Genomic DNA, 109,948 nt, shown 5'->3' on the forward strand with positions numbered 1-109,948 from the left:
GCGAGAGCGGCACACGCGAGAGCGGCACACGCGAGAGCGGCACACGCGAGAGCGGCACACGCGAGAGCGGCACACGCGAGAGCGGCACACGCGAGAGCGGCACACGCGAGAGCGTGGGCAGGACGCCCGCGCGCCGGGCGAGGACGTGGACAGGAACACCGCGCGCCGAGCGCCGAGCGGCACGGGCGGAAGCACCGGCGCCGGCGCGCAAGCGCACCCGCGCCGGACGCCGCCGTGCCGTGGACAGCACTACGTCGTGCGCCGGACGCCGCCGTGGACGGCACCACAGCCGTCCGGAACCGCCGCGGCGAAGGCCGTCGCGGCCAGACCGCCACCCGCTCCGGACACAGCCCCCGCGACCACGGCACCCGGCACCCCAGCCATCGGGGAGCACCACAGCACCGGACGCCACCGCAGAACCGTCACGACGCCCCGGACACCACCACGGCACGCCCTGACGCACCACCACGGCGCGCCACCGGGGACGATGCCGCAGCGCGCGGGGCGCAGTCGTCCGGCGGAACAGCCGGTGCGACCGCGCCCCGCGCGTCCGAAGCTCAGCCCCGGGCACCCAGCAGGTGGTCCATCGCCAGCTGGTCGAGGTGCTCGAAGGCCATGCCCCGCGCGGCGGCCGCGTCGACGTCGAAGTCCTCGAACGCGGACCGGTCGTCGAGCAGGGCCTGGAGGCCGTCGGCCGCCGTCGGCTGGGCCAGCTGGTCCAGCCGGGCCGCGCGCAGCGCCTCCTGCACCTCCGGGTCCGCGCGGAAGGCGGCCGCGCGGTCCTTGAGGATCAGGTAGTTGCGCATGCAGCCGGCCGCCGACGCCCAGACGCCGTCGAGGTCCTCGGTCCGCGGCGGCTTGAAGTCGAAGTGCCGCGGGCCGCTGTAGCCGGCCGACTCGAGCAGGTCCACCAGCCAGAACGCGGCCCGCAGATCGCCCGCGCCGAAGCGGAGGTCCTGGTCGTACTTGATGCCGTTCTGGCCGTTGAGGTCGATGTGGAACAGCTTGCCCGCCCACAGCGCCTGGGCGATGCCGTGCGGGAAGTTCAGCCCGGCCATCTGCTCGTGGCCGACCTCCGGGTTGACGCCGTACAGCTCCGGCCGCTCCAGGCGCTCGATGAACGCCAGCGCGTGTCCGACGGTGGGCAGCAGGATGTCACCGCGCGGCTCGTTCGGCTTGGGCTCGATGGCGAAGCGGATGTCGTAGCCCTGCGAGGTGACGTACTCGCCGAGCAGGTCGAAGGCCTCCTTCATGCGGTCGAGGGCGTCCCGCACGTCCTTGGCGCCGCCGGACTCGGCGCCCTCACGGCCGCCCCAGGCCACGTAGGTCTCCGCACCGAGCTCGACCGCGAGGTCGATGTTGCGGATGGTCTTGCGCAGCGCGTAGCGGCGCACGTCGCGGTCGTTGGCGGTGAACCCGCCGTCCTTGAACACCGGGTGGGTGAACAGGTTGGTGGTGGCCATCGGCACCTTCATGCCGGTGTCGTCCAGCGCCTGCCGGAACCGCTTGACGTGCTCCTCGCGCTCGCTGTCGCTCGAGCCGAAGGGGATGAGGTCGTCGTCGTGGAAGGTGACGCCGTGGGCGCCCAGCTCGGCCAGGCGCCGCACCGACTCGACCGGGTCGAGGGCACGCCGGGTGGCGTCGCCGAAGGGGTCCCGTCCCTGCCAGCCGACGGTCCACAGTCCGAAGGTGAACCTGTCCTCGGGGGTGGGCTGGTAGTTCATGCCGCGGCTCCTTGCTGCTGAGACTATTTCGTCATGGCGCTTTACAAATTAGTATGCAGGAGCATTTCAGGGAAGAGACACACACCGCTGAGCCGCGGAAGAGGGAGCAACCGATGTCAGCAGCCGAGGGTCCGCTCGTCGTCGGCGTGGACACATCCACCCAGTCCACCAAGGCGCTGGTGGTCGACGTGGCCACCGGCCGGGTCGTCGCGAGCGGCCAGGCACCGCACACGGTGACCTCGGGGGCGGGCCGGGAGAGTGATCCGCGCCAGTGGTGGGACGCCCTGTGCGAGGCGCTGCGCCAGTGCGGCGAGGCGGCGCACGAGGCCGCAGCCGTGTCGATCGGCGGACAGCAGCACGGCCTCGTCACACTGGACGCACACGGCGAGCCGGTCCGCCCGGCGCTGCTGTGGAACGACGTGCGTTCCGCGCCGCAGGGACGCCGGCTGATCGAGGAGCTGGGCGGCGCCAAGTTCTGGGCCGAGCGCACGGGAAGCGTCCCCGCCGCCTCCTTCACGGTCACCAAGTGGGCCTGGCTGGCCGAGCACGAGCCGGAGGCGGTCCGCGCCACCCAGGCCGTCCGGCTGCCCCACGACTACCTCACCGAGCGGCTCACCGGGCAGGGCACGACCGACCGCGGCGACGCCTCCGGCACCGGGTGGTGGGCGTCCGGGACGGAGGCGTACGACGAGGAGATCCTCGCTCACGTGGGACTCGACCCGGCGCTGCTGCCCCGGGTGGTGCGGCCCGGCGAGGTGGCCGGGACCGTGCGCGACAGCCACGACCTGCCGTTCTCCAAGGGCACCCTGGTGGCGTGCGGCACCGGCGACAACGCCGCCGCCGCACTGGGCCTCGGCGTGCGCCCCGGCACGCCGGTGATGAGCCTCGGCACCTCGGGCACCGTGTACGCGGTGTCGCGGCGCAGGCCGGCCGACCCGACCGGCACGGTGGCGGGCTTCGCGGACGCGCGCGGCGACTGGCTGCCACTGGCCTGCACCCTCAACTGCACCCTCGCCGTCGACCGGGTCGCCACCCTGCTGGGACTGGACCGCGAGGCCGTCGAGCCCGGCAGCGGCATCACGCTGCTGCCCTTCCTGGACGGCGAGCGCACCCCGAACCTCCCCAACTCCTCCGGCCTGCTGCACGGACTGCGCCACGACACCACCGGCGGCCAGCTGCTCCAGGCCGCCTACGACGGCGCCGTGTACTCCCTGCTGGCCGCGCTCGACCTCGTCGTGGACGAGGACGCCGACCCGTCGGCCCCCCTGCTGCTGATCGGCGGCGGCGCCCGGGGCACCGCCTGGCAGCAGACCGTACGGCGGCTGTCGGGGCGCCCCGTGCGGGTGCCCGAGGCGAAGGAGCTGGTGGCGCTCGGTGCGGCGGCGCAGGCGGCCGGGCTGCTCACCGGGGAGGACCCGGCGGCGGTCGCCCGGCGCTGGGACACGGCGGCGGGCCCGGTGCTGGAGGCCGTGGAGCGGGACGAGGAGACGCTGAGCAGGCTCGCCGGGGTACTCTCCGACGCGGCCCCGCTGCTGGAACGCGGCACGGACGGCGACTGACGGCGCCCGCCGGCGCGGCACCGGCCGGCGGGGCACGGACCGTCGGCGGCGACCGGCCGCATGCGACATCGGCAGCAACCGAGGAATGACGGAGGAATGAGCGCACCCCCGCACAAGGCCCGCCCGGCCGGTCCAGGACGCGTACTGCCCGACACCCAGCAGGGCATGCGACGCCGCAACCTGTCGCGGGTGATGCACACCGTCAGCGCCGAGGGGCCGCTGTCGCGGGCCGCCGTCGCCTCGCGCATCGGACTGACCCGAGCGGCGGTGTCCACGCTGGTCGACGAGCTCATCCGCTCGGGTCTGCTGGAGGAACTGGGACCCGAGCGGCCCGGACGCGTGGGCCGTCCCGGCTCGGCGCTGGCCGTCAGCGGGCACGGTCCCGCGGGCATCGGTGCCGAGGTCGGCGTCGACCATCTCGCGGTCTGCGCGGTCGACCTGCGCGGCCGGGTCCGGGCACGCGCGGTACGGCACGTCCCCAACCGGGACCGCTCCCCCGAACCGGTGCTCGCAGACCTCACCGAGCTGATACACCGGGTCGTCGCCGAGGCGGAGGACGAGGGCCTGTGGCCGGCGGGGCTCGCCGTGGCCGTACCGGGTCTGGTGGCGCGCGACGCCCGGACCGTCGCACGCGCCCCGAACCTCGGCTGGCAGGACACGGACCTCGGCGATCTGCTCCCGGCGCGGTTCCCGCTCACCGTGGCCAACGAGGCCAACTTCGGTGCACTGGCCGAACTCTGGCTCGGTGAGGGCACCCCCCGCGACTTCCTCCATGTGTCGGCCGAGATCGGCATCGGCGCCGCGGTCGTCGTGGACGGGCGGCTGCTGCACGGAAACCGCGGCTTCGCGGGCGAGCTGGGCCATGTGCCGGTGCAGCCCGACGGACCGGCGTGCGCCTGCGGCGGACGGGGCTGTCTGGAGCAGTACGCCGGTGAGGAGGCGGTGCTGCGCGCGGCCGGACTGGAGCCGGGCGAGGACCGTGTCGGTCTCCTCGCGGGCCGCGCCGAGCAGGGCGACGCCGACGTACGACGCGCCCTGCACGACGCCGGAACGGCGCTCGGGATCGCCCTGACCGGGGCGGTCAATCTGCTGGACCCCGAGGGTGTGGTGCTGGGCGGAGCCCTGTCCGGGCTCGCGCCCTGGCTGCTGCCCTCCCTGCGGTCCGAACTGGCCCGGCGTACGGCGGGGCCGGCCTGTCCCGTCTCCGTGTCGGCGCTGGGCCCCGAGGGCCCGCTGCTGGGCGCGGCGCACTCGGTGGTACGCGGGGTCCTGGACGACCCGGCGGCAGTGGCCGAGCGAGTCTGACGCACGGGCCCCGGGACGCCTCGCTACCCCCGCGCCAGCCTCTCGCCGAGTTCCGCGTGGTCGGCCACGAACCACACCTGGTTGCCGCGGTTCGCCTCACGCACGAAGTCGCGCAGGGCCTCGCTGTCCGCCACGTGGGAGGCGATGTCACCGATGATCACCAGACGCAGCCGGTAGTTGACGAACTTCTGCACCACGTCCCCGGCGACGCCCGAGCGCAGGGCGAAGAACTCGTCGGCCACCCGCTCCACCGGGACGGCCACCACCTCCGCGTGACAGCCCATGGCATCGCCGATCAGATCGAGAGCGGTCTCGCCGCCGCTCAGCTTCCGTCCGTCCTTGTCGCACACGAGGACGGACGCGCCGTGCAAGGTCATGGGATCGTTGTCTGCCATCACCTGATCATATGTCAGGGAATGCCGCGGTGGTCGGGTGCCGTGCGAGCTCACCTCTCGATCACGAATCGTCCAACTCCTGGTGGCCGCGCGGTGAGCAGGCGACGATGAGAGCATGACACCGGCGCAGCGAGCCATGGAGCGACTGCTCACATGGCCCGATCTCACGGCCTGTCCGGCCGGTTGCGGTACGGGGCAGGCGCTCCGCGGCACCCGTGACGAGATCGTCCACTTCCACTCCTCGCGGGACGTGGACCTCCACCTCACCCACCGCGCGATCCAGCGTTTCCACTACGACCTGGCCGGGTCGAGTGCGATCCAGCTGCTCCCGGGATCCTGCTGGGTGACGGTGCATCTGGACTGCCCCAGCGACGTGGACCTGCTGCTGAGTCTGGTGAGCGTCGCCCTCAAAGCACACCAGAACCGGCCCCCGTCCACCCTGTCGGCACCGGCCGGATGCAACTTCCACCGCGTCACCGTGCTGCCGCGCGACGCGGTGACCGACCGCTGAGCCGGGACCGCCGGCATGGCCTCACGGCCGCAGGCCGCCGACGATCTCGGCGGTCGCCGTGAGGCCACTGTGGATCGTGGGCGCGATGCTCGAGCTGGCCAGGTAGAAACCGAGCAGCAGACAGACCAGCGCGTGGGAGATCTTCAGCCCCCCGTTGCGCAGGAAGATCACCGCCAGGACCGAGAGCAGCAGCACCACAGAGATGGAAATGGCCATCGTCAACCTCCTCCGCCACATCCGTTTCGCGGCGTTCGGCCGCAAGTGTGGCGTAGCGGAGGGTTCGTCCGGGCGGCTGACCTGTCCTCCGAACGTGTGGTGTCACGCCTGCCGGTAGGCGTCGAGGAAGGATTCCAGCCCCGCGAGGTCGTCGGTGTTGAGGTGGTCGACATCCGCCGCGACCAGTTCGCCCCAGAGGGCGTCGCGGGCCGGGCCCGGCTGGTCCGGGGTGGCCCAGAACCGTACCCGCTGCCCGCGCGCGTGCGCGGTGCCCACGATGTCGCGCAGCTTACGGCGCTCGGCGTCGGGGAAGGCGCCGACACCCTGCCAGGTGAAGTTGAGCGACCAGTTGTCGCTGATCAGCGGGGTGAAGGAGGCCGGTGTGGGACCGCCGAGGTCGGCCAGCCGGCCGTCGTGGAAGGCCCGGCGCACCCGTTGGGCCTCCATCGGCACACGGGCCGCCCGGTCGCCGGAGACGACGACGGTGACGGGTCCCGGCAGCACCTGGCCGTGCGCGTAGGTGGTGAACAGGTGCCGGTAGCGGCGCAGATGGCGGTCGAGTTCCAGGTAGGTGGACGAGCCCTCGGTCTTGATGTCGACCAGGAGCTGCAGCGGCCGCCGGTGCCCGCGGTGGACGGACCCCCCGTGGGCGCGGACCCGGGCGGCGAGCGGGTCGAGGTACAGGGATTCCAGGGTGCGGGACGGATCGAGGTCCTCGGGGTCGTGAGCGACGAGGAGTTGGTCGCCGACCAGGAAGATGTCCGCCTCGACGCTGCCGAAGCGGTGGTCGAGGGCGTCGAGGAGGGGACGCGGGTGCTCGTAGTCGTTGTGGGCGTGGGCGCGCCACAACGGGCGCGGACGGTGTCGCCGTTCGCCGGCCAGCGCCTGGGCCGCGGGCAGGGCGACCGAGCCGGCGAAGGCGGCGCCGAGGGTGGTGAGGGCTCTGCGACGGGTGGTGAGGGCCATGCTCTGCCTCCCTGGAAGTGCCGGATGGGACCCCGATGAGTATGAGGTCCGCGGGCACACAAGGAGCGCGTCCGTGCGGTGAGTTGGCCGATCCGCCGTCGGGCGTTCATTTACCCGGCGCGAGGATACGGAAAGGCCCGCCCCCTGGGGGACGGGCTTCTCCGGCTGTTCGACCGGGTGTGCGTCGGGGGGCAGCGTCAGGGAGCCGGCAGGTCCACCAGTTCCGCCAGCGCCTCACGGTGGGCGCCCGCCGTGCCGTAGGCGATCGAGTCGGCCTTGGCGCGCTTGAGGTAGAGGTGCACCGGGTGTTCCCAGGTCATGCCGATGCCGCCGTGCAGTTGCAGGGCCTCCTCGGCGGCGCGGACCGCGACGGACGCGGCGTAGGCCTGGGCGACGGTGACCCTCACGTCGACGTCCTCCCCGGTCGCCAGTGCGTCGGCGGCGGCCCGCGCGGCCGCGCGGAGGCTGACGACCTCCAGCCACAGCTGGGCGAGCCGGTGCTTGAGCGCCTGGAAACCGCCGACGGGGCGGTTGAACTGCTTGCGGTCCTTCACGTGGCGGACGGTCTCGGTCAGGCACCAGTCGGCCACGCCGAGCTGCTCGGAGGCGAGGAGTCCGGCGCCGGCCCGCAGGGCCCGCCGCACGGCCGGCCCGGCGTCGCCCAGCCGACGCCCCGGTGCGCCGTCGAGAACGACCCGGGCGAGGGGCCGGGTGAGGTCCAGGGACGCCTGCGGGGTGACGGTGACCGCGTCGGCCTCCACGGCGTACAGCCCGCCGTCGTCGGCCGGCACGAGCAGGACGTCGGCGGCAGCGGCGTCCGCGATGCCGGTCAGCTCCCCGTGCAGCGCCCCGCCCTCCAGGCGTACGGCGGTGAACGCGGCGCCGGGAGCGGTGTGCAGCCCGACGGTGAGAGCGCCGGTCCTGCGCCCGGACGCCAGCGCGTCGAGCAGGTCACCGGCGTGCTCACAGGCCAGCAGTGCCTCGGTGGCCACCACGGCACTCGTCAGATACGGCACCGGAGCGGCGGCGCGTCCCAACTCCTCCAGCACGACGGCGGCTTCGCGGTGGGTCGCGCCCTGGCCGCCCCGGTCCTCGGGGACCAGCAGACCGGCCAGGCCCATGCCGTCGGCGAGTGCCTTCCACAGCGACGGGTCGTGCGGGGCGTCCGACTCGACGCGGGCGACCACCCCGGCCGCGTCGCAGTGGTCGGTGAGCAGGTCCCGGACGGCGGCGCGCAGCGCCTCTTCCTCCTCCGAGTACAGCAGGTCGGTCATCGGGAGAGGTCCTTCCAGGCGACGTCCTTGTCGGTGCGCGGCTCGGCCGGCAGGCCCAGGACGCGTTCGGCGACGATGTTCAGCAGGACCTCGCTGGTCCCGCCCTCGATGCTGTTGCCCTTGGAGCGCAGGTACCGGTAGCCGGCGTCGCGCCCGGTGAAGTCGACCAGTTCGGGGCGGCGCATGGTCCAGTCGTCGTACAACAGTCCCTCCTCGCCCCGCAGTTCCACTTCCAGGCCGCTGATCTCCTGGTTGAGGCGGGCGAAGGCCAGTTTCATGCCGGCGCCCTCGGGGCCGGGTTGTCCGGCGACGAGCTGCTGGCGCAGGCGTTCGCCGGTGAGCCGGGCGACCTCGGCCTCGACCCAGAGCCTCAGCAGCCGCTGGTGCAGGTCGTGGGTGCGCAGTTCGGGGCGTTCGCGCCAGGTCCTGGAGACCGGGCCGATCATGCCGCCCTCGCGGGGCAGCCGCATGCCGCCGATGGCGACGCGTTCGTTGTTGAGCGTGGTCTGGGCGACCCGCCAGCCGTCGCCGATCCCGCCGAGGCGGCGGGAGTCGGGGATGCGGACGTCGGTGAGGAAGACCTCGTTGAACTCGGCCTCGCCGGTGATCTGGCGCAGGGGCCGCACCTCGACACCGGGATCGGTCATGTCACAGACGAAGTACGTGATGCCCCGGTGCTTGGGCACGTCCGGGTCGGTGCGGGCGATGAGGATGGCCCAGCGGGCGACGTGGGCGCTGGAGGTCCACACCTTCTGCCCGTTGACCACCCAGTGGTCGCCCTCGCGTACGGCGCGCGTACCGAGCGCGGCCAGGTCGGAGCCCGCGCCCGGCTCGCTGAACAGCTGGCACCAGACCTCCTCGCCGGTCCACAGGGGCCGCAGGAAGCGCTGCTGCTGCTCCTCGGTGCCGTACTGGAGGATGGTCGGCGCGGCCATGCCCAGGCCGATGCCGATGCGCCGCGGGTCGTTGTCCGGGGCACCGGCGGCCTCCAACTCCGCGTCCACGACGGCCTGGAGGGAGCGCGGCGCGTCGAGCCCGCCGAGCCCCTGCGGGAAGTGCACCCAGGCGAGTCCGGCGTCGAAGCGGGCGCGCAGGAAGTCCAGGCGACCGGTCGTGGCGGGCGGCTGCGCGGCCAGCAACTCCCTGGTGCGGCGGAGCAGTTCGGCGGCGTCGGTCATGCGGTGGCTCCGTTCTCCAGCCCGGGCAGTACGGCGACGCGCCCGGTGGTGGCTCCGTCCGCGACCCGCTGGACGGCGGCCGCCGCACCGTCGAGCGGCACGCGCTCGCTCACCAGCGGCTTGATCGCGCCCCGGGCGGCGAGGTCGGTGAGCTGCTCGTGGCAGTGCTGGACCAGCTTCGGGTTCTTGGTGTTGTACAGGCCCCAGTGCAGGCCGAGGATCGAGTAGTTCTTCACCAGTGCGTGGTTCAGCGCGGGGCTGGGGATCGAACCGCTGGCGAAACCGACGACGACGATCCGCCCCTCGAAGGCCACGGCCTTGGCGGACTGGGCGTAGGCCTGGCCGCCGACGGGGTCGTAGATCACATCGGCGCCCCGGCCACCGGTGGCCTCCTTGACGGCGGCGACGACGTCCTGCTCGCGCCGGTCGATCACCACGTCACAGCCCAGCTCGCGGGCGACGGACGCCTTCGCGGCACCGCCGACCACGCCGATGACGGTGGCGCCCGCCGCCTTGCCGAGCTGCACGGCCGCGCTGCCGACCCCTCCCGCGGCAGCGTGGACGAGCAGCGTCTCGCCGGCTTCCAGAGCGGCCCGGCGGTGCAGGCCGAACCAGCCGGTCTGGTAGCCGATGTGCAGGGCGGCGGCCTCGGCGTCGTCGAGCGCGTCCGGGGCGGGCAGCAGCGCGGCGGCGTCAGCGACGGCGTACTCGGCGAAACCGCCGTGCGGCAGCGTGGGGTTGGCGATCACCCGGCGCCCGTCCTCGGTCTCGCCGCAGATCTCCACGCCCGGCGTGAACGGCAGCGGCGGCCTGACCTGGTACTGGCCCCGGCACATCAGCGCGTCCGGGAAGTTGATGTTGGCGGCGCGCACCTTCAGCACGACCTGCCCCTCACCGGGCGTCGGCCGTGCCACCTCCGCGCGGCGCATCACCTCGCCCGGCTCGCCGAGCTCGTGCACTTGCCATGCCTGCATGCGGGGCCTCCACGGGACTGTGAACATCGTGTTCGCCTGACCGGGTCCACCGCATACTAAGCGGTCGCTTGCTCATCAGGGAACCGTCGCGTCCGTCACGGCCGCCGGTCGCCCCTCGTCACGACTGCCTGGGCCGTGCCCTCACATGCATCCGCTCCCCCTGCGGACCGAACAGACTGAGGAACTCCACCGGCCCCTCGCCCGTCGACCCGAACCAGTGCGGCACACGGGTGTCGAACTCGGCCGCCTCCCCCGCCACCAGCACCACATCGTGGTCGCCGAGTACCAGGCGCAGCTTCCCGGACAGCACATACAGCCACTCGTAGCCCTCGTGGACGCGCGGTTCGGGCTCCAGCTCGCGCTGCGGCTCGAGCACCTTGAACGCCTGCAGCCCACCGGGCTGCCGGGTGAGCGGCCAGTGAGTGCGGCCGTAGCGCTGGATCGGCTCGGCCCTGACCCGTGGATCGCCGACCGGCGGCGCGCCGACCAGTTCGTCCAGCGGCACCTGATGGGCCTGCGCGATCGGCAGCAGCAGCTCCAGACTGGGTTTGCGCAGTCCGGACTCCAGCCGCGAGAGGGTACTGACGGAGATGCCGGTCACCTCCGACAGCGCGGCGAGTGTCACCTCCCGCTCCTTCCTGATCCGCCGCAGCCGGGGGCCCACTTCCGCGAGAACGTCGTCCGTCGTCATACCGATATTGCAGAACCGGCAAAGTCATTTGTCAATCCGGCAGTGGCTGGGCGACCGTCGTCGTGGAGGTGGTCACGATGAACGAGACGGACAAGAACGAAAACCACGACCGGATCCACGACGACCGGTACGACGTGGTCGTCGTGGGAGGCGGAGCGGCGGGACTCTCCGCCGCGCTGGTGCTGGGCCGGGCCCGGCTGCGCACGCTGGTCGTCGACGCGGGCGAGCCGCGCAACGCGCCCTCGTCCCACATGCAGGGCTACCTGTCCCGGGACGGGATGTCGCCGGCCGAGTTCCTGGCGCTCGGCCGGGAGGAGATCGCACGCTACGGCGTCGAGCTCGTCCGGGACCGGGTCACGGAGGTCAGCAGGGACGGGGACTTCACCGTCGTACGGGACGCGGGACGGCCCGTGCGCGCCCGGCGGCTGATCGTCGCCACCGGGCTGAAGGACGAGCTGCCCGAGGTCCCCGGGGTCGCCGAGCGGTTCGGGCGCGACGTGCTGCACTGCCCGTTCTGCCACGGCTGGGAGGTGCGCGACGAGCCCTTCGGTGTGCTCGCGTCGAGCGCGATGAGCGTGCACCAGGCGCTGATGGTGTCCCAGTGGTCGAAGGACGTCACCTTCTTCCTGCACCGGGTCGCCGAGGACGAGTTGTCCGACCAGGACCTGCGGCGGCTGGCCGCCGCCGGGGTCGACGTCGTGCCCGGGGAGGTCGCGGAGCTGGTGACCGAGGACGACCGGCTCACCGGGGTGCGGCTGGCCGACGGCACCACGCACGCCCGCTCCGTGCTCTTCGCCGGGCCGCGCCCGGTGCCGCAGACGGGTCTGCTGGAGCGGCTGGGCGCCGAACTGAACGAGACGCCGTTCGGCGCGTACCCGGTCGTCGACCAGACGGGCCTGACCACGGTGCCCGGCGTCTGGGCGGCGGGCAACGCGATCGGCTTCGGCGAGCAGGTCGTGCACGCGGCGAGCGGTGGCTACCGCGCGGCGGCCGCGATCGTCGGAGACCTCCTGATGAGCGACCTGGACGCCGCGGTGTCCGGATGACCGTCGCCGGCCGGGGTGTGGAGCGCCCGCCTCCGTAGCACCATGGCTGCATGCTGCTGTCCCGGCTGGCCCGTGTGTCCCAGGAGGTGGCCGCCACCTCGGCGCGGTCCCGGAAGATCGCGCTGCTCGCCGAACTGTTCCGGGAGGCGGAGGCGGACGACGTGCCGATCGTCATCCCGTATCTGGCCGGCCGGCTGCCGCAGGGGCGGCTCGGGGTGGGCTGGAAGGTGCTGAGCCGTCCGGTCACCCCCGCCGCCGAACCGTCCCTGGCCGTGCGTGAGGTCGACGCGCTGCTCACCGCGCTCGGCGAGGTGTCCGGTCCGGGATCCCAGGCCGAGCGGGTCCGGCTGGTCGGCGAGCTGCTGGGCGCGTCCACCGAGGACGAGCAGCGGTTCCTCTTCGGGCTGCTCACCGGCGAGGTCCGGCAGGGCGCCCTGGACGCGGTCGCGGTGGAGGGGCTGGCCCAGGCCACGGGGGCGCCGCCGGCCGACGTGCGGCGGGCGGTGATGCTGGCCGGCTCCCTGCAGACGGTGGCCGAGGCACTGCTCGCGGACGGTCCCGGGGCGCTGGAGCGGTTCCGGCTCACGGTCGGCCGCCCGGTGCTGCCGATGCTGGCGCACAGCGCCTCGTCGGTCGCCGAGGCGGTCGCGAAGCTGGGGACCTGCGCGGTCGAGGAGAAACTCGACGGCATCCGCGTCCAGGTCCACCGTGACGGCGACACGGTGCGCGTGCACACCCGCACCCTCGACGACATCACCGACCGGCTGCCGGAAGTGACGGCGGCGGCCCGGGAGTTGCGGGGCGAGCGGTTCATCCTGGACGGGGAGGTCATCTCCTTCGACGACGACGGCCGCCCCCGCTCGTTCCAGGAGACCGCCGGGCGGGTCGGCTCGCGGGTGGACGTGGCGACGGCCGCCCGGGAGGTGCCCGTCTCGCCCGTCTTCTTCGACGCGCTGTCCGTGGACGGCCGCGACCTGCTGGACCTGCCGTTCACCGGGCGGCACGCCGAGCTGGCCCGGCTGGTCCCGGAACCGATGCGCGTGCGGCGCACCGTGGTGTCGGGGCCCGGGGATCTGGCCGCGGCGGAGGACTTCCTCGCCGAGACGCTGAAGCGCGGCCACGAGGGCGTCGTGGTCAAGGGCCTGGACGCCTCCTACAGCGCGGGCCGGCGCGGTGCCTCCTGGCTGAAGGTCAAGCCGGTGCACACGCTCGACCTGGTGGTGCTGGCCGCCGAGTGGGGCCACGGCCGACGCACCGGGAAGCTCTCCAACCTGCACCTGGGCGCCCGCACCGCCGACGGCGGTTTCGCCATGCTCGGCAAGACCTTCAAGGGCATGACCGACGCGATGCTGACCTGGCAGACCGAACGGCTGCGGGAGCTGGCGGTCGACGAGAGCGGCTACGTCGTCACCGTACGCCCCGAACTCGTGGTGGAGGTCGCCTACGACGGCCTCCAGCGCTCCACCCGCTACCCGGCCGGCGTCACCCTGCGCTTCGCCCGCGTGATCCGCTACCGCGAGGACAAGCGCCCTCAGGAGGCGGACACCGTCGAGACCCTGCTGGCGGCGCACCCCGAGGTACGGCCGTGAAGGGCACCCGCAGCGCCGGGCTGCTGGTGTTCCGGTACACCGGTCAGGGCCTGGAGGTGTTGCTGGGCCATATGGGAGGCCCGTTCTTCGCACGGCGGGAGGCCGGGGCGTGGACCGTACCGAAGGGCGAGTACGGCCCCGGCGAGCCGGCCTGGGAGGCGGCGCGGCGCGAGTTCCGCGAGGAGCTGGGGCTGCCGCCGCCGGACGGGGAGGCGGTACCGCTCGGGGAGGTCCGGCAGGCGGGCGGAAAGATCGTCACGGCCTGGGCGGTGGAGGCCGACCTCGATCCGGCGACGGTCGTCCCCGGCACGTTCGTCATGGAGTGGCCGCCGCGGTCGGGCCGGATGCAGCGGTTCCCGGAGCTCGACCGGGTGGCGTGGTTCACCCCGGACCGGGCCCGGGAGGTGATCGTCACCGCGCAGACCGCGTTTCTCGACCGCTTGGCGGAGCACTCGCCCTGAGAAGGCCGCCCGCGTTGCGCCGCCCACCGCCGCGCGGGAAGGTCGAGAAGCACAGCCCGCCCCCAGGGAGGTCAGCGATGCACATCGCAACGGTGAATCCGGCGAACGGCGAGACGGTCAAGACGTACCACCCCATGGGCGAGGACGAGATCGAGCGCCGGCTCCAGCTCGCGGAGGCCACCTTCCGTACGTACCGCACGACGACCTTCGACGAGCGCGCCCACCTGCTGCACCGGGCCGCCGAGCTCCTCGACGAGGACCGGCGGGCCATCGGCCGGGTGATCACCACCGAGATGGGCAAGCCGGTCAAGCAGGCCCGCGCGGAGGCCGCGAAGTGCGCCAACGCGATGCACTGGTACGCCGATCACGCGGCGGAACTCCTCGCCGACGAGGAGCCCGACGCCTCCGACGTGAAGGACTCCGGCGCCTCCCGGGTCCTGGTGCGCTACCGGCCGCTGGGCCCGGTACTGGCCGTGATGCCGTGGAACTTCCCGCTGTGGCAGGTGGTGCGGTTCGCGGCGCCCGCGCTGATGGCAGGCAACGTGGGCCTGCTCAAGCACGCCTCGAACGTGCCGCAGACCGCCCTGTATCTGGAGGACCTGTTCCACCGGGCGGGCTTCACCGAGGGCTGCTTCCAGACGCTGCTGATCGGCTCGGCCGCGGTCGACGAGATCCTGCGGGACGAGCGGGTGAAGGCGGCCACCCTCACCGGAAGCGAGCCCGCGGGCCGCGCGGTCGCCTCCACCGCCGGTGAGATGGTCAAGAAGACGGTGCTGGAACTGGGCGGCAGCGACCCGTACGTGGTGATGCCGTCCGCCGACCTGGACCGGGCCGCCGAGGTCGCGGTGACCGCGCGGACGCAGAACACGGGGCAGTCCTGCATCGCCGCCAAGCGGTTCATCGTGCACACGGAGGTCTACGACGCCTTCGCCGAGCGTTTCACGGCGGGCATGAAGGCGCTCCGGGTCGGCGACCCGATGGACGAGGAGACGGACGTCGGCCCGCTCTCCAGCGAACAGGGCCGGAACGACCTGGAGGAACTGGTCGCCGACGCCGTGCGGGCCGGCGCCACCGTGCTGTGCGGCGGCGAGCGCCCCGACGGGCCCGGCTGGTTCTATCCGCCGACCGTCCTGGCCGGGATCGACCGGGAGATGCGCATCCACCGGGAGGAAGCCTTCGGCCCGGTCGCCACGCTGTACCGCGCGGCAGACCTGGACGAGGCGGTGCTGATCGCCAACGACACCTCCTTCGGCCTCAGTTCCAATGTCTGGACCCGCGACGAGGCCGAGGCCGACCGGTTCGTCCGGGACCTGGAGGCGGGCAGCGTGTATGTGAACGGGATGACGGCGTCCCATCCGGCGTTCCCGTTCGGCGGGGTCAAGCGGTCGGGGTACGGGCGTGAGCTGTCCGGGCACGGAATCCGCGAGTTCTGCAACATCACCACGGTTTGGCACGGTGCGTGATGCTCGCGCGGCTACGATCCCGACTGTGAACCGCGAAGTGACTCTCCCTCTGATCGTCGACGGCCGCGGGACCTTGCAGGTGGCCGCGGCCGATGTCAGCAAGCTGCTCCGCACGGTGGGCGGGCGGTGGGTGCGGCTCGTGGAGGCCGGGGAGGAGGGGCTCGACGAGGACACGGTCGCCGCGCTCACCATCGAGCTGGCGAAGCTGGCCGACCGGATCGACGTGGCGTGCATCGCCCACAGCAGCGGTGGTACCCCTTAGGCCCCAGCCTCCCCGGTCCGGCACGTGCCGGACGCGGACTTCGCCCGCGGCGCCGAGGTCCCCGTCCACGAGTGCTACGGCACCGGCCCCCCTCGCAAAAGCGGCTCACCCCCGCCCGACCGGCTGGGTGGGATGGCGCAGCGTCGCCCAGAACAGCGCCTCGTAGCCCTGCAGCAGGCGGCCGTAGCGGCGTGCGCGGTTCTCGTCGAGGCGGCCCGCGTCCAGGGCCTCCTCGACCGCCGCCGTGGCCGTCCGGTCCAGAGCCGGGGCCGGTGCGGCGAAGAAGTCGAAGAAGGCGCAGGCCTCGTCGGTGAAGGCGTAGTGGGCGCGCAGGGCCTCGGCGATGGTGGCGCAGTAGCCGCCCCACGCCGAGAAGTTGGCGGTGAGGGCGAGGACGACGTCGGCCGGCTCGGCGTTGAGGGCCAGCCAGGCGACGTACGCGGGGTAGGACTGGCAGCCCGGCAGGGGGTCGTAGGCGTCCGCCCGGGGCCCGTCCACCCCGCACGCGGCCGCGAACGTCTTCAGGTGCTCCGCCGCGAGGGCCTCGCCCTGGGCGAGGGCGGTGAAGTACGCGGCGGATGCCGGCTCGGCCTTCGCCCGCTCCGCCAGCCGCAGGAAGGCCCGGCGGTCCGCCGGGATCACCCCGTGCTGCTCCAGGGCGAGCGCGGCCAGGGTGTCCCCGTCCGCCTCGCCTCGGGCGATCAGGGGGACGAGGGGGTTGGACCCCGGGTCCGGGGCGAGGTCCCGCGTGATCGTCTCCAGCAGTTCCCGGGCGGTGCGTGTCATCGCGTCCTCCGTGGCGTGGGTCACACACGAGGGTTCCCCGGGAGCGGGGCGCGGGTAACCCGGCGGTGCCGTCCCGCACCGCCGGGTCGTCCTTGTGGCCGCCTCAGCGGATGGGCATGCCCGACAGGGTGCGGGCGATCACCAGGCGCTGGATCTCGCTCGTACCTTCGAAAATGGTGTAGATCGCGGCGTCGCGGTGCATGCGCTCGACCGGGTATTCGCGGGTGTAGCCGTTGCCGCCGAGGATCTGTATCGCCTGGGCGGTGACCTTCTTGGCCGTCTCGCTGGCGAACAGCTTGGACATCGAGCCCTCGGCCGCCGTGAACGGCTTGCCGTTGATCGCCATCCACGAGGCGCGCCACACCAGCAGACGGGCGGCGTCGATCTGGGTGCGCATGTCGGCGAGCTGGAAGGCGACGCCCTGGTTGTCGATGATCGGGCGGCCGAACTGCTCGCGCGTGGTCGCGTAGTCGAGGGCGACCTCGTACGCGGCGCGGGCGGTGCCCACCGCCATGGCGCCGACCGCCGGGCGGGACGCCTCGAAGGTGGCCATCGCGGCGTTCTTGACGCGCTCGCCGCCCTTCTTGGCCTTCTCGCGGGCGCGGGCGAGGCGCTGGTCCAGCTTCTCCTTGCCGCCGAGCAGGCAGGAGCCGGGGACCCGGACGTCGTCCAGGACGACCTCGGCGGTGTGGGAGGCGCGGATGCCGTGCTTCTTGAACTTCTGCCCCTGGGCGAGGCCCCGGGTGCCCGGCGGGATGATGAAGGAGGCGTGGCCCTTGGAGCCGAGCTCCGGGTCGACGACCGCGACCACGACGTGGACGTTGGCGATGCCGCCGTTGGTCGCCCAGGTCTTGGTGCCGTTGAGCACCCACTCGTCCTTGGCCTCGTCGTACACCGCGCGGGTGCGCATGGAGGCCACGTCGGAGCCGGCGTCGGGCTCGGAGGAGCAGAACGCGGCGACCTTGACGTCGTTCGCGTCGCCGTACATCTGGGGGATCCAGGTGCCGATCTGCTCCTCGGTGCCGTTGGCGAGGACGCCGACGGCGGCGAGGCCGGTGCCCACGATCGACAGGGCGATGCCCGCGTCGCCCCAGAACAGCTCCTCCATCGCCATGGGGATGCCGAGGCCGCTTGCGTCGAAGTACTGCTGGGCGTAGAAGTCCAGGGAGTAGATGCCGACCTTGGCGGCTTCCTGGATGACCGGCCAGGGAGTCTCCTCGCGCTCGTCCCATTCGGCGGCCGCGGGGCGGATCACATCGGCGGCGAAGCCGTGCAGCCAGTCCCGGACCTCCTTCTGTTCGTCGTTGAGCTCCATGGTGAACTCGGCCATGTCCCCTCCAGCGGCGACGCACGTGCATGTTACTTGCGGTAACCCGAGTCTGTTACTGATGGGTAGGAAAAGTCAACTCCCCAGGACCGGTCGGCATCCCGTTCGATGCCCGGGGCGGCTTCAGTGTTAGTTTGCGCAGGCGTCACCGAATCAGCACGGGTGGGGAGAACTCATGGAGACCACGCAGCGGACCGATCAGCAGCGGTCCGCCGACCGACGGCGGCGCGAGCTGCTGGAGGCCGCCGACCGAGTGGTGCTGCGCGACGGCCCGCAGGCCTCGATGAACGCGATCGCCGCCGAGGCCGGCATCACCAAGCCGATTCTCTACCGGCACTTCGGTGACAAGGGAGGACTCTACGCCGCTCTGGCCAAGCGGCACACCGACGCGTTGCTGGATTCGCTGCGCGCCGCGCTCGACGCCCCGGCGGGCCGGCGCGAGCGGGTGGAGGCCACCTTGGACACCTATCTCTCGGCGATCGAGGCGCGCCCCCAGGTGTACCGGTTCCTGATGCACCCGGCGGAGGGGTCGCAGAGCGACCAGGGATTCGACGTCGGCAAGCACTCGGCGCCGCTGCTGCGCCGCATGGGCGAGGAACTGGCCCAGGTGATCGAGGCCCGGCTGGACCTCGGACCGGCCGGACACCAGCTGGCCCGGGTGTGGGGGCACGGCATCGTCGGCATGATGCACGCGGCCGGTGACTGGTGGCTCGGCGAACGGCCCTGTCCCCGGGCCGAGCTGGTGCGCAGTCTGGCCGACCTGCTGTGGGGGCGGCTGGCGGCGGCGGGCGACAAGGTCGGCGGACCGGGGTTCTGAAGGCTCGGCCCGGACGGTCCTCCGCTCCTCATCCCGGCCGGTTCCAGGCAGCACGGCCGGCCTGGCGCATGAGCCTGCGGTGCCGCCACCCCGTCAGCCGGTCGGCGTAGATCCGGCCCTCCAGATGGTCGCACTCATGCTGCAAACACCGGGCGAAGAAGCCGGTGCCGTGGACGGTGACCGGTTCGCCGGTCACCGTGAAGCCCTCGACGACGGCGTGGTCGTGGCGCTCCGTCCCCGCCTCCAGGCCGGGCAGGGACAGACAGCCCTCCGGGCCGCGCAGCACCACCCCGTCGGTCTCGACCAGCCTCGGGTTCACCACATGGCCCCGGTGCCGGACGTCCTCGTCGTCCGGGCAGTCGTACACGAACACCCTGAGCGGCTCACCCACCTGGTTCGCGGCCAGGCCGACCCCCTGGGCCGCGTACATCGTCGCGAACAAGTCCTCCACCAGGCGGGCCAGTTCGGGACCGAAGTCGGTGACCTCCCGGCAGGGTGCGTGCAGCACCGGGTCGCCGAGCAGGGTCAGGGGCCGCACACGTCCGTGGACGCCGGGGATGGAGCCGTGTCGCATGGCGGCAAGAGTACGGTCCTTCCAGCAACGCCCGTCTCACGGTGGTGCCGCGGTTCTGGAGTGCGAATGGATCTCGATAGGCTGAGGTCCACACCACGTGGCCGTCAGGCACAGACGCGGCGCGTACGCAAGGAGGATCGAGAACTGATGGCAGGCAACTCGGACCCGCTCACGCCGCGGGCCAAGCTGGCCGTGACCGCGGGCAAGGCGGTCGCAGCGGCATCCCGCGCCGCCGGGCGCGGCAGCGGTTCGGTGATCGGCGGCCGGGTGGCACTCAAACTCGACCCCGATCTCCTGGCAAGACTGGCGCAGAACCTGGACTGCGTCCTGGTCTCGGCGACCAACGGCAAGACCACCACCACGCGGCTCATCGCCGAGGCCCTGCGGGCCGCGGGCCCCGTCGTGTCCAACGCGCTCGGCGCCAACATGCCGGCCGGCATCACCTCGGCGCTCGCCGGCGGATCGGACGCGAAGTTCGGCGTCATCGAGGTCGACGAGAAGTATCTGGCGGGCGTGGCCCGGGACACCGATCCCAAGTGCATCGCCCTGCTCAACCTCTCCCGTGACCAGCTGGACCGCGCGGCCGAGACCCGTATGCTCGCGGAGAACTGGCGCGAGGGCCTGGCCGGCTCCAAGGCGGTCATCGTCGCCAACGCCGACGACCCGCTGGTGGTGTGGGCCGCGTCGTCCTCCCCCAATGTGATCTGGGTCGCCGCCGGGCAGATGTGGAAGGACGACGCCTGGTCCTGCCCCTCCTGCGGCGGTGTGATGCAGCGCCCGGGCGACGACTGGTTCTGCGGCGAGTGCGGCTTCCGCCGGCCGACCCCGAGCTGGGCGCTCTCCGGCGACCACGTCCTCGACCCGCACGGCTCGGCCTGGCCGATCCACCTGCAGCTGCCGGGCCGCGCCAACAAGGCCAACGCCGCGAGTTCCGCGGCCGTCGCCGCCGTCTTCGGCGTGCCGCCGCAGGTCGCCCTGGAGCGCATGTACCAGGTGCAGGCCGTGGCGGGACGCTACGACGTCGTCCAGTTCGAGGGCCGTGACCTGCGCCTGCTGCTCGCCAAGAACCCCGCGGGCTGGCTCGAGACGTTCTCCCTGATCGACCCGCCGCCGACCCCGGTGATCCTCTCGGTGAACGCGCGCGGCGCCGACGGCACCGACACCTCCTGGCTGTGGGACGTCGACTACACGCGGCTGACCGGCCACCCGATCTGCGTCATCGGCGACCGGAAGCTGGACCTCGCGGTGCGCCTGGAGGTCGCGAACCAGCAGTTCCAGGTCTGCGAGAACGTCGACCAGGCGGTGCAGATGTGCCCGCCGGGCCGGATCGAGGTCATCGCCAACTACACCGCGTTCCAGGATCTGCGCCGCCGCGTCGGCAACTGATCACGACACCTCAGGGGACTTGAAGTGAGCGACAACCAGCTGCGGATCGTCTGGATCTACCCGGATCTGCTCAGCACGTACGGCGACCAGGGCAACGCTCTCGTCGTGGAGCGCCGGGCCCGGCAGCGCGGCCTGGACGTGGCACGGCTCGACGTGCGCAGCGACCAGCCGATCCCGACCTCCGGCGACATCTACCTGATCGGCGGCGGCGAGGACCGTCCGCAGCGGCTGGCCGCCGAGCGGCTGCGCCGGGACGGCGGTCTGCACCGGGCGGTGGAGAACGGCGCGATCGTCTTCTCGGTGTGCGCCGGCTACCAGATCCTCGGCCACGAGTTCATCAACGACCTCGGCCAGCGCGAGCCCGGCCTCGGGCTGCTCGACGTGGTCTCGGTGCGCGGTGAGGGCGACCGGTGCGTGGGCGACGTGCTGGGGGACATCGACCCCCGGCTCGGCCTGCCGCCGCTGACCGGGTTCGAGAACCACCAGGGCGTCACCCATCTGGGCCCCACCGCCCGCCCGCTCGCCCAGGTGCGCTTCGGCAACGGCAACGGCACCGGGGACGGCACGGAGGGCGCGTTCAACGACACCGTCTTCGGCACGTACATGCACGGTCCCGTGCTCGCCCGCAACCCGCTGATCGCGGACCTGCTGCTGAAGCTGGCGCTCGACGTCAACGCGCTGCCGCCGACCGACGACCGCTGGTACGAGGCGCTGCGCGACGAGCGCATCGCGGCGGCGCAGCAGCCCGCGTGAGGCGTCCGCGCCCCTGCGGACATCCGGGTGCCGGACGGGCGTGAGGGGCCCGTCTGACGGCTGCTCCGCACAGGTGAGCGGGGTCGTCCAGCAGGCGGACGCGGGGTGCGGCCCGGCCCCCGGATGCCGCTAGGGTGGCGGGGATCGAGCCGGACAGCGCGGTCCGGTCCCGGCCCACATCGAGAAGGTTGTTTCGGGCTATGCGCATTGGTGTCCTCACGTCCGGCGGCGACTGCCCCGGCCTGAACGCCGTCATCCGGTCCGTCGTGCACCGTGCCGTCGTCGACCACGGCGACGAGGTCATCGGCTTCCGGGACGGGTGGAAGGGCCTCCTGGAGTGCGACTACCTCAAGCTCGACCTCGACGCGGTGGGCGGCATCCTCGCCCGCGGCGGCACCATCCTCGGCTCCTCCCGGGTGCGTCCCGAGCATCTGCGGGACGGTGTGGAGCGGGCCAGGGGGCACGTGGCGGAACTCGGCCTCGACGCGATCATCCCGATCGGCGGTGAGGGCACGCTGAAGGCGGCCCGGCTGCTGTCGGACAACGGCCTGCCGATAGTGGGCGTGCCGAAGACCATCGACAACGACATCGCCGTCACGGACGTCACCTTCGGCTTCGACACGGCCGTCGGGGTGGCGACCGAGGCCCTGGACCGGCTGAAGACCACCGCCGAGTCCCATCAGCGGGTGCTGATCGTGGAGGTCATGGGCCGTCACACCGGCTGGATCGCGCTGCACTCCGGCATGGCGGCCGGCGCGCACGCCATCGTCGTACCCGAACGGCCCTTCGACATCGACGAGCTGACCGCGAAGGTCGGTGAGCGGTTCTCGGCCGGCAAGCGGTTCGCGATCGTGGTCGCCGCGGAGGGCGCCAAGCCGAAGGCCGGGACGATGGACTTCGACGAGGGCGGCAAGGACGTCTACGGTCATGAGCGGTTCGCCGGGATCGCCCGGCAGCTCTCCCTGGAGCTGGAGTCGCGGCTCGGCAAGGAGGCGCGTCCGGTGATCCTCGGGCACGTCCAGCGCGGCGGCACCCCGACGGCGTACGACAGGGTGCTGGCCACGCGGTTCGGCTGGCACGCGGTGGAGGCGGTGCACCGCGGCGAGTTCGGCAGGATGACCGCGCTGCGCGGGACGGACATCGTGATGGTGTCGCTGGCCGAGGCCGTGGAGACGCTGAAGACGGTGCCGCAGGAGCGGTACGCCGAGGCGGAGTGCGTCCTGTAGCGCCTGAGCGGTTCAAGCCCGCCCCCGGTCGCGGTCGCGGCCGGGGGCGGTTCTACTCTGGTGCGGACAGACAACGCACAACCCCCACGAAGCAGGAGCCGGCGGATGGATCACAGCGGGCACGGCATGACGACGGATCTGCCGCCGTTCACGCTGGGGCGAGGGCTCGTATGGTCGGCGGACCCTTTCTTCCTCATCGCCTGCCTGCTGGGGCTGGCCCTGTACGGCTGGGGTGTGGCGCGCCTGGTGCGGCGTGGCGACAAGTGGCCGGTGGGGCGGACCGTCGCGTTCTTCGCCGGTGTGCTGAGCATCGGGCTCATGATGTGCACCAAGCTGAACGACTACGGCATGGTCATGTTCAGCGTGCACATGGTCCAGCACATGGTGATCAGCATGGTGTCGCCGATCCTGATCCTGCTGGGCGCCCCGATCACCCTGGCCCTGCGCGCACTGCCGCCGGCCGGGCGGGGCCGCAAGGGGCCGCGCGAGCTGCTGCTGATGCTGCTGCACAGCCGCTACTTGCGGATCGTCACCCACCCGGTGTTCACCATCCCGCTGTTCATCGCGAGCCTGTACGGCCTGTACTTCACCCCGCTGTTCGACTTCCTCATGGGCTCCACGACGGGGCACATCGCGATGATGGTGCACTTCCTCGCCGTCGGACTGGTCTTCTTCTGGCCGATCATGGGCGTGGACCCGGGCCCGCACCGGCCGGGCTACCTGATGCGGATGCTGGAGCTGTTCGCGGGCATGCCGTTCCACGCGTTCTTCGGCATCGCGCTGATGATGGCGTCGACCCCGATGGTCACCACGTTCGAGAATCCGCCCGGCTCACTGGGGATCGAGGCGCTGTCGGACCAGAACGCGGCCGGCGGTATCGCCTGGGCGTTCAGCGAGGTTCCCTCCGTGCTGGTACTGCTCGCGCTGCTGTTCCAGTGGTACGCCTCGGACCAGCGGCAGGCCAGGCGCAAGGACCGCGCCGCCGACCGGGACGGTGACCAGGAACTCGAGGCGTACAACGCCTATCTGGCCTCACTGCACGCACGCGGGAACTGAATTCCCTGTTTCCCGAGTCCCCTTGAACGGGCAATTTCCTCCAGTAGCATGATGCGTCAGGGGGACCGCCGGGGGGAGCGGTGATGGAACTTCGTGCGTTCACGCGCAGGGCGGGAAAGTCTGCGATTCGGATGATCGCCGTCCTGTCGTTATTGTTTCTGGCCGCCAGTGGGTGCAATTCGGCCACACCTTTGTTCGATGTGAAGGCGGTCGCCGCGGGAACCGCTTCCCTGGCGCCGTTCTTCGACGAGGCCAGTGGACTCGGGCGGGACGCCGACGTGCGGTCGCGGCCGGCCCACGGCGGCCTGCAGCAGGGGGACACACCCGGTCTGTACGGCGGCACCGGGCAGGACACGCTCTGCGACGTCGAGCGGCTGAAGCGGTATCTCGCCGAGCCGCGCAACGACCGCAAGGCGCGGGCCTGGACGCGGGCGCTCGATCTCCGGACGACGGCGGAGATACCCGCGTATCTCGACCGGCTCACCCCTGTTCTCCTGCGTCACGACACGCTCGTGAAGAATCACGACTACAAAAAGGGAAAGGCTGTTCCCTTCAATGCGCTGCTCCAGGCGGGAATCGCGATTCTGGTCGACGAGCGGGGGCTGCCGGCGGTGAAGTGTTCGTGCGGAAATCCGCTGCGGCCCTTCGAGGGGGACAAGAGCAGGATTTCCGTCACGTTCGACGACGGGAACGAGCAGTGGAAGGGCTACGACCGTTCCGAGGTCGTGGTGGTGCGGCCCGCGTCCCGGAAACTGGAGCGCATCGCTCTCGTCGACGTCGAGGACCCCGGCCGGGGCGTCGAACGACCCGTGGGGACGTCCGGCGAGGAGGACTCCGCCTTCGACACACGCGAACGACGGGCGGTGCCGAAGCTCATCGGGACCACCTTCGGTGAGGCGAGCCGGCGGCTGGCCGGGCGGGGGCTGGCGGTCGCCCACGACGGGCAGGAGCTGCCGCCGGACGGCGCGCGGGTCACCGCTTCCGATCCGGCGGCCGGCGCCGAGCTGCGGTTCGGGGCGTACGTCACGCTGAGCGTGGCGGAGGACACGGACGGGGGTGCGTCCGGTGGCGGGAGCACTCCCCCGGGTTCGACGTCGCCGCCGGCGACGGAGGATCCGCGGTCCCCGTCGGCGCCGTCCTCTCCGCCGTCCTCGCCTCGGTCCTCGCCACCCCCGTCGTCGTCCGGGCCGACGGGGTCCGAGCGGCCGGGGTCGCCGAGCGGGACACCGGGGCCCACGTCCCCGCCGCCGCCTGCACCGAGCACCGGGACCGAGTCCACGCCGCCTGAGAAGGACAGTCCCACGCCACCTCCGACCCGTCCCGAAGTCCCCGGGACCGGCTCCCCGCCGCCCGGCTCGGCCGAGCCGCCGCCCAGGACCACCGCCTCCTCCCCGCCGCCCGCCGGCCCGGTCACCAGCACCGCGCCCCCGCCGGTGACCGGCACACCCGCGAGCAGCCCTCCGGCCACCGGCGAACCCGCCGCCTCCGAAGCGTCCACCGAGAGCGCCCCCGCTGAGCGCCGAACCCGGGAGTGACCGGATGCCCTCAGGACCACCGACGTCGGGAGTGGGCCGGGTGATCGCCGGCCGCTATCTGCTGCTGCACCGGCTGGGCGGCGGCGGCATGGGGCACGTCTGGCTCGCCCACGACCAGCGGCTGGCGTGCGAGGTCGCGCTGAAGGAGATCGTGTTCGGCGATCCGGCCGAGCCCGGCCAAGAACGCGAGGCCCGGGTCGCCCGGGCGCGCGCGGAGGCCCGGCACGCGGCCGGTCTGCGCGGTCATCCGCACGTGGTGACCGTGCACGACGTGCTGGAGCACGAGGGGCTGCCGTGGATCGTCATGGAGTACGTCGCGGGCGCGGTCGACCTGCGGGAGCTGCTCGCCCGGAGTGGTCCGCTCGCCCCCGCCGACTGCGCCCGGATCGGGCTGGCGGTGCTGGACGCGTTGACCGCCGGGCACGAGCGGGGCGTGATGCACCGGGACGTGAAACCGGCGAACATCCTGCTCGCGCCGGACCGCACCGGCTCGCCGTACGGGCGGGTCCTGCTCACCGACTACGGCATCTCCGTACAGCCGGACACCGGGGAGACGCGGTACACCATGGCGTCCGTGCTGGTCGGCACCGCGGGCTACCTGGCGCCGGAACGGGCCACCGGCGGCCCGCCCACGCCCGCGGCCGACCTGTTCTCGCTGGGCTGCACGCTGTACCAGGCGGTGGAAGGCCGCGGGCCGTTCGAGCGGGAGTCCCCCCTGGCGTCGATCACCGCGGTGGTCATGGAGGACCCGCTGCCGCCGGTGCGGGCGGGCGCGCTGGAGCCGGTGCTGCGGGGGCTGCTCACCAAGGATCCGGACCTGCGGACGACGGCGCGGGAGGTGGAGACCGAGCTGGCGCGGATCGTCACTCCCCAGTCGGACGCGTACGCGCGGACGCAGACGGACCTGGGGTCCCAGCCGCCGTGGGACGCCTCCGCGCACCCCGCGCCCCGGCCGGACGCCCACGTCCCCGCCGCCACCGGTACGCGCCGCCGCCCCCGCCCGCACGCCCTGCGCGCCGTCCTCGCCGGTGGGCTGGGCCTGGTGCTGGCCCTGGGCGGGGCCTGGTACGCCCTGGCCGGCCGGGAGGGCGGCGCCGGCGGGACGGCGGTGCCGTACGGCCGGGCCGTCGGGCTGGTGAAGCCGCTGAAGGAGGGCGACTGCGTGCTGGCCGACTGGCCCGGCGGCACCCGGTTCACCGGCACGCCCCGGCTGACCGTCGACACCACCTGCGCGAACAAGGTGCCCGACGGGCAGGTCGTGGCGTTGGTGGAGGCCGCCTCGGACGAGGAGGCCCGGGAGCGGGGCCCGGCCCACTGCGAGGAGCGCACGCGGGAGCTGCGCGGCCGGCTGGCGGACGTACGCGGTCTGGCGGTCGTACCGACGGCGGACGGGTTCGAGGCGGCCGGGCGGCGCACCGCCTGTCTGGTGCTGGGGGCGCACGGACCGGTGTACGGGCCCCTCGGGGAACGGCGCCGGTTCGGGACCGCGTTCGCCGACACCGCGACGATGCAGCGGCGGGACTGCCTGGACGTGCGGTCCCGGCGGGAGGTCCGGCTGGTGCCGTGCGGCGGGCGGTACGACGAGCAGGTGCTCGGGTTCACCCGGCTGGGCGAGGACGTCACGCTCGCCGAGGCGCGCACGGAGTCCGACGCGGCGTGCGCGCGGGACGTGCCGCCGCGTGACTACGGCTTCGATCCGTCGGTCCACGAGGCCGGGTCGTGGACCAGTGAGGGGCCCTGGAAATCCGGCACACATCTCGTCGTGTGCACCGTAAGGCGGCAGAACCGGGGCACCATGGAGGGAGCCGAATGAGGAGGGTGTTGCGATGCCCGGTTCCACGAACGGTTCGACGTCGACGAAGACCATGGGAGTGCTCACCGTCGGCGGTCTCGTCGCCGTGACGGCCTACACGGTGGCGCTCGGCAGCAACGGCTGGCTGTGGTTCGGCTGGGTCGTCCTGGGCCTGATCACCCTGGGGATGGTCGCCACACGCAGCACCTGAGGAGCATGTGGGGCGGGCGGACTCACCTCGGGGTGAGCCGCCCGGCCAGATGGACGCCCGGCTGGTACTTCGGCAGCCGGACGGTGATCTTCATGCCCGCGCCCACGGCGGTCTCGATGACCAGGCCGTGGTCGTCGCCGTAGACCTGACGGAGCCGGTCGTCGACGTTGGAGAGTCCGATGCCGCCGGTGGGGCTGACCTCGCGGGCCAGGATGCGGCGCAGCAGGCCGGGGTCCATGCCGGCGCCGTCGTCCTCGATGACGACCAGGGCCTCCGCTCCGGCGTCCTGTGCCGTGATCTGGATGTGGCATGTGCCGGCCTTGCCTTCCAGGCCGTGTTTGACGGCGTTCTCCACGAGCGGCTGGAGGCAGAGGAAGGGCAGGGCGACCGGCAGCACCTCGGGGGCGATCTGCAGGGTCACGGAGAGGCGGTCGCCGAAGCGTGCCCGCACCAGTGCCAGATAGTGGTCGATGGCGTGGAGTTCGTCGGCGAGCGTGGTGAAGTCGCCGTGCCGGCGGAACGAGTAGCGGGTGAAGTCGGCGAACTCCAGCAGCAGTTCGCGGGCCCGCTCGGGGTCGGTGCGGACGAACGAGGCGATCACGGCGAGCGAGTTGAAGATGAAGTGCGGGGAGATCTGGGCCCGCAGCGCCCTGATCTCGGCCTCGATGAGACGGGTGCGGGACTGGTCGAGGTCGGCGAGTTCGAGCTGGACGGAGACCCAGCGGGCGACCTCCCCGGCGGCCCGGACCAGCACCGCCGACTCGCGGGGCGCGCAGGCGACGAGCGCACCGTGCACCCGGTCGTCGACGGTGAGCGGGGTGACGACCGCCCAGCGCACCGCGCAGTCGGGGGTGTCGCAGGTCAGCGGGAAGGCCTCGCCGCGGCCGGTGTCGAGGGGGCCGGTGAGACGTTCCATGATCTCGGCGCGGTGGTGGGCGCCGGCGCCGTCCCAGGCGAGGACCCGCTCGCGGTCGGTGAGGCACAGGGCGTCCGTGCCCAGCAGGGAGCGCAGTTTGCGGGCGGATTTGCCGGCGGCCTCCTCCGTCAGGCCGGCGCGGAGCGGGGGCGTGGCCAGGGAGGCGGTGTGCAGGGTCTCGAAGGTGGCGTGCTCGACGGGGGTGCCGAGTCCGGCGAGGCTGGTGGGCCGGGCGGTCCGCCGGCCCAGCCAGAACCCGGCGGCCAGCAGGGGCAGGACGGCGACGAGCAGACCGGCGAGGAAACCGCTCATGCGGACACCTCCGTACGCAGTTCCTCCGGCAGGTGGAAACGGGCCAGTACCGCGGCCGTTCCGGGCGGCACCCGGCCGGGGGTGGCCAGGGACACCAGGATCATGGTGAGGAACCCCAGCGGCACCGACCACAGCGCGGGCCAGGCGAGCAGGGCGTGCAGGGGGCCCTCGCCCGGATAGCCGGCCATGGTCGCGGCGACGGCGACGAACGCGGAGCCGCCGCCCACCAGCATCCCGGCGGCCGCGCCCGGCGGGGTCAGCCGGCGCCACCAGATGCCGAGGACGAGCAGCGGGCAGAACGACGAGGCCGACACGGCGAAGGCGAGCCCCACGGCGTCGGCCACCGGCAGTCCCCCGACCAGGGCGCTCGCCCCCAGCGGGACGGCCATCGCGAGCACGGTGCCGAGCCGGAAGTGCCGTACGCCGCGCGAGGGGAGGACGTCCTGGGTGAGCACGCCCGCCACGGCCATGGTGAGCCCGGAGGCCGTCGACAGGAAGGCGGCGAAGGCGCCCCCGGCGACCAGCGCGCCGAGGAGGTCGCCGCCCGTTCCTCCGATCATCCGGCCGGGCAGGAGCAGGACGGCGGCGTCCGCGTCGCCGGTGAGCGTGAGCTCGGGGGCGTACAGGCGGCCCAGCGCGCCGTAGACCGGCGGGAGGAGGTAGAAGGCGCCGATGAGGCCGAGGACCGCGACGGTGGTGCGGCGGGCGGCGACACCGTGCGGGCTGGTGTAGAAGCGCACCACGACGTGCGGCAGGCCCATGGTGCCGAAGAAGGTGGCGAGGATCAGCCCGTACGTGGCGTACAGCGGGCGTTCCTCGCGGGACTCGGCGCGGGAGGGCGACAGGGCGTCGTCGGCGCCGCGCCCGGCGGCGGGGACCTCGGCGCCCTCGGCGAAGGTGAGCCGGGTGCCGCCGTCGATGCGGTGGGTGCCGACGGGCAGGCGGAGTTCGGTGCCGTCGTGGGCGCGGCCGTCGACGGTTCCGTCCACGGTCACGGTGAGCAGCTTGTCGAGGCGGAGGTCGAGGGTGTCGTCGACCAGGACCACCCGCTGTTCGCGGAAGGCGGCCGGCTCGTCGAAGGCGTGGCGGGGGGCTCCGTCGCTCTGCCAGGCGAGGACCAGGAAGAGGGCGGGGACGAGCAGGGCGGTGAGTTTCAGCCAGTACTGGAAGGCCTGCACGAAGGTGATGCTGCGCATGCCGCCCGCGCCGACGATGACGGTCACCACGACGGCGACGATCACCCCGCCGAGCCAGTCGGGCGCGCCGGTGAGCACCGTCAGGGTGAGCCCGGCGCCCTGGAGCTGCGGCATCAGGTACAGCCAGCCGACGCCGACGACGAAGGCGCCCGCGAGCCGCCGCACCGCGTGCGAGGCGAGCCGGGCCTCGGCGAAGTCGGGCAGGGTGTAGGCGCCGGAGCGGCGCAGCGGTGCGGCGACGAACAGCAGCAGGACCAGGTAGCCCGCGGTGTAGCCGACCGGGTACCAGAGCATGTCCGGGCCCTGGACGAGGACGAGTCCCGCGATGCCCAGGAAGGAGGCGGCGGAGAGGTACTCGCCGCTGATGGCGGCGGCGTTGAGGCGGGGGCCGACGGTGCGGGAGGCGACGTAGAAGTCGGAGGTGGTGCGGGAGACGCGCAGGCCGAAGGCGCCGACGAGGACGGTCGCCAGGACCACGAGTGCGACGGCGGGGACGGCATAGGTGTAGTTCACGGTGCTGGTGGTCCCCGGTCTCAGCGGTCCTCGACGAGCCGCACGAAGTCGCGTTCGTTGCGTTCGGCGCGGCGCACGTACCAGCGGGCGAGCAGGACCAGCGGCGGGTACAGCCCGAAGCCGAGGATCGCCCACTCCAGGCGGCCGTCCGGGGCGGCGGCGAAGACCAGCGGCAGCGGTCCTACGAGCAGGGCGAGGACGGCGAACACGGTCAGGCCGGTGCGCAGCTGGATGCGCATCAGCGAGCGGACGTAGGTGTGGCCGAGGGTGGTCTGCTCGTCGATCTCGGTGCGCGGACGGTAGTAGCCGGAGGCCTGCCGGGCACGGCGGGGCGGGCCGGTGACGACCACACGGCGTTCGGTCGGTTCCTGAGGCATGGCTGCCGCCCCCTAACTCGTGGTCCGGCGCATCAGCAGGTCGCGCAGTTCGCGCGCGTGCCGCCTGCTGACCTGGAGTTCCTCCGAGCCGATCAGGACGCTCACGGTGCCCGTGTCGAGCCGGAGCTCGGCGATGTGGCGCAGGGCGACCAGATGGCGGCGGTGGATGCGGACGAAGCCGCGGGAGCGCCAGCGCTCCTCCAGGGTGGACAGGGGAATGCGTACGAGGTGGCTGCCGCGGTCGGTGTGCAGGCGGGCGTAGTCGCCCTGGGCCTCGACGTGGGTGATGTCGCCGACGGCGACGAAGCGGGTCACGCCGCCGAGCTCGACGGGTATGTGGTCGGGGTCGGGTTCGTGCACGGGGATGCGCGGGGCGGTGCCGCGCTGGGCGGCGGCCCGGCGCACGGCTTCGGCCAGCCGCTCCTTGCGCACGGGTTTGAGCACGTAGTCGACGGCCTTGAGGTCGAAGGCCTGGACGGCGAAGTCCTCGTGGGCGGTGACGAACACGATGAGCGGCGGCCGGGCGAACCCGGTGAGCAGCCGGGCGAGGTCGAGGCCGTCGAGGCCGGGCATCTGGATGTCGAGGAAGACGACGTCGATGGCCTCGGGCCCGTCGGGTCCCGACTCCAGGGCGCGATTGATGCGGCGCAGCGCCTCGGTGGCGTCGCCGGCGCCCTCGGCGCCGGCGATGCGCGGGTCCGCGTTCAGCAGGTACAGCAGTTCCTCCAGCGAGGGACGTTCGTCGTCGACGGCGAGGGCGCGCAGCATGAACGTGGAGTGTAGGGGTGATTCCCACGTCTGGACATGTGCCGGACAGGGGCGTTCCCGCCGGATACGGTGGTCGGCCGGCGGCGTGGACGACGCCGGCCGGGCGCTGGATACAGTGCCCGCATGAACAGCAGGCCCACCCCGTTCGACGAGCTCGACCGGAAGATCGTCACGGCTCTGATGGCGAACGCCAGGACGTCGTTCGCCGAGATCGGCGCGGCCATCGGCCTGTCGTCGACGGCGGTCAAGCGCCGGGTCGACCGGCTGCGCGAGACCGGGGTGATCACCGGGTTCACGGCGACGGTGCGGCCGTCGGCGCTGGGCTGGCGCACGGAGGCGTATGTCGAGGTGTACTGCGAGGGCGCGGCGCCGCCCCGGCGGCTGGCGGAGGTGGTGCGCAACCATCCGGAGATCGCCGCGGCGATGACGGTGACCGGGGGCGCGGACGCGCTGCTGCACGTGCGGGCGCGGGACGTGGAGCACTTCGAGGAGGTGCTGGAGCGGATCCGCCAGGAGCCGTTCATCCGCAAGACGATCAGCGTGATGGTGCTGTCCCATCTGCTGCCGGACAGTCCTGAGGCGGGAGTGAGTCAGCCCGCGCCGGAGGACGCAGCAGACGTGCGCTGAACGGCGCAAACGCGCAGCATTCCTGCGCGAACACGCAGCTCCCGTTCCTTGTCGCCCGTCTCGGTCGGTTCCTACCGTGGAGGCACCCCCCGTCGGCACCGCATGGAAGCGGAGGAACCCCTCTGTGCCCGACTCCCGTGTGGCGTCCCGGCGGCGATACCTCGTCTGCGAACCCAGACACTTCGCCGTGCGGTACGCGATCAACCCCTGGATGCGTCCCGACCGACCCGTGGACGTCCCACTCGCCCGGCGTCAGTGGCGGACGCTGGTCGACACATACCGTGACCACGGACATACCGTGGAGAACGTGAAGCCGGAACCCGGACTGCCCGACATGGTGTTCGCCGCGAACGCGGCGGTCGTCGTCGAGGGCCGCGTCTTCGGCTCCCTTTTCCTCGCGCCCGAGCGGCGCCCGGAGTCCGTGCCGTACGAGTCCTGGTTCAAGGCCGAGGGCTACGAGGTCCACTACCCCGAGTCGGTGTGCGAGGGCGAGGGCGACCTGGTGCCGGCCGGACGCTGGATCCTCGCCGGCACCGGCTTTCGCACCACGCGCCAGGCGCACCGTGAGGTGCAGGAGTTCTTCGGTGTGCCGGTGATCGGCCTGACCCTGGTGGATCCGTACTTCTACCACCTGGACACGGCGCTGTTCGTGCTGGACGAGGAGAACATCGCGTACTACCCGGAGGCGTTCTCGCCGGGCAGCCGCGAGGTGCTCGCCCGGCTGTACCCGGACGCGGTGCTCGCGACGCGCGAGGACGCGATGGCGTTCGGTCTGAACTCCGTCTCCGACGGACGCCATGTGTTCGTCTCGCCGGGGGCCACGGCCCTCACCGCCCAGCTCGCCGACCGCGGCTACGTCCCCGTCCCCGTCGACCTGTCCGAGTTCCACAAGGCGGGCGGGGGCATCAAGTGCTGCACTCAGGAGATCCGCTCATGACCTCTGCCGTCCGTACGCGTTCGTCCGCCGAGCTGATCGGCGCTGAGGAGCCGGTCCTCGCGCACAACTACCACCCACTGCCCGTGGTCGTCGCCCGCGCGGAGGGCGCGTGGGTGGAGGACGTGGAGGGCCGGCGCTACCTCGACATGCTGGCCGGCTACTCGGCGCTGAACTTCGGCCACCGGCATCCGGCGCTGATCGAGGCGGCGCACCGCCAGCTGGACCGGCTGACGCTGACCTCGCGCGCGTTCCACAACGACCGGCTCGCGGAGTTCGCGGAGCGGCTGGCCGCGCTGACCGGTCTGGACATGGTGCTGCCCATGAACACCGGCGCCGAGGCGGTGGAGAGCGGTGTGAAGGTGGCCCGCAAGTGGGCCTACGACGTGAAGGGCGTCCCGGCCGACCGGGCGACGATCGTGGTGGCGGCGGACAACTTCCACGGCCGAACGACGACGATCGTGAGCTTTTCCACGGACGAGGTCGCGCGCGCCGGGTTCGGCCCGTTCACCCCGGGCTTCCGGGTGGTCCCCTACAACGATCTCGCGGCGCTGGAGGCGGCGGTCGACGAGACGACGGCCGCGGTGCTGATCGAGCCCGTCCAGGGCGAGGCGGGCGTGATCGTCCCGGACGACGGCTATCTGGCCGGGGTGCGGGAGCTGACGCGCCGCGCGGGGTGTCTGTTCGTCGCGGACGAGATCCAGTCCGGGCTGGGGCGGACGGGCCGCACGCTCGCCGTGGACCACGAGGCGGTCGTCCCGGACGTGGTCCTGCTCGGCAAGGCGCTGGGCGGCGGCATCGTCCCGGTGTCTGCGGTGGTCGCCCGGCGGGAGGTGCTGGAGGTGCTGCACCCCGGTGAGCACGGGTCGACCTTCGGCGGCAATCCGCTGGCCGCCGCCGTCGGTACGGCCGTGGTGGAGCTGCTGGAGACGGGCGAGTTCCAGCGCCGGGCGGCGGAACTGGGCGGGATCCTGCGCGAGGGCCTGCGGTCGCTCGTCGGCGAGGGCGTCGTCGGCTTCCGCTCCCGCGGCCTGTGGGCGGGGGTGGACGTCGACCCGGCACTCGGCACGGGGCGCGAGATCAGCGAGCGCCTCATGCGGGAGGGCGTCCTGGTCAAGGACACCCACGGTTCCACCATCCGTCTGGCCCCGCCCCTGACCATCACGGCGGAGGAGCTCCAGGGCGCCCTGCGCACGCTGGAGAAGGTACTCGTCCAGCGGACCTGACGCACCGCGCCGCCGCCGCCCCGCCGAGTGCCCGGCGGGGCGGCGGTGCGGTGCCGCCCGGGTCGTTCACCGGTGGTGCGCGTCCGGGGAGCCCTGGGCACCTGCCAAGGGTGAGGATGGGGACAAGAGGGGGTAGACCACTCTCAGCGACAGAGAGGTCGGCCGTGGGCGGACACAAGGAGCACAACGTTGCCCGGCAGGGGTTCGATGTGGCCGACGCCGTTCCCCTGTTGCTCGATCCGCACGGCATGGTGGCGAGCTGGACCGTCCGGGCCGAGCGGCTGCTGGGCTACCGCGCGTCCGAGGTGGTGGGCCGCAAGTTCGCCGAGCTGCTGATGCCCGAGGACGCCGAGCGGGTGCCGGACCTGGTCGAGCGGTGCCGGTCGGACGGCGACTGGGCGGGGCTGATGACGGCCCGGCACCGGCAGGGGCGGCCGGTCCCCGTGATGGTGCGGATCACGCCGGCCGTGGAGCCGCAGGGCCGTTCGTCGCTGCTGGTGCTGCTGTCGGAGCTGGCCGGCTCCGCCGGCTGGGACATGAGCCGCAGCGTGCTGGAGCAGATGGTGGCCGGCACGTCGATCGGCATCGCCGTCGTGGACACGGATCTGCGCTACGTGTGGTCCAACGCGGCGCTGGAACAGTTCGGCGGCGGTCCGGCCCCGCGCCGCCTGGGCCTGCGGTTCGCGGACGTCCAGCCGGGTCTGAACGCCGAGGCCTTCGAGGCGCAGTTGCGGCACGTGCTGGACACGGGTGAACAGGTCGTCGGCTACGAGCACGTCGGCCGCGTACGCTCGGCGCCGCTGCGCGAGACCGCGCACATGCTGTCGTTCACCCGCCTCGACGACGAGCGGGGCCGTCCCATGGGCGTCTACTACACCGTCGTGGACGTCACCGAGCGGCACCGCGCGCGTGAGCGCCTGGCCCTGCTCGACCGGGCGGGCGAGCGCATCGGCCGCACCCTGGACATCATGATCACGGCGCAGGAGCTGGCGGACGTCGCGGTGCCGGGTCTCGCGGACTTCGTCATCGTGGACCTGCTGGAGACGGTGCTGCGGGGCGCCGAGCTCCCGCCCGGACCGCTCGCCGAGTCCGACCAGGTGTCGCTGCGCCGCGCGGGCCACCGGTCGCTGTACGAGGACCTGCCGCGGACCGTCGTGGAGACCGGGGCGGTCGTGGCCTACCTGGCGGGATCCCCACCGGTGCGCTGTCTGACCTCGGGCCGGTCCTGGCGTAAGGAGCAGCTCGACCCGCTCGCCCTGGAGTGGGCCGTGGGCGGCCCGGGCGAGCGGGAGTCCACCTTTTTGGAGCTGGGCCTGCAGAGCGTGATGATCGTCCCGATCCGGGCCCGGGGCATCACCCTGGGCGTCACCACGTTCTTCCGGCGCCGCCGCGAGAACCCCTTCGACGAGGACGACCTCAATCTGGCCGAGGACCTCGTCTCCCGCGCCGCCGTCTGCGTGGACAACGCCCGGCGGTACACCCGCGAGCGGGACGCCGCCCTCGTGCTGCAGCGCAATCTGCTGCCCCGCCGGCTGCCCGAGCAGGACGCCGTCGAGGTGTCCGCGTGCTACCGCCCGGCCGACGAGCTGACCGGTCTGGGCGGCGACTGGTACGACCTCATCCCGCTGTCCGGCGCCCGCGTCGCGCTGGTCGTCGGCGAGGTACCGGGCCACGGCATCGACGCCGCCGCGGCCATGGGGCAACTGCGGACCGCCGTACGGACGCTTGCCGCCATCGATCTGCCGCCCGAGGAGGTGCTCGCCCATCTGGACGACCTGGCGGCCCGCTCGGCGAGGGACGAGGGCGACGGGCAGGAGTCGGGGGACGCCCCGGACCAGTCCATCGGGGCCGGGTGCCTGTACGTCGTCTACGACCCGGTGGACGGGCAGTGCACGATGGCCGCCGCCGGCCATCCCGCGCCCGCCGTGGTGGCACCCGACGGCACGGTCACCTTCGTGGACCTTCCGCAGGGCCCGGCGCTCGGGGTGGGCGGACCGCCGTTCGAGGCGGTGGAGCTGTCCCTCGCCGAGGGCAGCACGCTCGCCCTGCACACGGACGGTCTGCTGGCCCACGAGGGGTCCGGGCCCGCCGAAACGGACCGGGAGCGGCTGCGGGCGGCGCTGGAGGGGTCCACGACCTCGCTCGAGCTGGGCTGCCGGGCCGTGGTCGACGCGCTGGTCCCGGCCCGGCCGTACGACGACGTGGCCCTGCTGATGGCCCGCACCAGGCGTCTCGATCCGGGGCAGGTCGCGGTCTGGGAACTGCCGGGGGATCCCTCCGTGGTGGCCGAGGCCCGCAAGACCACCACCCGGCAGCTGGCCCACTGGGGGCTGGACGAGCTGGTCTTCACCACGGAGCTGGTCGTCAGCGAACTGGTCACCAACGCCATCCGGCACGCCACCGGCCGCGTGCGGCTGCGGTTGATCCGTGAGCGCGCGCTGGTGTGCGAGGTGCTCGACGGCGGCGCCACCGCACCCCATCTGCGGCATCCCCGGGCGATGGACGAGGGCGGCCGCGGGCTGCTGCTGGTCTCGCAGCTGGCCCAGCGGTGGGGCACGCGGTTCGTTCCCGAGGGGAAGATCATCTGGGCGGAGCAGTCCCTGACCGCGCCGCCGGAGTGAGGTGGTGGCCCATGCCGGAGACGTCGATCGACTACGCGGCGGTGTACCGGGCCCTTCCCGGCATGGTGGCGCTGCTGACCCCCGATCTGGTGTTCGCGGACGTCAACGAGGCGTTCGTCCGCGGTTCCGGGCGCTCGCGCGAGGACCTGGTGGGCCGTTTCCTGTTCGACGTCTTCCCGGACAACCCGAAGGAGCCGGAGTCCGGGGGCGCGCACCATCTGCGCGCCTCGCTGCTGCGGGTGCTGTCCACCGGTGAGCGCGACACCATGGCCGTGCAGCGGTACGACGTCGAGAGCCCCGAGCGCCCCGGGGAGTGGGAGGAGCGCTACTGGAGCCCGGTGAACACGCCGGTGTTCGGCCCCGACGGGAAGGTGGCGCTGATCGTGCACCGGATCGAGGAGGCCACCGAGCTCCTCCGGGCCCGCAGCCGGACGGGCGAGGACCGGGGTGGGGTGCTGGAGGCCGAGCTCTACCAGCGCGCCCGTGAGCTGCAGGAGCTGAACAACCGGCTGCGCCAGGCGCACGCCCGGGAGCGCGAGGTGGCCCTGGCGCTGCAGGAGGCGATGCTGTCCGCCCGTCGGCAGGTCGGCCACCACCGGGCCGCCGTGCGCTACCGGCCCGCGGTGGGCGCGCTCAACGTCTGCGGCGACTGGTACGACCTGATCGACCTGGTGGGCGGGCACCGGATCGGCGTGTCCGTGGGCGACGTGGTCGGGCACGGTCTGGCGGCGGCCGGTGTCATGGGCCAGCTGCGCAGCGCGCTGAGTGCCGCCTCCCGGGTGGCGGACGGGCCCGCCCAGGCACTGAACGTCGTGGGCCGTTACGCCCATGTGGTGGAGGGTGCCGAGTCCGCGACCGCGGTGACGACCTTCATCGACTTCGACCGGCGGACCATCACCTACAGCAGTGCCGGCCATCCGCCGCCCGTGCTGCTCCATCACGACGGACGCGTGGAGTTCCTCGACCAGGCCACCGACCCGCCGCTCGACGCCCGCCCCGAGCCGACGCCGAGGCCCGAGGCGTCGACGACGTTCACCCCCGGGGCGACCCTGGTGCTCTACACCGACGGTCTGATCGAACGGCGCCGGGAGGACATCGACACCGGTCTGCTCCGGCTCGCCGAGTCCCTGCGCCGCCACCGGACGGAGGACCCCGAGACCCTCGCCGACATCGTGCTGCTGGAACTGCTGCCGCCCGGCGGCGCCACCGACGACACGGCGCTGGTCGTCGTACGGCTGTGACCGTCCGGCGGGGAACCCCTGCGTCAGGATTCGGTGCGCGCCCGGTCGAGCCGAGCCGTGCGGTCCACGTTGCGCCGGTCCTCCGGATCGTCGCTGGGCGCACCGGCGAACCAGGCGTCGAGGATCTCGTTCAGCAGCGGACCGGATGTCAGCCGCAGGCTGAGCGCGAGCACGTTGGCGTCGTTCCAGCGGCGCGCGCCGTCCGCCGTGTAGGCGTCCGTGCACAGGGCGGCGCGGACTCCGGGCACCTTGTTCGCGACGATCGAGGCGCCCGTGCCGGTCCAGCAGCACACGATCGCCTGGTCGGCCGACCCGTCCGCGACGTCACGGGCCGCCGCCTCCGAGCAGAACGCCCACCGCGGGTCGTCGCCGGGGCTCAGGGCGCCGTGCGCGCGCACCTCGTGGCCGCGCTCGCGCAGCTCGGCGAGGAGGGCGCGGGCCACGGGCTCGTCCATGTCGGAGGAGACGGAGATCCTCATGCCTGCGAGCCTACTCCCCGCGGTACGTGCGCTGACGGGTGATCAGTCGTCCGACACCCTACGTTCCCACCGCGTCGGACGTGGTGGTGTCGGGCCGCGCCGCCCGGTCCTAGACTGGCACCCCGCGACGTGCCGGATGGCCTGCTGGAACGCGGCGGCACCGCCCGTCCGCCGGAGTCGAGGAGCGTGCCCTTGTTCTACTACCTGCTCAAATACGTGCTGCTGGGCCCGCTGCTGCGACTGGTCTTCCGGCCTCGAATAGAGGGCCTCGAACACGTTCCGCCGTCCGGTGCCGCCATCGTCGCGGGGAACCATCTGTCGTTCTCCGACCACTTTCTGATGCCGGCCGTGCTGAAGCGGCGCATCACCTTCCTCGCCAAGGCGGAGTACTTCACCGGTCCCGGCCTCAAGGGCAGGCTGACGGCCTTCTTCTTCCACAGCGCCGGACAGATTCCGGTCGACCGGTCGGGCAAGGACGCCGGGCAGGCCGCCATCCGGGAGGGCCTGGGGGTGCTGAGCACGGGGGAACTGCTCGGCATCTACCCGGAGGGGACGCGCTCGCACGACGGCCGCCTCTACAAGGGCAAGGTCGGTGTCGCGGTGATGGCCCTCAAGGCGGGCGTCCCGGTGATTCCGTGCGCGATGATCGGCACCTTCGAGGCCCAGCCGCCCGGCAAGGTCATTCCCCGGATCCACCCCGTGGTGATCCGCTTCGGCACCCCGCTGGACTTCTCGCGGTACGCGGGCATGGAGAACGAGAAGGCCATCCTGCGCGCCGTCACCGACGAGATCATGTACTCCATCCTCAGCCTCTCCGAGCAGGAGTACGTCGACCAGTACGCGGCCGTCGCCAAGGCCGAGGAGGCCGACCGCAGGGCGCAGGACAGGCGCCGGTTCCCGAAGATGCCGCTGAGCTGATTCCCGGGGCCACCCGGACGGGGGGCGGCCGGAGAACTCCGGCCGCCCCCCGTGTCGTACGACGTCGGCGCTACGGCTTCGGCGTGGCGTGCGGTGCGCACGTCACGTCGGACCGGTCCACCTCGCCGGTGAGCAGGTAGGTGTCGACCCGGTCGTTGACGCAGGGGTTGACCAGGCCGGTGACGCCGTGGGATCCGGCGTCCCGCTCGGTGACGAGGCGGGAGCCCCTGAGCCGCTGGTGCAGTTCGACGGCGCCCCCGTACGGGGTGGCCGCGTCCCGCTCGGCCTGGACGATCAGCACCGGCGGCAGGCCCTTGCCGGACTTGACGTCCACCGGTGTCTGCTGCTTGACCGGCCAGGTGGCGCACGGCAGGTTCATCCAGGCGTTGGCCCAGGTCATGAACGGGTGGTCGCGGTGCAGCCGGGTGTTGTCGCGGTCCCACTTCCGCCAGCTGGTGGGCCACTTGGCGTCGGTGCACTCCACGGCCGTGTAGACGGCGTTGCCGTTCTCGGCGGCCGCGTTGCCCGCGGTGTCGGAGAGGTCGGGGGCGGCGGCGTCGACGAGCGCCTGGGTGTCGCCGGCGACGTACTGGCTGAAGACGGTCGCGACCGGGATCCACGCGGAGTCGTAGTACGGGGCGCTCTGGAAGAAGCCGATGAGCTCGGCCGGTCCGACGACCCCGCCGATCGGGTCCTTCGCGGCGGTGGCGCGCAGCTTCAGCCACTGGGCCTGGACGGCGTCCCGGGTGGTGCCGAGGTGGAAGGTGGCGTCGTTCCCGGCGACCCAGTCCTGCCAGTCCTTCCAGCGGCCCTCGAAGGCGACGTCCTGGTCCAGGTTGGCCTGGTACCAGATCTTCTCGCGGGAGGGGTTGACGACGCTGTCGACGACCATGCGGCGGACGTGGCCCGGGAAGAGGGTGGCGTAGACGGCGCCGAGGTAGGTGCCGTAGGAGACGCCGAGGAAGTTGAGCTTCTTCTCGCCGAGGGCGGCGCGGATGACGTCGAGGTCGCGCGCGGTGTTCGGCGTGGTCATGTGGGGCAGCATCTCGCCGCTGCGCTCGTAGCAGCCCTCGGCGTACTCGCGGGCGAGCCCCCGCTGGGCGAGCTTGTCGGCCTCGGAGCGGGGCACCGGGTCCATCTTGGGCGCCTTGACGAACTCCTGCGGGTCGGCGCAGGACAGGGGCGCGGACTTGCCCACGCCGCGCGGGTCGAAGCCCACGAAGTCGTACGCCTTGGCCGTGTCGGCCCAGACCGGGTTCTTGCCGGTGACCCGGGCCGGGAAGCGCAGGCCGGAGCCGCCGGGACCGCCCGGGTTGTACAGGAGCGCGCCCTGACGCTCGTCGGCGGTGCCGGTGTTGCCGATGCGGTCGACGGCGAGCTTGATCTGCTTGCCGTACGGCTTGGCGTAGTCCAGCGGCACCGAGACCCAGCCGCACTGGATGGGCTTCGCCAGGTTCCAGTCGGCGGGGCAGTCCTGCCAGTCGATGCCGGTCCCGGCGGCCCGGGCTGCGGCGACGGCGACCCCCCTGGCCTGGCGGTCCTTGCCGTGGTGCGGGTCCGCCGTCGCGTTCGCCGCGGGCGCCGCGACGGCGCCGGCTATGAGCGTCGCCGTGACGAGCACTCCCGCCGAACCGAGCGCCACCGTCCGCTTCTTCGGTCTGCTGTCCCTCAAGTGGGGCCTCCCCCTGCATCGTTGCGATGAGTACGGGGGATCCTCGCCGCTGTGATGTCCCTGAGAACAGGGGTGGTGGCCCTTCTTTGCCAATCCGATAACCGGATAAAGGGGTTCCATCAATCGGACGCGGGGGTGAAGGAGGCCGGCGCCTCGTCGAGGAGGCGCCGCAACCTCAGCGCGTCGGACGCCACGGCGGTCACCAGCACGGCGGGGCCGGCGAGCGGCAGGACGGCGGCCCCCTGTGCCGGCACTCCAGCACCGACCGGTTTCTCCTCGAACTCGGGGCGCACTACGACGAGTTGCCCGACGGCCCGGTGCCCGGCCAGCACGGCCGGCCCGTCCCAGCCGCCCGGGGCTCCGGGGCCACAGGCCAGCTCCTGGTCGAGGACGGCGCGCCCCGCGATCCGCACGGTCAGACGGGAGGTGAGCCGTCCCGGTTGCTCCCCGGACCGCCCCAGCACCTGCTCCTCACGCAGCACGAGCCGGGCGCCGGGTGCGAGGTCGACCCGGGTGGAGACGCGCAGGTCACTCCCGCTGACGGAGATCAACTGTTCCGGCAGCCAGTGCAGTTCGCCGCCGGCGGCGACGGTGAGCCGTACGTCGTAGCGCGCCCCGTCCCGGTGCCGCCCCGGCAGGGCGAGGGTGGCGGCGGCCGATCCGACCCGGAGCCGGGCACCCGGTTCCACGTCCGCCCGCACCGTGAGGTGGTCCCCGCCGAGCGGGCCGCTCATGGCGCCGACCAGCATGACGTGGGCCTCGGTGCCGCTCCCCCGCGTTCGCCGCAGCGCCAGTGGCCCGTCGCTCTCCAGCACGGGCAGACAGGTCCCGCCCCGGCCGTCGGCGCGGGCACGGATGCGGGCGACGGCCCGTACGCCGGCGGTGGTCACGCCGTCCACGCGGCGAGCCGCTCCCGCACCCAGTCGGCGACGTCCTTCACCCCGGCCCCGTCGCGCAGCGACTGGAACACCACGGGGAGGTGGGCCCGTTGGGCCCGGGCGTCGGCGGCCATGCGGGCGAGGTCGGAGCCGACGTAGGGGGCGAGGTCGGTCTTGTTGACGACCAGCAGGTCGGCGGTGGTCACCCCGGGGCCGCCCTTGCGCGGGATGTCGTCCCCGCCGGCCACGTCGATGACGAAGATCTGCGCGTCGACGAGCCCTTTGGAGAAGGTGGCGGTCAGGTTGTCCCCGCCGGACTCGACGAGGACCAGGTCCAGCGGGCCGGCCTCGTCCTCCAGGTCCTCCACGGCTTCGAGGTTGGCGGAGATGTCGTCCCGGATCGCGGTGTGCGGGCACGCCCCGGTCTCGACGGCGGTGATCCGCTCGGGCGGCAGCACGGCCTCGCGGAGCAGGAACTCGGCGTCCTCCCGGGTGTAGATGTCGTTGGTGACGACGGCGAGGGACACCTCGTCCCGCAGGGCCCTGCAGAGGGCGGCGACGGTCGCGGTCTTCCCGGACCCGACGGGACCGCCGAGCCCGATCCGCAGGGCCCGCCGCGAGCCGTCGGGCCGACGGACGTCGGCACCGACGGCGGCGGGCCCGTCGTGGGAGAGGGTGTGGTCGAGATGCATGGGACGACTCCAGGTAATCAGCCCGTCCGGCGCTCGACGACCAGGCCGTCAGGCCGGCACGGGGGTCCGGGGGCAGACCCCCGGGGCGGGGAATGGGAACGGGCGGCGGGGGCGGCACACCCGCCTACGACGCGAACAGCCGCACCGACCACCCCGCATGCGCCTCAGCGGAGATCTCCAGCGACGGCGCGGACGCCGCGGGCAGGGCGTCGACCCCCTCGTCGACGACCCTCCGCGCCGCCTCCACCGCCTGCTCCACCACCCTGTCCAGCTCAGGCGCCAGCCGCGCCAGCACCGCCGTCGCGTCGAAGGGATCGAGACTCAGCAACCGCACCGTCGCCGTCGCCGGACCGCTCACGCTCTCGTACGCCGCGCAGTGCGCCGCGTCGGCGGGCCCCAGCCCGGCGGCCCGCGCGGTGAGTCCGAGGACCACCGGCTGGTGCGCTCCCCTGGGGAACCGCCGGGCGAGGTCGTCGAGTTCCTCCGAGGGCCAGGTCGCGCGAGCCGCCCGCATCAGCTGCCGGCCCAGCTTGCGCGCGGCCGTGCGCAGCGCGGGCGAGGGGGTGCGGGCGTCGGCGGCCGCGTCCAGGGCCGCCGGGTCGGTGCCCAGTACGGCGGACGCGGCGAGCGCCGCCGACACCAGTCCCGTCGTGTGCAGCCGCCCCCGGCAGAAGTCCTCCAGGCTCGCGGCGCCGGTGACCCGCCCGGCCCCGACGGCCGCCTCGGCCCCGCCGGAGTGCGCGTGCCCTCCGGCGGGGAACCGGCCGTCGGCCAGCAGGAGAAGCGCTCCCCTGGACATCAGAAGAGGAAGTACCGCTGGGCCAGCGGCAGTTCGGTGGCCGGAGTCGCCTCGACCGGCTCCCCGTCGATGTGCACGGCGAAGCTGTCGGGATCGACGCGCACGGCCGGACGGGCGTCGTTCTCACGCATGTCCGCCTTGGTCACCCCGCGCGTGGAGTCGATGGTCACGAACCGCTTGCCCAGCCCCAGCCGGTCCGGCAGGCCGGCCGCGATCGCCGGTTCCGCCACGAAGGTGACCGAGTTGGCGGCGGGCGCCCGCCCGATCGCCCCGTACATCGGACGCGGGAGGACCGGTTGCGGGGTCGGGATGGAGGCGTTGGCGTCGCCCATCTGCGCGTAGGCGATCTGCCCGCCCTTGATGACGAGTTGGGGCTTGACCCCGAAGAACGCCGGGTCCCACAGCACGAGATCGGCCAGTTTGCCGCTCTCCACGGAGCCGATCTCGCGGGCCATGCCCTGGGCGAGCGCCGGATTGATCGTGTACTTGGCGACATAGCGACGTACCCGGTGGTTGTCGGCGCGTCCGTCCCCCGGGAGGGCGCCGCGGCGGCGCTTCATCACATGGGCCGTCTGCCAGGTCCTCATGATCACCTCGCCGACCCGTCCCATGGCCTGGGAGTCGGAGGAGATGATCGAGATGGCGCCCAGGTCGTGCAGCACGTCCTCGGCCCCGATGGTGGTCGGCCGGATCCGGGACTCGGCGAAGGCCAGGTCCTCCGGCACGGCCGGGTTCAGGTGGTGACAGACCATCAGCATGTCGAGGTGCTCCTCGACGGTGTTGACAGTGAACGGCCGGGTCGGGTTGGTGGAGCTGGGCAGGACGTGCGGCTCACCGACCACGGTCATGATGTCGGGGGCGTGCCCGCCGCCGGCGCCCTCGGTGTGGTACGCGTGGATGCCGCGCCCGGCGATCGCGGCGAGCGTGTCGCCCACGAACCCGGCCTCGTTGAGGGTGTCGGTGTGGATGGCGACCTGGATGCCGGTCCGCTCGGCCACGGTCAGCGCGGCGTCGATGACGGCCGGGGTGGATCCCCAGTCCTCGTGCAGTTTCAGCCCGACCGCGCCGCCCCTGATCTGCGAGAGCATCGCCTCCTGGGAGACGGTGTTGCCCTTGCCGAGCAGTCCGATGTTGAGCGGGTACGCCTCCATCGCCTCCAGCATCCGCGCCAGATGCCAGGGCCCGGGGGTGACGGTGGTGGCCTTGGAGCCCTCGGCGGGTCCGGTGCCGCCGCCGACCAGGGTGGTGATGCCGGAGGCGAGCGCCTCGTCGGCGATCTGCGGGCAGATGAAGTGGACGTGGGCGTCGATGGCTCCGGCGGTCAGGATCCGCCCGTTGCCGGCGATGATCTCGGTCTCGGGGCCGATGACCAGGTCCGGGTGGACGCCGTCCATGGTGTCGGGGTTGCCGGCCTTGCCGATGCCGGTGATCCTGCCGTCCCGGATGCCGACGTCGGCCTTGACCACGCCCCAGTGGTCGACGATCACAGCCCCCGTGACGACCGTGTCCGGGGTGCCGTCGGCGCGGGTGGCGAGGGCCTGGCCCATGGACTCGCGGATGACCTTGCCGCCGCCGAACACGGCCTCGTCACCGGCGCGTCCGGGACCGCCGGAGCGGTCCTCCTCGATCTCGATCAGCAGGTCGGTGTCGGCGAGCCGGACGCGGTCGCCGGTCGTCGGCCCGAACAGGTCGGCATAGGCGGCGCGGGAGATCTCAGGCATCGAGCGCACCCCCGGTCTCCCCACGCAGGCCCGGCACGACACGGGCCCCGGCGACCCGGACGAGCCCGACCTCGACGGGGATCCCGGGCTCGAAGCGCACGGCGGTGCCGGCGGCGACGTTCAGCCGCTTGCCGCGGGCGGCCTCGCGGTCGAACTCCAGGCCGGGGTTGGCCTCGGCGAAGTGGTAGTGGGAGCCGACCTGGACGGGCCGGTCGGCGGTGTTGAGGACGGTCAGCCGGGTGACCTCGTGGCCCTCGTTGTAGGCAATCGGGTCGTCGGCGAACAGGATCTCTCCGGGAATCACGGCGGCCGCCTTCCGGTCAGACGATCGGGTCGTGGACGGTGACGAGCTTCGTGCCGTCCGGGAAGGTCGCCTCCACCTGGACGTCGTGGATCATCTCGGGGACGCCTTCCATGACGTCCTCGCGGGTGAGCAATCGGCGCCCCGACGCCATGAGTTCGGCGACGGTACGGCCGTCCCGGGCGCCCTCGAGGATGTGCGAGGTGATCAGGGCGACCGCCTCGGGGTGGTTCAGCCTCAGCCCGCGGGCACGGCGCTTGTCCGCCACGTCGGCCGCCACATGGATCAACAGCCTCTCCTGTTCGTGCGGGGTCAGTCGCACAGCGTCCCACCTCACCGTTCTCGCTCCGGACCGTGCGGGATCCGGTTGCCGGGGCCACGGGGTGACGTCCCTGATGGCGTGGGTGGGCAGGCTAGTGGGGCGGCGTTTCGGGGACGTTAACCGTGGCGGGCGGAAAGCGGTGGACTTCCTCTTCGGGCCCGGCCGCGCGGTTCAGGCGTCCTGTTCGGCCAGGGGCACCGTCATCAGCGCCCGCAGTCCGCCGCCCACCGTTTCCTCGGAGATCCCGCCGAAGAGGGCGATCTGGGCCGCGAAACCCTGTACGACCGCGATCATCGTCCGTGCCAAGGCGTCCGCGTCGGCGTCCGCGGGCATCAGGCCGGCCTCCTTGTAGCCCTCGACGATCCTCCCCCAGCCCGCACGGACCTCCTGGTACCCCTCGCGCAGCACGGCCGCCAGCTCCGGGTTGCGGGTGGTCTCGGTCCACACCTGGACCATCAGCCGCGGGAACATCCATGCACCGTCGTCCAGGGTCGCCGGCCGCAGCTCCCGCATCCGGGTCAGGGTGCGCGGGATGAGCACGTCCGGGGTGGGCGGCGGGCTCTCCAGCGCGGCCCGCTCGTAGATCCCGCGCACCGTGTCGAGAACTTCCGTGACGATCGCGGCGATCAGCTCGTCCTTCCCGCTGAAGTACCGGTAGACGGCACCCGCGGAGAGGTTCACCTCCTTGAGCACGTCCTGCATCGAGGTGGCGTGGAAGCCGTTGCGGGCGAAGCAGAGCGCGGCACCGTCGAGGATCTGGCGGCGGCGGGCGTCGAGGTGTTCCTGGGATACGCGAGCCATGGGCCGAAACTTAAAACGAACGTTCCTTCTTGACAAGGCCGGACCGGAGCGGGACGGTGGGTGTGGACGTAAAACGAACGATCCTTCTTTTTACCGCGGGAGCCCTCATGTCCTCCTCGTCCCTGTCGCCGCGCCGCCGCATCGCCGCCGTGACGGTGCTGGTCCCCGCCCTGGTGGCGCTGGCACTCTGGGCCTTCGCCTGGCCCGCGGCCCGTACGGCACCCCGCGACCTGCCGCTCGGCGTGGCCGGCCCCGCCGCCGCGACCGCACCGGTGGAGCAGCGGCTCGAGCGCCAGGAGGGCGCCTTCGCGCTCCACCACTACGCCGACGAGGCCGCCGCCCGCGATGCCGTCGAGAAGCGCGAGGTCTACGGCGCGATCGCCGTCACCGGGCAGGGCGTGAGGCTGCTCACCGCGTCCGCCGCGAGCCCGGTCGTGACCGAGCTGCTCCAGCAGGCGGTGGCGCACCGGACGGCCGCCTCCGGCACCCCGGTCACGACCGTGGACGTCGTACCGGCCGCCGCACGGGATCCGCGCGGCGCGGTCCTGAACACGAGCGTGCTGCCGCTGGCCCTGGCCGGGATCGGGGCCGGCGTGGCGGTGACGCTGCTGGGGCTGCGCGGTACCCGCGCGGTTGCCGCGCTGGTCGGCTCCGCCGCCCTGGTGGGCGTGGTGGCCGCGGCGCTGACGCACAGCTGGCTGGAGGCCGTGCCGGGGAACTGGTGGGCGGTGGCCGGTACGTTCGCCCTGGCCGCGCTGGCCATGGGCGCGGCGGTCGCCGGACTCGCGGGCCTGCTCGGGCAGGCCGGTATCGCGCTCGGCACTCTCGTGATCATGCTGCTGGGCAACCCGTTCTCGGGGGCGTCCTCGGCACCGGAGATGCTGCCCGAGCCGGCCGGGGCGATCGGCCAGTGGCTCCCGCCGGGCGCGGGCGTGTCACTGCTGCGCTCGGTGTCCTTCTTCGACGGCGCGGCAGCCGCGGGCCCCGTCCTGACGCTGACCTGGTGGGCGGCGCTGGGCCTGGGCGCCGTGCTCCTCGCCGGCGCGCTGAAGGAGCGCACGAGGGACGCGGAACCCACCTCCGAACGGGGCCTGGCCCCCGTCGGCTGACCGCTCCCGCACAAGGGCCGTTCTCCGGCCGCACGGAAGTTCTCCGGCCGCACAGAAACAGAAACGACCGCGCGCCCCGCCCCGGCGGACGGGGTGCACGGACCTGTCGGCGGCGCCTACGAGGTGGCCGTCCCCCGGTGCTCCGCGGCGATGCCGAAGCGCTGCTGTTCGCGGGAAGCGGACGCCACCTCGCGCACACCGGCCACCGTGCTGATCACCTGCTCCCGCGCGGCCTCCCGGGGCTCCGCGGACTCCTGGAGTTCTTCGAGTCGCCGCAGGTCATCGGCGGACACAAGGGCGACGAGGGGCTTCCCGTGGCGGGTCACGACGACGCGCTCACCGCCGTACACCACGCGGTTGATCAGGTCGGCGAGCTCAGCCCTGGCTTGAGTCACCGGAATCTCGTAGGCCATGAGCCCATCATAACGTCACGTACGTCCTGTACATTTTTTACAGAGACAACCAGACAGGAGGGCCCCCATGACCCGACCGTCCGCCCGCCACGTCCTGCCCGAGTTCACCGAACGCACGGCATCCGGGCTCCGGACGATGGATCCGTACTCGAAACTGCTCGAGGAGCGGATCGTCATCCTCGGGACCCGGATCGACGAGACCTCCGCCAACGATGTGATGGCCCAGTTCATGTACCTGGAGCACCACTCCCCCGACCGGGACATCTCGCTCTACGTCAACTCCCCCGGCGGCTCCTTCCACGCCATGTCGGCGATCTACGACACGCTGCGCTACGTCACGTGCGACGTGGAGACGATCTGCCTGGGCCGGGCGGAGGGCGCCGCCGCGCTGCTGCTCGCCGCCGGCACTCCCGGCAAGCGGTTCCTCCTGCCCGGCTCGCGTCTGGTGCTGCGTCAGCCCGCCCTCCTGGAGCCGGTCGAGGGACAGACCAGCGATCTGGCGATCCAGGCCGAGGAGTTGACCCGTATCCGGTCCCGGATGGAGGAGATGCTCGTCCGGCACACGGGCCGCACCACGGAGCAGGTCCGGGCGGACATCGAGCGGGACAAGGTCCTCGACGCCCAGGCCGCGGTGGACTACGGCCTGGCGGACCGGATCGTGCCCCACCACAGGAGCGCGGACCCCGCCTCCGGCGTGAAGTGAGCCGCGGATGCTGCCACCCGAACTGCCCCCGCTGCCCGCGCTGACCCGTGCGGAGGCCGAGTTGATCGACCGTTACCTCGAGGTCGTCGACCTGCTCGGCAGGGTCAATCCCGCCCTCGGCGGTGACACCTACCGTGGGCTGCGCGCGGCGCAGGCCCTGGTCGGCAAGGCCGTCGCACTGCGCGACGCGCTCACCCTGATGCACCGGCGCGGCGAGAGCGACATGCACTCCGTCACCCTGGCCCGGGCCCTGCGGGTGCTGGACGGCGAACGGCGCACGGCCCGGGTCACGCTGCCGCCGGCCCCGGGCAGTTGACGCCCGCCACGCTCCCGACGACGGGGTGCGCCCGGGCCGGAGTTGAAACGGACCAAACGGCGTACCCCCATCCGGCGTAGACGAACCAGCTGTTTTCGAGCCGTCCAAGTTGCGCAACGCGCCTACCCGAAGGCGGAATCGGGCAGGCCATCGCTGGTCCGTGGCTCCCCGCACCCTGGACGGCGACCCGAACGGGGAGGTGTCCACCCGAACGGGTGATTGGTGAGTAACAACACAAACCCCACGTTCCGTTGGGATTTCGATCCCTTCATGGGCCAAGATCCAGGACTGACGACAAGACCCCGCCGCCCCGGCGGGGCGATCCGGGTGGACGCCGAGTCCTGCCGCCGCCCGGATGACCGGTCGACAGGAGTGGATCGGCAGGAGTGGAGGACCCAGGCACGACGGGCCGCCGGAACGTCAGTTCCGAGCCGTCCTTGGGGTGAAGCCGCACTCGTGCGGCCGGGCAACTTCGCCAGCCCGAATCCGACAGGTCATCCTTCACAGGCGGCTGACGAAGGGTTGCGCATGACTGCGCTCAATCGTGTCCCGTCTCTCATGGCCCGGGCCGGCACGGCCTCGGCCCTCACCCTGGCCGCCGTGGGCGGCTCCATCGCGGTCCCCGGCGTCGCCTCGGAGGCGGCGGCCGCGAGCCCGGCCGGCAAGGCCCTGCGCATCGCCGCCGCCAAGAAGGGCTCGCCGTACCAGTGGGGTGCCGTCGGACCGCACAGGTTCGACTGCTCGGGCCTGACGCTGTACTCGTTCAAGAAGGCGGGCAAGAAGCTGCCTCGCACCGCCGCCGCGCAGTACAACAAGACGCGCCACATCTCCGCCGGCGACCGCCGGGCGGGAGACCTGGTGTTCTTCCATTCGGGCAGCTACGTCTACCACGTCGGTATCTACGCGGGTCAGGGCAAGATCTGGCACGCCCCGAAGACCGGGGACGTGGTGCGCCTGCAGAAGATCTGGACCCGCAGCGTCTGGTACGGCCGGGTGCGGTGACCCACGGGACGGCGGCGCCCCGCCGCGCCGCCGCGCCCGGTGGACACGGACCCTACGGCTCCTGACGTCCCGCCGCCGTGACCGCTTCGGCGGCCTGGACGGCCCACGGGAGCTCGACCGAGACGGTCTTGCCGCCCGCACGCGTGGGGCGGACGCGGAGCCTGCCGCCGCGTTCCACGGTCAGCCAGCGGATGATGACCAGCCCGCGGCCGTTGTCCTGCTGGACCGCGGCGGGCAGCCGCTTGGGCAACCGGGGGTGACTGTCCGTGACACCGATGTGCACCCGCTCGTCGCGGACGAGAGCGACGTCCACCGTGAACGTGGGTGACTGCCCTAACGTGTGCTGCACCGCGTTGGTGGCGAGCTCGGAGACGATCAGCCGGACGGTGTCGGACAGGTCCGCGTCCCCCGGCATCCCCCATTCCACCAGCGTGGCCACCACATGGGCGCGGGCGGCCGCGACCGAGGCGGGATCGCTCGGCAGAGTGATGGATGCTTCCAGATGGTCTGCCATGGCGACGTCGTCCCTTTCCCACGGGACCGCAGTCCGACACGGAGCGGTTGCTTCGAGTACGGTCCCGCACTGGTGCTTCGTCGCCAGACTGCCATTACCGCACGGCGTAGGGCGGCGATCCACCAGGATATGCATATATCTGTCGCTCAAAGCGGTGAACTCTGCGACGGGAGACCGTATGTGGGCGGCTCGGAAGGAGTAAGGAGAGCCCATGCAGCACGGTCCCGCGGTGCGCCGCCGGAAACTGGGCGCGGAGCTCCGCGCGCTGCGTACCTCGGCGGGACTCACCAGTGGTGAGGCGGCCCGGCTGGCCGGCTGGCACCAGTCGAAGGTGAGCCGCATCGAGACGGGCACGAGCGGGGTGAAACCGGCCGATGTGCGGTTACTGCTCGACGTCTACGGCGTCGGCGACCCGCAGCTGCGTGACTTGCTGATGGCGCTGTCGGGCACCGGCGACGGCGCCGGCCGACATCACTGGTGGCACGCCTACCGCGGTGTCCTTCCGCCGACCTACCGGGACTTCATCAGCCTGGAGTCGCAGGCGAGCGCGATGCGCACCCTGGAGACCACGGTGATCCCCGGGCTGCTGCAGACCCCGGAGTACGCGCGGGCGGTGACCGAGGCGGCCCTGGAGGGCGCGTCGGAGGAGCGGCTGGACGCCCTGGTGGAGGTGCGACTGGCCCGGCAGGACGTACTGCGGGCACAGCCGCCACTGGAGTTGAGGGCGGTCCTGGACGAGGCGGTGCTGCGCCGGGAGGTCGGCGGACCCGGTGTGATGACCCGGCAGCTGAACCGGCTGGTCGAGGCGGCCCGGCTCCCCCAAGTGCGGTTGCAGGTACTGCCGTTCTCCGCGGGGGCACACATCGGCGTCACCGGTCCTTTCGTAATCTTTTCATTTTCGCGCACTTCTGATCTGGACGTGGTAGTTCTCGACCACTTGACGAGTAGCCTCTATCTGGAGCGGAAAGAAGACCTCAGGGCCTACTCGGAGGCCTTCGACGCGCTTTCGATCCACGCCCTTTCGCCAGAGGACTCGTTGGATTTCATCGCCGGTACAGCAGCCGGCGCGTAAGGAGGCACGATGCCCGCACCGCCTCGGACCATCCCTTCCAGCCTCGCCCTGCACGGTGCGCGGTGGCTGCGCAGCAGCTACAGCACGGGGGCGAACAACTGCGTGGAGACGGCCCGGCCGGCCACCGGCGACCTGGCCGGACTGCTCGCCGTGCGCGACTCCAAGGACCCGGCCGGGCCCGCGCTGCTCTTCTCCCCCGGGAGCTGGGGGGAGTTCGTGACCGCGGTCCGCTGACCCGCCCTCACCTCCACCGACCCGACCCACCGGCCCGACCCCACCGACCCGACCCGACCCGTCATCGAGCGACGCACGGCCGTGCCCCACCGACTCAAGGCCGCGTCTCGCCGATCACCCGTACAGCGCGTTCGATCTCCGCCCCGGACAGGTCCGCGCGGGCGGTCAGTCTGAGCCGTGAGATGCCGTCGGGCACGGAAGGAGGACGGAAACAGCCCACGGACAGGCCGGCCGCCCGGCAGTCGGCCGCCCATCGCACGGCCCGCTCCGGGGAAGGGGCGCGCACGGAGACGACCGCGGCGTCCGGACGTACCGCTTCCAGACCCGCGGCCGTCAGCCGGGTGTGCAGTTCGCGCGCCACCGCGCCCGCCCGCGCCGCACGCCCGGGTTCGCGGCGCAGCAACCGGAGAGCCGCCAGGGCCGCGCCCGCCGCCGCGGGGGCGAGTCCGGTGTCGAAGATGAACGTCCGTGCCGCGTTGACCAGGTGCCCGATCACCCGGGCCGGGCCGAGCACCGCTCCGCCCTGGCCACCCAGCGACTTGGACAGCGTCACCGTCACGACGACGTCGTCGGCGCCCGCGAGGCCCGCCCGGTGCGGGGCCCCGCGTCCGCCGTCGCCGAGCACGCCCAGGCCGTGCGCGTCGTCGAGCAGCAGCCCCGCACCGTGCTCCCGGCACGCCTCGGCCAGCGCCGCGAGCGGAGCGGCGTCGCCGTCCACCGAGAAGACCGTGTCGGACACCGCGACGGCGGGTCCGTCGTGCGCGCCCAGCGCCTTGCGCACGGCGTCGGGATCGGCGTGCGCGGCGACCTGGGTCGTACCGCGGGCCAGCCGGCAGCCGTCGATCAGCGAGGCGTGGTTGCCCGCGTCGGAGACGATCAGCGAGCCGTGCGGGGCCAGTGCCGTGACGGCGGCGAGGTTGGCCGCGTAGCCGGAGGAGAAGACCAGGGCCGCCTCGAAGCCGCAGAAGCCGGCCAGCTCGCGTTCCAGCTCGGCGTGGAGTTCGGTGGTGCCGGTGACGAGCCGGGAGCCCGTCGAGCCGCCTCCCCAGGTCCGCGCGGCACGGGCCGCGCCCTCGGTGACCTCCGGATGCCGGGCCAGGCCCAGGTAGTCGTTGCTCGCCAGATCGAGGAGCGGTGTGTCGGCTGCCCGGGGGCGCAGGGTGCGCACGAGGCCGGCCCGGCGGCGCAGTTCCGCCTGCTCGTCGATCCAGCCGAACGCCATGACTCCTCCGGGGGATTTTGTAGGCAGTGCACAGACATTAGCGGGAGCCCGGGCGGACCACTGTGTGGCAATACCCACACCTCGAAGCGCCTCCGTTGTACGAACTCTCCTTGGCCCCGGCGGGTCGGGTAGGACAGGATCGGCTCTCATGGACCTGCTGAACACGCTGGTGGACAAGGGGCTTCGGCGCGAGACGCCGACCCGTGGGGAAGCGCTGGCCGTCCTCGCGACGTCCGACGACGACCTGCTCGATGTGGTGGCCGCGGCCGGGAAGGTGCGTCGGCACTGGTTCGGCCGACGGGTGAAACTCAACTATCTCGTCAACCTCAAGTCCGGTCTGTGCCCGGAGGACTGCTCCTACTGTTCCCAGCGGCTCGGTTCCAGGGCCGACATCCTGAAGTACACCTGGCTCAAGCCGGACCAGGCGTCGCAGGCGGCCGCCGCCGGGCTCGCGGGCGGTGCCAAGCGGGTGTGCCTGGTGGCCAGCGGACGGGGCCCGACCGACCGTGACGTGGACCGGGTCTCCGACACCATCAAGGCCATCAAGGAGCAGAACGAGGGAGTCGAGGTGTGCGCCTGTCTCGGACTGCTCTCCGAGGGCCAGGCGGAGCGGCTGCGCGAGGCGGGCGCGGACGCCTACAACCACAACCTCAACACGTCCGAGTCGACGTACGGGGACATCACGACCACGCACACGTACGCCGATCGGGTGGACACCGTGCAGAAGGCGCACGCGGCCGGGCTGTCCGCCTGCTCGGGTCTGATCGCGGGGATGGGCGAGAGCGACGAGGACCTGGTCGACGTGGTCTTCTCGCTGCGCGAGCTGGATCCGGACTCGGTGCCGGTCAACTTCCTGATCCCGTTCGAGGGCACGCCGCTCGCCAAGGAGTGGAACCTGACCCCCCAGCGGTGCCTCAGGATCCTGGCGATGGTGCGGTTCGTCTGCCCGGACGTCGAGGTGCGGATCGCCGGCGGCCGCGAGGTGCATCTGCGCACCATGCAGCCGCTCGCGCTGCACCTGGCCAACTCGGTCTTCCTCGGCGACTACCTCACCAGCGAGGGCCAGGCGGGCAAGGCGGATTTGGAGATGATCGCGGACGCCGGCTTCGAGGTGGAGGGCACCGACCGGGTGACGCTGCCCGAGCACCGGGTGGGCGGGGGATGCGGCGCGCACGAGGGCGGCACGGTGTGCGGCTCGCACGACGGCGGCGGGGTGTGCGGTTCCGCGTCTGCCGACACGGACGCGGAGGCGGGTGCCGGTGCGGTCGACGAGACCGTACGACAGGCCGACGGACCGCGTACCGACCTGGTCGCCGTGCGCCGCCGGGGGGCCGGAACGGATCTCGCCCCCAATGCCTGAGCTCTCCGTCGCCGAGCTGCTGAAGCTCGACCGGCGGCACGTCTGGCATCCCTACGGGCCCATGCCGGGCCGTCAGGAACCGCTCGTCGTGGAGTCGGCGAGCGGTGTGCGGCTCCGGCTCGCCGACGCCTCCGAACTGATCGACGGGATGTCGTCCTGGTGGTCGGCGATCCACGGCTACAACCATCCGGTGCTCAACGAGGCGGCCCGGGAGCAGCTCGCGCGGATGAGCCACGTGATGTTCGGCGGGCTCACGCACGAGCCCGCCGTCCGGCTGGCGAAGCTCCTCGTCGACATCTCGCCGGACGGTCTGGAGCATGTGTTCCTGGCCGACTCCGGGTCGGTGTCGGTCGAGGTCGCGGTGAAGATGTGCCTGCAGTACTGGCGTTCGCTGGGCCGGCCGGAGAAGCGGCGGCTGCTGACCTGGCGGGGTGGCTACCACGGCGACACCTGGCAGCCGATGTCGGTGTGCGACCCCGAAGGGGGCATGCACGAGCTGTGGTCCGGGGTGCTGCCACGTCAGGTGTTCGCCGATGCCCCGCCCGAGCGGTACGAGGAGTCGTACGCCGACCACCTGCGGGAGCTCATCGGGCGGCACGCCGGTGAGCTCGCCGCGGTGATCGTGGAGCCGGTGGTGCAGGGCGCGGGCGGGATGCGGTTCCACTCCCCCGCGTATCTGCGGGTGCTGCGCGAGGCGTGTGACGCGCACGGCGTACTGCTGGTGTTCGACGAGATCGCCACCGGTTTCGGGCGCACCGGCGCGTTGTTCGCGGCGGAGCACGCGGCGGTGACGCCGGATGTGATGTGTGTGGGCAAGGCGCTCACCGGCGGATATCTGACCATGGCGGCGACGCTGTGCACCGCGCGGGTGGCGAGAGGCATCTCGCGCGGTGAGGTGCCGGTACTGGCGCACGGTCCGACGTTCATGGGCAATCCGCTGGCCGCGGCCGTGGCCTGCGCCTCCATCGAGCTGCTGCTCGGGCAGGACTGGCCGGCGGAGGTCAAGCGGATCGAGGCGGGCTTGCGGGAAGGGCTGGCGCCGGCGGCGCGGCTGCCAGGGGTCCGGGACGTGCGGGTGCTGGGCGCCATCGGTGTCGTACAGCTCGATCACGCGGTGGACATGGGGGCGGCCACCGGGGCAGCGGCGCGTGAGGGCGTGTGGCTGCGGCCGTTCCGCGATCTCGTGTACACCATGCCGCCGTACGTCACGGAAGACGCCGACGTGGCGCGCATCGCTCGCGCGGTGTGCGCGGCGGCGAAGGAGGGATGACATGCCGGTGATGGTGATCACGGGCACGGGCACCGAGGTCGGCAAGACGGTGGTGACGGCCGCGGTCGCCGCGGCGGCGCTGGCGGCCGGCCGGTCGGTGGCCGTGCTCAAGGCGGCGCAGACGGGCGTACGGCCGGACGAGCCCGGGGACGCCGAGGAGGTCGCGCGGCTGGCCGGTGCGGTGACGACGGCCGAACTCGCCCGTTATCCGGACCCCTTGGCGCCGGCCACGGCGTCCCGTCGGGCCGGCCGGGCGCCCGTGCGTCCGCACCAGGTCGCGGAGCGGGCCGCCAAACTGGCCACCGAGCACGATCTGGTGCTGGTGGAGGGCGCGGGCGGGCTGCTGGTGCGCTTCGACGCGGCCGGCGGCACGCTGGCGGACGCGGCGGAGCTGCTGTCCGCGCCCGTGCTGGTGGTGGCGCAGGCGGGGCTCGGCACCCTGAACACCACGGAGCTGACGGTCCGCGAACTGCGCGGGCGGGGGCTCGACCCGGCGGGTGTGGTGATCGGCAGCTGGCCCGCCGAGCCCGACCTGGCGGCGCGGTGCAATCTGCTGGACCTGCCGGACGTGACCGGGGCCCCGCTGCTGGGCGCCGTGCCGGCCGGGGCGGGCTCCCTGGGCGCCGCGGACTTCCGGGCCTCGGCACCGCACTGGCTGGCGCCCCGGCTGGGCGGAACCTGGGACGCGGAGGCGTTCCGGGTGCGCGAGGCTCCCTGACGACAGCGGGGGTACGGGCGGCCCGTTCGGGGGAGAATCGCCGTAGTCCCGTCCTGGGGGAGGTCCCCATGCAGCTACGGTCCGACCGCTCCGCGAAGGTGGCGCGGGATCCCGTGCACCACCCGCTGTTCGCCCGCTACTACGCCCGGGTCAGCGTCGCCGCCGAGACCCGCGCGGGGATGGCGAAGGTGCGGCACAGACTGCTCGGCGGGCTGTCCGGGCGGGTGATCGAGATCGGCGCGGGCAACGGCCTGAACTTCGCGCACTACCCGGGCACCGTCTCCGAGATCGTCGCCATCGAACCGGAGCGGGCGCTGCGCACGCTGGCCGTGGAGGCCGCCCTGCGCGCCCAGGTGCCGGTGGACGTGGCGCCGGGTGTGGCGGAGGCGCTGCCGGTCAAGAGCGAGGCGTTCGACGCGGCGGTGCTCTCGCTGGTGCTGTGCAGTGTGCGGGACGCGCCGCGGGCGCTCGCGGAGCTCAGGCGGGTGCTGCGGCCGGGCGGCGAGGTGCGGTTCTTCGAGCACGGCCGGGGCGGCGGCAGGGTCATGAACCTCACCCAGCGGGCGCTGGACCGGACGGTGTGGCCGCCGCTGGCCGGTGGCTGCCATGTGGCGCGGGACCCGGTCGGCGCGCTCCGCGAGGCGGGGTTCGCACTCGGGCCCTATCGGCGGATGCTGATGCCGGAGAAGGGGCCGGCGCTGCCCACGTCGTACTGCGTCATCGGCACCGCGTGGCGACCGGTGAGCGACGCGGCGGGCGCCGGGAGCTGATCACTCGCTCCAGCGGCGCAGCTCGGCCGCGATGTCGTCGACGGTCGCCTCGCCGCTCTTGACCAGCCGGGCCAGATCGCGCACCCGCTCGGGCGAGGTGACGACCTTCAGACCGCTGGCGACGAGATAGGCGTACGCGACGGCGGAGGCGAACAGGGCGTTGGAGCGCTCCAGCGCGGGAACGTGGATCAGCAGTTGCAGGAGCGCGGCGGCGCGGGCGTGCGGAGTGTCGTAGACGGGGACGTCGAAGATCTCGGCCCGGTGGCGTGCGACGGCGGCGACGAGGGCGCCCCAGTCGGTGACCTGGGGGTCCCCCGGGGTCTGCTGCTCGGCGAGCATGAGCAGCCACGCGAGGTCGATGCGCAGGTTGTCCAACGGTTCAGCGGCCGCCTTCGTGTGTGCCCTCGCGGTCCTCGCCGACTCCCGGCCTCGCCCGGGCGGGGGCGCCTGCGTCGAACTCCCCGGCGAAGACGCTCTCGTACTGCTTCATGAAGTCGGCGGCGGCCTCGACGAACGCGCGGCCCGCCTCCCCGGTGTCCTGCCGGACCAGTTCCTCGATGTAGCGGTTGACGCTCATCCCGCGGGCCAGGGCGCGCTCGCGGGCCGCGCGGGCCGTGCCCTCGTCCACGCGCACGTTCAGCTGGGTCTTCGCCATACCTCGAAGCTAGCGCCGGGGTGCTAGCAACGGCAAGTGCGGCCGACCGGGCAAAGAGATGCCTCTCGCACCGTCCTCGGGGACAGGCCTGGGGTGGCGACCCGGTGCGGTGGAGACCGTTCGTATCCACGTGCTGTTCAGTGCCGTGCATCGCCCGTCCTTCCGGTGCGGGTGCCGCGCCCGATGACCGCGCCCGCGGGCCCGAGCGCTCCGGCCGCGGTGACGATCAGCGGCGCGGTGGGCCCGCGCCATGCCTAACCCGTTTCTCCGGCGGAGGACGCCGCCTGTGGCGGGACCGGCGGCGCCCCGCGGACCCGGCATCGGCGGTCAGCGCGCCCCGTGGGCGTCGGCTGCCGTCTGCTCGGGTACCGCTGCCGCCGGCTCCTCGCCCGAGTCCGTGGCGGTCGCGCCCCGGCCCTCGGCGCGCCCCGGCAGGAACACCGTGGCGATCAGCAGAACGACAAGCGTGCCGATGGTGAACCAGTAGACGCCGTGGATGCCGTCCAGAACGTTCTGCTCGCCCAGTGTCTTCATGATGACCGTGACGAGGGCGATACCGACGGCCGCGCCGAGTTGGTTCAGCATGTAGAGCACGGAGCTGCCCTGCGGCACCAGGGGCGGGGGCAGCGTCCGGTACAACGAGCCCATGGTCGGCGCGCCGACGAAGCCCATGCCCGCCCCCATGATCAGCGCGGCGACGGACGACCACACCTCGGAGGTGGTGGCGGAGACCTGGGTGAGCCACAGACCTCCCAGAACGGCGGCGACGGCACCCCCCTGTACCAGGCTCCGGCTGCCGATCCTGTCGCTGAGGCTTCCGGCCAGCGGCATGGCGAGGGCGGCGCCGAGACCGATGGGCGCCACCAGCAGGCCTGCCGCGAGTGTTCCGTGGCCGTGCGCCTGCTGGTAGTACAGGGGAAGGGCGAAGAGACCGGCGAACGTGGCCAGGCCGTTCAGCGTCATCACGGACACGCTCGCCGTGAAGCCGCCGCTTTTGAACAGGCGCAGGTCGATCAGCGGCGGGGTGCTCCGGACACGCCGGGCGTGAACGGCGTACGCGGCCGACATGGCCGCCCCGAGAACCAGCGGAGCGAGGACCAGCCGGTCGGCGAACGCGCCACGCTCCGCGCCTTGGGTCAGCGCGAGCACCAGCACGGCGAAGCCCGGTCCGAGCAGGGCGAGACCGATGACGTCGAGGCGGTTGTACGGGGGTTCCGAGCCGCGCGGCGGATCGGCGGGGACGATCTTCACCGCGAGCAGCGACGCGATGACGCCGATGGGCACGCTGAGCCAGAACATCCAGCGCCAGGAGAGACCTTCGAGAACGGCCCCGCCCGCGATCGGGCCGAGCACAGGGCCGAGCGAGAGAACGACGCCCATCAGCCCCATGACCCGGCCCGCCCTCGCGGGACCCGCGGCACGTGCCAGCAGTACCAGGACCAACGGGTCGAGAATGCCCGCCCCCAGCCCCTGGACGACCCGGAACGCGATCAGACTGCCCACGTTCCAGGCGAACGCGCAGGCCAGTGATCCGGCCAGGAAAAGCGTGAGGCCGCCGAGCCACATCCGCTTGCTGCCGAACCGGTCAACCGCCCACGAGGTGAAGGGAATGAGGGCCGTGACCGCCAGCAGAAAGCCGGTGGAGGCCCATCCGATGGCACCGAGGGAGGCGTCGAACTCCTCACTCAGGGGATCGAGGGCGACGGACACCATGGTGCTGTTGAGGATGCCCAGCATCCCGCCCAGCAGGACCACGGCGATCAGCCGGACGAGGGCGGGTTCCAGGCGGTCGGCTCGTAATCGCGTCACAACTCCTCCGATGTACATCAGCACCATTGGTTACGGCGGTCGGTCCGGTGATCCCGTCGAGGTGGGCCGCGTCCGGCACCTGGCTCGGTCAGCGAGCCGGCGGTTGTCCGGTGACCTCGTCGAGGCGCGTGGCGGCGTCCTGGTCCAACAGGTGCCGGTCATCCACTGGGATCCGACGCCCCTCGACGAAGGCACTCCAAGGTTCGGCGGGCGGGGCGCCGACGACCCGCCTGTTCTCGCTGACCAGGCGCCAATCCGCGGCGATGACATGGGCGCGCTCGCGGGCTCCGCGCTCCCCTGCCTCCGCCTGGAAGCGCTGCCCCTTGTCCGCGCTGCGGCCGAGCACCACGACCGCGTCACCCCGCTCCGGACGCGTGCGAGCCAGACCCCTGCCGATCCCGTCGTTGCCGCCGGACATCGCGAACGTCTTCATGAGAGGTCTCCTCGCGCGGTGGCGCAGCAGTCCGGAGTCAAGTCATCGATTGATGACTTGGACCAAACTACGCATCCGCCGACTACCATGTCAACGACCGATGACTCGGAGGAGACGCCCATGTCCCAGGCCCCCCGGCGCACGCGTGACCGAGCGGCCACCGAGGCCGCGCTGCTGGCCGCGGCCCGGGCTCGGTTCACCCTCGGCGGTTATGACGCCACCAGCGTCAGGGACATCGCCCGCGACGCGGGGGTCGACCCCGCGCTGATCTTCCGTTACTTCGGCTCCAAGGAGCGGCTGTTCGAGCGGGCGGCGCAGACGGTGGACGACGAGCACGAAGCCCCGTCCGACGGTGGCGCGGAGGACGTGCCGACCCGCCTGCTGCACGCGGCCATGCGGCAGGCCGCGCCCGGTTCCGCGGGCGGCCACCCCCTCGCCGCCCTCCTTCTGTCCTCAGGCCGGCCGGAGTGCCGCGAACAGCTCAACGCACAGCTGTCCCACGACTATGTGCACGCCCTCGAGCAACTGGTCGACCTGCCGGACCGCGAACTGCGCGCGGAGCTCCTCACCGCGTGGTTGCTGGGCATCACGGTCGCGCGCTCCCTGGCCCGGACCCCCGCGCTCTCCGAAGCCTGCGTCGACGACATCTCGCCCTACTTCGAGCGGGTGGCCGCCGTACTGCTGGGCACCCCGGCTCCCGTGGCGGCACCACCGGACGGACCTGCGGCACCGTAAGACACGGTGAGGTGCTCGGAGAACCCGTTCGCCGGAGACACGAGCGCTCTGCTTGGCTCACCCCATGAACGATCTCCGCATCCGCCACGCCACCCCCTCGGACATCGACACCGTGCTGCGCTTCTGGCGCGATGCCGCGGAAGGAACGAGCATCAGCGACGACCACGACGGAGTGGCCCGACTCCTCACACGAGACCCCGAAGCCCTTCTCCTCGCAGAGCGCGACGGCCTCCTCGCCGGAACCGTCATAGCCGGCTTCGACGGATGGCGATGCTCCGCCTACCGGCTCGCCGTGCACCCCGACCACCGCCGGCAAGGCCTCGCCACCGCCCTGCTGGAAGCCGCGGAGCAACGCTTCGCCGCCCTGGGCGGGCGGCGCGTCGACGCCATGGTCCTGGAAGTCAACGAACGGGCCCACCGCACGTGGGCCGCGACTGGCTACCGTCGCGAGGACCACTGGCGGCGCTGGGTGAAGCCCCTCACGGGGTGATCCACAGCCCGATCACACTTCTTTGCCGATCCTTTACCCTTGGATGGCCACTCGGTCCTCCATGAAAGGTTGTGTGCGTCCGCCCATGGGCGAGCCCCCCAGTCCGCGACATCGCGCATCCGCCCCCGTCCTGTCCGACCATGGGACGGAGGTGACCCGATGACCGAAGTGCTCCTCCTCCTGGCGGCGATCCTGCTCTCGCTCGCCTGTGGCGCCTTCGTCGCGGCCGAGTTCTCCCTCACCACGGTCGAGCGGGGCGAGCTGGAGCGGGCCGTCGAGCGCGGCGAGAGGGGCGCCGCGGGCGCGCTCGAGGCCGTACGGAATCTGACCTTCCAGCTCTCCGGCGCGCAGCTCGGCATCACCGTCACCAACCTGGTGGTCGGCATGCTCGCCGAGCCGTCGATCGCCGCGCTGATCGCCGGCCCGCTGGAGGACGTCGGCGTCTCCGCATCGGCGGCGCACTCGGTGGCACTGGTGATCGGCACGGGCCTGTCGACCGTGTTCCTGATGGTGGTCGGCGAGCTGGTGCCGAAGAACTGGGCGATCTCCTCACCGCTCGCCGTCGCCAGGCGGGTGGGCAACGCGCAGCGCTGGTTCAGTGCGGCCTTCCGCCCCTTCATCACCCACCTGAACAACACGGCCAACCGCATAGTGCGCCGCATCGGCGTGGAACCCGCCGAGGAACTGGCGTCCGCGCGCGGGCGCCAGGAGCTCGCGGCGCTCGCCCGGCACTCCGCCAGGGAGGGCGCCCTGGAGGCGGACACCGCCGAGCTGTTCGTCCGCACGCTGAACCTCGCCGACCTCACCGCGGAGAACGTGATGACGCCCCGCGTCCAGGTCGTCGCCCTGGAGGTCCATGCGACCTGCGAGGACGTGGCGAACGTGACCCGGGCGACGGGGCTGTCCCGGTTCCCCGTCTACCGCGACACCCTCGACGCGGTCGTCGGCACGGCGCACGTCAAGGACGTACTGGCGCTGCCCGCCGAGCGCCGCGCCCGGGTCCCGGTGTCGGAGCTGATGCGCGAACCGCTGCTGGTCCCCGAATCACTCACCGTCGACCGGCTGCTGGACCGGCTCTCCGGGCGGCGCACCATGGCCGTGGTCATCGACGAGTACGGCGGCACCGCGGGTGTGGCCACACTGGAGGACATCGTCGAGGAGGTCGTCGGCGAGGTCCGCGACGAACACGACCCGCACGAGACCCCCGACCTGGCCCGGGCCGGCGTCGACGAGGAGGGCCGCGCTCTGTTCTCGGCCGACGGCGCGGCGCGCGTGGACCAGCTCGCCCGGGTCGGCCTGCGCGCCCCGGAGGGGCCGTACGAGACCCTCGCCGGGCTCGTGGCGGCCGAGCTGGGCCGGATCCCGGCCGTCGGCGACACCTTCGAGGTCGTCGGCTGGCGGCTGGAGGTCCAGGACGCCACCGGCCGCCGCGCGGCACGCGTCCTGCTGCAGGCGCCCCTCGCCGACCATCATCCGACGGAACAGAGCACGGGCGGAACCACGGACGACAAGGGGGCGCGGCGATGACCGCCGTACAGCTGCTGATCGGTCTGGCGACGCTGGTCGTCAACGCCTTCTTCGTCGGCGCCGAGTTCGCCCTGATCTCGGTCCGCCGCAGCCAGATCGAGCCGTACGTCGACCGGGGCGACCGGCGCGCCAAGAGCGTGCTGTGGGGGCTGGAGCACGTGTCCGCGCTGATGGCGGCCGCGCAGCTGGGCATCACACTGTGCACGCTGATCCTCGGTGTCGTCGCCGAGCCGGCCATCGAGCACCTGCTGGAGCCGGTGTTCCACGCGGTCGGTGTCCCGGAGGGCGCGGGGCATGCGGTGTCCTTCGTGATCGCGCTGGTGCTCGCGACGTATCTGCACATGCTGCTCGGCGAGATGGTGCCGAAGAACATCGCGCTCGCCGAGCCGGTGCGCAGCGCGCTGATGCTGGGTCCGCCGCTGGTGGCGCTGTCCCGGGCCCTGCGCCCGGTGATCTTCACGATCAACGCCTTCGCCAACGCCCTGCTGAAGCTGCTGCGGGTCGAGACGCGGGACGAGGTCGTCGCCTCCTTCTCGGACGCCGAGCTGGCGCAGATCGTGAAGGACTCCGGCGAGGCGGGCCTCATCGACGACCGCGCGCAGGAACGGCTGCACGACGCCCTGGAGCTGGGCCGGCGGCCGGTGCGGGACGCGGTGATGCCGCTGGAGCGCGTGGTCTACGCGCGCGTGGGCGTCACCCCGGAAGGGCTGGAGCGGCTGTCGGCGGAGTCCGGGTTCTCCCGCTTCCCGGTGGTGGACGAGCAGCGGCGGATCGTCGGCTATCTGCACGTGAAGGACGCCCTCGACGCCTCACCCCGGGACCTGCCGTTCCGGCTGCGGGACATGCGGGCCATCGCGCGGGTGCGGGAGAGCACGCCGATGGACGACGTCCTCACCGCCATGCGGGGCAGCCGTACGCATCTTGCGGCGGTCCTCGGGACCGACGGACGGCTGGCGGGACTGGTGACGATGGAGGACGTCCTGCAGGAGCTGTTCGGGCAGCGGACCTGAGCCCCCACCCGACCGACCGGCGGGTATGTGCCCCGGGATACCATCTCTGTCGCCATGCAGACGAATCCCACCCACAACAGCCTTGTCGCCCTCGGTGACTCCTTCACCGAGGGCATGTCGGACCTCCTCCCGGACGGCACGTACCGCGGCTGGGCCGACCTCCTCGCCGGGCGGATGGCGGCCACCGCCCCCGGCTTCCAGTACGCCAACCTCGCGGTGCGCGGCAAGCTGATCCAGCAGATCGTCGACGAGCAGGTGGAGGTCGCCGCGGCCATGCGGGCCGACGTCGTCACCCTGGTCGGCGGGCTCAACGACACCCTGCGGCCCAAGTGCGACATGGGGCGGGTCCGGGATCTGCTGACCGAGGCCGTGGAGCGGCTGGCCCCGCACTGCAAGCAGCTGGTGCTGATGCGCAGCCCCGGCCGCCAGGGACCGGTCCTGGAGCGCTTCCGGCCGCGCATGGAGGCGCTGTTCGCCTGCGTCGACGAGCTCGCCGAGCGGCACGGCGCACTCGTCGTCGACCTGTACGGGGCACCAGCCCTCAGCGACCCCCGGCTGTGGGACGTGGACCGGCTGCATCTGACCGCGGACGGGCACCGCAGGGTCGCGGAGGCGGTGTGGCAGACCCTCGGCTACCCGCCCGAGGACCCGCAGTGGCACCTGCCCCCGGAGGCGACGCTGCCGCCGCGCTGGGCGGCGCGGCGCGTCGCCGACGCCCGGTTCGCCCGGCAGCACCTGCTGCCCTGGATAGGCCGCCGGCTCACCGGCCGCTCCTCGGGCGACGGGCTGCCGCCCAAGCGCCCCGAGCTGCTGCCGTACGACATCCGTTAGCGGCGCCCGCCCCTCGGCCCGGGCCTTTGTAGGTTCCGCCGAACCACCCCGTGGCGCTGGCCTGCACGATTCGCCAGTAGAATCCGTACACGTGACTTCTGCGCCCGCCAAGCCCCGCATCCCGAACGTCCTCGCCGGACGCTACGCCTCCGCCGAGCTCGCCACGCTCTGGTCCCCCGAGCAGAAGGTGAAGCTGGAGCGGCAGCTCTGGCTCGCCGTGCTGCGGGCCCAGAAGGACCTCGGGATCGAGGTGCCGGACGCGGCGATCGCCGACTACGAGCGTGTCCTCGACCAGGTGGACCTGGCCTCGATCGCCGAGCGCGAGAAGGTCACCCGGCACGACGTGAAGGCGCGGATCGAGGAGTTCAACGACCTCGCCGGGCACGAGCACGTGCACAAGGGGATGACCTCCCGCGACCTCACCGAGAACGTCGAGCAGCTGCAGATCCGGCTCTCCCTGGAGCTGGTGCGCGACCGCACGGTGGCCGTGCTGGCGCGGCTGGGCAAGCTGGCCGGCGAGTACGGCGAGCTGGTCATGGCCGGCCGCTCGCACAACGTGGCCGCGCAGGCCACCACCCTCGGCAAGCGGTTCGCGACCGCCGCCGACGAGCTGCTCGTCGCGTACGGCCGGGTGGAGGAGCTGCTGGGCCGCTACCCGCTGCGCGGCATCAAGGGCCCGGTGGGGACGGCGCAGGACATGCTGGACCTGCTCGGCGGGGACGCAGGCAAGCTGGCGGACCTGGAGCGCCGGATCGCCGGGCACCTGGGCTTCTCCGAGGCGTTCACCTCGGTCGGCCAGGTCTACCCGCGCTCGTTGGACTACGAGGTCGTCACCGCTCTGGTGCAGCTGGCCGCCGCGCCGTCGTCGCTGGCGAAGACGATCCGGCTGATGGCCGGGCACGAGCTGGTCACCGAGGGCTTCAAGCCGGGCCAGGTCGGCTCGTCCGCGATGCCGCACAAGATGAACACCCGCTCCTGTGAGCGCGTCAACGGCCTGATGGTGATCCTGCGCGGCTACGCCTCGATGACCGGCGAGCTGGCGGGCGACCAGTGGAACGAGGGCGACGTGTCCTGCTCGGTGGTCCGCCGGGTCGCGCTGCCGGACGCGTTCTTCGCTCTCGACGGTCTGCTGGAGACGTTCCTGACGGTGCTCGACGAGTTCGGCGCCTTCCCGGCGGTCGTCGCCCGGGAACTGGACCGCTACCTGCCGTTCCTCGCCACCACCAAGGTGCTGATGGGCGCGGTGCGCGCGGGTGTCGGCCGCGAGGTCGCGCACGAGGCGATCAAGGAGAACGCCGTCGCCACGGCCCTGGCGATGCGTGAGCAGGGCGCCGAGCGCAACGACCTGCTCGACCAGCTCGCCGCCGACGAGCGGCTGCCGCTCGACCGGGCCGAGCTGGAGGCGCTGATGGCGGACAAGCTGTCCTTCACCGGTGCGGCGAGCGACCAGGTCGCCACCGTCGTCGACCGCGTCGACGAGATCGTGAAGCAGCACCCGGAAGCCGCCGGGTACACCCCCGGGGCGATCCTCTGAGGCGCTTCACCCAGGAGGAGTTGGAGGCCGCCCGCGACCGGCTGGTGCCGGATGTGGTCGCGGACGGCCTCAGCGTGCTGTTCTGCGGCATCAACCCGGGGCTGATGACGGCCGCGACGGGCCACCACTTCGCACGCCCCGGCAACCGCTTCTGGCCTGCGCTGCACCGCTCCGGATTCACGCCGAGGCAGCTGCTGCCGTCTCAGCAGCGGGAGTTGCTGTCGTACGGGCTCGGCATCACCAACGTGGTGGCGCGGGCGACGGCGCGGGCCGACGAGCTGAGCGCCGAGGAGTACCGGGAGGGCGGCCGGCTGCTCACCCTGAAGGTGACCCGGCTGCGTCCGCGGTGGCTGGCCGTGGTGGGGGTCACCGCGTACCGGGCGGCGTTCGACGACCGCGGTGCCCGCGTGGGGCCGCAGGCGCGGACCATCGGCGACACACGGGTGTGGGTGCTGCCCAACCCGAGCGGGCTGAACGCGCACTGGACGCCGGCGACACTGGCTCAGGAGTTCGCGCGGCTGCGGGAGGCCGCGGCCACGTGACGGCGGCCGGTGGTCATGGAGGAGCCGTCTGCGTGACCACCGCCAGCAGCTGGACCTCGTCGCTCGCGTCCCGGTCGGCGACCGCCAGCGCGACCCAGCGGCCGGTGCCCTGGACCTCCCACAGCCAGGCCACCCGCGCGCGGGCGGCGAGCCGGGCCCAGGGCTCGGGTATCTCCTCCTGTCCGGTGCGCAGCAGCACCGTCTGCAGATTCCAGGGCGCGACGTCCCCCCAGCGTGAGGCCAGCACCTCGTAGACGGCGTCGCGGTCCTTCTCGTACTGCTCCACCGTCACCGCCCACTCGGCGGGGTCGCCGTCCCGCGGACCGTGACCGCTCTCCAGGACCGCCACGTGGTGGCCCGGTCCCCCGAAGCCGACGTCCGACGGGCCGTGCTCCGCCGGAAAGGGGCGGAAGCACAGCTCGTCGATGAGGGCGATGTGCTGTGCGATGTTCATGGAATCCAGTAAACCCGCCGCCACTGACACTTGGCGGGCCGTCAGCCGACTGCCGGTCAGGCGTCCCTGCGGTTGAGGCTCCACGCTCCGGCGAGGAGGGCGGCGGCCGTCCACAGGGCGGTCACGGCGAGTCCTGACCAGGGGCCCAGGGTTCCCTCGTGGGTCTGCTGGAGGACCAGTTGCCCGGCTCTGTCGGGCATGAACTCGACGACCGTGCCGGCCGCGTCGCCGATCACGAAGGACACGACGAGGATGAAGGGGATCAGCAGGGACAGGGTGGCGACACCGCTGCGCAGCAAGGTCGTGAGGCCCGCCGCGAACAGGGCCGTCAAAGTGAGGTAGACGGCGCAGCCCGCGACCGCGCGCACCTGCTCGCCTCCGGTGAGCGTGTCCGCCGCGGACCCCAGTCCCGCGCGTGCCGCGAGGAGCGCGGCGAGGGAGGTCAGCAGCCCGACGACGAGCGCCGGTACGGCGATCGACGTCACCTTGGCCGCGAACCAGCGTCCGCGCTGCGGAACCGCCGCCAGGGAGACGCGCAGGGCGCCGTTGTGGAACTCCGACGACACGGCCATGGCGCCGAAGGAGATGGCGGCGATCTGGCCCGGCAGGACGCCGGAGAAGGTGGTGAACAGCGGGTCGAAGTCGGGGTCCGACGGGTCCGGCGCCGCGGCGAGCGCGGAGAACGCCGTGGTCACCGCGAACAGCGCCAGAAGGGTTCCGAGGAGCGAGCGGGTCGTGCGGATCTTCAGCCACTCGGACCGGAGTACGGGTGCGGACTGCATGGTCAGGCCTCCTGGGGCTGTGCGGTGAACTCGGTCTGGTTGGCGGTCAGGTCCAGATAGGCCTGTTCCAACGTGCCCTCGTCCGGAGCGAGTTCGAGGATCGGCACCCCTGCGGCGGAGGTGAGGCGTCCGATGTCGTCCACCCGCGCGTCCGTCACGGTCCAGTGTCCGTCCGGGTGTTCCACCACGTCGTGACCGTGCCGGGCGAGGGCGCTTCTGAGGGCGGCGGGGTCCTGGGTGCGGACGCGGACCGTGGGCCGCACGCGTGCGTCGATGAACTCCCGCATGGGGGTGTCGGCCAGCAGCCTGCCCCGGCCGAGGACGACGAGGTGGTCGGCGAAGGAGGCGGTCTCGTTCATCAGATGGCTGGAGACCAGGACGGTGCGCCCCTCGTCCGCGAGCCGGCGCAGCAGGGTGCGGATCCACACGATGCCTTCGGGATCGAGGCCGTTGGAGGGCTCGTCGAGCATGACGACGGCCGGATCGCCGAGCAGGGCGGCGGCGATGCCCAGCCGCTGACGCATGCCCAGGGAGTACGTCCGCACGCGGCGGCGCGCCACCGAGGCCAGGCCGGTCTCCTCCAGCACCTCGTCGACCCGGCGGTCGGGGATGCGGTTGCTGGTGGCCAGGACCCGCAGATGGTCGCGGCCGGTGCGGGAGCCCTGGGCGGCCTGCGCGTCGAGCAGGGCGCCGACCTGGCGCAGGGGTTCCCGCATGCCTGCGTAGGCGTGTCCGCCGACGGTGGCGGAGCCGGACGTCGGGTGGTCGAGGCCGAGCACCAGGCGCATGGTGGTGGACTTGCCGGCGCCGTTGGGGCCGAGGAAGCCGGTGACCCGGCCGGGGCGGACCCGGAAGGTGAGGTGGTCGACGGCCCGCCGGGTGCCGTACTCCTTGGTGAGGTCCTGGACGTCGATGCTGGTCATGTGCTCCAGCCTGGCCGTTCGGGCCCGTACGGGGCCTCCCCCGGCCGGGGAGAACGCCTCCCCCGTGCGGGGGAGGCCGGCTGTCGGCGGCGGCTGGCACGATGGCCCGATGGCCACCGTCCTGGGTCCGCTCCTGCGAGGGAGGACGTACACCCGTCTGCTGCATCTGTGGGTGCCCGGGCTGCCGTTCAGCGTGTGGATGTTCATCCATCCGGCGACTCCGTGGATGCCCGCGCTCATGCTGGTCCCGCTGGGTCTGATCCCGGTGGTCCGCACGGGCGAGGGCGTGCAGGCCCGGCTGATGCTGATGCCCGGCGAGCGGGAGCCGGGGATCTCCGAGGAGCCGTCGGGGACGTGGCAGGACCGGCTGCGGACCGCGCTGTGGCTGGCGGTGCGGGTGGCGCTGGCGGGGGTGACGACGGTCGCCACGGTCTGGCTGCCGCTCCTGGCCTACTCCGCGGGCGAGGTCGCCGCGGGGGGCTCGCCCGGGGGCGTGCCCGTGCTGGAGGACGCGCGACCGCACTGGGCCTACGCCCTGCTGGTGCCGTTCCCCCTGGTCGCCCTGTACGCCGCGGTGGTGGGCCTCGGTGAGCTGGTCACCGCCGTCGCGCGCCGACTGCTCGGCCCTTCGCCCGCCGAACGCCTGGCCGCCATGGAGGCCAGGACCGAGCAGCTCCTGGAGCGCACCCGCATCGCACGCGAGCTGCACGATTCCATCGGCCATGCCCTGACCGTCGCCGTCGTGCAGGCGGGCGCCGCGCGGGCGGCGGGTGATCCGGCCTTCACCGACCGGGCGCTGGGCGCCATCGAGGAGACCGGGCGGGCCGCGCTGGAGGACCTGGAGCGGGTCCTCGGTGTCCTGCGCGAGTCGGAGAGGCCCGTGAGCAGCCGGCCGACGCTCGTGGACGCCGACCGTCTGCTGGAGTCCGCCCGCGCCAGCGGGGCGAAGGTCGACGCGGAGGTGACCGGCCCCCTGGACACCGTGCCCGCTCCGGTGTCCCGGGAGGGCTACCGCATATTGCAGGAATCGCTCACCAACACCCTGCGGCACGCGGGGGCGGTCCCCGTGCGGGTCCGGATCCGCGTCGCCGACGGCACGCTGCTCCTGGAGATCCGCAACCCGCTGAAGCGGGAGGTACCCGGCCCCGGGCGCGGCAGCGGGCTGCGCGGGATACGCGAGCGCGCCGCCCTGCTGGGCGGGCGGGCGCACACCGGGCCCGACGACGAGGGCGACTGGCGGGTGCGCGTCGAGCTGCCGCTGCGCTGATCTAGGCTGGCCGGATGCCGGTGACCGTTCTGCTCGTCGACGACGAACCCCTCGTACGCGCGGGTCTGCGGGCCGTGTTGGAGGCGCAGCCGGACATCGAGGTCGTCGGGGAGGCCGCCGACGGTGCGGCGGTGATCCCGCTGGTGCGGCAACTGCGGCCGGACGTGGTCGCCATGGACGTGCGCATGCCGTTGCTGGACGGGATCGAGGCCACGCGCGCGCTGCTGCGGACGGTCGACGCGCCGCCGAAGATCCTCGTGGTGACGACGTTCGAGAACGACGAGTACGTGTACGGGGCGCTGCGCGCGGGTGCCGACGGGTTCCTGCTGAAGCGGGCGCGGCCCGCGGAGATCGTGCACGCGGTGCGGCTGGTCGCCGAGGGCGAGTCGCTGCTGTTCCCCGCCTCGGTGCGCCGGCTCGCCGCCGAGTACGGCGACGGCGACGGCAACCGGGCGGCGCGCGACGTGCTGGAGCGGGCGCGGCTGACCGAGCGCGAGGGGGAGGTGCTGCGGTTGATGGCGCGGGGCCTGACCAACGCGGAGATCGCGGCCCGGCTGGTGGTCGGGACGGAGACCGTGAAGTCGCATGTGAGTGCCGTACTGGCGAAGCTCGGGGCACGCGACCGGACCCAGGCGGTGATCGCGGCCTACGAGTCGGGCTTCGTGGCGCCGGGGTGAACCGCATCCGCGGCGCGTGTCCGGGGTGCCCGGGCCCGGAGGTCGCCGGGGTCGGCCGCGCCGAGTACCATCCGCCCAACACGCGCACGTGCTGGGAGGACGGACGGTGGCTCGGCTGACCGGCGGGGACCCCTCGCTGCTGCGAAGGATCAACTCCGCGGTGGTGCTGCACGCGTTGCGGACCACGGACTGCGCGACGCTGACCGAGGTCACCCGGGTGACGGGGCTGTCCCGGCCGACGGTCGAGGGCGTCGTGGAGGGTCTCATCGAGGCGGGCCTCGTCGTGGAGACGGCGGCCGAGGAAGGTACCGCGCGCCGGCAGGGAAGGCCGGCTCGGCGGTTCCGGTTCCGGGCGGAGGCCGGGCATCTGCTCGGCCTGGAGATCGGTGCGCACCGGGTGGCCGCGTTGCTGGCCGATCTGGACGGCCGGGTGATCGGTGCCCAGGCGCGGGACGTCGACGAGACGGTCGACGCCGACGAGCGGCTGGAGCGGCTGCGCACGGCCGTCGCGGAGCTGCTGCGCCGGGCCGGTGTCCCGCGCGGCTCGCTGCGGGCCGTGGGTGTGGGCACCCCCGGAATAGTGGAGGCGGACGGCACGGTGCGGTTGGGCACGGCGCTGCCCGGCTGGACGGGGCTCGGCCTCGGTGAGCGCCTGAGCCGTTCCTTCAAGTGCCCGGTGCTGGTGGAGAACGACGCCAACGCGGCCGTCGTCGCCGAGCACTGGAAGGGCGCCGCCAGGGAGAGCGACGACGTGGTGTTCGTGCTGGCCGGGCTGAGCCCGGGCGCCGGATCGCTGATCGGGGGGCGGCTGCACCGGGGGTACGGCGGGGCGGCCGGGGAGATCGGGGCGCTGCACCTGCTGGGCCGGGAGGCCACCCCGGAGACGCTGCTGTCCACCACGGACGAGCCGCTGCACCCGCTCGACGAGCAGGCGGTCGCCGAGGTCTTCGCCCAGGCCCGCGAGGGTGACAAGCGGGCGCTCGCGGCCATGGACCGCTTCATCCACCGGCTCGTCCACGACGTGGCGGCGCTGGTGCTGGCCCTCGATCCGGAGCTGGTGGTGATCGGCGGCTGGGCGGCCGGTCTGGACGGGGTCCTGGAGCCGCTGCGCCGCGAACTGGCCCGCTACTGCCTCCGCCCGCCGAAGGTCGCCCTGTCCCACCTGGGCGAGGCGGTGGTCGCCACCGGGGCGGTACGGCTGGCTCTCGACCATGTGGAGGAGCAACTCTTCGCGGTCGAGGGCACGGTGACGGCCCGCCGCTGAGGGGTGTCGTTCGGGTCGGGCCGGCTCCGGGGAGCGGCGCCTTGGCACGATTCGAACGCCACCCCTGGGGCCTGCCTGTCCGGCGGATCACGCCGGAGAGGCGGGCCTGACACGCCCATCCGGGCTTGAGGCGCCGTCGGTTTCCTCCGACTCGGTCCGCCGGACAGGCCCAGGTGTGCCGTCCGGACGGGTGGGCGACGCGGTCCCCCGCGCCCGGGGCGCGGCGGCCGGCCGCCTCAGGAGGCGTGGCGTGCGGCCGGGCTCACGAGGCGTGGCGTTCAGCGGGGCTCAGGAGGCGTGGCGTTCGGCGCGGCTCAGGAGGCGTGGCGTTCAGCGGGGCTCAGGAGGCGTGGCGTTCGGGGCCGTGGTGTATTTCCACGCCGCCCGAGTCGCCGAACGTCAGCCGGCAGGTGTCCGCGCGGTAGGTGGCCACGGAGAGTGCGGCGGTGCGCCCGCGGGCGATGAAGCGGGTGGTGACGACGAGGACGGGAGCGCCCGGCAGGCGGTCCAGCTCCCTCGCGTCGTCCGCGCGGGCGGAGCCGAGCTCCACCGCGTTCTCCTGACGCTCCAGCTCGAGGCGCTGCAGTTCCCGCAGCACGGCACGCGCGCGTGCCGCGCCGGACGGCGCGTCGATGCCGGACAGGTCGCGCACCGAGTCCGCCGGGATGTACAGCAGTTCGGCGGCGACGGGCTGACCGTGGGAGACACGGGAGCGCCGCACGGTGTGCACGGGTTCGTCGCGTCCGGTCACCAGGGTCTCGGCGACGGCCGCGGGCGGCACCTCGAGCGCGCAGTCGAGGGTCTGCCAGGCGTCGTGCGGCCCGCCCGGCCAGGCGTGCTGTGCCGTGTCGACGGACACTCCCATGCGCGGCGGGGCGACGGTCGTGCCCACCCCGCGGCGGCGCTGCAGCCTGCCTTCCAGTTCGAGCTGTTCCAGGGCCTGCCGGAGCGTGGCACGGGCGACGCCGAAGCGGGCGGCGAGGTCGCGCTCGTTGGGCAGGATCTCGCCCACGGAGAACTCCGAGTCCAGCGCCTCGCTGAGCACGGTCCTGAGGTGCCAGTACTTCGGTTCCGGCACCGTTTCCAGCTGCGTGGTCCCCACCCTGTCCTCCGCGATCGCCGTGTCCGGCGGCGTTTTAGCGCCCTTGTTTATTAAAGGTTGTTTCACTTATCTGCGACCATAAGGCGGCCTTCACCCTTGGTCAATACCAATCCGCACGGCGAGACGAGGCCCCCGTCGCGTACGGGGGCCTCGGCGCACGCTGCGTGCCGCTCCTACGGGGCCGTGGGGAGCGAGCGCAGCTTGTCGGGGTTGCGGATGACGTACACCGTCTGGACGCGCCCGTCGGCGACGTCGAGCTGGACGACGGAGTCGGGTTTGCCGCCGGACAGGACGAGCACCGCGGGGCCGGCGTTGAGCTCCAGGATGCGGACGGTGAGGTCCGGTACCCCCTTGCCGGCGACACCGACGAAGAAGCGCCCGACGTGGTCGGCGCTCTCCAGGACGCGCAGCGGGGCCCGCGACTTGCCGCCGCTGTCGCCGACCAGCCGCACGTCCGGTGCGAGCAGTTCCATCAGCCCCGCCAGATCGCCGCCGGCCGCCGCGGCCAGGAAGCGCTCGGTGAGGTCACGGCGCTGTGCCGGGTCCACCCGGTAGCGCGGGCGCCGCTCCGCGACGTGCTTGCGGGCCCGCCCGGCGAGTTGGCGTACGGCCGGTTCGCCGCGGTCGAGCACGGCCGCGATGTCGGCGTACGGAAAACCGAACGCCTCCCGCAGCACGAAGACGGCGCGCTCCAGCGGCGACAGGGACTCCAGGACGACGAGGACGGCCAGGGAGACGGAGTCGGCGAGCACCGCCCGTTCGGCGGTGTCGGGGGCGGTGCCGCCGAAATCGGTGACGTACGGCTCGGGCAGCCAGGGGCCGACGTAGGTCTCGCCGCGCGCCTTGATCCGGTGCAGTCGGTCGATGGCGAGGCGGGTGGTGACCCGCACCAGGTAGCCGCGCGGCTCGCGCACCTCGGAGCGGTCGCCGCCCGACCAGCGCAGCCACGCGTCCTGGACCACGTCCTCCGCGTCGGCCACCCGGCCGAGCATGCGGTAGGCGACTCCCAGGAGGACGGGGCGGTGCTCTTCGAAGACGTCGGTCACGGTGTCGGTGGTCACGGCACCATCCCAGCCGACTCGCGCGGTCCGTGTCCAGGCGGCACCGGCTCGCTCCGGGCGCTGCGGGGCGTCGGGCGGTGCCGCCTGGACACGGGGGCTACCCGTCGGTAGCAATTGCTGACAAGCTGTCTACGACGTCAGGCGGCGTCCGTTTCCGCGAGTCCCAGACGAGGAGCACCCCCATGTCCGCGACCGTCTCCTTCGAGGTCACCTCTCCCCTCGGCCCGCAGACCGTGACCCTGTCCTACGCGCGCGTGGGCCGCGGCGAGCCGCTGCTCCTGCTGCACGGCATCGGCCATCACCGCCAGGCCTGGGACCCGGTGGTGGACATCCTCGCGACCGAGCGCGAAGTGATCGCCGTGGACCTGCCCGGCTTCGGCGCGTCCCCGTCGCTGCCCAACGGCCTCGCCCACGACCTGCCCACCATGAACGCCGCCCTCGGCGCCCTGTGCGAGGCGCTGGAGCTGGACCGGCCGCATGTCGCGGGCAATTCGCTCGGCGGCCTGCTGGCCCTGGAACTCGGCCGCGAGCGGGTCGTACGGTCCGTCACCGCCCTGTCCCCGGCGGGCTTCTGGACCCAGGCCGAGCGGCGGTACGCCTTCGCCGTGCTGACCGGCATGCGGCGGATCGCGGAGCGGATGCCGCTGCCGCTGGTCGAGCGCCTCGCCCGTTCCGCGGCCGGCCGGGCGGCGCTGACCAGCACCATCTACGCCCGTCCGGGACGCCGTTCCCCCGAGGCCGTGGTCGCCGAGACGCTCGCGCTCGCCGGGGCGACCGGCTTCGCCGAGACCCTCCGGGCGGGCACCGCCGTACGGTTCACCGACGACGTGCCCGGCATCCCCGTGACCGTCGCCTGGGGCGCCCGGGACCGGCTGCTCATCCCCCGGCAGGGCGTCCGCGCCAAGCGGGTGATCCCCCGGGCCCGGCTGGTGCGGCTGCCCGGCTGCGGTCACGTCCCCATGAACGACGACCCGGCACTGGTCGCCCGCGTCATCCTGGACGGCAGCCGCTGAGCCGGGCGGGAGCCCGACGGTCCGGCCCGGTGTGGCCCCGTCATTGACGTCACCGCAGACCGGCCCCGAAGGGCGCGCCGGCGTGGGGAGCGGGCGCCGGCGACGAGGCCGGAGGCGGGCACGCCGCGGGCGAGGAGGCGGTCGAGGACGAGGCGGCCGAGGTGGCCGCTGACGCCGCTGACGCCGCTGACGAGGATGGCGCCGCTGACGAGGATGGTCATGAGAAGTCCCTGCCGAAGTGCGCAAAAGGTTTCAGTCGCTGGTCGTCAGCGATCGTCGTCCCGGCGCCGCTTCCCCGACGGCCCTATCGGGGCCGTGGGGTGGGCGACGGCATCGCACAGTGAGCGGCACCCTGCCGGTACGGAACCCGGTCCGTGGCAGGCGCGGACACCGGGCGCTCCGCGTTGAGCGTCTGCGCCACGGCGCTGCCCACCTGGACCGGGGCCACCACGGTCGGCGGCAGGCTGACGCTGCCCGGAGCACTGTCAGTTCTCAGCGTTGTCGCTGGTCTGGAAACTACGGATGGCCCTACAACGCCCCGCTCGATCAGTTGTTCACCTGGGGTTTGCGTGCGAGCCGCGCCGCCCGCGTAGGTGTGGCTGCGCACACTGGCCGGATCCCGTCCCTGGAGGCCCATCCATGTCACACCGTTCGTTCCCGGGCCGTCGCGCCGTTCTGCGCGGCTCGCTCGCGGCCTCGGCGGCCCTGACCCTGCCCACCGCGCTCGGCGCGGCGCCCGCGTTCGCACGGTCCGGGCGTCCGCTGGCGCGGTGGGGCGTACAGACGGGCGACGTGACCCGTGACTCCGGGCTGGTGTGGGCGCGTTCCGACCGGCCGGCGCGGATGATCGTCGAGACGTCGGCGACCGAGTCGTTCCGCAATCCGCGCCGGTGGCACGGACCGCTGCTCGGCCCGGACACCGACCTGACCGGCACGACCCGGCTGCGCGGGCTGCCGCCGGGCGAGCAGATCCACTACCGCGTGCTGCTCGCCGACCCCGACGACCCGCGCCGCACCGGCGAGCCGGTGACCGGCACCTTCCGCACGGTGCCGGCCCGGCGGCGGGAGGGCGTGCGGTTCCTGTGGTCGGGCGATCTGGCCGGGCAGGGCTGGGGCATCAACCCCGACTTCGGGGGCTACCGCATCTTCGACGCGATGGCCCGGCTCGACCCCGACTTCTTCCTGTTCAGCGGGGACACCGTCTACGCCGACGGCCCCATCGCGGAAACCGCCGCCCTGCCGGACGGCAGCGTCTGGCGGAACATCACGACCGAGGAGAAGTCCAAGGTCGCCGAGACCCTCGCCGAGTTCCGGGGCAACTTCCGCTACAACCTGCTCGACGAGAACCTGCGCCGGTTCAACGCCCGGGTGCCGTCCATCGTGCAGTGGGACGACCACGAGGTGCGCAACAACTGGTACCCCGGCCAGCGGATCGCGGACACGGACACCCGGTACACGGAGAAGAGCGTCGATGTGCTGGCGGCCCGGGCGCGGCGGGCGTTCAGCGAGTACTTCCCGATGTCCACGCTGCGGCCGGGCGACCGGGAGGGCCGGGTGTACCGGGTGCTGCGGCAGGGGCCGCTGCTCGACGTGTTCGTGCTGGACATGCGGACGTACCGCAACGCCAACTCCTCCGGTGACCAGACCGTGGACCCGCAGGGCATCCTCGGGCGCGAGCAGCTGGAGTGGCTCAAGCGGGAGCTGGCGCGGTCGCGGGCGGTGTGGAAGGTGATCGCCGCCGACATGCCGATCGGTCTGATCGTGCCGGACACCGGCGAGGGCCGCAAGAACGTGGAGGCGGTGGCCCAGGGCGACCCGGGGGCACCCCTGGGGCGGGAGCTGCAGATCGCGGAGCTGCTGCGGTTCGTCAAGCACCGGCGGATCACCGGCACGGTGTGGCTGACGGCCGACGTGCACCACACCTCGGCCCAGCACTACCAGCCCGGGCGGGCCGCGTTCGGTGACTTCGAGCCGTTCTGGGAGTTCGTCTCCGGCCCGCTGAACGCCGGTGCCTTCCCGGCCAGCGCGCTCGACGACACCTTCGGCCCCGAGCGGGTGTGGGTGAAGGCGCCGACCGCCTCGAACGTCTCGCCCGCCGGCGGCTACCAGTTCTTCGGTGAGGTCGACATCGACGGCGACAGCGGCGAACTGACGGTGCGGATGCGGGAGCAGGACGGCACCGTCCTGTTCACGAAGACGCTGCAGCCGGGCCTGGTCGGCCAGTGACGCGGCAACTCTGCGAAACGGGCAGAAGCTCGCTTTACCCGTCAGTCACAGTGCGTTCGTGATCGCGAAACACGATTCCTTCACAGTGACTGTATGAATCGAGACATGTCTGAAGTGACGAACACCCTGCACGGAGGCGCCACGCACCGCCGGTGGAACCCGGCCGAGCTCGCCGCGCGGTGCACGGCCGCCTTCCACGCATGGTGGGCACGACGCCACGGCAGCGCACCGCCGGCGCACGATACCGGCGGTGCCCCGCCGCCCTCCGCCATGACCGTGGACAGCGAGCTGTGGCGGATGCGGACGACGGTGAAGGACGAGCCGGGCGCGCTGGCCGCGTTGTGCACGGCGCTGGCCGAGCGCCGGGTGGACATCCTGACCCTGCAGACGCACCCGCTGGGTGAGGACACCGTCGACGAGTTCCTGCTGCGGGCACCGGCCGGTACGGACCTCGCCACGGCGGTGTCGGTCGCCGGGGGTACGGCCACCTGGATCGAGCGGGCCGACGCCCACGATCTGGTGGACACCCCCACCCGGGTACTGGCGCTGGCCGCCCGCACCGCTCAGGACGCGGCCGAACTGCCGCTGGCACTGCGCCAGTTGCTGGGGCGCTGCACGATCCGTTCGCAGCCCGCCGCACCGGCCGAAGGCCCCGGGGCCCCGGGGACGGTCCCGGTGGAGGGCTTCCTGGAGGACACCGTGATCCGGCTGCGCGCCCCCGAGGGCGGGGTGATCACCGTGGAGCGGCCGTATCTGCCGTTCACTCCCACCGAGTTCGCCCGCGCCCGTGCGCTGGTGGAACTGGACGCCCGGCTCGGCCCGCGGTTCCCGCGCGGCCGGGACGTGCTCACGCTGCCCGAGGGCAGTGACATCTCCGTGCGCCGGGCGGACACCGGCGATCTGGCCGCCGCGCGGGCGATGCACGAGCGGTGCTCCACCCGGACCCTGCGGATGCGGTACCACGGGCCGGTCGGCGACGCGGACCGCTATCTGAACCACCTGCTCAGCCCGCGCTTCGGCCGCACGCTCGCGGTGCAGACCGCCTCGGGCCGCATCGTCGGCCTCGGTCATCTGCTGTGGGACGGCGACGAGACCGAGGTGGCGCTGCTCGTGGAGGACGACTGGCAGCGCCGGGGCATCGGCGGTGCGCTCCTCGCCCGGCTGGTGTCCATGGCCGCCGAGGCGGGCTGCGCCCATGTCTACGCCGTGACGCAGGCCTCCAACACCGGCATGGTCGCCGCAATGCGCGGGCTGGGGCTGCCGCTCGACTACCAGATCGAGGAGGGCACCCTGGTCATCACGGCCCGGCTGGACGCCGTGACGGCCCGCCGCGCACCGGAGCAGCGGGAGCACGGCGAGCGGATCGGCCGGTCGTAGCCCCCCGCGCTCACACGCGGCGAACGGCCCGGCGGGACGCGCCGGGCCGTTCGCCGCGTGCGGGACCTCAGCCCCGGTACAGCGCCTCCGGGCGTACGGGCGTCCCGGCCCGCTCCCCGAGGGCCGCGTCCAGGTCCGCCCACAGGTCCTCGACGTCCTCCAGGCCGACCGAGAGCCGCAGCAGCCGGTCGCTCACTCCGGCGTTCCTGCGGTCGTCGGCGTCGACGATGCGGTGGCTGATGGACGCCGGGTGCTGGATGAGCGAGTCCACACTGCCGAGGCTGACGGCCGGGGTGATCAGCCGTACACCCGCGATCACCTCGTGCGGGTCACCGTGCACCTCGAAGGAGACCATCGCCCCGCCGATGCGCGGATAGCGCACGCGGGCCACGCGCGGGTCGGCGGCGAGCCGGGCGGCGAGTTCGGCGGCGTTCGCGGACGCGGCCCGTACCCGTACCGGCAGGGTCGACAGGCCGCGCAGCAGCAGATAGCCGGCCAGCGGATGCAGCACGCCACCGGTGGCGAACCGCACCTGGCGAAGCCGCCCGGCGAACTCCTCGTCGCAGGCCACCACGCCCGCGAGCACGTCCCCGTGACCGCCGAGGTATTTGGTGGCGCTGTGCAGCACGAGTCGCGCCCCGTGCTCGGCCGGACGCTGGAGGACCGGGGTGGCGAAGGTGTTGTCGACGAGCAGCGGCACGGAGCCGCAGGCGTGCGCGACGGCCCGCAGGTCGACCTCGGCGAGGGTGGGGTTGGCCGGGGACTCCACCAGCACCGCACCGGTGTCCGGGCGCAGCGCGTCGGCGACCCCGGCCGGATCGGTCCAGGTCACCTCGGAGCCGAGCAGTCCGGCGGTCAGCAGGTGGTCACTGCACCCGTACAGGGGGCGTACGGCGACGACGTGCCGCAGCCCCATGGAGCCGCGGACCAGCAGAACGGCGCTGAGCGCGGCCATGCCGCTGGCGAAGGCGACCGCCGACTCGGTCCCCTCCAGGCGGGCCAGCGCGGTCTCGAAGCGGGCGACGGTCGGATTGCCCAGCCGCCCGTAGACGGGCGGGCCCTCCGGTTCGGCACCGGTGGTGGCGAAGGCGTCGATGCGGGCGGCCTCGCCGCGGCTGTCGTAGGAGGGGTAGGTGGTGGACAGGTCGATCGGCGGGGCGTGCAGTCCCAGTCCGGCGAGGTCGTCCCGGCCTGCGTGCACGGCCTCGGTGGCGAGTGCTCGTGTGGTGCGTCGCGTGTCCATGCCCATGTCCATGGACGGAAGGGTGAACACCGAACGGGTCATCGGGCCGGTCTCCCGTGCTACGTTCGGCCGATGGCCGAAGGTGTCGTACTCGATCCGGTGGACCTCCATCTGCTGCGGCTGTTGCAGAACGACGCCCGGACGACCTACCGGGATCTCGCCGCGCAGGTCGGGGTCGCGCCGTCGACCTGTCTGGACCGGGTGACCCGTCTGCGCCGCTCCGGCGTGATCCTGGGGCACCGGCTGAAACTGGATCCGGCCAAGCTGGGACGGGGTCTCCAGGCGCTGCTGTCGGTGCAGGTCAGACCGCACCGGCGGGAGCTGGTGGGGCCGTTCGTGGAGCGGATCCGGGCGCTGCCGGAGTCCCTGACGGTGTTCCATCTGACCGGCCCCGACGACTACCTGGTGCATGTCGCGGTCGCGGACATGGCGGATCTGCAGCGGCTGGTGCTCGACGAGTTCACGGCCCGGCGCGAGGTGGCCCGCGTGGAGACCCGGCTGATCTTCCAGCAGTGGGACTGCGGGCCGATACTGCCGCCTTCGCCCACGCCCTCGGCTCAAACCGGGTGACGTGCGGCGGGCCTCGTACCAGGATGGTCCGCATGTCACAGACCAACAGCGCGCTCCCCCGGCAGGTCGCCGACGCCTACGTCGACGAGCTCATCGCCCTCGACCCGGTCACCGGAACCTTCCTCGGCGTGAAGGAGAGTTCCTCCCGTCTGCCCGATCTCTCGCCCGCGGGCCAGGCCGCGCTCGCCGATCTGCAGCGGGCCACGCTCGCCCGGCTCGACGAGGCCGAGCGGCTGCCCGGCGCGGACAGCGGCATCGAGCGCCGCTGCGCCCGTCTGCTGCGCGAGCGGCTCACCGCGGAACTGGCCGTGCACGAGGCCGACGAGCGGCTGCGCTCGGTCGGCAATCTGGGCACGGTCGCCCACTCGGTGCGCGAGGTGTTCACCGTGACGCCGGCCGAGACGGACGAGGACTGGGCGGCGATCGCCGAGCGGCTGCGTGCGGTCCCGGCCGCCCTGGCGGGCTACCGGGAGTCGCTCGAGCTCGGCCTGGAGCGCAAGCTGTACGCGGCTCCGCGCCCGACGGAGACGTTCGTCGGGCAGCTCACCGAGTGGACGGACACGGGCGAGGGCCGCGGCTGGTTCGAGGACTTCGCCGCCGCGGGCCCGGACGCGCTGCGCACGGAGCTGGACGAGGGCGCCCGCGCGGCGACCGCGGCCGTCGTGGAGCTGCGGGACTGGATGCGCGACGTGTACGCGCCGGCGATCGAAGGCGCCCCGAACACCGTGGGCCGGGAGCGCTACGCCCGCTGGTCCCGCTACTACAACGGCACGGACCTCGATCTGGACGAGGCGTACGCGTACGGCTGGTCCGAGTACCACCGGCTGCTCGGCGAGATGAAGAAGGAGTCCGAGAAGATCCTGCCCGGCGCCGCGACGCCGTGGGTGGCGCTGGCGCACCTCGACGAGCACGGCCGGCACATCGAGGGGGTCGACGAGGTCCGCGAGTGGCTCCAGGGCGTGATGGACCGGGCGATCGAGTCCCTGGACGGTACCCACTTCGACCTCGCCGAGCGGGTACGGAAGGTGGAGTCGCGGATCGCCCCGCCGGGGAGCGCGGCGGCGCCGTACTACACGCCTCCGTCGGAGGACTTCTCGCGGCCGGGCTGCACGTGGCTGCCCACGATGGGCCTGACCCGCTTCCCGGTCTACGACCTCGTCTCCACCTGGTACCACGAGGGCGTCCCCGGCCATCACCTCCAGCTGGCGCAGTGGGTGCACGTGGCGGACGACCTCTCCCGCTACCAGGCCTCCGTGGGCGGGGTCAGCGCCAACGCCGAGGGCTGGGCGCTGTACGCGGAGCGGCTGATGGACGAGCTCGGGTTCCTCACGGACGCGGAGGAGCGGCTGGGCTATCTGGACGCGCAGATGATGCGGGCGACCCGGGTCATCGTCGACATCGGCATGCACCTGGAGCTGGAGATCCCGGCGGATTCGCCGTTCCACCCGGGTGAGCGCTGGACGCCGGAGCTGGCCGAGGAGTTCTTCGGCGCGCACAGCAGCCGCCCCGCGGATTTCGTGGAGAGCGAGCTGACCCGCTATCTGACGATCCCGGGCCAGGCCATCGGCTACAAGCTCGGCGAGCGGGCGTGGCTGCTGGGCCGGGAGAACGCCCGCAAGCGGCACGGCGACGCGTTCGACCTCAAGGCCTGGCACATGGCCGCGCTGTCCCAGGGCTCCCTGGGTCTGGACGACCTGGTGGACGAACTGTCGGCGCTGTGAGCCGGACCGGCGCCGCCGCCGTCAACGCCGGAAACCGCCCTCGGAGTCGATGACCTGGCCGGTGATCCAGTCCGCCTCGTCCGTGGCCAGCCATGCGATGAGGCGGGCGGGGTCGTCGGGCACGCCCCAGCGTCCGGCGGGGAAGCGGGCCGCCACGGCCTCGTAGGCGTCGCCGGTCAGGTAACCGGTGTCCACGGGACCGGGGTTGACGGTGTTCACCGTGACCGCGTGCTCGGCCAGTGCGGTCGCGAGGGAGCGGGTGACGGAGGCGAGCGCGCCCTTCTGGAGGGCGTAGGCGATCTCCCCGGGCATCCCGCCGGCGATGTCCTGCCCGGAGGTCATCATCACCACACGCCCGCCCGGGGTGCGCGGCGGCAGGGCGGCCCGGTGCCGGGCGTGGGCCTGGACGAGCAGCAGCACGGAGCGGGTGTCGACGGTCCAGTGCGCGTCGAGCATGGCCGCGTCGATCGTGTCGAGGTCTCCGTCGGAACCGCTGAGGGCGTGGTTGGCGACGAGGATGTCGAGCCGTCCGCCGAGTGCCTCGGCCGCCCGGGCGTGCAGCGCGGCGGGGGCCGCCGGGTCGGTGAGGTCGCCCGGCCCGGCGACCACCCGTGCGTCGGGGTCACCGAGGGCGTCGCGCACGGAGGCGGTCACCTCCTCGATCCGGTCGGCGCCCCAGGGCATGGCGGCGTCGTGCGGCACGTGATGGTGCAGGTACACGCCGGCTCCGTGGGCGGCGAGACGCCGGGCCACGGCGTGTCCGATGCCACCGCGCCGGCTGGCACCGGTGACCAGCGCGGTCCGGCCGCGCAGGGGCAGGGGGTCACGACGGAGTGCTTCGGGGGCGTGAGGCGGGTACTTGGGCATGATCGTCCATGGTGCGGGGCGGGGTGGAACGGCGCACGCGATTATCCGTTGGCCGCCCCGTCCGACGAGGCGTCTCCGTCGCGCTCCCGGCCGAGTCGTGCGCCGCCGTCCGTGGTGCGCACAGGGGTAGGCCGTCGGCGGGTCACCGCGCGGGCGCTCCTCCTCGTACCCCCGGGTCGGGCGCCCCCGACGGGCGGGACCGTCGGGGGCGCCCGACCCGCCGGTCAGGGCAGTGGCCGGAGCTGGACCAGGGCCAGCCAGGTCTCCGGGCCCGGCTGTACCTGGGCCGCGCGGACCGCGTAACGGCCGGGCGTGAGGGTGAGGCGCAGGTGGTCGGTGCCGGTGGACTCGGTGCCGGGCCAGGCCGCGTCGAACAGCAGGAGCGCACCCGGCACCTTCCAGTGCACCTCGGCCTGCCACTGTGCGGTGTGCAGTGCCGCCGGGACGCTCGCCAGCACCTCCGCCTCCGAGTGTCCGGCGATGCACCGGACGAGGGTGTTGTGCTCGGGGAGGAAGGCGGTCGCGGCGGGCTCGTCGCCCAGCACCAGGGCCGTGGAGTCGCCGACCGGGAGCAGACCGACGAGTCCGTCCACCTCGCAGGCCCGGTCGTAGTCCGAGGCCGTCTCCTCGCCGTCGGCGCCCGTCCAGAACGGCAGGACCGTCTCCGGCACCGCGATGAGCGGCCCGCCGCCCGACTCCACCCACTCGACCGTGCCCGGCTCCGCGTATCGCACCATGCGCAGAACCTATCGGGTCGACTCCCGTACCGGAGCCGGGGGTTCAGCAACCGCAGTCGCTGCGTCGCCGCGCCGACCTGCTCATACACCTGGGCCATGCCCGGGGCCAAGAATGATCTGCGTGAGGCCGACCTCCGTTTCCACACCCACGACCACGACTTCACGAACAAGCCGACCAGCAGCTGCTCGAACGAATACGACATCCGCTCCGTCGGTCCTCATGAGGCCGGACACGTCTTCGGGCTGGGACACGTGGGCTCGGGACATTCGAACCTCACCATGTGCACGGACTCGTTCACCTGCGAGACGATGCCAGGACCCTCGGCAGGGGAGACGTCCTGGCCCTCCGTAGCATCTACTGGGAGGAACACTATGAGCCGGTCGGGGCGAACCACGCGAGTGTCTCTCGTGGCAGCCATGATGATGCTGGCTGTGGCCTGCACATCGGAGAGCAGCAGTGACGGAGGCGAGCAGGCGGAATCCTGCGCCTACCGAGTCCTCTATCAGGACCGCACGTACCGGGACGTCGCGAACGTGGAGTTCACGGCGGGAGAGAAGCTCGGTTCCGCCACCATCCCGCCGTGTCAGGACACCGGAGACCAGGACAAGGCTGAGGAATCCGGAGAGACGACGACCGCCTATGCGGTGGACGGCATCTCACCCGACATGGCCGTCGCCGTCGGTGACAGCCCCGACGACGCCACCTTCGTGGCCTCCCACTCGGGCAACAAGCTCCCTCCGGAGATACGGAAACTGATCGACAGGTCCTGACCTCGGCCGCGTCCACGCCGCCCGGGCGGCGTGGACGCGGCCCATGACCTCCGACAGCCGCGACGCCATCTGCACGAACCCCTCTGTACAGCCGTCGCCCCTGTTGAGGAACCAATTCCTCGGGCACGGACAGCCCCGCCCTCACCCTCCACTTCTCCGCCACCGCATGGCCTTCTGCCCATCGTCGGACCATGGCCGGCCAGCCTCGGACGGCCACTCCTCGCCAGCCGCTGCCGGCATGCCCTACTCAGCCGCGTCCGGCCCTCCTGGGCCACACACCACCTCACGGAGTCCCTACTGAGCGAAGTCGACCGCGGGGTGCGCCGCGCGGCCGTGGGTGGGGGTCGGGCGCTCAGCTCTTGAGTCCGTAGAAGTGCATCGGGGAGTTCGGTTCGAAGCCGATCCGGGGGTACACCGGTGCCCCGGCGACGGTCGCGTGCAGGGTGGCACGGGTCAGGCCGGTGGCGCGGCCGCCCTCGTACAGCGCCTTGCGCGTCACCGCCTCGCCGTAGCCCCGGCGCTGGTGGTCGGGGTCGGTGGCGACGAGCGCCACGAAGAGACGGCCCTGTGCCTCGACCGTCGCGGCGCAGGCGGCCGGGACGCCGTCCCGCAGGGCCAGGTAGGCGTACACATCCTGCTTCCACAGCGTGGAGCCGGCCAGGCCGTCGCGGCCGTCCTCCAGGGGGAAGCCGTAGGCGCGGGAGTTGATGTCCGCGTAGGCCCTCAGTTGTTCGTCGGTGGTGACCCGCTCGAACGTCAGCTCCGCGTGGTGCGGTTCGGGGACGGGCAGCAGGTCGCCGGCCATGCCGGTGCCGGGGAAGGCGTGGACGAGGCCCGCGCGTTCCGCCGCCTCCGCCAGTGCCGCGCGCGCGTCGTCCGTGAGCAGGTCCTCGAAGAGCCAAAGGAAGCCCGGCCGCTTCTTGGCGCGCATGATGTCGGCCGCCTCGTGCAGCCGCTTCTCCAGGAGCGCGGCACCGGTCCCGGCCTCGGTCAGGGTGATCGCGTTCCAGAAGGCGAAGCGGCAGTCGGCCCAGCGCACGGCGACGCCCGGGAGGTCCCGCACATCGGCGTCCTCGTCCCGGTCCAGCACCATGGCGCGCCAGACCGTGGAGAGCTGTGCCACGGATTCGACCGCGGCCGCGAGATCCGTCACGGCAACCCCTCACTTGTCGTGTGTGAATCCGTCATGTGCGCAGTCGCCGTCCGCGCAGTCGTCGTCATGCCTTCGGCGTCCGCGCGATGTGTCCTGCGTCCGGTACAACGATCCTCGCCGGTCGAGGTGTTCATGCACAGCGCCCCATCGCGCCAGGTTCCGGACAGACCCCGGCTTCCGACGGCTCCCGCCCCCACAGGAGGTCCCACCGAAAGCCCGGGGAAACGGCCGCCCGGATGTCCACGTCACCGGAGGTCGTCGCGGAGGCGCTGCAGCCGATCCACGGCGCCGAGCTGGTCCACCGCAGGTCTCATGTGGTCAGGAGCCCGTGCGGCGAGTAGGGCCAGCCGGTGCAAGCGCTCGTGGTAGCGGCGCCCTGCCGGGTCGGCGATCTCCGGGATCACCCGGTCCCCGACCGGCCCGCCGGGTACCGGCCGGGGAAGCGGACGTTCACGGGCCTTCCGCGCCCCGCTGGCGCAGTACCGACCCCGATCTCCCCTTCACGACCTCCAACTGCGCATGGATCCGCCGCCGCAGATCCGCGACATGGCTGACGATCCCGACGCTGCGGTCGCGCTCGCGGAGTGAGTCGAGGACGTCGAGCACCTCGTCGAGGGTCTGGTCGTCGAGGCTGCCGAAGCCCTCGTCGATGAAGAGGGTGTCCAGCCTGACCCCGCCCGCCTCGTCGGTGACGACGTCCGCGAGCCCGAGCGCGAGGGCGAGCGAGGCGAAGAAGGTCTCGCCGCCCGAGAGGGTCGCGGTGTCGCGCTCCCGTCCGGTCCAGGCGTCGACGACGTGCAGTCCGAGGCCGCTGCGGCCACGGCCGGTGCGGTCGTCGGAGTGGACGAGGGCGTACCGGCCGGACGACATGCGGTGCAGCCGTACGGTCGCGGCGGCGGCCACCTGCTCCAGGCGGGCGGCGAGGACGTACGACTCCAGGCGCATCCTTCGTTCGTTGTCCGCCGAGGTGCCCGCGGTGAGACCGGCCATGCGGGCCACCCGGTCGTACGCCTCGCGCAGCGGTCCCAGCCGGCGCACCGAGGCGGCGGCCCGCGCGGAGAGCCGGTCGAGTTCGGCGCAGCGCCGGGCGGCGGCGTCGCGCGCGGAGGCCGCCTCGCGCACCCGGCGGGCCGCGTCCTCGGCGGCCCGCTGCGCGGCGGCGAGGTCGGCGGGCGGCCGCTGCGCGGCGGCCGCGGTCTCCGGCTCGGCGAGGACGGCCCGTACGGCGGCCTCCTCGTGCTGCCAGGTGTCCAGGCGCCGCTGCAGTGCGCGGTGGCCGGCGTCGTCCAGGAGGGCGTCGGCGGCGGCCTGCGGGGTGTCGAAGCCCGCGCGGAAGGCGGCGTCGGCGAGCCGGGCGTCGGCGTCCTTGAGCCGCTGCGCCGCGTCCTCGGCGGTGCGGGCGGCGTCGGCGGCGTCCGTGAGCCGTGCGACCCTGTGTTCCAGCTGCTCGGCGCGCGCGGCCACGCTGGTGGCGTCCCCCCGCGCCCGGGTCAGCTCTTCTTCCAGGGTGTGATGTTCCCGGTCCAGCCGCTCCCGGTGGCCCACGCGGGAGGCGGCCCGGACCGCAGCCTCGCGCTGGGCGGTGGTCCGCAGCTCGTGCTCGTGCTCGGCGCGGCGCAGCTGTTCCTGCGCGGAGTGCAGCACGGAGGCGGCGTCCCGTGCCCGTGCGTACTCCTGCTCCAGTTCCTCGACCGCACGGGCGAGTTGTCCGGTCGCGGTGTCCCCGGCCTCCGCGCTCGCGGCGGCCAGCGCCTCCCGTACGACGCCCAGCCGCCGCTCGTCCTCGGCGCGCCGGTCGTCCGCGCGCCGGTAGTCGGCGAGGGCGCCCTCCTCCGTCTCGCGGTCGACGTGCCCGTCGACCTTGCGGGCGGGGGCCGGGTGTTCGGTGGCGCCGCAGACCGCGCAGGGCTCTCCGTCGGTGAGGCCGGCGGCCAGTTCGGCGGCGATGCCGTTCAGGCGCCGTTCCTTGAGGTCGAGCCAGTGCTGCTGGGCCGCGAGCGCCCGTTCCCGGGCGGTCCGGGCCTGTTCGGCGGCCGTTTCGGTGTCCTCGGCCAGCTGGTCCCGCATCCGCGCGGCGTTCAGCCGCTGCCGCGCGGGGTCGCGCCGCACGGCGAGTTCGCCGGCCCGGGTCGCGGCCTGCTGCGCGGACTCGATGCGGGCGTGGAGACCGGCGCGGGTCTCCTCCCAGTCCGCGAGCCAGGTCTCCGCGTCCTCCCGCGCCTCCTCGTCGGCGCGTTCCTGGCGGTCCAGGTCGGCGCGCTCGGCGAGGAGTTCCGTCAGCCGCAGCTCGGCGCGGCGGGCCGACTCCAGCCCGCCCAGTTCCTCGGCGGCCCGGCGGGCGGCGGCGGCGAGCCCGGCCGCTCCCGCGTCCGCGAGGGACGCCGGGAGGAGAGCACGCGCGCGCAGCTCGGCGGCGGCCGCGCGCCGGTGCTCGGCGTCGGCGGAGTCCCGCAGTTCCAGGGCGGGGGCGACGGTCTCGGCCTTGCGGGCCCGCTCCATCCGGGTCTGCGCCTCCCGGTGGGCACCGGAGCGCTCCTGCAGCCGCGCGGCCCGCTCCCGCGCCTCGGCGAACCGCCGTTGCAGCCGGTCCCGGTCGCGTATGTCGTCCAGGGCCCGGTCGGCGGCGGTCAGGGCGGACTCGGCGGTGGCGAGGCGGCAGCGGGCGGCGGTGAGCCGTTCGCGCGCGGTGCTGCGGGCGACGGCGGCCGCGGCCAGTACGGCCTCGGCCAGTCCCGGTTCGCCGGGCGCCAGCTCGGGCAGCTCCATGGTGTCGCCCGCGGCCTGCTGCATCCGGTGTGCGTCCGCCAGCAGGTCGGCGTCGCCGTCGCGGACCCGGGACTCGGCGGCCCTGCGGAGTTCGGCGAGGCGCTTCTCCACGTCGGCGAAACGACGGGTGTCGAAGAGGCGGCCGAGCAGCCTGCCCCGGGCTTCGGCGTCGGCGCGCAGGAAGCGCGCGAAATCGCCCTGGGGCAGCAGGACGACCTGGCAGAACTGCTCCCGGCTCATGCCGAGGAGCCGGGTGATCTCCTCGCCGATCTCCTGGTGCGAGCGGCTGAGGTCCTTCCAGGTGCCCGAGACCGCGTCGCGTTCGCGCAGCCAGGTCTGGGCCTTGTCCAGGGTGGTGCCGGTGCCGCGCTTCTTCGGACGCTCCCAGGGCGGCTGCCGGGTGATCTCCAGCCGCCGTCCGGCGACGGTGAGTTCGAGGGTGACCTCGGTGCGGGTGCCCGGGGCGGCGTGGTCGCTGCGCAGCGACATGCCCTGACCGCTCTGCCGGGCCCCGGGGACGGAGCCGTACAGCGCGTAGCAGACGGCGTCCAGTACGGAGGTCTTGCCGGCGCCGGTGGGGCCGTGCAGCAGGAACAGGCCAGCGGCGGACAGGTCGTCGAAGTCGACGCTCTGGGTGCTGCCGAAGGGCCCGAAGGCGGTGATGTCCAGCCGGTGCAGCCTCACCGTGCCACCTCCCGTACCGCGTCGTCCGCGCGGACCGCGTCGAAGGCGTCCCGCAGGACGGTCCGTTCGTGTTCGTCGGGGCCGGTGCCGCGCACGTGGGTGACGAAGTCCTCGGCGATCTGCTGGTCGTCGCGGCCGGCGAGGCGGCGGGCGTAGGAGACCTCCGGTTCGTCCGCCGACCGGGCGGGGTCGAAGACGAGGCTGAGGGTGTGCGGGAAGCGCTCGGTGAGCCGGGCCATGGGCTCGGCGGGGCGGACCGGGTCGGTGAGCGTCGCCTCGATCCACGCCTCCTCGTGCCGCGTGAGCCCGGGATCGGCGAGCAGTTCCTCCAGGGTGCCGCGGATCCGCGCCAAGGCGCGCGGCACCGGACAGTCCACGCGCTCGGCGGTGACGGCTCCGTCGACGGCCAGGTCGACCAGCCACATGGACTTGCGGTGGCCGGCCTCGGAGAAGGAGTACGGCAGGGGGGAGCCGGAGTAGCGCACGCGTTCGGTGAGGGTCTGGCAGCCGTGGAGGTGCCCGAGCGCCACGTAGTCGACCCCGTCGAACACTCCGGCGGGCACGGCGGCCACTCCGCCGACGGTGATGTCCCGCTCGCTGTCGCTGGGTTCGCCGCCGGTGACGAAGGCGTGCGCGAGGACGACGGAACGGGTGCCGGCCGCGCGCGTGGCGAGGTCGGCGCGGACCCGGTCCATGGCGGCGGCGAGCACCGTCTCGTGGCCGGCCTTCTCCACCTCGAACTCGTCCCGCACCAGGGCGGGTTCGAGATACGGCAGGCCGTAGAAGGCGACGTCCCCGTGACCGTCCGACAGCACCACGGGTATGCCGCAACTGGACGGTTCCGTCCGCAGATGGATGCCCGCGCGCCCCATGAGGCCGGCACCGACACCGAGCCGGCGGGCCGAGTCGTGGTTCCCGGAGATCATCACCGTCGGCACGCCGAGGTCGGCGAGGCGGTGCAGGGCGTCGTCGAACAGCTCGACCGCGGCGAGCGGCGGTACGGCTCGGTCGTACACGTCTCCCGACACGACCACCGCGTCCACGGCGCGCTCACGCACGGTGGCGACGAGGTGGCCGATGAACTCGGCCTGGGCACCGAGCATGCCGACCCGGTGGAAGGACCGGCCGAGGTGCCAGTCGGAAGTGTGCAGCAGTCTCATGATCCCCGCAGCGTAACCGCCGGGTCCGACAGCACGGGCGGTTACTCCCGTATCGCTCCGTCATGACGCGGTCCACGTTCGCCCGTTATCAACCCAAAGGTAAGCATTACGGGCGGCGGCACTCCTCACGCGTCCCCGTACGCCTCTCCGCCGAGCTGGAAGCCGGCCGCCCCCGCGGTGACGTCGGCGAGCCACGCGCGGAAGGCGGGCACATCGGCGTCCGGGAGGCCGATCTCGAGGGTGACCTCCTCGCCGTAGCGCACGTCCCGCACCTCGCGTCCGGTGGCGCGCAGGTCGTTGTGGACCTTGCCGGCCCGCTGGTGGTCGACGGTCACCGTGGCCAGCCGGAAGCGGCGCCGGGTGATGGTGCCGAGCGTGTCCAGCGCCTCGCCGACGGCACCGCCGTACGCGCGGATGAGGCCGCCGGCGCCGAGCTTGACGCCGCCGTAGTAGCGGGTGACCACGGCGACGACGTACCGCATGTCGCGGCGCAGCAGCATCTGGAGCATGGGGACGCCGGCGGTGCCGCCGGGCTCGCCGTCGTCACTGGCCTTCTGGGTCGAGGCATCGGCGCCGATGACGTAGGCCCAGCAGTTGTGGGTGGCGTCGGCGTGCTCCTTGCGGACGGCGGCGATGAAGTCCTGCGCCTCCCGCTCGGTGGCCGCCGGGGCGAGGGCGCACAGGAAGCGGGAGCGGTTGATCTCGGTCTCGTGCACACCAGCGCGCGCGACGGTGCGGTACTCGTCCTGCATCCGGCCAGCCTAGGGCGTGCGCGGCATCGTCCGAACGACAGGCCGTGAGCGCCGCCGCGCGGGAGGAGCGTTCCGGCTATCGCCTGCGGCCCCGGGGCACGGTCACGGACGTCAGCAGGGCCGCGCCCGGGACCAGGTCCCGCCAGCCCGCGCCGCGCCAGGACAGGACGGCGATCGCGGAGGTCGGGAACTTCTCGCGGACACGGTCCAGGGTGTCGTCCAGACCGTCGCCGGCGAGCGTCAGGACCAGATCCTCCATCCCCGGGTTGTGTCCGATCAGCAGCAGCGTCTCGACCTCGGCCGGCACCTCGTGCGCCACGGCCAGCAGCTCGGGGACGCCGGCGTGGTACAGGCGCGGGTCGTGGCGGACCGGCGGGGGCGTGCCCCATTGCGCGGCGGCCAGCTCCCAGGTCCGGCGGGCCCGGACGGCGGTGGAGCAGAGCGCGAGGCCGGGCAGGCAGTCGGCCTCGGCGAGCGCGCGTCCGGCGGCCGGGGCGTCCCCGCGGCCGCGCGGAGCGAGCGGCCGTTCATGGTCGGTGACCCCCTCCGGCCAGGCCGATTTGGCGTGGCGCAGGACGACCAGGCGGCGCAGCGGTCCCGCCCCGGCGCGCTCGATCATGCCGGGGATCCCAGGTCGTGGGTGAGGTCGAGACCGAGCAGCCGGTCGGCGTAGGCGTAGGTCTCGAAGCGGGCGCCGTCCACCAGCTCCGGGTCCGTCTCCACCGCGCGCAGGACGCTCAGCACGCCGGGCGCGTCCAGGTCGTCCTCCCACGCGCTGCGCAGGTCCGCGCGCACCGCGTCGGGGATGGGGCGCGAGGGCTGACGCGCCCAGTCGGCGACCGCGCGGCGCCACCGGTCGAGGGTCTCCCCGGCGTCGCCGAGGACGGCCGGGTCGATTCTCACGGGTGTGCTCCTGGGGTGGGCGAGCAGCGCCAGACGCAGGACGGCGGGGTCGACGCCGTCCTGGGAGCCGGGTGCCTGCCCGTACGCGGGGGCCACGGCGACCCGCACTCCGTCGGGTGTCGCGCCGCCCTCGCTCACCACGTGCAGCACCTGCGCCTCGCCCAGGCCGGTGCCGGTGTCCCCGCCGACCTCGAAGGGCCGGACTCCGAGGGCCGCGCCCGCCGCGCGCAGTTCCGCCTGCTGCCGCTCGCCGGCGAGCAGCGCCCACACCGGCGTGCCGCCGAGCTCCAGGGCACGCACGAGCAGGTCGGCGACGAGCAGCACGCGCAGGTTCGTCGGGTCGAGCCCCTGGGTGTGGGCCTCGACTCGGGTCAGCCCCCGGCGGGCGGGGGCGGCGTCCACGGGCTCGCCCGTTCGGGCGTCGGTGATGCGCAGCACGAGGCGAGCGTAGGCGCGCGAGCGGGCGTACGCAGGTATCTCGCACGCCTTTCGGGTCGCGGTGGTCGGTTCCCGGCGCCGGGCACCCCGGCGGCAGGTACAGTCCACCGCCCCCACCGGGGGGTAGCGGGCCGCTGCCGGGAATCACCGTGCGCGCTGTTTCGTTGTGCGCGGTGACAGCTCTTCCACGACTCCCGGGAGGCCGACGGTGTACGGCGACGAGGCAACGGTCCGCAAGATCCTCACCGAACTCGGTGACACCTGGGCCGTGGTGGGCCTGTCGTCGAACCGGCAGCGCGCGGCGTACGGCGTCGCCCAGGTGCTCCAGCGGTTCGGCAAACGCGTGGTACCGGTCCATCCGAAGGCCGAGACGGTGCACGGCGAGCAGGGCTATGCCTCGCTCGCGGACATCCCCTTCGAGGTCGATGTGGTGGATGTGTTCGTCAACAGCGACCTGGCCGGGGCCGTCGCCGACGAAGCGGTCGCCAGGGGCGCCCGGGCGGTGTGGTTCCAGCTCGACGTCATCGACGAGGCGGCCTACGAGCGGACCCGCGCGGCGGGCCTGGAGATGGTGATGGACCGCTGCCCCGCCATCGAGATACCCCGGCTCGGCTAGGGCCCACCGAAGTCCGCCGAACTCCGCCGCGGCACGGTGGGCCAGGGGTGCCGTGACGCCATAATGGCCCGAGGCATCAGAGGGCACGACTACGTCACCGAGCCGATGGTGTTCGGGCGGCTCTTCCTGGCCGGGGACGCGGCGCACCTGGTCGCGCCGATCGCCGCCAAGGGCATGAATCTCGCCCTGCACGACGCGTTCCTGCTCGGCGACGCGCTGGTCGCGCGGCTCACCGAGGGCGACGGCAGCCGGCTGGCCGGCTACTCACCGGCCTGTCTGCGGCGTGTGTGGGACTACCAGGAGTTCTCGCAGTGGCTCTCCGAGCTGTACCACGGCACCGCGGCGGGGGACCCGTTCCGCGCGGGCACCACGCTCGCCCGGCTGCGCCGGCTGTTCACCTCCCCCACCGCCGCTGCCGCCTTCGCGGAGCAGTACCTCGGCACGGCCGCGGGGAGGGCCGACGACCCGCGGTGGCGACTTCCGCACGCGGTCGGTGGCCCGTGATGTGCGGCTGCGCCACGGAAGCGCAGAGAACGGGGCGCCGATCCGACCGCTCAGCAGTCGGATGACGCGGAGCGGGGTGGCACAGGTCGTCGAGGCACTTCTCGCAGGCTCCCTGACCTGCCCGCCAGTCCGGCCCTGCGCGGCCTCGGCCGGTCACCGGGGTCGAGACCACCGTCGTCGGCGGCTCCCTCGAGGCGCACCCGGCCGACCTCGTTCGAGGTGCTCGTTCACAGCTTCTCAGTCGTGAGCGGGCCGGTCGCGGAGCCGGTGGTCGGCCACGTTGAGCGCCTCGTCCACCAGCCGCCGCAGAGGGCCGTCGCGCAGCGAGTAGATCACCCGGCGGCCCTCCTTGCGGGTCTCCACCAGCCCCGCGAGGCGCAGCCGCGCCAGATGCTGGCTGACCGCGGGCCGTGCCGCCCCGCACGCCTCGGTGAGTGTGGTGACATCGGCCTCGCCGCCGGCCAGGGAGTGCAGCAGGGCCAGCCGGGTGCGGTCGCCGAGCAGCGCGAGAAGCTCCGCCGCGAGCGCGAGCTGCTCCTCGCCGGGAGTGCGTGGGTGCGCATCGTGCGCAGGTGACAGGTGCATGCGTGCGCTCATACGCACATAATGGCTGCGTGGGCGTCACCGCGTCCACCTCGCGCACCGGAAGGGGACGATCGTGGGCGACCGGCACCACCACGGCCACGGGGACGCGCGCCCCCACCGGCACGAGCACCGGCCCGGGCACCGGCACCGCGGGGCTTCCCCGTTCCACCGCCTCGCCCGTCTCCTCTCCCCCCACTCCCACGAGAGCGCCGACCGACTCGACTCCGCCCTGGAGTCCTCGGCGCGAGGCATGCGCGCGCTGTGGGTCTCGCTGGCGGTGCTCGGCGTGACGGCGCTGGCGCAGGCGGTCGTGGTGGCCGTCTCGGGATCGGTGGCACTGCTCGGCGACACGGTGCACAACGCCGCGGACGCGCTCACCGCCGTGCCGCTGGGCATCGCCTTCCTGCTGGGGCGCCGTGCGGCCACCCGCCGCTTCACCTACGGCTACGGGCGTGCGGAGGATCTGGCGGGCATCGCGATCGTCCTGACGATCGCCGCGTCCGCGGCCTTCACCGGCTGGACGGCGCTCGACCGGCTGCTGGACCCGCGCCCCGTGGAGCACATCCCGGTGGTCGCCGTCGCGGCACTCGTCGGGTTCGCGGGCAACGAGTGGGTGGCGCGCTACCGCATCCGGGTGGGACGGGCCATCGGCTCGGCCGCGCTGGTCGCCGACGGACTGCACGCCCGCACGGACGGGTTCACCTCGCTGGCAGTGCTGCTGGGCGCCGGCGGGGCGGCTCTGGGGTGGCGGTTCGCCGACCCGGCGGTGGGACTGGCGATCACGGCGGCGATCGTCCTGGTCCTGCGGGACGCCGCCCGGGAGGTGTTCCGGCGGGTGATGGACGCCGTCGACCCGGCGCTGGTGGACCGGGCCGAGCAGGCGCTGACGCGGGTTCCGGGCGTGCGCGGGGTGGGCGAACTGCGGCTGCGCTGGATCGGCCACCGGCTGCGCGCCGAGGTGGCGGTCGTGGTGGACGGCGAGGCCACGGTGCGCGAGGCCCATCGCGTCGCCGTCGACGCGGAGCACGCGTTGCTGCACGCCGTCCCCCGGCTGACCGCGGCCCTCGTGCACGCCGACCCGGAACCGGCGCCGGGCACGGCGGACCCGCACCTGCCGCTGGCCCACCACGCGGCGAGGTGATCTCAGGCCACTCCCAGCCCCTCCAGCACCACCGCTCCCGGCAGTTCGGCGAACGCCTTGCCCGGCACCAGCAGCTTGCCCCGCCGCCGGCCGCTGCCGACGAGCACGTACGGAAGGTCCACGACGGCGGCGTCCACCAGCACCGGCCAGTCGCCCGGCAGTCCGACCGGGGTGATGCCTCCGTACTCCATGCCGGTCTCCCCCGTCGCGGTGTCCATCGGGGCGAAGGATGCCTTGCGGGCGCCGAGGTGACGGCGTACGACGCCGTTGACGTCGAGCCGGGTGGTGGACAGCACGACACACGCGGCGAGCGTGGTCTCGCCGCTGCGCCTGCCCGCCACCACCACGCAGTTCGCCGACCGCTCCAGCAGGCCCCGGCCGTAGTGCTCGACGAAGACGGCGGTGTCGGCCCAGCGCGGGTCGGTCTCGACGTAGAGGACCTGGTCGGCGGGGACACTGCCGCTCCAGGCGCGGACGGCGGCGGCGACCGGGGCGGTGAGCTCGTCGAGACAGTCGGGGGCGGGGGTGGCGTGGTCGAAGTCTCCGATGGGTGCGCGCATGGCCGCACCGTAACAGCCCGCCCGACGGCCGCCGGAGGGATGTCTCAGTGCACGGGCGGCACCGAGACAGTCATGATCATCTCCATCGGGACGTCCCCCTGATTGCCGTAGGTGTGGGGCGTGTTGGCCTCGAAGGAGGCGCTGGCGCCGGCCGGTACCCGGTGCTCGACGCCGTCGACGGTGAGCGTCAGTTCCCCGGACGTGACGTGGACGAGTTCGACCGTGCCGGTGGGGTGGGGGTCGGAGTCGCTGCTCTCGCCCGGCATGAGCCGCCAGTCCCACATCTCCAGCGGGCCGGGGGCCTCGGTGCCCGCGAGCAGCCGGCTGAAGCTGCCGCCCTCGGTGTGCCAGAGCCGCACGGCCTGGTCGGCGGGGACGATCCGGACCTTGGGGCCCCGCCCGTAGTCGAGCAGGGTGGTGACGCTGACGCCGAGCGCGTCGCCGATCTTGACGACCGTGCCGATGCTCGGGTTGGTGCGGGCCTGCTCGATCTGGATGAGCATGCCGCGGCTGACGCCCGCCCGCGCCGCGAGCGCGTCCAGGGTGAAGCCGCGCTCGGTGCGCCAGCGCTTGACGTTGCGCGCCAGGGACCGGGTCAGCAGGTCGAGGTCCGACACATTCCATTCCGTTCAATATGGTGGATGGCAGAGTTCATTTTGCCCGACTACGGTGTGGTGCACCCGATCGTTCACCGCACTGTACTGCGCGGTGTGGCCGTGCCCGTCGGTGTGGGGCTGGTGCTGGGCGAGCGGCCGGGGGTACCGGGTGAGCGGGCGCGGCTCAGCCGCCGGGCTCCAGTTCGGCCAGCCGCGCCGCGCCGTCCCCGCCCCGTTCCGCCGGGCGGGCCGCCCCCTCCTCGTCCAGCTCCGCGAGCCGGGCCGCCCCCTCCTGGTCCAGCGCCGCGAGCCGGGCCACGCCCTCCTCGTCCAGTCCCGACAGCGCCCGCAACTGCTCCGGGGTGACGCCCTCCGGGATCGGTACCGGCGCCGGGGTGCGCAGCGGCGGCTGCCAGCCGTCGGCGGGGGTCCAGCGGCGTACGACCCGGGCCGGGGCCCCCGCCACCACGGCGTGGTCGGGCACCGTGCCCCGGACCACCGCGCCCGCTGCCACCACCACGTTCCGTCCGACGCGCGCCCCCGGAAGGATCACCGCGCCGGTGCCGATCCAGCAGCCGGGGCCGATCTCCACCGGTTCCATCCGCGGCCACTGCTTGCCGATGGGCTCGTGCGGATCGTCGTAGGAGTGGTTGGTGGAGGTGACGTAGACGTACGGACCGAAGTAGCAGTCGTTGCCGATGGTGACGGTGGTGTCGGCGATGACATGGCTGCCGCGGCCCAGGACGACCCCGTCGCCGATGCGCAGGATCGGCTCGGGGCCGAGGTCGAGGCCGGGCATCAGCCCGGCGGTCAGGGTGACCTGCTCGCCGATGATGCAGTGCGCGCCGATCCGGATCCAGGGCTCGCCGAAGACCGTGCCGAGCGGGAAGGCGAGCCTGGTACCTGTTCCCATCGCCGCGAAACGGAAGCGGCCGGGGCGCTCGGCGGTCACCGAGCCCGTGTGCTGCACCCAGGCCCAGCCGGCGTGGACCGCGCGCTGGGCGAGACGGCGCGACCAGGACGAGAACGTGTTCTTGCGCTTCGGCACCCGCTCACCGTAGTCGGCGGGCGCGACGCCCACGGGCCGGTGACCCTGTGATCTTCCCCCCACCGGTTTGGGCTACGGTGCGTCGTGTCCACGACGTTCACGGAGGGGAAGGCGATGACGCACAGCGCGCTGATCAAGGGCATCGGAGGCAAGGAGCCGAAGGTGGACGGGGACGCGTTCGTGGCGCCCACGGCCTCGGTGATCGGTGACGTGACGCTGCACGCGGGCGCGAGCGTCTGGTACGGGGCGGTACTGCGCGGCGACGTCGAGCGGATCTCCGTCGGCGCGAGCAGCAATGTGCAGGACAACTGCACGCTGCACGCCGACCCCGGCTACCCCGTCACCGTGGGCGAGCGGGTCTCCATCGGGCACAACGCCGTGGTCCACGGCGCGACCGTCGGGGACGACTGCCTGATCGGCATGGGGGCCACGGTGCTCAACGGGGCGGTGATCGGCGCGGGGTCACTGGTCGCGGCGCAGGCACTGGTGCCGCAGGGGATGGAGGTGCCGCCCGGGTCGCTCGTCGCGGGGGTCCCGGCGAAGGTCAGGCGGGAGCTGACCCCGGAGGAACGCGAAGGGCTCACTCTCAACGGCACGATGTACGCCGAACTGGCGAAGGCACACCACGACGCGCACGGCAGGCCATAGGGCCTGTCTGACGGCACTCAGTCGGCGGCCGGAACCGGCTGCGGTTCCGCTTCGGCCGGGTGCCGCTGTGCCGTCGCCTTCTTCGCCTTGCGCTTCAGTACCAGCATCGACACCACGCCGAACAGCACGGCCGCCACCAGGCCCAGCCACGAGAACCGCTTGAGCCAGGACTCGGCGACGACGCCGATGTAGTAGATGACGGCGGTGGTGCCGCCCGCCCACACGATCCCGCCGAGGACGTTGGCGATCAGGAACTTCCAGTACGGCATCCGCAGCACACCCGCGAGCGGGCCGGCGAAGATGCGCAGCAGGGCCACGAAGCGGCCGAAGAACACGGCCCACATGCCCCACTTCTGGAAGGACCGCTCGGCGGTGGCGATGTGCCCCTCGCTGAAGTGCCGGGGGAACTTGGCACCCAGCCAGGCCAGCAGCGGCCGTCCGCCCTTGCGGCCGATGGCGTAACCGATCGAGTCGCCGATGATCGCGCCGGCCGTGGCACAGGCGCCGAGGATCACCGGGTCGATGTCGCCGTGCTGGGAGGCGAGCAGCGCGGAGGAGACCAGGATGATCTCGCCCGGGAGCGGGATGCCCAGGCTCTCCAGCCCGATGACCAGTCCCACCAGCGCGTACACGGCGACCGCGGGTACGGTCTCGAGCCACTCCTGGACGTGCAACGCCACTCCTCCCGGTCCGCTGGGCCTGCGTTCGTCGCCGCAGTTCCGAGCGTGCGCCCGAGCAGGGCGCACGGTCGGGAAGCCTACCGGGTCGGGGGACGGTGCCCGGGCAGGGCCGAACGCCCCGCCCGGCGGGCCGGCGCGTGGCGGTCCACCGGCGCCGCACGCCGCCCGGGTCAAGCCGCCGGACCGGTACGGCCCGTACGGCCCTCATGGCGCGGGCGGCGCCCGGTGAGGTTCGGCCGCCTCACGCCGTGGGCGGTCGGCGGTCAGCTGTTGGGGCGCAGGGTCCAGACGACGGTCATCTCGCCGGTGACCGCACCGTCCTCGCGGCGGATGGCGACCGACACGGGGAACTCGGGGCGCCGGCCCTCGTCCAGCTCGGCCACGACCTCGGTGGCCGGGCGGCCGAGGGTCGCGGTGGCGGTGACCGGGCCCATCGCCAGCTTCTTGTAGGCGATCTCGGCGCGGACGGCCAGCGGCACGGCGCGCGCGAGCTGGTCCCCGAACGCGGCGAGCACGATCGCACCGCTCGCCGACTCACCGAGGGTGAACATCGCTCCGGCGTGCGGCCCGCCCACGTGGTTGTGGTATTCGCCCTGGTCCGGCAGGGCCACCACGGCCCGCTCGGGCGTGGTCTCCAGGAACTCGAGGTGGAGGGTACGGGCCATGGGCACCGTGGCGGCGAGCATGTCGCCGATGGACATCTGGTCTGCGCTCATGACCGCAGGTTACCCACGAGTAGCCTCGACTGACCATGCCGCACGGCATCCGGGTTGCTACGTCCCCGTCAACCGGCGGTGACCCAATCGTGTCCCTGGCGCGGCTAGGGTTGCTGCCCATGTGGCCAGGACAGCAGCCGCCCGGGGGCGAGCAGAACCCGCAGTCGAACAATCCGTACCAGCAGCCGGGGTACCAGCAGCCGAATCCGTATCAGCAGCCCGGCTACCAGCAGCCGAACCCGTATCAGCAGCAGCCGCAGTGGGGGACTCCCTCCACCGCGGGCACGCCTCAGCCGCCGCAGGGCGGGGGCGGCGGGAACCGGACGAAGCTGGTGGCGATCGTGGCGGCGACGGCCGTCGTCGTGGCCGCGGGTGTCACCGGGTTCCTGGTGCTCGGCGGCGACAAGGAGGACGAGGCCGACGGCAAGAAGGACAGCAAGCCGAGCGCGACCGCGTCCAAGGAAACCTCCGCGGAGCCGAGCACCTCCGCCTCGGGGGACAACCCGCGCGGCGGCGGTGAGGAGAAGGCGACCATTCCGGGCTGGAAGGTCGTCGTCAACACGCGCTTCGGCACCAAGTTCGACGTGCCGGCCGACTGGGAGATCGAGACCCCCGGCACCAGCGTGGGCTTCGAGTGGGAGGAGAAGGACGGTGAGATGGACCGCACCACCGTCACCGCCCCTGCGTATCTGAAGTCCAAGTGGTGCACCAGCGACGACAACAAGGACGGCCGCGAGGAGGACACCGCCCTCGCCACCGCCGGAACCCGCGGTGAGAACGGCGCCAAGAACGCCGACGAGGCGGCCGAGACCCGCGTGCCGTGGTGGATCTACGGCGGATACACGCAGCCCGACAAGAAGAGCGTGAAGTACGACAAGCCGAAGGCGTACACCACGGCGTCGGGCATCAAGGGCAGCGTCGCCACCGCGCGTTCGGAGAACACGCCGCAGAAGGGCAAGTGCGACAGCGAGGGCAAGGCGATCACCTTCGCGTTCAAGAACAGCGCCGGCGACTTCGTCACCTGGAACCTCTACGGCGCCAAGGGCGTCAAGGACGAGATCCCGGACGCGACCGTGCAGAAGATCCTCAGCACGGTGCGTCTCACCGAGGAGCCTCCGACGGAGTCGTAGCAGGTCCGGGGGCCGACAATCCATTTTGCAAGTCGGCCCCCGCCCGGCGATAGTCACGGGATGCCGACCACCGTCCCCCGCCGCCGCCCCGCCTGGGCCGGCCGCAACTACTCGCTGCTGACCACCGCCGCCGTGGTGACCAATCTGGGCAGCCACGGCGCGCTGATCGCCGCCGCGTTCGCCGTGCTGGACGCGGGCGGCGACGGCGGCGACGTGGGTCTGGTGGCCGCCGCCCGCACCCTGCCGCTGGTGCTGTTCCTGCTGATCGGCGGTGCCGTCGCGGACCGGCTGCCGCGCCACCGGGTGATGGTGGCGGCCAACGCCCTGAACTGCGTCTCGCAGGCCGCGTTCGCGGCACTGGTCCTGGCGGGCGAGGCGCAGTTGTGGCAGATGATGCTGCTCAGCGCGCTCGGCGGCACCGGTCAGGCGTTCTTCAATCCGGCCGCCGAGGGCATGCTGCTGTCCTCGGTCGAGGGCGAGCAGGCGGGCCGGGCGTTCGCGGTGTTCCGGATGGCGATGCACGGGGCGACCCTCGGTGGGGCGGCGCTGGGCGGCGCCATGGTCGCCGCGATCGGACCGGGCTGGGTGCTGGCGGCGGACGCGGTGGCCTTCGCGGTCGCCGCGGGGCTGCGGGCCTTCCTCGACGTGAAGCACATACCGCCGCGTGCCCCGGGCGGTGGCATGCTCGCCGACCTGAAGGAGGGCTGGCGGGAGTTCATCGGCCGGCCCTGGCTGTGGGGCATCGTCGTCCAGTTCTCCATCGCCAACGCGGTCGTCGGCGCGGCCGACGCGGTCTACGGGCCGCTCGTCGCCCGGGACCACCTGGGCGGGGCGGCGCCGTGGGGCGTGGCGCTGGCCTTCTTCGGCGGGGGCACGGTGGTGGGCGCGCTGCTGATGACCCACTGGCAGCCGCGCCGTCTGCTGTTCGTCGGCACCCTGTGCGTGTTCCCGCTGGCCCTGCCGTCCGCGGCGCTCGCCGTGCCGGTGCCGGTCGGTGTCCTGTGCGCGGTGATGTTCGTGACCGGCTTGTCCGTGGAGGTGTTCGGCGTCTCCTGGATGACCGCGCTGCACCAGGAGATCCCGGAGGAGAAGCTGTCCCGGGTCTCGGCGTACGACTGGTTCGGCTCGGTCGCCCTGGTGCCGGCCGCGATGGCGCTGGCGGGCCCGGCGGAGACGTCGTTCGGGCGCCCGGAGGCGCTGTGGGGCTGCGCCGCGCTGGTCGTGGTCGTCACGGCGGCGGTGCTGTGCGTCCCCGACGTACGCAACCTGCGCCGCCGGACCCGCCACATCACCGGCGCGGATCCGGACCCGACGGCGACGTCGGCCGATGCCGAACGGCCCGTCGGGGAGCCCGGGTGACGGCAGTCCGCCCACGCCCCTCCCCGGCGCGCACCCCGCGTACAACCCCACGCCACCCCGCCGCCGGCCGGAAGCACACGCCGGACCACCTCACCCGATACCGAACGCCCCCTCGGGCGGCTCGGGCGACGGCACCGCGTCCTCGTCCCGCACCGGGCGCGCACCGCGTGTGAAGTCCCGCAGGGCCGCGCCGTGTTCGACTCGGGCGGGAAAGGCGTCGGCGGCGGTCCGGCGGGACAGGGCGGTGATGTCCAGGGGGTGGTGGGCGGCGGCCAGCACCGTGTTGCCGAAGCGGCGCCCGCGCAGCACTCCCGGCTCGGCGATCAGCGCCAGCTCCTCGAACCGTGTGCCCAGAGTCGCGAGTTGGGAGCGCACGAAGGCGAACGGGGCCGAGTCCGCGAGGTTGGCGAGGTAGACCCCGCCGGGCCGCAGCACGCGCGCGGCCTCACGGACGTAGGCGACGGAGGTCAGATGCGCCGGGACCCGTGATCCGCCGAAGACATCGGCGACGACGACGTCCGCGCTGTCGTCGGGGGCCGCCTCCAGCCAGGCGCGGGCGTCCGCCGCGTGCGGGGTGATGCGGGCGTTCGCGGGGAGCGGCAGATACTCGGTGACCAGGTCCAGCAGCCGGCCGTCGGCCTCGACGACGTCCTGCCGGGAGCCCGGCCGGGTGGCGGCCAGATACCGCGGCAGGGTCAGCGCGCCGCCGCCGAGGTGCAGGGCGTCCAGCGGGCTCCCCGGGTCGGCGAGGACGTCCAGGACGTGTCCGAGCCGCCGGGCGTACTCGAACTCCAGGTGTGTCGGCTCGTCCAGGTCGACGTACGACTGCGGAGCCCCGTCGACGGTCAGCAGCCAGGCCCGCTCCCGGTCGACGTCGGGCATCAGCTTCGCGGTGCCGTGATCGACGACGCGGGTCACGGGGATGGGCTCGCTCACCGTCTCATTGTGCCGTCGTCCGTGCGGCCGGCTGCCCGCCCCCCTTGAACGGGGGCGGGCAGCCGTCCGTCGCTCAGCCGACCGCCGTCACCGTGCCGGCCCCGACCGTGCGGCCGCCCTCACGGATGGCGAAGCCGAGGCCGGGCTCCAGCGGCACCTCGCGGCCCAGCTCCACCGTCATCGTGACCGTGTCCCCGGGCCGGGCGACCGCCGCCTCGCCGAGGTCGACGTCTCCGACCACGTCCGCGGTGCGGATGTAGAACTGCGGCCGGTACCCGGTCGACACCGGTGTCGTACGCCCGCCCTCGCGGGCCGACAGCACATACACCTGGGCCGTGAAGCGCCGGGTCGGCGCCACGCTGCCCGGCGCGGCCACCACGTGCCCGCGTCGCACCGCGTCGCGCGGCACCCCGCGCAGCAGCAGCGCCACGTTGTCCCCTGCCTGCGCCTCCGTCATGGGCTTGCCGAAGGTCTCCAGGCCGGTCACCACACTCTCCACCCCGGCGCCGAGCACCTCCACCCGGTCGCCGACGCGGACCGTGCCGCGCTCCACCGCGCCGGTCACGACGGTGCCCCGGCCGGTGATGGTCAGCACGTTCTCCACCGGCAGCAGGAACGGCGCGTCCAGATACCGCTCGGGCATGGGCACATACGTGTCCACGGCGTCGAGCAGCGCGTCGATCGACGCCGTCCAGCGCGGGTCGCCCTCCAGGGCCTTCAGCCCGGAGACCCGGACGACCGGCGCGGAGTCGCCGCCGTAGCCGTGCGCGGAGAGCAGGTCGCGGACCTCCAGCTCGACCAGGTCGGTCAGTTCCTCGTCCCCGGCGTCGGCCTTGTTGAGCGCGACCACGACGTGGTCGACGCCGACCTGACGGGCGAGCAGGACGTGTTCGGCGGTCTGCGGCATGATCCCGTCGAGCGCGGAGACGACGAGGATCGCCCCGTCGAGCTGCGCGGCGCCGGTGACCATGTTCTTGACGTAGTCGGCGTGACCGGGCATGTCGACGTGCGCGTAGTGCCGGGTGTCGGTCTCGTACTCGACGTGCGCGATGTTGATCGTGATACCGCGCGCCGCCTCCTCGGGGGCCCGGTCGATGCGGTCGAACGGGACGAAACTGCCGGAGCCGCGCTCGGCGAGGACCTTGGTGATGGCGGCGGTCAGGGTGGTCTTGCCGTGGTCGACATGGCCCATCGTGCCGATGTTCAGATGCGGTTTGGTGCGGACGTACGCCGTCTTGGACATGGCGGTACCTCGAAGCCTCTCGATGGTGACGCGTGATCGGCCCCGGGCGCGGCGCATCGGGCGCGCGGCCGGGACGGGGACCCCTGGAACCTGGCCGACCCTCCCCCTGGGGGGTCCGCCGGACGATCCGGGGAGGGTCAGCTTCGGGCGCCGTCGACGGCGGCCGGGAAAGCGGGAACGGCAGCCTTCGGGGCATCCGCGACGGCGGATGCTGCGAGGTGGAAGGCGTACCGGAACATGTCGACGATCATTGCCGACGACCCGCCCCGCGTCGAACGGTTTTCCGCGGCGGAGCGGTCACGGGAGCCGGCCGGTCAGGCGCCGGTGTTCTTCAGCGCCTCCCGTACCGACAGCGGCGCGAACCGTCCCTGTTCGCGCGCCAGGAACGCCCGTACGGCGTCCGGGTCGGTCTTGGCGTACTCGCGCAGGCACCAGCCGATCGCCTTGCGGATGAAGAAGTCCTCATGGCCGGACCGGCGCAGGCAGTGGTCGAAGAGGCGCCGGGTGTCGGTGCGCTCCTTGAAGCGCAGCTGGTGGAGCAGGGCGGTACGGGCGAGCCACAGGTCGTCGTCGATCCAGTCGTCCATGACGGCGGTCAGTCCCGGGTCGGCGGCGACCAGCGCCCCGACGACGTGTGCGGCGAGCGGGTCGACGGTGTCCCACCACGGGACGGTGGTGACGAGGTGCCGGGCGACGGGCAGGAAGCCGGACGAGCAGTGCCGCACGTGACGGCGCAGGTAGTCCACGGCGAAGTACTGGTACTCGCGCTCGGGCTGCTCCCAGCAGCGCAGGGCGACGGCGGTGCAGTCGGCCTCGTCGGGGCGGGGCAGCCCCTCCACGACGGTGCGGGACAGGGCGCGGCGGACCGGGGTGGTCAGGCCCAGGAAGGGGGCGACGTCCTTCATGTACGCGCGCATGGCCACGGCACGCCGCGGATCGGCCGCGGCCCCGTAGGTGGTGGTGAGCCGCTCCAGCACGGTGTCGGCGAGCGGGCTGCCCGGTGCGCGCGGTGTCCCGCCCGTCGTCCCGTTGGCTGTGACGCCCATGAGACGAACACTACGGCGATCACACACATATGTCGGTTAGTGTCACCGAATGCTCGATGCCACCACCCGCTCTGGGGGCACCGCCACGGCCTCTCCCCGGGCCACCGCCACGGACCTCGCCGTCGCCGTCCCCACGGCCGCGCCCGCACTCGCCCCCGCCACGGGTTTCGCCGCCCGCTGCGCCAGAGTCCTGCTGTCGCCGTGGTCACGGCTGTCCCTGCTCGTCGTGCTGCTCGTGTCCGCGGCGTCGCTGGTGCTGCTCTTCGAGCCGCAGCGGCTGCTGACCGACGGCTGGCCGGACCGGCTCGGCGGGGCCGCGGCGGTCGTGGCGTACGCGATGGCCTATGGCGTGTGCACCGTGGCGTTCGTTCCGCGCCCGCTGCTGAACCTCGCCGCGGGCGCGCTGTTCGGCTCCCAGCTCGGTCTGGGCGCCGCACTGGGCGGCACGGTGCTCGGCGCCGGGCTGGCCTTCTGCCTGGGGCGGGCGCTCGGCCAGGACGCGCTGCGTCCCCTGCTGCGCGGGCGCTGGCTGAAGGCCGCGGACGACCAGCTGAGCCGGCACGGCTTCCGCTCCATGCTGGCGGCCCGGCTCTTCCCCGGCATCCCGTTCGCCGCCTCGAACTACTGCGCCGCCGTCTCCCGTATGGGCCTGCTGCCGTTCCTGCTGGCGACGGCACTCGGCTCGATCCCGAACACCGCCGCCTACGTGGTGGCCGGCGCCCGTGCCTCGACGCCGACGTCCCCGGCCTTCCTGATCGCGCTGGCCTGCATCGCCGTACCGGGCCTGGTGGGCGCGGTGGTGGCCTGGCGCAAGCGGCACCAGCTGCGCGGGCGGTGAGGCGGCCGCCGGGCCCACCGGCGGGGCGTCAGACCCGTTCGAGCACCATGGCGTTGGCGAGTCCGCCGGCCTCGCACATGGTCTGCAGGGCGTAGCGGGCGCCGCGTTCACGCATCGCGTGGACCAGGGTCGTCGTCAGCCGGGTGCCGCTGGCGCCGAGCGGGTGGCCGAGGGCGAGGGCGCCGCCGTGCACATTGACCTTGGCCGGATCGGCGCCGGTCTCCTGCTGCCAGGCCAGGACCACGGCGGCGAACGCCTCGTTGACCTCGAACAGGTCGATGTCGTCGAGCGACAGGGAGGCGCGGCGCAGCACCCTCTCGGTGGCCGGGACGACGCCGGTGAGCATCAGCAGCGGGTCGGAGCCGGTGACGGCGAAGCTGTGCAGCCGGGCGAGCGGGCGCAGGCCCAGTCGGGCGGCGGTCTCGCTGGAGGTGATGAGCACGGCGGAGGCGCCGTCGTTGATGGGGCTGGCGTTGCCGGCGGTGACGTTCCACTCGATCTGCGGGAAGCGTTCGGCGAAGGCCGGGTCGTGGTAGGCGGGGCGGAGGCCGGCCAGGGTCCGGACGGTGCTGTCCGGCCGTACGCACTCGTCGCGCGTGACGCCGTCCAGGGGCGCCACCTCGGCGTCGAACAGGCCGGACGCCCAGGCCTCGGCGGCCTTGCGGTGCGAGGAGACGGCGAAGGCGTCCATCTGCTCGCGGGTGATCGACCACTTGGCGGCGATGAGTTCGGCGCTGATGCCCTGCGGGACGAGGCCCTCCGGGTAGCGCTCGGCGACTCCGGGGCCGAAGGGGTCCTTGCCCGCGGGCACGTTGGACCACATCGGCACCCGGCTCATGGACTCCACGCCGCAGGCGACGACGAGGTCGTACGCGCCCGCGATGACTCCCTGCGCCGCGAAGTGCACGGCCTGCTGGGAGGAGCCGCACTGGCGGTCCACGGTGGTGGCCGGCACCGACTCGGGCAGACCGGCGGACAGGACGGCGTAGCGCGTGGTGTTCATGGCCTGTTCGCCGACCTGGTCGACGGTGCCGCCGATGACGTCGTCGATCAGCTCGGGGTCGACACCGGAGCGTTCGACGAGGGTGCGCAGGGTGTGGGCGAGGAGTTCGACGGGATGGACGTGGGCGAGGGCGCCCTGCGGCTTGCCCTTGCCGATGGGGGTGCGTACGGCTTCGACGACGACTGCGTCACGCATGGTGCGGGCCTCCTCGGCCGCCCGGCCGCTACCGGACGGATACGGGATCGACTTACCGGTGAGTAGGAAATCCGAACTCACCATAACTCCGAAGGTTGGAAAATCCAACCCTCCCCTAGACTTGGCCGTATGGCCGCCTCCAAAGACCCGCGCCCCTGCTCGATCGCCGACACGCTCGCCCTGGTCGGCGAGAAGTACTCCCTGCTCGTCCTGCGCGAGGTGTGCCTCGGCAACGGCCGTTTCGACCAGTTGGTGCGCAACATCGGCGCCCCGCGCGACATCCTGGCCACGCGGCTGCGGCGGCTGGTCGACGCGGGGATCCTGACCAAGCGTCCCTACAACGAGCGCCCGCAGCGCTTCGAGTACCGGCCCACCCGGGCGGGTCTGGAGCTGGAGCCCGTTCTGCTGACCCTCATGGAGTGGGGCGACCGCCATCTGCGCCAAGAGGACGACCGGCCGATGGTGCTCGAGCACGTCTGCGGCCACGCGCTCGCCCCGGTCGTCACCTGCCGGGTCTGCGGCGACCCGGTGCGCCACGAGGACCTGACCCCGCACCCGCAGGCGCCCGGGTGGACGGTGGGCGGCCCGGCCGCGGCCTGAGCCGTCGCCCTCCCGAAGGGCAGCGGTCGGCGGACGGCCGTGAAGTGAAGCCCCTGTGTCGGGGCCTTCATCTTGGGGCGCTACGCTTCCCCCTCGGCACACCCGATCATCGATCACCGCACACAGCGGTGCGGTGTGCCCGTCGCCCGTCCACGATCGGCACTTGGACTCCGCTACCTCATGTCTTGGTTTGAATCCCTCATCCTCGGACTCGTCCAGGGGCTGACCGAGTTCCTGCCCGTCTCCTCCAGCGCGCACCTGCGGCTGACCGCCGCCTTCTCCGGCTGGGAGGACCCGGGCGCGGCCTTCACCGCGATCACACAGATCGGCACGGAGGCCGCGGTGCTGATCTACTTCCGCAAGGACATCGGGCGGATCCTGTCGGCCTGGACCCGCTCGCTCACGAACAAGCAGATGCGTCAGGACCACGACGCGCGCATGGGCTGGCTGGTCATCGTCGGCTCGATCCCGATCGGCGTGCTCGGGGTGACGCTCAAGGACCAGATCGAGGGGCCGTTCCGCGATCTGCGGCTCACCGCGGTGATGCTGATCGGCATGGGCATCGTGCTCGGCGTCGCCGACCGCCTCGCGGCGCGGGACGAGAGCGGCGGCCGGCACCGCGTGGCCAAGCAGCGCAAGGAACTCGGGGACCTGAGCGTCAAGGACGGTCTGATCTTCGGCATCTGCCAGGCCATGGCCCTCATCCCCGGCGTCTCGCGCTCCGGCGCCACCATCAGCGGCGGCCTGTTCATGGGCTACCGGCGCGAGGCCGCGGCCCGCTACTCCTTCCTGCTCGCCATCCCCGCGGTGCTGGCCTCCGGTCTGTTCGAGCTGAAGGACGCCGCGGAGGGCGGGCACGTCTCCTGGGGCCCCACGGCCTTCGCGACGGTGATCGCCTTCGCGACGGGGTACGCCGTGATCGCCTGGTTCATGAAGTTCATCTCGACCAAGAGCTTCATGCCGTTCGTCTGGTACCGCATCGCGCTCGGGATCGTCATCATCGCCCTGGTCGCCACGGGCGCCCTCAGCCCGCACGCCGCGGAGTCGGCGGGCTGAGCCCCGGCGGGACCGTGCCCCGGGCACGTGACCGAGGACATACGGGACGGGTAGCCGTCCGGTAGCGCACTGTCAGTTCCTGGCCCTAGGCTTGTCGGCATGTCCCCCGATTTAATGACCCCTGGTTCCGTGCGGTCCGCCGCCGAGGTCAACGAACAGATCCGCGCGCTGTGGCTGCGCGCGGGCGGATCCCTGTCCGCCCAGGAGCGCGCGGAGTACGAGCTGCTGGTGGTCGAGTGGGCGGCGGCCATCAGCGGCCGGGTAGTCGAAGCGGCCTGACGCCCGGTACGCCTCAGCGTCCGCCCGCGACCCGCAGCACCGCCCCGGTGGTGTACGAGGCGTCCGCGGACATCAGCCACGCCACGGCCGCCGCGATCTCCTCGGCCTGTCCCGCCCGCCGCAGCGGAACCGTCCCCGCGACCTGCCGGGCACGGTCCGGGGCGCCCATGGCGGCATGCATCTCCGTGTCGATCACGCCCGGCGCGACCGCGTTGACGCGGATACCGTCCGGACCGAGCTCCTTGGCCAGGCCGAGGGTCAGCGTGTCGACGGCGGCCTTGGTCGCCGCGTAGTGCACGTACTCGCCGGGGCTGCCCAGCGTGGCGGCCCCGGAGGAGATGTTCACGATGACGCCCTCGCCCCGGGGCGTCATGAGCTGCGCGGCACGCCGTGAACACAGCAGTGTCCCCATGAGGTTGACGTCGACGACCCGCCGCAGGGTAGCGGTGCCGACCTCGGTGAACGGCCCCAGCGGCCCCGTCACCGCCGCGTTGTTCACCAGTCCCGTGACCGGCCCCACCTCGCGCTCCGCCACCTCGAAGAGCCGCTCGACGTCCGCCTCGACGGCGGTGTCCCCGCGCACGGTGACGGCCCGCGC

The 109,948-nt window shown here is 72.9% G+C and carries 113 protein-coding genes, 1 pseudogene and 1 riboswitch (1 of these 115 running past the window's edge); of the genes and pseudogenes, 58 read left to right on the forward strand and 56 right to left on the reverse strand.

All coding sequences use genetic code 11. The features are described from left to right. Nucleotides 1–557 precede the first annotated feature (557 nt). Entirely contained in the window at nt 558–1,724 is a 1,167-nt protein-coding gene (gene xylA, locus IE178_RS04340; protein WP_184762183.1) for a xylose isomerase, read from the reverse strand. 113 nt (nt 1,725–1,837) lie between these two features. On the opposite strand from xylA, the gene xylB reads away from it, so the two are divergent. Together xylB and IE178_RS04350 are read left to right on the forward strand one after the other, a co-directional pair. Then, nucleotides 1,838–3,283, forward strand: a complete 1,446-nt coding sequence (xylB, locus tag IE178_RS04345; RefSeq protein ID WP_193511348.1) for a xylulokinase — start codon at nt 1,838–1,840, stop codon at nt 3,281–3,283. A gap of 96 nt (nt 3,284–3,379) precedes the next feature. Beyond that, nucleotides 3,380–4,588, forward strand: coding sequence for an ROK family transcriptional regulator (locus IE178_RS04350; RefSeq protein ID WP_193511349.1), 1,209 nt, complete (start codon nt 3,380–3,382; stop codon nt 4,586–4,588). 23 nt (nt 4,589–4,611) lie between these two features. On the opposite strand, the gene IE178_RS04355 is transcribed toward IE178_RS04350, so the two are convergent. Continuing rightward, nucleotides 4,612–4,983, reverse strand: coding sequence for a DUF4180 domain-containing protein (locus IE178_RS04355; protein WP_193511350.1), 372 nt, complete (start codon nt 4,981–4,983; stop codon nt 4,612–4,614). Between the two features lie 115 nt (nt 4,984–5,098). Between IE178_RS04355 and IE178_RS04360 the strand changes: the two genes are divergently transcribed. Beyond that, nucleotides 5,099–5,494, forward strand: coding sequence for a luciferase domain-containing protein (locus tag IE178_RS04360; protein ID WP_193511351.1), 396 nt, complete (start codon nt 5,099–5,101; stop codon nt 5,492–5,494). Between the two features lie 21 nt (nt 5,495–5,515). Here the strand turns inward: IE178_RS04360 and IE178_RS04365 are convergent, their stop codons facing one another. From IE178_RS04365 to IE178_RS04390, 6 genes are all read right to left on the reverse strand, one after another. Next, nucleotides 5,516–5,710: a hypothetical protein gene (locus IE178_RS04365; RefSeq protein WP_193511352.1), complete on the reverse strand. Its 195-nt coding sequence runs from the start codon at nt 5,708–5,710 to the stop codon at nt 5,516–5,518. A gap of 102 nt (nt 5,711–5,812) precedes the next feature. Then, nucleotides 5,813–6,676 (reverse strand): phosphatidylinositol-specific phospholipase C/glycerophosphodiester phosphodiesterase family protein, encoded by an 864-nt coding sequence (locus tag IE178_RS04370; RefSeq protein WP_193511353.1) that lies wholly within the window; start codon nt 6,674–6,676, stop codon nt 5,813–5,815. Nucleotides 6,677–6,873: 197 nt separating this feature from the next. After that, nucleotides 6,874–7,950, reverse strand: coding sequence for an acyl-CoA dehydrogenase family protein (locus IE178_RS04375; RefSeq protein WP_193511354.1), 1,077 nt, complete (start codon nt 7,948–7,950; stop codon nt 6,874–6,876). Then, nucleotides 7,947–9,128, reverse strand: coding sequence for an acyl-CoA dehydrogenase family protein (locus IE178_RS04380; protein WP_193511355.1), 1,182 nt, complete (start codon nt 9,126–9,128; stop codon nt 7,947–7,949). Before IE178_RS04380 ends, IE178_RS04375 begins: the two co-directional genes overlap by 4 nt. Continuing rightward, on the reverse strand, nt 9,125–10,102 hold the full coding sequence (locus IE178_RS04385) for an NADPH:quinone oxidoreductase family protein (RefSeq protein WP_184762191.1): 978 nt from the start codon (nt 10,100–10,102) through the stop codon (nt 9,125–9,127). The genes IE178_RS04380 and IE178_RS04385 overlap by 4 nt, the downstream gene beginning before the upstream one ends. Before the next feature lie 118 nt (nt 10,103–10,220). After that, the gene (locus IE178_RS04390; RefSeq protein ID WP_184762192.1) at nt 10,221–10,793 is read right to left on the reverse strand and encodes a helix-turn-helix domain-containing protein; all 573 of its coding nucleotides are present in this window, start codon (nt 10,791–10,793) and stop codon (nt 10,221–10,223) included. Nucleotides 10,794–10,870: 77 nt separating this feature from the next. Here IE178_RS04390 and IE178_RS04395 point away from each other — a divergent pair, with 77 nt between their 5' ends. The 5 genes from IE178_RS04395 (at nt 10,871) to IE178_RS04415 (ending at nt 15,614) form a co-directional block, all read left to right on the forward strand. Continuing rightward, nucleotides 10,871–11,839 carry an NAD(P)/FAD-dependent oxidoreductase gene (locus IE178_RS04395; protein ID WP_184762193.1) on the forward strand — a complete coding sequence of 323 codons (969 nt, stop codon included), beginning with the start codon at nt 10,871–10,873 and terminating at the stop codon, nt 11,837–11,839. 50 nt (nt 11,840–11,889) lie between these two features. Continuing rightward, nucleotides 11,890–13,428, forward strand: coding sequence for an ATP-dependent DNA ligase (locus IE178_RS04400; RefSeq protein ID WP_193511356.1), 1,539 nt, complete (start codon nt 11,890–11,892; stop codon nt 13,426–13,428). Further along, on the forward strand, nt 13,425–13,889 hold the full coding sequence (locus IE178_RS04405) for an NUDIX hydrolase (protein WP_184762195.1): 465 nt from the start codon (nt 13,425–13,427) through the stop codon (nt 13,887–13,889). The genes IE178_RS04400 and IE178_RS04405 overlap by 4 nt, the downstream gene beginning before the upstream one ends. A 77-nt stretch (nt 13,890–13,966) precedes the next feature. Next, on the forward strand, nt 13,967–15,352 hold the full coding sequence (locus tag IE178_RS04410; protein WP_193511357.1) for an NADP-dependent succinic semialdehyde dehydrogenase: 1,386 nt from the start codon (nt 13,967–13,969) through the stop codon (nt 15,350–15,352). A 25-nt stretch (nt 15,353–15,377) separates the two neighbouring features. Next, entirely contained in the window at nt 15,378–15,614 is a 237-nt protein-coding gene (locus IE178_RS04415; protein WP_184762197.1) for a DUF6213 family protein, read from the forward strand. 105 nt (nt 15,615–15,719) lie between these two features. Here IE178_RS04415 and IE178_RS04420 read toward each other — a convergent pair whose 3' ends face one another. Next, entirely contained in the window at nt 15,720–16,400 is a 681-nt protein-coding gene (locus tag IE178_RS04420) for a thiaminase II/PqqC family protein (protein ID WP_193511358.1), read from the reverse strand. A 103-nt stretch (nt 16,401–16,503) separates the two neighbouring features. Next, on the reverse strand, nt 16,504–17,730 hold the full coding sequence (locus tag IE178_RS04425; protein ID WP_184762199.1) for an acyl-CoA dehydrogenase family protein: 1,227 nt from the start codon (nt 17,728–17,730) through the stop codon (nt 16,504–16,506). 172 nt (nt 17,731–17,902) lie between these two features. On the opposite strand from IE178_RS04425, the gene IE178_RS04430 reads away from it, so the two are divergent. Continuing rightward, on the forward strand, nt 17,903–18,544 hold the full coding sequence (locus tag IE178_RS04430; protein WP_184762200.1) for a TetR/AcrR family transcriptional regulator: 642 nt from the start codon (nt 17,903–17,905) through the stop codon (nt 18,542–18,544). Nucleotides 18,545–18,572: 28 nt separating this feature from the next. Here the strand turns inward: IE178_RS04430 and def are convergent, their stop codons facing one another. Further along, a complete protein-coding gene (gene def / locus IE178_RS04435; RefSeq protein ID WP_184762201.1) occupies nt 18,573–19,118 on the reverse strand; it encodes a peptide deformylase in 546 nt (181 codons plus the stop codon). Nucleotides 19,119–19,265: 147 nt separating this feature from the next. Between def and IE178_RS04440 the strand changes: the two genes are divergently transcribed. The 7 genes from IE178_RS04440 to IE178_RS04470 all read left to right on the forward strand — a co-directional run bounded on the left by IE178_RS04440 (nt 19,266) and on the right by IE178_RS04470 (nt 27,077). Then, nucleotides 19,266–20,504, forward strand: a complete 1,239-nt coding sequence (locus IE178_RS04440; RefSeq protein WP_193511359.1) for a Mur ligase family protein — start codon at nt 19,266–19,268, stop codon at nt 20,502–20,504. Between the two features lie 24 nt (nt 20,505–20,528). Next, complete coding sequence (locus tag IE178_RS04445; RefSeq protein WP_184762203.1) at nt 20,529–21,257, forward strand: type 1 glutamine amidotransferase; 729 nt, start codon at nt 20,529–20,531, stop codon at nt 21,255–21,257. Between the two features lie 200 nt (nt 21,258–21,457). After that, the gene (locus IE178_RS04450; RefSeq protein WP_184762204.1) at nt 21,458–22,483 is read left to right on the forward strand and encodes a 6-phosphofructokinase; all 1,026 of its coding nucleotides are present in this window, start codon (nt 21,458–21,460) and stop codon (nt 22,481–22,483) included. A 105-nt stretch (nt 22,484–22,588) separates the two neighbouring features. Next, on the forward strand, nt 22,589–23,539 hold the full coding sequence (locus tag IE178_RS04455; RefSeq protein WP_193511360.1) for a cytochrome c oxidase assembly protein: 951 nt from the start codon (nt 22,589–22,591) through the stop codon (nt 23,537–23,539). A 200-nt stretch (nt 23,540–23,739) separates the two neighbouring features. Further along, nucleotides 23,740–25,074 carry a DUF6777 domain-containing protein gene (locus tag IE178_RS04460; protein ID WP_318279855.1) on the forward strand — a complete coding sequence of 445 codons (1,335 nt, stop codon included), beginning with the start codon at nt 23,740–23,742 and terminating at the stop codon, nt 25,072–25,074. 4 nt (nt 25,075–25,078) lie between these two features. Next, nucleotides 25,079–26,887, forward strand: coding sequence for a serine/threonine-protein kinase (locus tag IE178_RS04465; RefSeq protein ID WP_193511362.1), 1,809 nt, complete (start codon nt 25,079–25,081; stop codon nt 26,885–26,887). A gap of 13 nt (nt 26,888–26,900) precedes the next feature. Beyond that, the gene (locus IE178_RS04470) at nt 26,901–27,077 is read left to right on the forward strand and encodes a membrane protein (protein ID WP_030865508.1); all 177 of its coding nucleotides are present in this window, start codon (nt 26,901–26,903) and stop codon (nt 27,075–27,077) included. Between the two features lie 22 nt (nt 27,078–27,099). Here IE178_RS04470 and IE178_RS04475 read toward each other — a convergent pair whose 3' ends face one another. Genes IE178_RS04475 through IE178_RS04490 form a run of 4 tightly spaced genes read right to left on the reverse strand, consistent with a single transcriptional unit; the run spans nt 27,100 to nt 31,159 of the window. After that, complete coding sequence (locus IE178_RS04475) at nt 27,100–28,305, reverse strand: sensor histidine kinase (RefSeq protein WP_184762208.1); 1,206 nt, start codon at nt 28,303–28,305, stop codon at nt 27,100–27,102. Further along, nucleotides 28,302–30,014 (reverse strand): sodium/solute symporter, encoded by a 1,713-nt coding sequence (locus IE178_RS04480; RefSeq protein WP_193511363.1) that lies wholly within the window; start codon nt 30,012–30,014, stop codon nt 28,302–28,304. The genes IE178_RS04475 and IE178_RS04480 overlap by 4 nt, the downstream gene beginning before the upstream one ends. A 20-nt stretch (nt 30,015–30,034) precedes the next feature. Then, nucleotides 30,035–30,391, reverse strand: a complete 357-nt coding sequence (locus IE178_RS04485; protein WP_193511364.1) for a hypothetical protein — start codon at nt 30,389–30,391, stop codon at nt 30,035–30,037. A 12-nt stretch (nt 30,392–30,403) separates the two neighbouring features. Then, nucleotides 30,404–31,159, reverse strand: coding sequence for a LytR/AlgR family response regulator transcription factor (locus tag IE178_RS04490; RefSeq protein WP_184762211.1), 756 nt, complete (start codon nt 31,157–31,159; stop codon nt 30,404–30,406). Between the two features lie 123 nt (nt 31,160–31,282). Between IE178_RS04490 and IE178_RS04495 the strand changes: the two genes are divergently transcribed. The 5 genes from IE178_RS04495 (at nt 31,283) to IE178_RS04515 (ending at nt 37,808) form a co-directional block, all read left to right on the forward strand. After that, nucleotides 31,283–31,786, forward strand: coding sequence for an Lrp/AsnC family transcriptional regulator (locus IE178_RS04495; RefSeq protein WP_184762212.1), 504 nt, complete (start codon nt 31,283–31,285; stop codon nt 31,784–31,786). 124 nt (nt 31,787–31,910) lie between these two features. Then, entirely contained in the window at nt 31,911–32,723 is an 813-nt protein-coding gene (ddaH, locus tag IE178_RS04500) for a dimethylargininase (RefSeq protein ID WP_193511365.1), read from the forward strand. After that, nucleotides 32,720–33,946: an ornithine--oxo-acid transaminase gene (rocD, locus tag IE178_RS04505; protein WP_184762214.1), complete on the forward strand. Its 1,227-nt coding sequence runs from the start codon at nt 32,720–32,722 to the stop codon at nt 33,944–33,946. The genes ddaH and rocD overlap by 4 nt, the downstream gene beginning before the upstream one ends. A 164-nt stretch (nt 33,947–34,110) precedes the next feature. Further along, on the forward strand, nt 34,111–36,567 hold the full coding sequence (locus IE178_RS04510) for a SpoIIE family protein phosphatase (RefSeq protein ID WP_184762215.1): 2,457 nt from the start codon (nt 34,111–34,113) through the stop codon (nt 36,565–36,567). An 11-nt stretch (nt 36,568–36,578) separates the two neighbouring features. After that, nucleotides 36,579–37,808, forward strand: a complete 1,230-nt coding sequence (locus tag IE178_RS04515) for a PP2C family protein-serine/threonine phosphatase (protein ID WP_193511366.1) — start codon at nt 36,579–36,581, stop codon at nt 37,806–37,808. Between the two features lie 23 nt (nt 37,809–37,831). Here IE178_RS04515 and IE178_RS04520 read toward each other — a convergent pair whose 3' ends face one another. After that, nucleotides 37,832–38,287 (reverse strand): RpiB/LacA/LacB family sugar-phosphate isomerase, encoded by a 456-nt coding sequence (locus IE178_RS04520; RefSeq protein WP_193511367.1) that lies wholly within the window; start codon nt 38,285–38,287, stop codon nt 37,832–37,834. Between the two features lie 192 nt (nt 38,288–38,479). On the opposite strand from IE178_RS04520, the gene IE178_RS04525 reads away from it, so the two are divergent. After that, entirely contained in the window at nt 38,480–39,205 is a 726-nt protein-coding gene (locus IE178_RS04525) for a lysophospholipid acyltransferase family protein (RefSeq protein ID WP_193511468.1), read from the forward strand. A 70-nt stretch (nt 39,206–39,275) separates the two neighbouring features. Here IE178_RS04525 and IE178_RS04530 read toward each other — a convergent pair whose 3' ends face one another. The 8 genes from IE178_RS04530 to IE178_RS04565 form a co-directional block, all read right to left on the reverse strand. Continuing rightward, a complete protein-coding gene (locus IE178_RS04530; protein ID WP_193511368.1) occupies nt 39,276–40,877 on the reverse strand; it encodes an alpha/beta hydrolase in 1,602 nt (533 codons plus the stop codon). Between the two features lie 119 nt (nt 40,878–40,996). Continuing rightward, nucleotides 40,997–41,776, reverse strand: a complete 780-nt coding sequence (locus IE178_RS04535) for an urease accessory protein UreD (RefSeq protein WP_193511369.1) — start codon at nt 41,774–41,776, stop codon at nt 40,997–40,999. Next, the gene (ureG, locus tag IE178_RS04540) at nt 41,764–42,447 is read right to left on the reverse strand and encodes an urease accessory protein UreG (RefSeq protein WP_184762220.1); all 684 of its coding nucleotides are present in this window, start codon (nt 42,445–42,447) and stop codon (nt 41,764–41,766) included. Before ureG ends, IE178_RS04535 begins: the two co-directional genes overlap by 13 nt. 124 nt (nt 42,448–42,571) lie before the next feature. Continuing rightward, on the reverse strand, nt 42,572–43,246 hold the full coding sequence (locus IE178_RS04545; protein WP_193511370.1) for an urease accessory protein UreF: 675 nt from the start codon (nt 43,244–43,246) through the stop codon (nt 42,572–42,574). Then, a complete protein-coding gene (locus IE178_RS04550) occupies nt 43,246–44,967 on the reverse strand; it encodes an urease subunit alpha (RefSeq protein WP_193511371.1) in 1,722 nt (573 codons plus the stop codon). The genes IE178_RS04545 and IE178_RS04550 overlap by 1 nt, the downstream gene beginning before the upstream one ends. Beyond that, complete coding sequence (locus IE178_RS04555) at nt 44,960–45,271, reverse strand: urease subunit beta (protein WP_193511372.1); 312 nt, start codon at nt 45,269–45,271, stop codon at nt 44,960–44,962. The genes IE178_RS04550 and IE178_RS04555 overlap by 8 nt, the downstream gene beginning before the upstream one ends. Nucleotides 45,272–45,287: 16 nt before the next feature. Beyond that, complete coding sequence (locus tag IE178_RS04560) at nt 45,288–45,590, reverse strand: urease subunit gamma (protein WP_184762224.1); 303 nt, start codon at nt 45,588–45,590, stop codon at nt 45,288–45,290. Nucleotides 45,591–45,761: 171 nt separating this feature from the next. Then, entirely contained in the window at nt 45,762–46,391 is a 630-nt protein-coding gene (locus tag IE178_RS04565) for a TetR/AcrR family transcriptional regulator (RefSeq protein ID WP_193511373.1), read from the reverse strand. A 107-nt stretch (nt 46,392–46,498) separates the two neighbouring features. Between IE178_RS04565 and IE178_RS04570 the strand changes: the two genes are divergently transcribed. Beyond that, nucleotides 46,499–47,500, forward strand: a complete 1,002-nt coding sequence (locus tag IE178_RS04570) for an ABC transporter permease (RefSeq protein WP_184762226.1) — start codon at nt 46,499–46,501, stop codon at nt 47,498–47,500. Between the two features lie 116 nt (nt 47,501–47,616). Here the strand turns inward: IE178_RS04570 and IE178_RS04575 are convergent, their stop codons facing one another. Continuing rightward, nucleotides 47,617–47,913: a type II toxin-antitoxin system Phd/YefM family antitoxin gene (locus IE178_RS04575; RefSeq protein WP_193511374.1), complete on the reverse strand. Its 297-nt coding sequence runs from the start codon at nt 47,911–47,913 to the stop codon at nt 47,617–47,619. 67 nt (nt 47,914–47,980) lie between these two features. On the opposite strand from IE178_RS04575, the gene IE178_RS04580 reads away from it, so the two are divergent. From IE178_RS04580 to IE178_RS04590, 3 genes are all read left to right on the forward strand, one after another. Next, nucleotides 47,981–48,616 carry an ATP-dependent Clp protease proteolytic subunit gene (locus tag IE178_RS04580; protein ID WP_193511375.1) on the forward strand — a complete coding sequence of 212 codons (636 nt, stop codon included), beginning with the start codon at nt 47,981–47,983 and terminating at the stop codon, nt 48,614–48,616. A 7-nt stretch (nt 48,617–48,623) separates the two neighbouring features. Continuing rightward, complete coding sequence (locus IE178_RS04585; RefSeq protein ID WP_193511376.1) at nt 48,624–48,932, forward strand: hypothetical protein; 309 nt, start codon at nt 48,624–48,626, stop codon at nt 48,930–48,932. Between the two features lie 332 nt (nt 48,933–49,264). Next, nucleotides 49,265–49,456, forward strand: a riboswitch (cyclic di-AMP (ydaO/yuaA leader). 4 nt (nt 49,457–49,460) lie between these two features. Further along, nucleotides 49,461–49,934, forward strand: a complete 474-nt coding sequence (locus IE178_RS04590; RefSeq protein ID WP_184762230.1) for a C40 family peptidase — start codon at nt 49,461–49,463, stop codon at nt 49,932–49,934. A gap of 52 nt (nt 49,935–49,986) precedes the next feature. On the opposite strand, the gene IE178_RS04595 is transcribed toward IE178_RS04590, so the two are convergent. Continuing rightward, complete coding sequence (locus tag IE178_RS04595; protein WP_193511377.1) at nt 49,987–50,448, reverse strand: ATP-binding protein; 462 nt, start codon at nt 50,446–50,448, stop codon at nt 49,987–49,989. Nucleotides 50,449–50,659: 211 nt separating this feature from the next. Here IE178_RS04595 and IE178_RS04600 point away from each other — a divergent pair, with 211 nt between their 5' ends. Then, the gene (locus IE178_RS04600) at nt 50,660–51,520 is read left to right on the forward strand and encodes a helix-turn-helix domain-containing protein (RefSeq protein WP_193511378.1); all 861 of its coding nucleotides are present in this window, start codon (nt 50,660–50,662) and stop codon (nt 51,518–51,520) included. Nucleotides 51,521–51,529: 9 nt separating this feature from the next. After that, nucleotides 51,530–51,754 (forward strand): DUF397 domain-containing protein, encoded by a 225-nt coding sequence (locus tag IE178_RS04605; RefSeq protein ID WP_193511379.1) that lies wholly within the window; start codon nt 51,530–51,532, stop codon nt 51,752–51,754. 94 nt (nt 51,755–51,848) lie between these two features. Here the strand turns inward: IE178_RS04605 and IE178_RS04610 are convergent, their stop codons facing one another. Continuing rightward, nucleotides 51,849–52,976, reverse strand: coding sequence for an 8-amino-7-oxononanoate synthase (locus IE178_RS04610; protein ID WP_193511380.1), 1,128 nt, complete (start codon nt 52,974–52,976; stop codon nt 51,849–51,851). A 148-nt stretch (nt 52,977–53,124) separates the two neighbouring features. Between IE178_RS04610 and bioB the strand changes: the two genes are divergently transcribed. From bioB to IE178_RS04630, 4 genes are all read left to right on the forward strand, one after another. Further along, a complete protein-coding gene (bioB, locus tag IE178_RS04615; RefSeq protein ID WP_193511381.1) occupies nt 53,125–54,336 on the forward strand; it encodes a biotin synthase BioB in 1,212 nt (403 codons plus the stop codon). Then, nucleotides 54,329–55,606, forward strand: a complete 1,278-nt coding sequence (locus IE178_RS04620; RefSeq protein WP_193511382.1) for an adenosylmethionine--8-amino-7-oxononanoate transaminase — start codon at nt 54,329–54,331, stop codon at nt 55,604–55,606. The genes bioB and IE178_RS04620 overlap by 8 nt, the downstream gene beginning before the upstream one ends. Before the next feature lies 1 nt (nt 55,607). Continuing rightward, nucleotides 55,608–56,324: a dethiobiotin synthase gene (gene bioD / locus IE178_RS04625; protein WP_193511383.1), complete on the forward strand. Its 717-nt coding sequence runs from the start codon at nt 55,608–55,610 to the stop codon at nt 56,322–56,324. Nucleotides 56,325–56,392: 68 nt separating this feature from the next. Then, nucleotides 56,393–57,094 carry a class I SAM-dependent methyltransferase gene (locus IE178_RS04630; RefSeq protein WP_193511384.1) on the forward strand — a complete coding sequence of 234 codons (702 nt, stop codon included), beginning with the start codon at nt 56,393–56,395 and terminating at the stop codon, nt 57,092–57,094. On the opposite strand, the gene IE178_RS04635 is transcribed toward IE178_RS04630, so the two are convergent. From IE178_RS04635 to IE178_RS04650, 4 genes are all read right to left on the reverse strand, one after another. Further along, nucleotides 57,095–57,469, reverse strand: a complete 375-nt coding sequence (locus IE178_RS04635; protein ID WP_184762239.1) for a fic family toxin-antitoxin system, toxin component — start codon at nt 57,467–57,469, stop codon at nt 57,095–57,097. 4 nt (nt 57,470–57,473) lie between these two features. Further along, entirely contained in the window at nt 57,474–57,749 is a 276-nt protein-coding gene (locus tag IE178_RS04640; protein WP_193511385.1) for a toxin-antitoxin system HicB family antitoxin, read from the reverse strand. Nucleotides 57,750–58,076: 327 nt separating this feature from the next. After that, nucleotides 58,077–59,558 (reverse strand): DHA2 family efflux MFS transporter permease subunit, encoded by a 1,482-nt coding sequence (locus IE178_RS04645; protein ID WP_318279842.1) that lies wholly within the window; start codon nt 59,556–59,558, stop codon nt 58,077–58,079. An 88-nt stretch (nt 59,559–59,646) separates the two neighbouring features. Beyond that, nucleotides 59,647–59,991, reverse strand: a complete 345-nt coding sequence (locus tag IE178_RS04650) for a Rossmann-fold NAD(P)-binding domain-containing protein (protein WP_193511386.1) — start codon at nt 59,989–59,991, stop codon at nt 59,647–59,649. Nucleotides 59,992–60,111: 120 nt separating this feature from the next. Between IE178_RS04650 and IE178_RS04655 the strand changes: the two genes are divergently transcribed. The 7 genes from IE178_RS04655 to mug all read left to right on the forward strand — a co-directional run bounded on the left by IE178_RS04655 (nt 60,112) and on the right by mug (nt 66,660). Beyond that, a complete protein-coding gene (locus tag IE178_RS04655; protein WP_193511387.1) occupies nt 60,112–60,726 on the forward strand; it encodes a TetR family transcriptional regulator in 615 nt (204 codons plus the stop codon). Nucleotides 60,727–60,790: 64 nt separating this feature from the next. Continuing rightward, nucleotides 60,791–61,216 carry a GNAT family N-acetyltransferase gene (locus IE178_RS04660; protein WP_193511388.1) on the forward strand — a complete coding sequence of 142 codons (426 nt, stop codon included), beginning with the start codon at nt 60,791–60,793 and terminating at the stop codon, nt 61,214–61,216. Between the two features lie 159 nt (nt 61,217–61,375). Then, a complete protein-coding gene (locus IE178_RS04665; RefSeq protein ID WP_193511389.1) occupies nt 61,376–62,743 on the forward strand; it encodes a hemolysin family protein in 1,368 nt (455 codons plus the stop codon). Then, nucleotides 62,740–63,753 (forward strand): hemolysin family protein, encoded by a 1,014-nt coding sequence (locus IE178_RS04670; RefSeq protein ID WP_184762244.1) that lies wholly within the window; start codon nt 62,740–62,742, stop codon nt 63,751–63,753. Before IE178_RS04665 ends, IE178_RS04670 begins: the two co-directional genes overlap by 4 nt. A gap of 54 nt (nt 63,754–63,807) precedes the next feature. Next, nucleotides 63,808–64,584 (forward strand): SGNH/GDSL hydrolase family protein, encoded by a 777-nt coding sequence (locus IE178_RS04675; protein ID WP_193511390.1) that lies wholly within the window; start codon nt 63,808–63,810, stop codon nt 64,582–64,584. 91 nt (nt 64,585–64,675) lie between these two features. Beyond that, on the forward strand, nt 64,676–66,118 hold the full coding sequence (gene purB / locus IE178_RS04680) for an adenylosuccinate lyase (RefSeq protein WP_193511391.1): 1,443 nt from the start codon (nt 64,676–64,678) through the stop codon (nt 66,116–66,118). Nucleotides 66,119–66,162: 44 nt separating this feature from the next. Continuing rightward, nucleotides 66,163–66,660, forward strand: coding sequence for a G/U mismatch-specific DNA glycosylase (gene mug, locus IE178_RS04685; protein WP_184762369.1), 498 nt, complete (start codon nt 66,163–66,165; stop codon nt 66,658–66,660). 13 nt (nt 66,661–66,673) lie between these two features. On the opposite strand, the gene IE178_RS04690 is transcribed toward mug, so the two are convergent. From IE178_RS04690 to IE178_RS04700, 3 genes are read right to left on the reverse strand one after another with little or no spacing between them, the layout of a single operon-like run. Then, on the reverse strand, nt 66,674–67,114 hold the full coding sequence (locus IE178_RS04690) for a hypothetical protein (RefSeq protein ID WP_184762247.1): 441 nt from the start codon (nt 67,112–67,114) through the stop codon (nt 66,674–66,676). Nucleotides 67,115–67,170: 56 nt separating this feature from the next. Beyond that, on the reverse strand, nt 67,171–67,896 hold the full coding sequence (locus tag IE178_RS04695; protein ID WP_193511392.1) for an ABC transporter permease: 726 nt from the start codon (nt 67,894–67,896) through the stop codon (nt 67,171–67,173). A 2-nt stretch (nt 67,897–67,898) separates the two neighbouring features. Further along, nucleotides 67,899–68,819, reverse strand: coding sequence for an ABC transporter ATP-binding protein (locus IE178_RS04700; protein WP_193511393.1), 921 nt, complete (start codon nt 68,817–68,819; stop codon nt 67,899–67,901). Nucleotides 68,820–68,928: 109 nt separating this feature from the next. Here IE178_RS04700 and IE178_RS04705 point away from each other — a divergent pair, with 109 nt between their 5' ends. The 3 genes from IE178_RS04705 to IE178_RS04715 all read left to right on the forward strand — a co-directional run bounded on the left by IE178_RS04705 (nt 68,929) and on the right by IE178_RS04715 (nt 72,027). Continuing rightward, entirely contained in the window at nt 68,929–70,086 is a 1,158-nt protein-coding gene (locus IE178_RS04705) for a sensor histidine kinase (RefSeq protein ID WP_193511394.1), read from the forward strand. Nucleotides 70,087–70,100: 14 nt separating this feature from the next. After that, nucleotides 70,101–70,763, forward strand: a complete 663-nt coding sequence (locus tag IE178_RS04710) for a response regulator transcription factor (RefSeq protein ID WP_184762251.1) — start codon at nt 70,101–70,103, stop codon at nt 70,761–70,763. A 106-nt stretch (nt 70,764–70,869) separates the two neighbouring features. Continuing rightward, complete coding sequence (locus IE178_RS04715; RefSeq protein ID WP_193511395.1) at nt 70,870–72,027, forward strand: ROK family transcriptional regulator; 1,158 nt, start codon at nt 70,870–70,872, stop codon at nt 72,025–72,027. A gap of 340 nt (nt 72,028–72,367) precedes the next feature. Here the strand turns inward: IE178_RS04715 and IE178_RS04720 are convergent, their stop codons facing one another. Both IE178_RS04720 and IE178_RS04725 read right to left on the reverse strand, forming a co-directional pair. Beyond that, nucleotides 72,368–73,129 carry a GntR family transcriptional regulator gene (locus IE178_RS04720; protein ID WP_193511396.1) on the reverse strand — a complete coding sequence of 254 codons (762 nt, stop codon included), beginning with the start codon at nt 73,127–73,129 and terminating at the stop codon, nt 72,368–72,370. Between the two features lie 173 nt (nt 73,130–73,302). Further along, a complete protein-coding gene (locus IE178_RS04725) occupies nt 73,303–74,190 on the reverse strand; it encodes an RNA polymerase sigma-70 factor (protein WP_184762254.1) in 888 nt (295 codons plus the stop codon). Nucleotides 74,191–74,372: 182 nt separating this feature from the next. Here IE178_RS04725 and IE178_RS04730 point away from each other — a divergent pair, with 182 nt between their 5' ends. The 3 genes from IE178_RS04730 (at nt 74,373) to IE178_RS04740 (ending at nt 78,806) form a co-directional block, all read left to right on the forward strand. Then, entirely contained in the window at nt 74,373–75,203 is an 831-nt protein-coding gene (locus IE178_RS04730; protein WP_193511397.1) for an alpha/beta fold hydrolase, read from the forward strand. A gap of 639 nt (nt 75,204–75,842) precedes the next feature. Further along, nucleotides 75,843–77,429, forward strand: coding sequence for an alkaline phosphatase D family protein (locus IE178_RS04735; RefSeq protein WP_193511398.1), 1,587 nt, complete (start codon nt 75,843–75,845; stop codon nt 77,427–77,429). 105 nt (nt 77,430–77,534) lie between these two features. Next, nucleotides 77,535–78,806 carry a GNAT family N-acetyltransferase gene (locus IE178_RS04740; protein ID WP_193511399.1) on the forward strand — a complete coding sequence of 424 codons (1,272 nt, stop codon included), beginning with the start codon at nt 77,535–77,537 and terminating at the stop codon, nt 78,804–78,806. 67 nt (nt 78,807–78,873) lie between these two features. Here the strand turns inward: IE178_RS04740 and IE178_RS04745 are convergent, their stop codons facing one another. Further along, nucleotides 78,874–80,091: a trans-sulfuration enzyme family protein gene (locus IE178_RS04745; RefSeq protein WP_184762258.1), complete on the reverse strand. Its 1,218-nt coding sequence runs from the start codon at nt 80,089–80,091 to the stop codon at nt 78,874–78,876. A gap of 30 nt (nt 80,092–80,121) precedes the next feature. Between IE178_RS04745 and IE178_RS04750 the strand changes: the two genes are divergently transcribed. Then, nucleotides 80,122–80,619 (forward strand): Lrp/AsnC family transcriptional regulator, encoded by a 498-nt coding sequence (locus IE178_RS04750; RefSeq protein WP_184762259.1) that lies wholly within the window; start codon nt 80,122–80,124, stop codon nt 80,617–80,619. A 32-nt stretch (nt 80,620–80,651) separates the two neighbouring features. Further along, on the forward strand, nt 80,652–82,340 hold the full coding sequence (locus IE178_RS04755) for a DUF885 domain-containing protein (RefSeq protein WP_184762260.1): 1,689 nt from the start codon (nt 80,652–80,654) through the stop codon (nt 82,338–82,340). A 21-nt stretch (nt 82,341–82,361) separates the two neighbouring features. Here the strand turns inward: IE178_RS04755 and IE178_RS04760 are convergent, their stop codons facing one another. Both IE178_RS04760 and IE178_RS04765 read right to left on the reverse strand, forming a co-directional pair. Then, on the reverse strand, nt 82,362–83,207 hold the full coding sequence (locus IE178_RS04760; protein WP_184762261.1) for an SDR family oxidoreductase: 846 nt from the start codon (nt 83,205–83,207) through the stop codon (nt 82,362–82,364). Nucleotides 83,208–83,431: 224 nt separating this feature from the next. Continuing rightward, nucleotides 83,432–83,944 carry an immunity 21 family protein gene (locus IE178_RS04765; protein WP_184762262.1) on the reverse strand — a complete coding sequence of 171 codons (513 nt, stop codon included), beginning with the start codon at nt 83,942–83,944 and terminating at the stop codon, nt 83,432–83,434. A 96-nt stretch (nt 83,945–84,040) separates the two neighbouring features. Between IE178_RS04765 and IE178_RS35695 the strand changes: the two genes are divergently transcribed. Next, nucleotides 84,041–84,715, forward strand: coding sequence for a DUF6281 family protein (locus tag IE178_RS35695; RefSeq protein WP_318279845.1), 675 nt, complete (start codon nt 84,041–84,043; stop codon nt 84,713–84,715). Nucleotides 84,716–85,067: 352 nt separating this feature from the next. Here the strand turns inward: IE178_RS35695 and IE178_RS04780 are convergent, their stop codons facing one another. The 6 genes from IE178_RS04780 to IE178_RS04805 form a co-directional block, all read right to left on the reverse strand. After that, a complete protein-coding gene (locus tag IE178_RS04780) occupies nt 85,068–85,868 on the reverse strand; it encodes a GNAT family N-acetyltransferase (protein WP_184762264.1) in 801 nt (266 codons plus the stop codon). 450 nt (nt 85,869–86,318) lie between these two features. After that, entirely contained in the window at nt 86,319–89,318 is a 3,000-nt protein-coding gene (locus tag IE178_RS04785) for an AAA family ATPase (RefSeq protein WP_193511400.1), read from the reverse strand. Then, nucleotides 89,315–90,478 (reverse strand): exonuclease SbcCD subunit D, encoded by a 1,164-nt coding sequence (locus IE178_RS04790; protein ID WP_193511401.1) that lies wholly within the window; start codon nt 90,476–90,478, stop codon nt 89,315–89,317. Before IE178_RS04790 ends, IE178_RS04785 begins: the two co-directional genes overlap by 4 nt. A 125-nt stretch (nt 90,479–90,603) precedes the next feature. Continuing rightward, nucleotides 90,604–91,230, reverse strand: a complete 627-nt coding sequence (locus IE178_RS04795) for a YigZ family protein (RefSeq protein WP_184762267.1) — start codon at nt 91,228–91,230, stop codon at nt 90,604–90,606. Between the two features lie 76 nt (nt 91,231–91,306). Then, entirely contained in the window at nt 91,307–91,849 is a 543-nt protein-coding gene (locus IE178_RS04800; RefSeq protein ID WP_193511402.1) for a SixA phosphatase family protein, read from the reverse strand. After that, nucleotides 91,846–92,610 carry a hypothetical protein gene (locus IE178_RS04805; RefSeq protein ID WP_193511470.1) on the reverse strand — a complete coding sequence of 255 codons (765 nt, stop codon included), beginning with the start codon at nt 92,608–92,610 and terminating at the stop codon, nt 91,846–91,848. Before IE178_RS04805 ends, IE178_RS04800 begins: the two co-directional genes overlap by 4 nt. A 169-nt stretch (nt 92,611–92,779) precedes the next feature. Between IE178_RS04805 and IE178_RS04810 the strand changes: the two genes are divergently transcribed. Together IE178_RS04810 and IE178_RS04815 are read left to right on the forward strand one after the other, a co-directional pair. Further along, complete coding sequence (locus IE178_RS04810) at nt 92,780–93,187, forward strand: CoA-binding protein (RefSeq protein WP_184762269.1); 408 nt, start codon at nt 92,780–92,782, stop codon at nt 93,185–93,187. 84 nt (nt 93,188–93,271) lie between these two features. After that, nucleotides 93,272–93,691: pseudogene (locus IE178_RS04815) on the forward strand (FAD-dependent monooxygenase); the annotation flags it as partial. 237 nt (nt 93,692–93,928) lie between these two features. Here IE178_RS04815 and IE178_RS04820 read toward each other — a convergent pair. Beyond that, nucleotides 93,929–94,288 carry an ArsR/SmtB family transcription factor gene (locus IE178_RS04820; RefSeq protein ID WP_193511403.1) on the reverse strand — a complete coding sequence of 120 codons (360 nt, stop codon included), beginning with the start codon at nt 94,286–94,288 and terminating at the stop codon, nt 93,929–93,931. Between the two features lie 61 nt (nt 94,289–94,349). Here IE178_RS04820 and IE178_RS04825 point away from each other — a divergent pair, with 61 nt between their 5' ends. Beyond that, complete coding sequence (locus IE178_RS04825) at nt 94,350–95,417, forward strand: cation diffusion facilitator family transporter (RefSeq protein ID WP_193511404.1); 1,068 nt, start codon at nt 94,350–94,352, stop codon at nt 95,415–95,417. Between the two features lie 2 nt (nt 95,418–95,419). Here the strand turns inward: IE178_RS04825 and IE178_RS04830 are convergent, their stop codons facing one another. The 3 genes from IE178_RS04830 to IE178_RS04840 all read right to left on the reverse strand — a co-directional run bounded on the left by IE178_RS04830 (nt 95,420) and on the right by IE178_RS04840 (nt 97,621). Further along, a complete protein-coding gene (locus IE178_RS04830) occupies nt 95,420–95,977 on the reverse strand; it encodes a YbaK/EbsC family protein (protein ID WP_193511405.1) in 558 nt (185 codons plus the stop codon). A gap of 44 nt (nt 95,978–96,021) precedes the next feature. After that, nucleotides 96,022–96,594: a helix-turn-helix domain-containing protein gene (locus tag IE178_RS04835; protein WP_193511406.1), complete on the reverse strand. Its 573-nt coding sequence runs from the start codon at nt 96,592–96,594 to the stop codon at nt 96,022–96,024. A 163-nt stretch (nt 96,595–96,757) separates the two neighbouring features. Then, nucleotides 96,758–97,621, reverse strand: a complete 864-nt coding sequence (locus IE178_RS04840; RefSeq protein WP_193511471.1) for an acyltransferase — start codon at nt 97,619–97,621, stop codon at nt 96,758–96,760. Between the two features lie 114 nt (nt 97,622–97,735). Here IE178_RS04840 and IE178_RS04845 point away from each other — a divergent pair, with 114 nt between their 5' ends. Next, nucleotides 97,736–98,269: a gamma carbonic anhydrase family protein gene (locus IE178_RS04845; protein WP_193511472.1), complete on the forward strand. Its 534-nt coding sequence runs from the start codon at nt 97,736–97,738 to the stop codon at nt 98,267–98,269. Between the two features lie 17 nt (nt 98,270–98,286). Here IE178_RS04845 and IE178_RS04850 read toward each other — a convergent pair whose 3' ends face one another. Both IE178_RS04850 and IE178_RS04855 read right to left on the reverse strand, forming a co-directional pair. Continuing rightward, nucleotides 98,287–98,943 carry a DedA family protein gene (locus IE178_RS04850; RefSeq protein WP_184762275.1) on the reverse strand — a complete coding sequence of 219 codons (657 nt, stop codon included), beginning with the start codon at nt 98,941–98,943 and terminating at the stop codon, nt 98,287–98,289. A 269-nt stretch (nt 98,944–99,212) separates the two neighbouring features. Further along, nucleotides 99,213–99,650, reverse strand: coding sequence for a DUF4442 domain-containing protein (locus IE178_RS04855; RefSeq protein WP_184762372.1), 438 nt, complete (start codon nt 99,648–99,650; stop codon nt 99,213–99,215). A gap of 134 nt (nt 99,651–99,784) precedes the next feature. Here IE178_RS04855 and IE178_RS04860 point away from each other — a divergent pair, with 134 nt between their 5' ends. Beyond that, nucleotides 99,785–100,795: a DUF8017 domain-containing protein gene (locus tag IE178_RS04860; protein ID WP_193511407.1), complete on the forward strand. Its 1,011-nt coding sequence runs from the start codon at nt 99,785–99,787 to the stop codon at nt 100,793–100,795. A gap of 60 nt (nt 100,796–100,855) precedes the next feature. Next, nucleotides 100,856–102,154: an MFS transporter gene (locus IE178_RS04865; RefSeq protein WP_184762277.1), complete on the forward strand. Its 1,299-nt coding sequence runs from the start codon at nt 100,856–100,858 to the stop codon at nt 102,152–102,154. Between the two features lie 90 nt (nt 102,155–102,244). On the opposite strand, the gene IE178_RS04870 is transcribed toward IE178_RS04865, so the two are convergent. From IE178_RS04870 to IE178_RS04880, 3 genes are all read right to left on the reverse strand, one after another. Next, a complete protein-coding gene (locus tag IE178_RS04870; RefSeq protein WP_184762278.1) occupies nt 102,245–103,090 on the reverse strand; it encodes a spermidine synthase in 846 nt (281 codons plus the stop codon). A 73-nt stretch (nt 103,091–103,163) separates the two neighbouring features. Next, nucleotides 103,164–104,333 (reverse strand): elongation factor Tu, encoded by a 1,170-nt coding sequence (tuf, locus tag IE178_RS04875; RefSeq protein WP_193511408.1) that lies wholly within the window; start codon nt 104,331–104,333, stop codon nt 103,164–103,166. A gap of 314 nt (nt 104,334–104,647) precedes the next feature. Next, entirely contained in the window at nt 104,648–105,379 is a 732-nt protein-coding gene (locus IE178_RS04880; RefSeq protein WP_193511409.1) for a DNA alkylation repair protein, read from the reverse strand. Nucleotides 105,380–105,428: 49 nt separating this feature from the next. Here IE178_RS04880 and IE178_RS04885 point away from each other — a divergent pair, with 49 nt between their 5' ends. Then, the gene (locus IE178_RS04885; RefSeq protein ID WP_193511410.1) at nt 105,429–106,217 is read left to right on the forward strand and encodes a TVP38/TMEM64 family protein; all 789 of its coding nucleotides are present in this window, start codon (nt 105,429–105,431) and stop codon (nt 106,215–106,217) included. 28 nt (nt 106,218–106,245) lie between these two features. On the opposite strand, the gene IE178_RS04890 is transcribed toward IE178_RS04885, so the two are convergent. Beyond that, nucleotides 106,246–107,415 carry a thiolase family protein gene (locus IE178_RS04890; protein ID WP_193511411.1) on the reverse strand — a complete coding sequence of 390 codons (1,170 nt, stop codon included), beginning with the start codon at nt 107,413–107,415 and terminating at the stop codon, nt 106,246–106,248. 129 nt (nt 107,416–107,544) lie between these two features. On the opposite strand from IE178_RS04890, the gene IE178_RS04895 reads away from it, so the two are divergent. The 3 genes from IE178_RS04895 to IE178_RS04905 all read left to right on the forward strand — a co-directional run bounded on the left by IE178_RS04895 (nt 107,545) and on the right by IE178_RS04905 (nt 109,350). Next, complete coding sequence (locus IE178_RS04895) at nt 107,545–108,015, forward strand: winged helix-turn-helix transcriptional regulator (protein WP_193511412.1); 471 nt, start codon at nt 107,545–107,547, stop codon at nt 108,013–108,015. Nucleotides 108,016–108,195: 180 nt separating this feature from the next. Continuing rightward, nucleotides 108,196–109,071: an undecaprenyl-diphosphate phosphatase gene (locus IE178_RS04900; protein WP_193511413.1), complete on the forward strand. Its 876-nt coding sequence runs from the start codon at nt 108,196–108,198 to the stop codon at nt 109,069–109,071. A gap of 99 nt (nt 109,072–109,170) precedes the next feature. Continuing rightward, the gene (locus IE178_RS04905) at nt 109,171–109,350 is read left to right on the forward strand and encodes a hypothetical protein (RefSeq protein WP_184762285.1); all 180 of its coding nucleotides are present in this window, start codon (nt 109,171–109,173) and stop codon (nt 109,348–109,350) included. Nucleotides 109,351–109,363: 13 nt separating this feature from the next. Here the strand turns inward: IE178_RS04905 and IE178_RS04910 are convergent, their stop codons facing one another. Beyond that, nucleotides 109,364–109,948: the 3' portion of an SDR family NAD(P)-dependent oxidoreductase gene (locus IE178_RS04910; protein WP_184762286.1), read on the reverse strand. It continues 156 nt past the right edge of the window; only the last 585 of its 741 coding nucleotides appear in the window; the start codon falls outside the window, past its right edge; it ends in the stop codon at nt 109,364–109,366.

Source organism: Streptomyces griseoloalbus, from assembly GCA_014650015.1.
Taxonomy (GTDB): domain Bacteria; phylum Actinomycetota; class Actinomycetes; order Streptomycetales; family Streptomycetaceae; genus Streptomyces; species Streptomyces griseoloalbus.

What these genes read in the sequence shown, in the direction of transcription:
- IE178_RS04410 (WP_193511357.1), top strand. Translation starts at nt 13,967, where the DNA reads ATGCACATCGCAACGGTGAATCCGGCGAACGGCGAGACGGTCAAGACG.
- IE178_RS04585 (WP_193511376.1), top strand. Translation starts at nt 48,624, where the DNA reads ATGCTGCCACCCGAACTGCCCCCGCTGCCCGCGCTGACCCGTGCGGAG.
- IE178_RS04830 (WP_193511405.1), bottom strand. Translation starts at nt 95,977, where the DNA reads ATGCGCGCACCCATCGGAGACTTCGACCACGCCACCCCCGCCCCCGAC.
- rocD (WP_184762214.1), top strand. Translation starts at nt 32,720, where the DNA reads ATGACCTCTGCCGTCCGTACGCGTTCGTCCGCCGAGCTGATCGGCGCT.
- IE178_RS04385 (WP_184762191.1), bottom strand. Translation starts at nt 10,102, where the DNA reads ATGCAGGCATGGCAAGTGCACGAGCTCGGCGAGCCGGGCGAGGTGATG.
- IE178_RS04855 (WP_184762372.1), bottom strand. Translation starts at nt 99,650, where the DNA reads ATGTCCATCGGCGACATGCTCGCCGCCACGGTGCCCATGGCCCGTACC.
- IE178_RS04700 (WP_193511393.1), bottom strand. Translation starts at nt 68,819, where the DNA reads ATGACCAGCATCGACGTCCAGGACCTCACCAAGGAGTACGGCACCCGG.
- IE178_RS04495 (WP_184762212.1), top strand. Translation starts at nt 31,283, where the DNA reads ATGAACAGCAGGCCCACCCCGTTCGACGAGCTCGACCGGAAGATCGTC.
- IE178_RS04475 (WP_184762208.1), bottom strand. Translation starts at nt 28,305, where the DNA reads ATGAGCGGTTTCCTCGCCGGTCTGCTCGTCGCCGTCCTGCCCCTGCTG.
- xylB (WP_193511348.1), top strand. Translation starts at nt 1,838, where the DNA reads ATGTCAGCAGCCGAGGGTCCGCTCGTCGTCGGCGTGGACACATCCACC.
- IE178_RS04690 (WP_184762247.1), bottom strand. Translation starts at nt 67,114, where the DNA reads ATGAACATCGCACAGCACATCGCCCTCATCGACGAGCTGTGCTTCCGC.
- IE178_RS04470 (WP_030865508.1), top strand. Translation starts at nt 26,901, where the DNA reads ATGCCCGGTTCCACGAACGGTTCGACGTCGACGAAGACCATGGGAGTG.
- IE178_RS04675 (WP_193511390.1), top strand. Translation starts at nt 63,808, where the DNA reads ATGCAGACGAATCCCACCCACAACAGCCTTGTCGCCCTCGGTGACTCC.
- IE178_RS04520 (WP_193511367.1), bottom strand. Translation starts at nt 38,287, where the DNA reads ATGAGGATCTCCGTCTCCTCCGACATGGACGAGCCCGTGGCCCGCGCC.
- IE178_RS04735 (WP_193511398.1), top strand. Translation starts at nt 75,843, where the DNA reads ATGTCACACCGTTCGTTCCCGGGCCGTCGCGCCGTTCTGCGCGGCTCG.
- IE178_RS04550 (WP_193511371.1), bottom strand. Translation starts at nt 44,967, where the DNA reads ATGCCTGAGATCTCCCGCGCCGCCTATGCCGACCTGTTCGGGCCGACG.
- IE178_RS04425 (WP_184762199.1), bottom strand. Translation starts at nt 17,730, where the DNA reads ATGGCCGAGTTCACCATGGAGCTCAACGACGAACAGAAGGAGGTCCGG.
- def (WP_184762201.1), bottom strand. Translation starts at nt 19,118, where the DNA reads ATGCGACACGGCTCCATCCCCGGCGTCCACGGACGTGTGCGGCCCCTG.
- xylA (WP_184762183.1), bottom strand. Translation starts at nt 1,724, where the DNA reads ATGAACTACCAGCCCACCCCCGAGGACAGGTTCACCTTCGGACTGTGG.
- IE178_RS04430 (WP_184762200.1), top strand. Translation starts at nt 17,903, where the DNA reads ATGGAGACCACGCAGCGGACCGATCAGCAGCGGTCCGCCGACCGACGG.
- IE178_RS04390 (WP_184762192.1), bottom strand. Translation starts at nt 10,793, where the DNA reads ATGACGACGGACGACGTTCTCGCGGAAGTGGGCCCCCGGCTGCGGCGG.
- IE178_RS04565 (WP_193511373.1), bottom strand. Translation starts at nt 46,391, where the DNA reads ATGGCTCGCGTATCCCAGGAACACCTCGACGCCCGCCGCCGCCAGATC.
- IE178_RS04795 (WP_184762267.1), bottom strand. Translation starts at nt 91,230, where the DNA reads ATGCAGGACGAGTACCGCACCGTCGCGCGCGCTGGTGTGCACGAGACC.
- tuf (WP_193511408.1), bottom strand. Translation starts at nt 104,333, where the DNA reads ATGTCCAAGACGGCGTACGTCCGCACCAAACCGCATCTGAACATCGGC.
- IE178_RS04695 (WP_193511392.1), bottom strand. Translation starts at nt 67,896, where the DNA reads ATGCAGTCCGCACCCGTACTCCGGTCCGAGTGGCTGAAGATCCGCACG.
- IE178_RS04380 (WP_193511355.1), bottom strand. Translation starts at nt 9,128, where the DNA reads ATGACCGACGCCGCCGAACTGCTCCGCCGCACCAGGGAGTTGCTGGCC.
- IE178_RS04640 (WP_193511385.1), bottom strand. Translation starts at nt 57,749, where the DNA reads ATGGCGAAGACCCAGCTGAACGTGCGCGTGGACGAGGGCACGGCCCGC.
- IE178_RS04745 (WP_184762258.1), bottom strand. Translation starts at nt 80,091, where the DNA reads ATGACCCGTTCGGTGTTCACCCTTCCGTCCATGGACATGGGCATGGAC.
- IE178_RS04360 (WP_193511351.1), top strand. Translation starts at nt 5,099, where the DNA reads ATGACACCGGCGCAGCGAGCCATGGAGCGACTGCTCACATGGCCCGAT.
- IE178_RS04545 (WP_193511370.1), bottom strand. Translation starts at nt 43,246, where the DNA reads ATGTCCAGGGGAGCGCTTCTCCTGCTGGCCGACGGCCGGTTCCCCGCC.
- IE178_RS04575 (WP_193511374.1), bottom strand. Translation starts at nt 47,913, where the DNA reads ATGGCCTACGAGATTCCGGTGACTCAAGCCAGGGCTGAGCTCGCCGAC.
- IE178_RS04375 (WP_193511354.1), bottom strand. Translation starts at nt 7,950, where the DNA reads ATGACCGACCTGCTGTACTCGGAGGAGGAAGAGGCGCTGCGCGCCGCC.
- IE178_RS04765 (WP_184762262.1), bottom strand. Translation starts at nt 83,944, where the DNA reads ATGGTGCGATACGCGGAGCCGGGCACGGTCGAGTGGGTGGAGTCGGGC.
- IE178_RS04650 (WP_193511386.1), bottom strand. Translation starts at nt 59,991, where the DNA reads ATGAAGACGTTCGCGATGTCCGGCGGCAACGACGGGATCGGCAGGGGT.
- IE178_RS04905 (WP_184762285.1), top strand. Translation starts at nt 109,171, where the DNA reads ATGTCCCCCGATTTAATGACCCCTGGTTCCGTGCGGTCCGCCGCCGAG.
- IE178_RS04760 (WP_184762261.1), bottom strand. Translation starts at nt 83,207, where the DNA reads ATGCCCAAGTACCCGCCTCACGCCCCCGAAGCACTCCGTCGTGACCCC.
- IE178_RS04465 (WP_193511362.1), top strand. Translation starts at nt 25,079, where the DNA reads ATGCCCTCAGGACCACCGACGTCGGGAGTGGGCCGGGTGATCGCCGGC.
- IE178_RS04365 (WP_193511352.1), bottom strand. Translation starts at nt 5,710, where the DNA reads ATGGCCATTTCCATCTCTGTGGTGCTGCTGCTCTCGGTCCTGGCGGTG.
- IE178_RS04665 (WP_193511389.1), top strand. Translation starts at nt 61,376, where the DNA reads ATGACCGAAGTGCTCCTCCTCCTGGCGGCGATCCTGCTCTCGCTCGCC.
- IE178_RS04710 (WP_184762251.1), top strand. Translation starts at nt 70,101, where the DNA reads ATGCCGGTGACCGTTCTGCTCGTCGACGACGAACCCCTCGTACGCGCG.
- IE178_RS04900 (WP_193511413.1), top strand. Translation starts at nt 108,196, where the DNA reads ATGTCTTGGTTTGAATCCCTCATCCTCGGACTCGTCCAGGGGCTGACC.
- IE178_RS04485 (WP_193511364.1), bottom strand. Translation starts at nt 30,391, where the DNA reads ATGCCTCAGGAACCGACCGAACGCCGTGTGGTCGTCACCGGCCCGCCC.
- IE178_RS04580 (WP_193511375.1), top strand. Translation starts at nt 47,981, where the DNA reads ATGACCCGACCGTCCGCCCGCCACGTCCTGCCCGAGTTCACCGAACGC.
- IE178_RS04860 (WP_193511407.1), top strand. Translation starts at nt 99,785, where the DNA reads ATGTGGCCAGGACAGCAGCCGCCCGGGGGCGAGCAGAACCCGCAGTCG.
- IE178_RS04890 (WP_193511411.1), bottom strand. Translation starts at nt 107,415, where the DNA reads ATGCGTGACGCAGTCGTCGTCGAAGCCGTACGCACCCCCATCGGCAAG.
- IE178_RS04845 (WP_193511472.1), top strand. Translation starts at nt 97,736, where the DNA reads ATGACGCACAGCGCGCTGATCAAGGGCATCGGAGGCAAGGAGCCGAAG.
- IE178_RS04885 (WP_193511410.1), top strand. Translation starts at nt 105,429, where the DNA reads ATGCTCGATGCCACCACCCGCTCTGGGGGCACCGCCACGGCCTCTCCC.
- IE178_RS04420 (WP_193511358.1), bottom strand. Translation starts at nt 16,400, where the DNA reads ATGACACGCACCGCCCGGGAACTGCTGGAGACGATCACGCGGGACCTC.
- bioD (WP_193511383.1), top strand. Translation starts at nt 55,608, where the DNA reads ATGCCGGTGATGGTGATCACGGGCACGGGCACCGAGGTCGGCAAGACG.
- IE178_RS04590 (WP_184762230.1), top strand. Translation starts at nt 49,461, where the DNA reads ATGACTGCGCTCAATCGTGTCCCGTCTCTCATGGCCCGGGCCGGCACG.
- IE178_RS04450 (WP_184762204.1), top strand. Translation starts at nt 21,458, where the DNA reads ATGCGCATTGGTGTCCTCACGTCCGGCGGCGACTGCCCCGGCCTGAAC.
- IE178_RS04755 (WP_184762260.1), top strand. Translation starts at nt 80,652, where the DNA reads ATGTCACAGACCAACAGCGCGCTCCCCCGGCAGGTCGCCGACGCCTAC.
- IE178_RS04620 (WP_193511382.1), top strand. Translation starts at nt 54,329, where the DNA reads ATGCCTGAGCTCTCCGTCGCCGAGCTGCTGAAGCTCGACCGGCGGCAC.
- IE178_RS04670 (WP_184762244.1), top strand. Translation starts at nt 62,740, where the DNA reads ATGACCGCCGTACAGCTGCTGATCGGTCTGGCGACGCTGGTCGTCAAC.
- IE178_RS04515 (WP_193511366.1), top strand. Translation starts at nt 36,579, where the DNA reads ATGCCGGAGACGTCGATCGACTACGCGGCGGTGTACCGGGCCCTTCCC.
- IE178_RS04605 (WP_193511379.1), top strand. Translation starts at nt 51,530, where the DNA reads ATGCCCGCACCGCCTCGGACCATCCCTTCCAGCCTCGCCCTGCACGGT.
- IE178_RS04370 (WP_193511353.1), bottom strand. Translation starts at nt 6,676, where the DNA reads ATGGCCCTCACCACCCGTCGCAGAGCCCTCACCACCCTCGGCGCCGCC.
- IE178_RS35695 (WP_318279845.1), top strand. Translation starts at nt 84,041, where the DNA reads ATGCCCGGGGCCAAGAATGATCTGCGTGAGGCCGACCTCCGTTTCCAC.
- IE178_RS04705 (WP_193511394.1), top strand. Translation starts at nt 68,929, where the DNA reads ATGGCCACCGTCCTGGGTCCGCTCCTGCGAGGGAGGACGTACACCCGT.
- IE178_RS04595 (WP_193511377.1), bottom strand. Translation starts at nt 50,448, where the DNA reads ATGGCAGACCATCTGGAAGCATCCATCACTCTGCCGAGCGATCCCGCC.
- IE178_RS04350 (WP_193511349.1), top strand. Translation starts at nt 3,380, where the DNA reads ATGAGCGCACCCCCGCACAAGGCCCGCCCGGCCGGTCCAGGACGCGTA.
- IE178_RS04655 (WP_193511387.1), top strand. Translation starts at nt 60,112, where the DNA reads ATGTCCCAGGCCCCCCGGCGCACGCGTGACCGAGCGGCCACCGAGGCC.
- IE178_RS04820 (WP_193511403.1), bottom strand. Translation starts at nt 94,288, where the DNA reads ATGAGCGCACGCATGCACCTGTCACCTGCGCACGATGCGCACCCACGC.
- IE178_RS04750 (WP_184762259.1), top strand. Translation starts at nt 80,122, where the DNA reads ATGGCCGAAGGTGTCGTACTCGATCCGGTGGACCTCCATCTGCTGCGG.
- IE178_RS04660 (WP_193511388.1), top strand. Translation starts at nt 60,791, where the DNA reads ATGAACGATCTCCGCATCCGCCACGCCACCCCCTCGGACATCGACACC.
- IE178_RS04600 (WP_193511378.1), top strand. Translation starts at nt 50,660, where the DNA reads ATGCAGCACGGTCCCGCGGTGCGCCGCCGGAAACTGGGCGCGGAGCTC.
- IE178_RS04740 (WP_193511399.1), top strand. Translation starts at nt 77,535, where the DNA reads ATGTCTGAAGTGACGAACACCCTGCACGGAGGCGCCACGCACCGCCGG.
- IE178_RS04355 (WP_193511350.1), bottom strand. Translation starts at nt 4,983, where the DNA reads ATGGCAGACAACGATCCCATGACCTTGCACGGCGCGTCCGTCCTCGTG.
- IE178_RS04865 (WP_184762277.1), top strand. Translation starts at nt 100,856, where the DNA reads ATGCCGACCACCGTCCCCCGCCGCCGCCCCGCCTGGGCCGGCCGCAAC.
- IE178_RS04610 (WP_193511380.1), bottom strand. Translation starts at nt 52,976, where the DNA reads ATGGCGTTCGGCTGGATCGACGAGCAGGCGGAACTGCGCCGCCGGGCC.
- IE178_RS04630 (WP_193511384.1), top strand. Translation starts at nt 56,393, where the DNA reads ATGCAGCTACGGTCCGACCGCTCCGCGAAGGTGGCGCGGGATCCCGTG.
- IE178_RS04570 (WP_184762226.1), top strand. Translation starts at nt 46,499, where the DNA reads ATGTCCTCCTCGTCCCTGTCGCCGCGCCGCCGCATCGCCGCCGTGACG.
- IE178_RS04790 (WP_193511401.1), bottom strand. Translation starts at nt 90,478, where the DNA reads ATGAGACTGCTGCACACTTCCGACTGGCACCTCGGCCGGTCCTTCCAC.
- ureG (WP_184762220.1), bottom strand. Translation starts at nt 42,447, where the DNA reads ATGCATCTCGACCACACCCTCTCCCACGACGGGCCCGCCGCCGTCGGT.
- IE178_RS04440 (WP_193511359.1), top strand. Translation starts at nt 19,266, where the DNA reads ATGGCAGGCAACTCGGACCCGCTCACGCCGCGGGCCAAGCTGGCCGTG.
- IE178_RS04490 (WP_184762211.1), bottom strand. Translation starts at nt 31,159, where the DNA reads ATGCTGCGCGCCCTCGCCGTCGACGACGAACGTCCCTCGCTGGAGGAA.
- IE178_RS04400 (WP_193511356.1), top strand. Translation starts at nt 11,890, where the DNA reads ATGCTGCTGTCCCGGCTGGCCCGTGTGTCCCAGGAGGTGGCCGCCACC.
- IE178_RS04895 (WP_193511412.1), top strand. Translation starts at nt 107,545, where the DNA reads ATGGCCGCCTCCAAAGACCCGCGCCCCTGCTCGATCGCCGACACGCTC.
- bioB (WP_193511381.1), top strand. Translation starts at nt 53,125, where the DNA reads ATGGACCTGCTGAACACGCTGGTGGACAAGGGGCTTCGGCGCGAGACG.
- IE178_RS04455 (WP_193511360.1), top strand. Translation starts at nt 22,589, where the DNA reads ATGGATCACAGCGGGCACGGCATGACGACGGATCTGCCGCCGTTCACG.
- IE178_RS04395 (WP_184762193.1), top strand. Translation starts at nt 10,871, where the DNA reads ATGAACGAGACGGACAAGAACGAAAACCACGACCGGATCCACGACGAC.
- IE178_RS04730 (WP_193511397.1), top strand. Translation starts at nt 74,373, where the DNA reads ATGTCCGCGACCGTCTCCTTCGAGGTCACCTCTCCCCTCGGCCCGCAG.
- IE178_RS04800 (WP_193511402.1), bottom strand. Translation starts at nt 91,849, where the DNA reads ATGATCGAGCGCGCCGGGGCGGGACCGCTGCGCCGCCTGGTCGTCCTG.
- IE178_RS04880 (WP_193511409.1), bottom strand. Translation starts at nt 105,379, where the DNA reads ATGGGCGTCACAGCCAACGGGACGACGGGCGGGACACCGCGCGCACCG.